The sequence below is a fragment of the Bacteroides faecis MAJ27 genome (assembly GCF_900106755.1).
Lineage (GTDB): Bacteria > Bacteroidota > Bacteroidia > Bacteroidales > Bacteroidaceae > Bacteroides > Bacteroides faecis.
This window is the reverse complement of sequence record NZ_FNNN01000002.1, coordinates 1-115343: the sequence shown is the minus strand read 5'-3', so window position 1 is coordinate 115343 and position 115343 is coordinate 1. Positions and strand designations below refer to the sequence as shown.

The following is a 115343-nucleotide window of genomic DNA, read 5'->3' as shown; positions in this document are numbered from 1 at the left end:
CTGAAGCTGGTTTGTATCAGGCAGAAGATTTCAGCAAAGAAGCTATCGGTCGTACTCCGATCTTGAAAGTTGAACTGGTTGATGCTGACGGTAATGTAGTACGTCGTGGTTTCGTGAAAGTAGAAATCGGAGTTACTAAGAGTGATGATATGACTCTGCCTATGACTTTGGGAACATTGACTTACGAGTGCTCAACAACTGCTGCTACTTATGAAATGAACGAAGAATACATTCGTGAGAACCTGTACCGTAAGATTGCAAACAGTCTTGGTGAAGTTGGTATGAGCCACGAAGAATTCTGGAATCTGTATGACGCTTCTACTGCTACAACTGCTGTAACGAAGAACGGTAGTGCTTATGGAATGTCAGCTCCTAGCATCGTAGACGGTCCTACTTCAGCCGGAGTTGCAACTAAGAAGATTGTTTGGTCATTCAAACATGGTGAACTTGGTAAGATTGGTTCTACTTCTACTTTCGTAGCAAGCATTACAGTGAAGAACAAACTGGCTTCTTCTGAATATCCTGCTGCTGTAACATTCCAATTCACAATTGATGTGAAGTTGCCGACATTTGAAGAAAAACTGGTTAAGAATGATACTTATTGGACCTTGGCCGGTACTTCAGCTGATGATTTTGATGTGAATGTAACAGTTCCGACTGATAATGATGAAGATCCTGAAAACTGCCAGTTCAATCAAGATCTGGAAGCAGCTTATACAGAACATACAGTAACCGGACTTCCTAAATGTGTTGAAGATTACTATGAGATAATCGAAACTAGATCTAATGGTAAGGCTACTACGACTGTATTGTCAGGTGTTAAGATCAATGGAACTGTAATCTCTTTGGATAAGAATGATGATGCGGTTAAGAAAGCATTGAATAGCGAAGGTGGTCTGCAGGCTGTAGTTAAACATGTTTATAAATTGGAGAGCGGTGATGAGCTTTCACAACATAGCTTCGTGGTTAACTTTATCCGTCCTGTTAATCTGAATATGCCAGGTGAAATTTCTTTGCAGGATGCTAAGACTGGTGGTGATATCGCTAACTTCCAGCATAATAAATTATTGACAGACTGGAGAGGTGAAGCGATTACTGCTCCTTATCAGGAATCTGTTACAGGAAGTGTATCTTATTGGGACTTCAAGTATACTCCGAAGTATGAATATGTTGACGGCCACTATGTACAGACACAAGAAGCTAAGTTGAATGTGATAACTAAGAAAGTTTCTTTCACAGCTGTTAAGCCTGTAACTATGTATACTGCAACTGCAACATATAGCTATCTTAAATATAAGAAAGTTGGTTTCATGAAGTATGAGTGGGTTGAAGAAGATAGAGCTACTTTCACTGCTGAAGCAGAAACGCAAGCTGATGCTGATAAGGCTATTGAAGCTCAACTTCGCGCTAAGGGTTGGGAAATTCATCCTTTTGCTAAAGTAGATCAGATTGGAAAAACTGAATACACCAATAGAGTTATCTTAGAAGGTCAACTCGTTGAATACACTTACGTAGCAGGTATCGAGTATACTCCGGCTAAGTACGAATGGATTGATGGTACTTGGGAAGAAGTTAAACATGAACATTCTGACTATCCTAACTTCAACGGATCAGTTGATGGAGAAACTGCTGGATGCGGATGCTATGTATGGACTACTTACACAGAAACAACTGATCAATGGGTTGCTGGACAATACTGGTACTTCTATGGCCCATTCGGTGAAGTTAAATTGGATGTAACGAAAGCTACTACCAATTTGGCTAATGGTAAGTTGCCTAACGGTGCTACTTTGGTTCAGGAAGGTAATACTGTTAAGTATGTGAATGTTAATTCACCGGTAGGATCTGAATATAAGATCTTCATCCCTGCTACTGTAAATTACGGTTGGGGTACTGCTACTTCTCAGTTGACTATTTTGGTGAAACCTGTTAAGTAACAGTTGATAATGTGTGAATGTCTTTGAAATGATTCTTAGACAGAATAAATCTAAAAGGGGGCTCTACAGAAGGGCCCCCCCTTTTTCACAAAGTTTTTCATAAGACTTAAAATAAAAATATTATGAAAATAAGAAATTTGCTATTATTATCTCTGCTTACTGTCAGTAGTACTATGGCGTTCGCTCAGGAACAGCGAATCAAGGAAGAAGGTAAGACAGTGTTCAAACCTCATTGGTCTATGCAAGTACAGGCGGGAGCCGCTCACACAGTAGGCGAAGCCGATTTTACCGATTTGATCTCTCCGGCAGCAGCCGTCAATGTAGGGTATAAGTTTGCACCCGCATTTGGAGCCCGTTTAGGCGTAAGCGGTTGGCAGGCAAAGGCAGGATGGGTCACTCCTTCTCAAACCTATCAATACAAATATCTGCAAGGCAATCTGGACCTTATGGCAGACCTCAGTACTTTATTTTGTGGTTTTAATCCGAAACGTGTATTCAACGGATATATTTTTGGCGGCGTAGGATTGAATCATGCTTTCGATAACGACGAAGCAAATGCACTGGACACAAGATCTCACGAACTGGAGTATCTGTGGCAAGACAAACAAAACCTTGTAGCCGGACGCTTTGGACTGGGATGCGACCTGCGCCTCAATGACCGGCTGGCTATCAATATTGAAGGAAATGCAAATGCTCTTTCCGACAAATTCAATTCCAAAAAGGCAGGCAACTGTGACTGGCAGTTCAATGTTCTGGTTGGTCTGAATATCAAATTAGGCAAGAGCTATAAGAAAACAGCCCCGGTATACTATGAACCGGAACCGGTAGTGGAGCAACCGAAACCTCAGCCTGTGGTAGAAAAGCCACAGCCGAAACCGGAACCGGCAGTAGTAGTGGAACCGATGAAACAAAATATTTTCTTTGCTTTAAATTCTGCGAAAATTCAGAATGACCAGTTGTCGAAGATTGACGCGATGGTGGCATACATGGAAAAGTATCCGAACAGCAAAGTTGCCATCACCGGATATGCCGACAAAGAAACCGGTAATCCGAGAATCAACCTGGCCTTATCCGAGAAACGTGCGAAGAACGTTGCCGACGCACTGAAAGCCAAAGGCATCGCAGCAAGCAGAATCGTAACGGACTTTAAAGGAGATACTGTACAGCCTTACCGCGTGCCGGAAGAAAACCGGGTAAGTATCTGTATTGCGGAATAATATTTTCCCACTTCTCGTGCGGGGTTTTCCCTATTCCTCTATTCTATTAATAATAAGATGAGGTACCCTGCATGATGAGTAAAAAGAGGAAGCCCGTGCTTGTGAAAGCCCGGACTTCTGTAATGAACCCTTTTTTTCACTTAAATGTGAAGAAAAACCCCACGTGAACAGATGGAAAACGATGCTTGTGAAAGTCTTTTTTTCCGCCTTCTGTTCTTTGCAGAGGATGCCCCTCACATTTTCCCACGGGCATCCTCTTTTTTATATATAGAGAGACTGATTGTTTTGTTTATAAAGAACAAAATGCGTGTGATTTGGTTCATTATCACCCAAGCATTCCGATTAAAATCGTATATTTGCGACTCTAATCAGATTGAGTCCATGAACGAAAATGTCCTCGCTAAACTAAAGATTCTGGCAGAATCCGCCAAGTACGATGTATCCTGTGCATCCAGCGGTACAGTGCGCTCCAACAAACCGGGCATGCTGGGCAATACCGTAGGAGGATGGGGAATCTGCCACAGTTTTGCCGAAGACGGACGGTGCATCTCCCTGCTCAAAGTCATGCTGACCAATTATTGTATTTACGACTGTGCCTACTGCATCAACCGGCGCAGCAATGATCTTCCCCGCGCCACCCTGTCTGTGTCCGAACTGGTGGAACTGACAATTGAATTTTACCGGCGAAACTATATCGAAGGCTTGTTTCTCAGTTCCGGTGTGGTCCGTAGTCCCGACTATACAATGGAACGGCTGGTACGCGTGGCGAAAGATCTGCGTCAAGTGCACCGCTTCAACGGATATATCCATCTGAAAAGCATTCCCGGAGCGAGCCGGGAACTGGTGAATGAAGCCGGTCTGTATGCCGACCGTCTCAGCGTCAACGTAGAAATACCCAAAGAGGAAAACCTCAAACTGCTCGCTCCCGAAAAGGACCATAAGAGTGTGTTCGCCCCGATGAAGTATATTCAGCAAGGAGTGCTCGAAAGCAAGGAAGAACGGCAGAAGTTTCGCCACGCTCCGCGCTTTGCCCCTGCGGGACAGAGCACGCAGATGATTGTAGGAGCTACCTCCGAGTCGGATAAAGATATTCTTTTCCTTTCGTCGGCTCTCTATGGGCGACCGACGATGAAGCGTGTTTACTATTCCGGATATGTCTCCGTGAACACATACGATACGCGGCTGCCCGCACTGAAACAACCGCCTCTGGTACGCGAGAACCGTCTCTATCAGGCGGACTGGCTGCTGCGCTTCTATCAGTTTAAAGTGGACGAGATAGTGGATGACGCTTATCCCGATCTCGACCTGGAGATAGATCCGAAACTCTCATGGGCTTTGCGTCATCCGGAACTGTTTCCGGTCGATATCAATAAGGCAGATTATGAACTGTTGCTCCGTGTGCCGGGTATCGGGGTGAAGTCGGCTAAGCTGATTGTGGCATCCCGCCGTTTTTCCCGTCTGGGCTTTTATGAATTGAAGAAGATAGGCGTAGTGATGAAAAAAGCGCAGTACTTCATTACGTGCAGGGAACTGCCTTTGCAGATGCAGACGGTGAACGAGCTTTCTCCGCAGCGGGTACGCAGCCTGCTGCTCCCGAAGCCGAAGAAGAAGGTGGATGACCGGCAGCTGGTACTGGATTTCGGAGAATAGAAATAAAGAAGATGTCTGGAATGTATTGTAAAACCGGGAGATAATGAATGTTTATATCTACGATAAAACCTTTGACGGGTTGCTGACTGCTGTCTTCGACGCTTATTTTCGTAAGACCTTTCCCGATTTCCTGTTGTCGGAAGGGGATGCGTTGCCTTTGTTTTACGATGAGCTGCATACGGTGGTCACCGACGAAGAGAAAGCCGCCCGTGTGTGGCGTGGTTTGCAGAAGAAGGTTTCCGCTTCCGCGCTCGGCTGCCTCACCCAGAGCTGGTTGTCGGAATTGCCGAATATAGGGATGCTTATTTTTCGTTATATCCGTAAGGCGATTGACGCTCCTCGCTCTATCGAGACTAACTTCGGTGATCCGGATGTACTTCAGCTTGCTCAGATTTGGAAGAAGGTGGATGGTGAACGGGTGCATCTGATGCAGTTCGTACGTTTTCAGAAAGCGGCGGACGGTACTTTCTTTGCTGCCTTTGAACCGCAGTACAATGCCTTACCACTGACTATCCAGCACTTCAAGGACCGCTTTGCCGATCAGAAGTGGATTGTCTATGATATGAAGCGACGTTATGGCTTTTACTATGATTTGCAGGAAGTGACTACGATCTCTTTTGATGACGACAGCAAGGCCGCTCATCTGATTACGGGCATGCTGGACGAGAGTCTGATGGATGAGAACGAGAAGATCTTTCAGAAACTCTGGAAAACGTATTTCAAGGCTATCTGCATCAAGGAACGTATGAATCCGAGAAAGCATAAAAAGGATATGCCTGTTCGCTACTGGAAGTATTTGACGGAAAAGCAGGGAAATGAGAAATGATGAATTTCTTCATTCTATCCGCTGCACCGTTACATCCGGAAAGTTCTGCATCAACGAAAGCAGATGTCCTTCATCATTGTTCCGTTTCGATTTGATGACCATTGTGACCTGATAGGATTCCATTTCACCCGGATGTAGTGTTTGCATTTCGTAAGAGACAATCATATAATCTTTTGAATTGAATCTGTCTGCTATCTGCTTTAAAGTATCTTTGTTGTTAGTAGAGAATGCGATCATTGAGCTTTTCATGCCTACGCTTTTGAAGATATAGCTGAGTAGTTCCAGTCCGATCAGAGTCAGCACGGTAGTGGCTATGCCGATGGCGTACATTCCTGCGCCGACTGCCAGACCGATGCCGGCTGTGGCCCATATACCGGCGGCTGTAGTCAGTCCGCGGACGATTTGTTTCTGTAGGATAATGGTTCCCGCACCGATAAATCCGATGCCGCTTACTACTTGTGCCGCTACACGACTGGGGTCGAGTGTCACACTGTTTTCTTTGATGATCTCCTGAAATCCGTACTGCGAAACAATCATAATCAGGGCACTGCCCAATGATACGAGGAAGTGAGTGCGGTATCCGGCTTCCTTGGCACGGTATTCACGGTCCAGTCCGATGATGGCTCCCAGTATTCCTGCGACCAGTAATCTTAACATAAAATCAACGTTCAACATCATAGGTTCGGTCTCCTTTCTTTTCTTTGTTTGTTTCTTTCTTTAGTTCTTGTTTTTCTGTTCTTATTTCTTCTGTTCTTTTGTTTCTTCTGTCTTTTTCTTAAAAAACGGTTAGTCCTATAAATATACAATTCTTTTCTCTTTTTGTGCTATTAATTTAGTAATATTTGAACGTAGCGTCTGCATTTTATCGTATATTCGCAGTCAAAACCGTGCATCACGCCAAAGATTGAATAAGAAATGGAGAAAAGGATATTTTACATCATTAGTTTTCTGATGATATTTTGTATAGAGGTGCTCATAGCCTTGTATGTGCGTGATAGTTTCGTACGTCCTTATATGGGAGATGCTTTGGTGGTAGTACTGGTGTATAGCTTCGTGCGTATATTCATCCCGACAGGGATTCCCCGCCTGCCGTTTTATGTCTTCCTGTTCGCCTGCTTTGTCGAAATTCTGCAATATTTTCAATTGGTGGAAACGCTGGGAATCACCAACCGTGCATTAAGAATTATTCTGGGATCTACGTTCGATTGGAAAGATATCGTCTGCTATGGGGCAGGATGTATCTTTATTTTCCTGTTTGAACGGATATTCAGACGACGTTGACCTGAATCACAGGTCCGGATTTAAATCATGTCCGCAATACTTGCAGAACTTCGCATTGTCTTCGTGTCCGGAACGATGGCAGTTCGGACATTCTTTGTCTCTTCTCCGTTTGTAGTCCTTCATCATAGAGGCGGACACAATGCCGGTAGGTACTGCAATGATGGTATAGCCGATCAGCATGACACATGCTGAAAGAAACTTTCCCAGTCCGGTGGCAGGAGTGATATCTCCGTATCCTACGGTAGTCATCGTGACAATGGCCCAATAAATGCTGTTCGGGATGTTGTTGAACTGAGAGCCGGGAATATTCCCTTCTATCATATACATGAGCGTTCCGATGGAAGTAACCAGTATCACGACAAACAGGAAGAATACAGCAATCTTTTTACTGCTTTCCCGCAGTGCGGTGAGCAGCCGTTCGCCTTCGTTTAAGAAGTTGAACAGTTTAAAGACACGAAATACCCGTATCAGCCGGAATGCGCGGATGATAAGCAGATAGCGTGCTCCCGGAAACAGTAAACCGATATAAAGCGGCAGGGTAGCCAGCAGGTCCACGATACCGAAGAAACTGAAGATGTATTTCTTGGGACGGGGAGAACAATAGATCCGTGTCAGATACTCAAAAGTAAAGAAACCGGTAAATAGGTATTCCATTACGACAAATGGAGTGGTCAGACAGGAGGGGAGTCCTTTCAGACTTTCTATAATGACAAGCAACACACTGGCAAGGATACAACCGATAAGAATCACATCGAACAGCTTTCCCGAAGGAGTGTCCGACTCAAAAATGATAACGTATAACTTATGTTTCAGTTTTTCGTTATGCAGGAAATGATGGATTCTTTCTTTCAGTCTCATGCGAATAATCAGTTACTTGTTATTCATAGAATGCTTGCTTCTCAATCTATTACCCAATGCTTGTTGTATGCCACGGTTTTCTTTGGATCATAATACATTCCTTCTTGTGTCGGTATATTGAGAACGTATGTTTTTCCGGTCCTGTTCTTTAGACTTTGTTCGCGCAGCCAAGGGTTAGCATCCCGAAGTTGGGCATACGTGATTCCCTGCTGTTTGGCAAAATCGCTCAGGCTGGCGATGGGGGTGCTGACGGTGATCTCTTTGTAGGGGATAGGCGGATATAGGTGTTCCTTTTTCAACAGGAATCCATATCGTTGCGGATTGTTGAATATCTCCTTGACTGCCAGCAGGCGGAACATATACCGGGAAGTTTCTTCTACCAGCCATAAGTCCATCGCATGACTGGCAAGCTGCTGGTCGAGTTGGGACGAAATTCGTCCTTGTCCGGCATTGTAGGCAGCGGATACTGCCATCCAGTCTCCGTATTTGGCATAAGCCTGTTTGAAGTATTTGCAGGCTGCTACCGTTGCTTTTTCGATGTGGTAACGTTCGTCTACATTTTCATTCACTTCCAGTCCGAATTCGCGTCCGGTAGCGGGCATGAACTGCCATAATCCGGCTGCACCGGCGGGAGAACGGGCTATGTTGTTGAGGTTACTTTCGATAACCATCAGGTATTTGAAGTCGTCGGGGATACCGTTCGCTTTCAGAATCGGTTCCACTATCGGGAAGTAACGGTTGGCACGCTTGATGAGTAGCATAGTGGTGGAGTGCATATAGGTGAATGCCATCATCTCCCGGTCCATCCGCTCACGACGGTCGTAGCGGCGGAGGTCGATTGTCTCTCCGTCAAAGGTGACCTGTTCGGGGACGGTGGGTGGGGTGACGCAATAAGGCACTTCCGATTTGGCGGAATGCTGCTCGTCTACATGGCTGCTACCGATCAGGATGGGGAGGGTAGCTCCGATGCAGAATACTAATATAAAGGTTAGAATGTAGTTGATCTTGGTAAATTTCTTCATTTTCTGTTTTCTTTTAGTCATTGGTTGGGTTCTTATTCCAATATCTGGCAACCACGGCAATAATAAATGCTACCGCCAAGATAATTCTCCTTGACGATGGTTTCTCCGCAGCGGGGACAGGCTTTGCCTGCCGTATCTTTAGAGAGGCAAGCAACGTACTTGCCGTTCGCTCCGAATAGGTCCGATTCCGTGCTTCGTCCGCCCTGCCGGTAGATATCGTCCATGGTCTCCTTTACTTGATAGAACAAATTTTCTTTCTCTTTGTCTGTTAATGTGGCTATTTTTTTCTTCGGATGGATGTGGGCATGATACAAGATGTCCTGTAATACACCGTTTCCCAATCCCGGAATAGTCTGCTCTGTTGCAAGAAAAGCTTTGGCAGATTTCTTCTGTGCGCCTTCCTCATTAATCAGTCCGAGAAAATATTCTTTGCTGAAGGTATCTGTCATCACTTGCGGTTTGCTTTTCGCTATCCGGTAATATTCGGAAAGCATGCCCGTAGCGGCATTCTTGTCATAGCACATGAGTCCGCCGTACATCCGTACGGAAGCTATCAGGCAGCTTTCATCCTCGAATGCGATAAGTAACTGATGCTTGGCCGGCAGCTTGGTCCCCGGAGTCAGATAACGCAGATTTACTCCGTCTGTGAGTACGAGCACTTTATCTTCTATTGTTATCTCTACCATGCCTCCCTGAGACTGTGCACCGTTTATTCTCTTACCGACCAGCCATTCGGCAAACTCATCGGAATTGCCGTTAAACCAAGCGAATTTGTGAGGGCTGAATTGAATAAATACATCTGTTATTCTTTTTCCTACAACTGTCTCAGTGAGTTGTTCGCAGAGATAACGGGCTTCGGGTGCTTCTATCATATAGTCTCTATTTATGATTTTATAAATGTTCTCATGCAAATATAATATTTATTAGTCAGAACTAAACTAAACCGGTTGAACAAAAAGTGACGAAGGACCAGGCATTTTAATGTGATTCTTATTATCACTTATCACTTTTTAGACTTAGAAGCTTATTAACCAATAACATGACGGTGATAATAAGTAGTGATAATAGAGTGACAATAAAAGGACCTCTGCTTTTCTATTGTCACTGTTAAGTAGTGGAATTCTGGCTCCTTTTGTAGGATGATATACCTGCATTAATAGGCTATGTGTTGTTTATTAAGCAGTTTTGTATGTTACATTAATATCTTTTGATAGTAATGTAGATTCGTTTCACGTACGTGAATCAATAGATTCACATGCATGGTCTCATCGGTTCACGTATATGGTCTGAATGGCTCACATATATGAAACTGGAAAATATTACTGATATAGAAGGTTGGTGAAGCGTTCTTTATGTATTGTTGTGGCTGGCTTTTATTCTAATATGTACTACCTTATATTTCGGCATTAACGATACAATAGTTATATGTGATCGGAGGAAAAAGATATAAGGTTTGCTTCTTGTACAGATATATAAAAATATTCAAAACAGAGTGAAGGATTTAATCTTGCTTTAAAGTTTAAATTCCTTCACAATGTTCTGAATATCAAGTTAAAGTCTAGTTTTATTATTTGATATAGATGGCTTATAGATAGTCAGTAAGTATCTAATCTAAGTGTTATTTTATAAACTATATATGTTGTATTTATATCTTTTATTTAGTAGTGATAAGATTAATCGGTAAGATTGTTGCTGTTACATCACCGCTAGATACGTCATATAGTTTATAGGTATTATTAGATTCTGCTCTGATAATAGGGTCGTAGAAGAAGAAGGAAAGAGTTCCCAATTCGTCAGAACCGACTGAAGTTTTAACAGTAGTGGTATTTGTCGAGGTAGTGGTATGAGAGAAGCCATATCCCAATTTGGCAGATAATTTAACACTATCTATGCTACCACCTCCTTCAAGTGAAAAATCGGCTTTGTTTGTGAATTCATTTACTACAGTTACTGTTTTTTCTATTGTTTGATCGGGATCGAATTCCTCAACATACATATGAATGGAAAGGGCTTTATTATATAAATCCCATGGTAACATGAAAACTTTGTTGTCAATATTTGCATTAAGCTGTTCTGGGTAAATCCATTTTGATCTTAGGTTATTGATATCTACCGAATAGAAATTTTTTGATTGTCTGAATGCTGTGCCGTTTTTATGATGAAGATGTATTTTTTCTATAGAGAACACATCTTTTGCCTTTATAGAAAATACAAGCTTATGTTCCATCGCATCTTTATTTGTTTCTCCGGCAATATACGATTTGAAACGGAATTCAAAATTACCATCCGTCCATATCTTTTGAAGAATTTCTTCATTTGAAAGGTAGCGTTTTGCTTGGGTTAAATTTTGTAATCTTTGATCACCGTCAGCATCTGCAATTCTTCCAAATGCAGTAGCACTAATTCTGAATCGGTATAATTTTTCTCTGATATTTCTATTTAAGGTTCCGGGAGTATTTGTTTTATTAATACCATAATAAATATAATCTCTTTGGCAGGCATTAGGAACATTTTTGAATTCTCGCCAGGCGTTAATAGCTGTGGCTACTACATCTTTGCTAACATATTTATTCAAATCTTCGGTTGCTTCTAAATCATTGTCAGCATCATAATGCCGGGTTTGCACCTTTTTGCTCCCATCAAAAGCGTCACTTATAAATTCATAAGTAGCCTCTCCTGATCTGGTATTAATACTAGTAACTTTCATGCGTTCGTTGTTTTTCACAACAAGGCAAGGAAAATCGGGAATATCTCCTTTTACCATATTACCAATGTTTTCACCATTTTCATACAGTGTGTTGTTTTTGTCATCTCTGCATAATACAGCTACTTCTTTGTCGCTTGTATCCCAAGTTGCTGCATTAAAATCCCAGAATAGAGATAAATCCGGAATCATTATATTTAGTAGAGGAAGAGACTGTTCTATTTCAGACAGTTCGTTTGCTTCTTTGCAGTAGGATAGCAATACATCTCTGAAACTTTGATCGCCGAATACTTTTTTATCTTTAATCATTGGATAGAAAATGTCATAGTCATTGTCGAATTGTGCTAAAGCTTCTTTCTTTAAAAAGCTACGTACTTCAACATTGCTGGATGCGGCTTGTGACAGTAATTTGGCGAACTTTAGTTGTGCATCAGCAGTTGCTGATACGGGTGAATTACTTGTATTCTCATTGATAGGAGAAGTTCCTTCCTCTTGAGAACACGAAAACATGAAAAATGCACTTGCGAGCATTAATAAAACCTTTTTCATAATGCATGTTTTTTATGAAAGTTAGTAATAGATAAAAATTATCTGGTTCCGTAAGAACCATTGATTATAATAGAATCTTTTGGATTATCTAAACGATAAAGTACTCCGTCAAGTTTTACTTCAAGAATAGGATGAGTGTCGTCTGCATAAGTCAGATTGATGACTTCTGCTCGGAACGGGTTCTCCTTTTTGGGAATATAAAGAATATATCTATTTTCATATTCATCGCTTTGTGTATCTCGACTTATTTGTATTCCATCATAAATGAAATCTGATCTTGTAGAAAGTGTAATATAACGTACTCCCATGTATAAATCAAAGATATTTATACCCATTGATTCGTTTTCACTATATTTTATCCCTGTAGACATTCCTATCACTGTTTTCATTTTTATGGAATTAGGCTCATCTTCTTCAGAAGGTAAATAGTTTAAAATATGTTTAGATGTACGAACTGGCCAATCACCATGTCCTACATTTTCTACTGCTATTTCTTTTCCGTTTATAGTACCTTTAAAGTATCCCCAATACCATGAATCATCTTTAGGAGCAGGAGTTTCATTATCATCGTTCCCGCACGATGATAGAATAAACATTCCGAAGAATGCTCCGATCAAATAAATGTTTAGTCTCATCTTTTTTTATTTTTTTATTCGCTTTCTTCTTCTACAATATCTCCGGTTATATCCATTATGGGAGAGATAATCTTTACTGTATAAGGATAACCGTTTGGAGTTTCTATATACAATGTTTGACCTTTGTTTATGAAGGTAGGAGGTTCATGAACTATGGTTTTCCCGTTTTTATCTGTAATAGTTATTTCTGCATCCGGCAGAGGTGACAGAAAGATGATTTGTAGGCAACTGTCGGTTTCTTGCACATCCATATCAAATTCAATAGGAGAACGAGTTGTTGCTTTGTTCCTTAGAGTAAATGAGGTAAGGCGAATTTTGTGCTTATGCTTATTTAGTATTGCTGCACTCGTTGGTATAATAAATAATACCGATAATAAGATAAATAAAAACTTTGCTTTCATATTCAATTCTTTTATTGATTTATGGAGGCAAAGGTATGGAGTATTAGTATAGATGAATAATATTTGCAGTCACATTCCTGTTTTGTAATATGTTGATAACTAGTGAAATAATGAAATCAGTAGTCACACTTTACATTTCTTCGTCTTTCATTTTCTCTTTTATTCTTAATTTACGCTGGTTAATGGGATGCGTATTGTTATAACCGAAACAAAGTGCAATAGTTAGAGGTTGTAATTTTGCCTCATTTAGGCAGAGATATAAAATATCTTCTTCGGTCAACTTGGGATACTTTTTTTGTAAGTATGATATATAATCGGCATAAATTTCGAAAATAGTCTTTTGAAGTTTCTTTAGTTCTGCATTTGTTAATACCTTCATTGCTTTTTTGTCAGATACTTCTTGTTTCGAAAGGGCGATAATTCTCTTGTATATATCACTTTGGGTAAATAACCAATTTCTCAGTTCATGCTTTTCTTGTCTAAGTCTTTCTATTGTAGATTCTCTTTCCTGTATTTCATCTATCTTATTCGCTTGGTCTTGTTTCAGATTACGTTGTTCTTCTTGCAGCAAACTGATTATTGATTGATTATCTTCAATGATAGTCTGCGTTAAAGATAGTTTATATTGGGTTTGCTTTAAATTCTGTTGATATAGAAGTTGTATTCTTTTTCTTTTGTTAATATGGTATTGATAGAACAATATAATAAGTAAGCAAGAAAAAATGAAGAGTGTAATTATGAGCTGAAGTCGATGTTGCTCTTTTATTTGCTCTTCCCTAATATGAATTTTGATATTATATTTATTAATGAGTTGTTGTTGCTCGCTGTATTGTTCTGTACTATACATAGAATCTAAAATTTCTACATGTTCTTCTAAATAGGCAGATGCAGCTTTGTAGTTTCCTAGATCTTTTTCAATATCATACAAACTTAATAAAACAGCGCCTCTACCTGCTATATTTTTAGTATCTTCTAAATTTTTATTGAGATAATAGATGGCAGAGTCTTTATTTTCTCCTCTTTCGTACAATAAGCTTCCAAGATGACCATAATAACTTCCTGGTATCTTTCCTTGTGGAAACCATTTAATGGCATTGCGTGCATGATACAATGCCGAATCTGCTTCTTCAAATTCATCGTAACTAATGCTTAGATTGAATTCGGATATGCTTATCATAGAAGAGTCACCTGAATCTAACGCATAGTCAAGTGCTTTACGTTGGATTATTATTGCCGAATCTTTTTGGTCTTGTGTACAATAATATAAACTAAAACTATTTAATGCAACAGATTTATCTTTATCTGTGATGCAGCATTTATATAGTTCCCGATATGCTTTAAACGCCTCGTCATAGTAATTTACGTCGAAATAAAGATTTCCCAATGAGCTGAGCGTATGTCGTTTGATCTCAATTTCTTTCGGATAGTCTTTCAATATGGTCAGCGCTTCTTGCAAATGGGTAATAGCCTCTTTGGGGCTATTTATTTCTATTTCCAACCGTCCTTTATAAAGTAAAGCTACAGCCCGCTCTTTCTCGTCGTCGTCATAATAACGCAAAGCTAGATTCAGTAATGAATCACAGGGTAGCAGTGATTTCTCGCATTTATCTGTTGCACGTGCTAAAAGTAGGGCATAGCGGGCAGATTCTTTGTGAGAAAGCTCTTGCAGTGTAGGCAATGTTTGAAGTAATTGCAATGCGCTGTCGGGATGTTCTTCTAGCAGGGATTCAACTTGTATGAATGATGCCTCGGTCTGTTCTCTTGAATAGCAGGAATAGAGTAAGAATATCGATAGAACTAGAAGTATGTGTATTTTAGTCACAAGTCTTTGTTTTTATAGTTTGTATGTCTGTGCAAAGATAAGGTTTATTTATTAGAATAATATTTATTCGTATAATAAAAGAACCTTTTCTGCTTTTAATACGTTTTTCTAGTATAGTTGAAAAAATGAAGAATCAAGATGAATATAGCAATGACCGGAGCCACCGGATATATAGGCAAACATCTCTCTAGCTATCTGACCGAAAAGGGTGGACACCGGATCATTCCTCTGGGAAGGGCGATGTTTCGGGAAGGTATGTCCGGACTTTTGGTTCAGACGCTGACGCATTGCGATGTCATTATCAATCTGGCAGGCGCTCCCATTAATCAGCGTTGGACACCGGAGCATAAGCAAGAACTTTTCAATAGCCGGATCACAGTGACACACCGTATTATCCGTGCCTTGAATGCTGTCAAAACCAAACCGAAACTGATGATTTCGGCATCCGCCGTAGGTTATTATCCTTCTTTGGTGGAATCGGACGAATATACTCAGACTCGTGGCGATGGTTTCCTGTCTGACCTTTGCTATGCGTGGGAGAAGGAAGCGAAACGTTGTCCGCAACCGACAAGACTTGTTATTACACGTTTCGGGGTCGTGCTTTCTCCCGATGGAGGAGCGATGCAGCAGATGCTCCGACCGCTGCGTGCAACGAAAGTTGCCGCCGCCATAGGGCCGGGTACGCAACCTTTTCCGTGGATAGACATTCACGACCTTTGTCGCGCTATGGTCTTCTTTATAGAGAATGAAGAACTGAGAGGTGTTTTCAATCTGGTTGCTCCTCAATCCGTTTCACAACTCTCATTTACACGCGCGATGGGAAAGGCGTATCATGCCTGGACTACTTTTATTGTTCCTCAGACTGTCTTTCGTTTACTGTATGGTGAAGCCGCCTCTTTTCTGACAGCCGGACAGAATGTACGTCCTACGCGCTTGCTGGAAGCCGGATTTCACTTTTCCGTGCCCACCATCAAGAAGCTTTTTGAAGAAACGGATCGTCATACGGTAGAGCATCTTGACTTGGAGCGATATATGGGGCTCTGGTACGAGATCGCCCGGTATGACCATCGTTTTGAACGTGGACTGACAGAAGTGACTGCCACTTATATCCTCCGTCCCGATGGGACGATCCGCGTAGAGAATCGGGGTTGCAAGCGTAACTCACCTTACGATATTTGCCGGACAGCCACCGGACATGCCAAGATTCCCGATCCCGCGCAGCCCGGTAAGCTGAAAGTTTCTTTTTTTCTGAATTTCTATTCTGACTATTATGTGTTGGAACTGGATCAGGAGAACTACAACTATGCCCTTATCGGCAGCAGTACCGATAAATATCTTTGGATATTGAGCCGTACCCCGCAGTTGACGGAAGAAATAAAAAAGAAATTGGTCACTGCCGCCGAACGTCGTGGTTATGATACGAGCCGGCTGCAATGGATTGAACAACTTAAAAAATAGACATCATGGATTACGAAATTACTCATCAGCCCGAACAGAAACTGTTCAAGACGGAAGTTGACGGTCGCACCGCTTTTGTAGAATATCGCCTGTTAGGTGATTATCTCGATATTATTCATACCATCGTCCCCAAACCGATAGAAGGACGGGGGATTGCTGCCGCACTGGTGAAAGCTGCTTATGACTTTGCACTCGCCAACGGGATGAAGCCGAAAGCTACCTGCTCTTATGCTGTGAGATGGCTTGAACGCCATCCGGAGATGAATGCGGATAATTAGATAAACAGGGGCTGACCTAAAAGAACGAAAAGTTATTTTCTCTTTGTGGCAATGGATATTGGTAACAAAGAAACGTTTGGAAGAAGAACTTTCGGGTCAGTCCCTTTTTAGTTTATAGTTTCCATCTTTTAAGTTGAGGGAAGAACTCTTTCATCGTTACCCGCGCCTCATCTATCGTGTACTTCACTTCCGAATCCTTATTAAACTCATCAAGGTAGTTCAGGTTGAGCTCAATCATTTCATCCATGGTACATTCTTTGGTAAACTGCCCGTTTGCATAGCAATAATGGCAATACTCTTGATTTTTACTGCCATCGGCTTCTGTTCCGAATGTAGACTCATCTATCGGCATAGCACAACTCTGACAAATTTTCTGTTCCATCTTTTATTTATTTAAGTGATTAAAAGTATGATAAATAACTCTCTTTTATCTGCTTACAAATATAGTTGCTTTTCATCGGTATTCGGTTATCCAATCTTGCTATTTTGTTTTTACCGGCATCCGTTTCCATATCCATCGGGGAATCATTCGCCAGAAGAATACGAGTATGCGGTAGCGTCCGTCGATGATGGCTACCCGCTGTTTCCGATGAAGTGCACGGACAATGTGACGGGCAGTTTGACCGGCTTTCATCAGCATCGGGTAATGCTTTCCGTCATTCAGTAAGTCGGTAGCTACAAATCCCGGTCGGATATCGGTGAAGTGAATGTTTAACTTTTGCAGATGGGCAAGTTGTTCAAGAGCATCGATGTAAGTGTTCTGAAAACGCTTTGTGGCAGAGTAGGCAGGGGCAACTCCCAATCCTTTGGTACCGGCAATCGAACTGATGACAGCCAGATGTCCGCCTCCGTTGTGCTTAAAATAGGAAAATGCGGTATCCACCATCCGTGTGAAACCTTCGACATTGGTACGTGCAGTATTCAACTCGATTTCCATATTCAAGTTCATATTCTGGAAACCGATGCCGGAGCTGAGAAGGAATAAGTCCATGCCGCCTAACTGATGAATAAGCGCATCCAGCTTTCCGGCACTGTCTTCCTGAGTGACATCCAGCGCCTGAACTTTTATCCGCTCCGGTGCGATTTGCCGGAAATCATCAAGAGCTGACTGGCGCCTGCCCGCTATTCCGATTTGCCATCCTTCGGATAAAAGGCATTTGGCAACTTCTTTCCCGATACCGGAGGTAGCACCTATGATAATGGCTCGTTTCATTTTTTTGGAACAAAGATAATCAAATCTTTCTATTTTGAAAGGGAACTTTCCATTTTGAAAGTCCTCCTTTTCATTTTGATAGGAAACCTTTCCATTTTGGTAGGGTGGAGGCTTTATGCTTTTTCAAAGTGGAAATAATATTGGGCTGATAGATAGCTGTTTAAAAAGAATGCCGTTGTTTTGGCATACTATTGGCTATGGGAGTCGTGCAGAGTAATTCATGAGTTATGGAAGAGTATATATCAGATAATAGTGTGTATGCACGTGCCAAAAGCAATAGTATGATCAATCCGAAGATGATAGGGCGAGTGCTTGGGGCATTGCTTTTTATTGAGCTGGGAATGTTTCTTTTGTGCGCCGGTATTTCGTTGGGATACGGAGAGGATGACTATAAGTATTTTCTTTATACTTGTGTGATTAATGCCGTAGCAGGTGGATTGCTGTTACTTTACGGACGGGGAGCGGAGAACCGGATGAGTCGCCGGGACGGGTATTGCGTGGTAACTCTTTCATGGTTATTCTTTACGGTTTTCGGGATGCTGCCTTTCTATTTTAGTGGAAGCATTGATACCATTACCAATGCTTTCTTCGAAACGATGTCCGGATTCACCACCACAGGAGCTACAATACTCGATGATATCGAATCTCTTTCGCATGGAATGCTTTTCTGGCGTAGCCTCACGCAATGGATCGGCGGGTTGGGGATTGTCTTTTTTACGATTGCCATTCTTCCTATCTTTACTACGGGCGGAGTACAGCTTTTTTCTGCTGAGACTACCGGAGTAACTCATGACCGCACACATCCGAAAATTAATGTAATGGCCAAATGGCTGTGGACTATCTACCTGATATTGACTGTCTCGGAAACCATTCTGCTGATGTTCGGAGGAATGGACTTGTTCGATGCCATTTGTCAATCATTTGCTACTACTGCGACCGGAGGGTATTCTACCAAACAAAACAGTATTTCTTACTGGAATTCTCCGTATATAGAGTATGTGGTTGCTATCTTCATGATTATTTCGAGCATTAATTTTTCTTTATTCCTGATGTGTCTGAAAGGGAAAGTGAGCCGTTTGTTTAAGGATGAAGAAACGCATTGGTTTCTGGCATCTGTCGGGATATTGACACTGCTGATCACTTTGGCACTGGTATTTCAGAATAATTATGGTTGGGAACTGGCTTTTCGTAAATCATTGTTTCAGGTAGCTACGGTACATACTTCCTGCGGTTTTGCCACGGATGATTATAATTTGTGGCCCCCTTTTACATGGTTATTGTTATTTATAGCGATGCTTTCGGGAGGTTGTACAGGTTCTACCAGTGGAGGTATCAAGAATATGCGCCTGTTGATTGTGGCTCGTTCCATCCGAAATGAATTCAAGCATCTGCTTCATCCCAATGCGGTACTTCCGGTGCGGATTAACAAACAGACGGTATCTCCGTCCATTGTAACGACCGTATTACTGTTCTTTGCTTTTTACCTGATTATTGTTTTGATAGGCTGGGCGATTCTCTTGTTTTTAGGAGTAGGTTTCTCTGAATCAGTCAGTACGGTAATTTCCAGCATCGGTAACGTGGGACCGGGATTGGGTGGCTGTGGCCCGGCATATTCATGGAACTCTCTGCCGGACTTGGCCAAATGGGTTCTTTCTTTCCTGATGTTGATAGGCAGACTGGAACTTTTTAGTGTGCTGTTACTTTTCTATCCGGGATTCTGGAAAAATCATTAGGATAAATTTACCGGTCAGGAGAATAAGTGGCGTATCGCTTCCATCGGAGCATAGAGCAACATTCTGGGACCGGAGAACCGCATAACCTCCCGCATCCGTTCGCGCATAGCAGGCTTGTAGCAATGTACGGAACATTTCTTGCACGAACTTTTCTTCTCTCCGAAGGGACAGTGATCAAGACGGGCATGTGCATAGCGGAGCAGTTCTTCGCACTCCGGACAAAGAGTTGCATTCTTCTCTTTCTTCCGGCAATAGAGACGAATCATGATCTCTACTGTTCTCTTTTCCTGAGTAATACGTGGCTTTTTATCAGTTTCCATAGGGCAAAGATAATAAACGGATTGCATATTCTGCAAATAACTTCAAGAGGAATGGTTGTTGTTGCTGGAAACTATGCGTATCTTTGCGGCATGAGAAAGTTATTATGTCCGCAGTGCAAGATTGCTGCCCTATATGTAGTGAATGACCGTAAAGAGCGCCTTTTGGTCTATGTACTCGAAAATGGAGAAGTCGTGCCTAAAGATCCGGCAGCTTCTACCGATGGTTTTGATATGACGGAGGTCTATTGTTTGGGCTGTTCCTGGCATGGTTCGCCGAAAAGACTGGTGAAGAGATAGGAGATTTCCGCCATTTCGTCTTTTTTTGACTTATGTCAATAAAAAGAGGGCATAGGTTTAGAATCTCTCAACCGGATTTTTCAGTATCTTTGCAGCCAATTTTTAGGACATAGACGTATGGCAACTTCTAAAGAGATGACGGCAGGGCCGGCATTACCTCTGATTTTTAATTTCACTCTGCCGCTTTTGTTCGGCAATCTGTTGCAGCAAACGTATTCGCTTGTTGATGCTGCAATCGTTGGAAAGTTTTTGGGAATTAATGCGTTAGCTTCTGTCGGAGCCAGCACATCAGTCGTTTTCCTTATTCTGGGTTTCTGCAACGGATGTTGCGGAGGATTCGGTATCCCCGTAGCTCAGAAGTTCGGGGCAAGAGATTATAGTACGATGCGTAGCTACGTCTCTGTCAGTCTGCAACTCGCAGTTGTGATGTCTGTGGTTATTGCTATTCTGACTAGTATTTATTGCGCGGATATCCTGAAGATGATGCGTACACCGGAGAATATTTTTGAAGGGGCGTACGCTTATCTGCTTGTTACTTTTATCGGGATACCTTGTACGTTCTTCTACAACCTGTTGTCGAGTATCATCCGTGCTTTGGGGGATAGCAAGACACCTTTTTATTTTCTGGTGTTGGCTACGATACTCAATATCATTCTCGATTTATTCTGTATTCTGGTATTAGACTGGGGAGTGATGGGAGCTGCCATTGCTACGGTATTTTCGCAGGGAGTTTCCGCTTTACTTTGCTATATTTATATGTACCGGAAGTTTGACATCCTGCGCGGCACACCGAAAGAGCGGAAATATCAGTCTAAACTGGCGAAAACGTTACTTTCCATTGGTGTTCCCATGGGATTGCAATTCTCCATTACGGCTATCGGAAGTATCATGCTTCAGAGTGCAAACAATGCGCTGGGTACGGCATGTGTGGCGGCATTTACTTCTGCCATGCGCATCAAGATGTTCTTCCTCTGTCCATTGGAGAGTTTGGGTATGGCTATGGCTACCTTTAGCGGCCAGAACTACGGTGCCGGAAAGCCTGAACGTATCTGGTCGGGGATTAAAGCCAGTACGCTGATGATGGTTGTCTATACAGCCGTGACTTTCCTGATCCTGATGGTGGGAGCCAAGTCTTTTGCTCTGATTTTTGTAGACCCTTCGGAAGTTGAGATTCTGGAGAAAACAGAACTTTTCCTGCATATATCAGTCTCTTTCTTTCCGATGCTTGGATTACTCTGTATCCTGCGATATACTATTCAGGGAGTAGGCTACACCAATCTTGCCATGTTTTCCGGAGTGTCGGAAATGATTGCACGTATTCTTGTCAGTATTTGTGCCGTACCGGCTTTTGGCTTTATAGCCGTCTGTTTCGGTGATCCGATGGCATGGGTAGCAGCTGATTTGTTTCTGATACCTGCATTTATTTACGTCTATCGCAGGTTGAAACGGCAGGTGCTGACAAGTGCCGTTTCATAATTAAAAGAAAACAGCCGAAGAAAATATTCTTAGAATTCCGCCTCCTTCTGTATGCAGATAATATCTCCGTAAACGGGATGGCGGAATTCGAGATATTCGGCATGGAGATAGAGCCTGTCCGCCTTTTTTCCGTAGAGTTCATCGCCCAGAATGGGGCAGTTCAACCCTTGATGATGGGCGGCATGTACCCGTAGTTGGTGGGTACGTCCTGTTAATGGATAAAAGGCGATGCGTATGTACTTATCGGAATAGTCCAGAATCCGGTATTCGGTAACAGCCGGCTTGCCGTATTCTTCACTGATCATTTGGCGGGGACGGTCGAGCGGATTGAGGCAAAGAGGAAGATTGATGGTTCCTGTTTCTGCCGGTAATCCATTCAGTTCGCTCCTGTCCAGTAAGGCTACATAACGCTTTTTGATACTGCGATTCATGAACTGTTCTTGCAGATGTTGATGAGCTTCCTTAGTTTTGGCGACCAGTAACAATCCGGAAGTTGCCATGTCCAGCCGATGTACGATCATTGGCCCTGTAGCTTCCGGATATCTGGCTTTTACACGGTGATAGACGGAATCTGTCTCTTCTTCCTTGCCGGGAACGGATAACATGCCGGATGGTTTGTTGACCACCACCAGCCATTCATCTTCAAATACAATCTCTAATTCTTCTTTCTTGTGGGCATTGGCCGAGAGTGGATTCTCATCTACCTTCAATCCTTGCAGCATGTGTTGTAGAATCGGTTCACATTTTCCTTTACACGAAGGATAATAATAACCATGATGCCGGACTTCCGTCTTCGGAGAGTTTCCCCACCAGAACTCTGCCATTGCCAATGGCTTTAGTTGATGAAGGTAAGCATATTGCAGCAATTTAGGCAGGGCACATTCTCCTGCTCCGGCAGGGGGAGTTTTGTGCACGGTTTGCTCAAAGATAGTACACAAGTCTTTAATTTCTCCTCTTGCATTCAGCATGCGGAACTGTTCGAACAATTTTTGTTGTAAGGCTGCCGAGCGTTTCTTCCGTTCGGTCTTCAGCTTATCTGTTTCCGTTTCAAAAGTGGCGATCTCCTTTTCCAGAGTTTTGATCCGTTCTTTCCATCCCCGTTCCAATCGTTTGAATTCCGCTTTCTGATATTGACTTTCGCGAATAAGAATGGCCTGTTCTTCTTCTGACAGGGCAGGGGATGAGTTGCGGCGAAGTTCTCTTTCTTCCTTGGCTGCCTTTAGTTTTTCTTTGGCTTGAGTCAGTTCCAGATTGGCTTGCTCTGTTTCTGCATTCAGCTTTTCTTTTAAATGCAGATAATGAGGGTTAACTTCCAATTCACTGATACGGGCATTAATAGCAGAAATCTGTTCTTCTTCTATTTTGAAGAATCCTTGTGGTTGCAACAAATCATATACAGGAGGTACGAAGTACGGATGCAGGTTCTTTCCTGCCAGATTGCCCGAAAAGGCAGCGAGATAGCCAATTGGGGAAGGTTCCTCCTCTTGGGGTTGTACTATGAGTACTCCGAACATTTTGCCGGGAGCCAATTCCTCTTGCCACTCCTTTTGTGTCGAAATATATGCTTTGACTTCTTCAGCCGCTAATACGCATAGCGGATGAGGAGTATAGTTGAAAGGATATGTAAACCTTTCCGGTAGTGCAATATGGGAAACCGGTTGGTCGAAAAAATGTATCATTGATTCGTCATAACAGAATTATGGATACAAAAATAAGGTAAATCTACGAAATATTGTTCTATATTTGTTCTGTAATTGGAACGAATATAGAACAATAAGATGGAAGACAGACCCAAATTTGCATTCGTAGGTAACAGTCACATGGCATTCTGGGCACTGAATATTTATTTTCCTCAATGGGAATGTATGAATTACGGTGCTCCCGGAGAAGGTTTGGCATATGTCGAATCCTTTTCGGTGGATACTTCCGATTGTTATGTGGTAGTCCAGTTCGGTACCAATGACATTTACCGGTTGAACGATGAAAATGCAGATGAATATGTGGAACGCTATGTGAAGGCTGTTCTTGCCATTCCTTCTCTGAAAACTTATCTCTTTTGTATTTTTCCCCGCAACGATTATGATGATTATAGTACGGCAGTAAACAAGTTTATCCGTATGCTTAATCAGAAGATACATGCCAGACTGGAAGGAACGGAAATTGTCTGTCTGGATGTGTTCGACCGTTTACTTCAGGACGGGCGATTGAATCCCGGGCTGACAATTGACGATTTACATCTGAATGGTAAAGGATACAGCATACTGAGCGATGCACTAAAAAAGGCAGTCAACGGATAAAGCATTTTCTTGTATTTTGTTTTTGCATTTGTGCGGTAAATAGACGGCATATCATTTATTTTTCCTATTTTTGCCCTCATAATTATATGTAGAACCCCCATAAAATGATGAGACTATGGAGAAAGTTATTATCAACTCGTATGAAGAATTTGAAAAGTTAGTAGGTCAACAGATAGGTGTATCCGATTATGTCGAACTCTCTCAGGAACGCATCAACCTTTTCGCAGATGCAACACTGGACCATCAATGGATTCACGTAGATACAGAACGTGCTAAAGTGGATAGTCCTTATCATAGCACAATTGCTCACGGATATCTGACATTGTCTATGCTTCCTTACTTGTGGAATCAGATTATTCAGGTAAATAATCTGAAAATGATGATTAACTACGGTATGGATAAGATGAAATTCGGTCAGGCTGTGCTGTCCGGACAAAGTATTCGTCTGGTGACTACTTTACACTCACTGACTAACTTGCGTGGTGTGGCAAAAGCAGAAATCAAGTTTGCTATTGAAATCAAAGACCAGCCCAAAAAAGCGCTGGAAGGAATCGCAGTGTTCCTGTATTACTTCAATTAATATTTAGTAATATAATGCGGGAGACTGTTTTCATTTGATTAATGAAGACAACCTCCCGTATTCGCTTCTTATTTTTCTCACCCTCTCACTCCCATAAACTTAAACGGTTGCGCCGGTTTGAATTCTTTGTTCGTATTACCATGATAAGTTTCTCCGTTGGAAATAGACAATTTAAGTACCGGAGCACCTTCTGACAAATCCATTTCCCGCAGATTCACCCAGAAAGTATTGGGTGTCAGACTTGATTCGAAGAAGTACATCAGGTCTTTGCTTTCCGATACCGTTCTCCATTGTGTCGTTGAAATCTCCGGATTTTCGGGAGTAGATATGCCGTACGGGACCGATGCGTTGCGGACAACACTGAATACGCTTGCCACAGCGATCCTCACATCATCCGTTTCAGGCAGTGCGTTTACGTAAAAGCTGGCTCTGGCAAAGCGGTCTGACGGGCGGTTGGTTCCGGGCAGAAAGCTCAATCCACCTATTGATTTCCAATATTCGTTAAGGGCCAGCTGTTTGTTGTAAGTGGGGGAGTTGGTCATTACTTTATATTCCTTGCTGTGATAGACAGTCAGTTTTCCGTCTGTATATTCGAATATGGCACAGTCACCTGTTGCATCGGAAGCTGATAAATGCAGGGTCGCCAGACGGGAACCATCCGGCATCATGTCCGATACTACCTGAAAAGTATCCTCGTCAATGAATGCGACAGCCTCGTCTACAGTGGCGAAGTTATCCAGCATATACTGTACCCATGCTGTAATGGCAAGTCCCGGCTTGCTTTTATCTCTTGCCGGATATTTAGCTTCGGGCAACCACAACAGATTGGCGACCAGTCCTTTCTCATTCATTCCGTCCGTACTGGCTATTTCAAAAGCGGAAGTCACCACACTGCCATATTTAGAGACCCATTTCAAGGAGTTTTCTCCCGTCTCTCCATTTCTTTCCATACCTCTGGGAAACACCCAAAGATTACTATGCATATCTGTCTTCCAGTCCATAGACCGACCGGTTGCCACCATTCCATTTGTTCCCGAATAAACAACTCTTGTGCACATAATTATAATTTTCAGTTAAGGGTTTATGATAAGTTACTTTGGTATCAGAACAATAAGATTCCATTTATGTTTTACATATATACGGATATTGAATAAGGTATCTTTGCATGCCCGCTATCCTGTATGTATTCCTTTCGCAGGGGCAGAGGATTATTCAGAGACTGGGACCGGCAGGCAATCAGATCATAAATAGACTCGTTGCTTTTTTACGTTCTGTATTGGTATACAGATTTCCGTGACAGGCATTTCCCATATATTCCATCTGAATATACTGTGATGCGGATGAATATTATAAAACGTTGAGATATGAAAATGAAAAAGATTTTAGCAGCTTTATTCATCCTGTTGCTTATACTTATTCTGGTTTTGGTAGTACGGACCGTAACCTATAAGTTTGGTAAAGTGACCAGGAATGTGGATGATAAAGAATTGGTGAACACAGCTCCTTCGGAGCAATCCGTGCGTCGTTTTGTCGGAGGAATACGAATCCCGACAATCAGTAATGAAGTGTATGAAGAGACTGATTTCAAGCCTTTCGATGAATTTATGAAGTACCTGGCCGATTCTTATCCGGAGGTATATAGGGTGATGGATGCAGATACCATTAATACATATGGGCTGGTGTTTCATTGGAAAGGCAGGAACAGTGATCTGAAACCGATATTATTCTTGTCCCATTACGATGTGGTTCCGGTAGTCGGATATGATCCGTCTACGGCGACTGTTGCAGATACGGTTTTCCGGTTTCACGACAAACCGTTGCCTCCCATCGGGACTTATTCGGAGAAGTGGGATTATCCTCCCTTCTCGGGAGCTGTTGCAGGCGGACGCATATACGGTCGTGGAACACTTGACATGAAATGTATGCTCTTCTCGCTGATGGAGGGAGCGGATAACCTGATAGACGAAGGCTTCCAACCGGAAAGAGATATCTGGTTTGCTTTCGGGCAAGACGAGGAAGTGAGCGGACGTCAGGGAGCTTTCAAAATAGCCGGTTATTTTAAGCAGAAAGGGCTGCGCTTCAGTGCGGTTTATGACGAAGGAGGCATCATTGCAGCTCCCGGTTCGGCAATAGAATCCATACAAGAACCGTTGGCATTGGTGGGAGTGGGAGAAAAAGGCTTTCTGACCTTGCGCCTTACGATAAAAGGGATGGGAGGTCATTCTTCGATGCCACCTTCAAAGAGTTCTCTGGTGTATGCTGCAGAAATCATAGAGAAGCTGAACGACAACCAGTTCCCGGCAGAAATCATTTCTCCCATAGCTGCATTTTTCGATAATGTAGGAGGGGAAATGGGATTCTTTTCGCGGATGGCGATAGCCAATCAATGGCTGCTCGAACCGTTGCTGCTGAAGACTATGGAAAAATCTCCCGCCTCCAATGCGCTGGTACGCACCACAACCGCCATCACGATGGCTAAAGGCAGCGATGCGGCCAATGTATTGGCTTCGGAAGCTGAGGTTACTGTAAACTTCCGCATTTTGCCCGGTGAATCGGTTGCCGGGGTGATAGAGCATGTGAAGAAGTTGTGTGAAGGCTATGATGTTGCCATCCATGTGGTATCGGAACGTGAGCCTTCAAGCATTTCTCCTGAAAACGTTAGAGGTTTCGGGATTATCAAGGAAGAGATGGCAAAAATATATCCCGCAGCTATCGTTACCTCTTATATTACGATCGGGGGTACCGATTCCTACAAATATCAGACGGTGAGCGATGACATCTACCGTTTCTTGCCTATTTGTCTGAACCAGTACGAGCAGCGTACGATACATAACGAAAATGAGTATATATCCCTTGAGAATTTCGGGAAGATGCAATGGTATTTTAAGGAACTGATGAAGAATTATTAGTTTTTCTTTGCCTTGATTGCCTTCAACGTATTTTTGCGCACAGAGCGGATAGCGGGAACCAGTAATTCGGGTTCCATGATTTCCAGCATTGTGCGCAATTCTTGTTGAAGCTCCGGGATGGAACGGGTCAGTTGGTAGGCAAGTTTGATGCAAAGTGACTGCACTCCGGGCGGTTCCTGCCGGGATACCATACGCTCTATGCAGAAATCCAGCAAGTCCACCCGTGGAGGGTCGGCTAGCGGTTGCTGACATAGCAGGTTCAGGAGCATTCTTCGTTTTCCTGAATGCGGGCAGGTAAGCGCTGCGTCAATCAATTCATTTTGTTTCCCGCTCAGCCATTCTACTTCCGGTTTCGAGAAATGGGTACAAACCCACAGTGCCTGGTAAGAGACGATGCTGTCCTCATCATATATCAGCCGGTAGATTTCTTCTCTGAGGCGTTCGTCGTCTTGTATGTAATGAAGTATCTCTCTGATATTCTCGATGTGTACACGTTCGGATAGTCTTGCACGCAGGTTCATATGGCTTTCGTTTTTTGGGGGGAATGAGTTGTTTTTACTTGTTGCCGTTCTCTGCTTCCGGCAGTTGCAGATGGAGAATCGGATAAGGCTTGCCCATACCGTCTGTTTCATCTCGGCCTATGATCCGGAATCCCATGCGGAGATAAAATCCGAGCGCTTTGTCGTTCTGCTCGTTTACGTCTACTTTATTCATCTGTTTTCTCCGGGTGGCGTATTCCAGCAATCGTCTGCCATATCCTTTTCCCTGTTCGCCGGGGCTTACGAACAGCATTTCGATAAGTTCGTCGCTCAGTCCCATAAAGGCGACAATCTTTCCATTGGTATTGCGGATGATATACAGTTCTACAGCCGATAAGTAGTGGTTGCGTACCAATGGTTTGTAGAATTGGATATGCTCTTCCGTGAGGAAGTGATGCGTATGGCGTACGGAATCCTCCCATACTTGCAGAATCTCGTCGTAGTCTTCCGGAGCCGGTCGGCATATATTAGGCAGATAATAGCACAGGTGATCGTATATATTTCCGTTGTAAGTAAGTTCCGCCTGATGCAGTACGCCTTCACAGATAAAGCCGTTGCGTTCCAATACTTGCTGAGACCGCTTGTTGTGCGGATAACAGTTGGCGGTGATGAGGCTGAGCTGAAGTTCGTTGAAACCATAGTTAAGCACAGCTTGTACCGCTTCCGTCATATATCCTTTTCCCCAGTGAGCCTCGTCGAGCCAGTATCCCAGCATACGTACTTGCGGGTTCTCCCGCTTCGGGTCGGGGACGATGCCGATGGAGCCGATGAGCTGTCGGGTGTCTTTCAGTGTTATAGCCCAGATATCCTCCTGACCGATAAACACATTCTGAAGGATTTCACGCGATTCTTCTATCGATTTATGGGGAGCCCATCCGGCATTATTGCCCAGATTCGGATTCTGGCAACAAGCGAAGAATGTTTCTGCATCATTTTCCCGGAAAGGCCGGATGAGTAAGCGTTCCGTTTCAAACGAACAATCATCCTGTGGTTCGTCTGCCTGCGGGGGGCATACGCATTCTATCCGGTTACCGTCAGGATCAAGAACTACACTTTCGAAATAACCATCTCCCGAAGTACGTGGCTCGCCTGCTATGGGGTATCCCTCGGAACGCATTTGTTCTGTGAAGCGAAGCACCTCTTCCCGGTTGGGAAAGGTGAAGGCAAGATGCGTCAGCCCAAGACGGTTCTCTTCTATCGGAGTATTCTGTACGTCTGTCCGGCTCATCAATTCCAGAGAAGGCCCTTCTCCGAAAGAGACGAAATAGGACTCGAATCCCTTCTTCGGATTGATGTATTTTTCATTACTCGTTCCACCCAGAAAACGGACATAGAAATCTTTTAATTCTTCCAGACGAAAAGTCCAGATAGCGATATGATGTAGTTTCATGCCTATTTTAATATTATATATTCATAGACTATGCGGGAAATGTCCGCGATAATCTTACTGTTTTCCTGATTGTTTTCCGCAGAGTCTTTCACGAAAACGGCTATGCTGTAAACGTGTCCGTCGGGCAGGAGGACGAAGCCGATATCATTGCAGGCTACCTGTTGTCCTTTGTCATTCCGGTCGCCTGTTCCTGTCTTGTGGCCGATTGTTACTTTTTTGTCCAGCAATGGGGCAACCAGTCGGTCTTGTCCGGTCTGGCATTCTGTCATGGTCTGATAGATGAAGTCTTTGTATTCTTGCGGGAATAGTGCTTCTTTACGGAATATTTCCAAGAGTCTGGCGGCAGCCAGAGGCGTAGTCCAGTTTTGATAACACAGACTTTCGTCCTGATGCATTTCGTTTTCTGTGCAGACAATGGCGCAGTCGGTAACGCCTAAAGAATGGATGTACTGGTTTACCGCATCTACTCCTCCCTGATACTGAAACAGAATATCACAAGCATTGTTGTCACTTTGTTGCAGGGTGTATTTCAATAAATCCGCAATGTCTATATTGAATCCTCCCTGTGGGAAACTGTCCCGTAGCGGGCTGTAAGTATCGGGTTTTAAGTCCTCTTTCTTTATGGTCAGTTCAAAGTTCAATGACTGTTGCTGCTTTCCCATATAATCAGCCAATGCCAACGCCTGATGAAATTTGAACACACTCATCAATGGATAATGAATGTCATTGTTGACAGTTACCGTATCTTTTCCATCGATAATAACGGCAATGCCGATTTCAGCTTTTTTGCCTTTGATAGCTTGTTTGAGTTGGTCCTCAAGAGAAAAATTCTGTGCACAGATAATAGTGGGAATCAGACAGAGAAGCAGGATGAATGAGCGCATACTAATTTTTTCATTAATTGGTTTGTATTTGGGTCTTAAGAGTCACAAAGATATAAATACTAATTTTATCAGCAAATCCTTACCCGTAAATAGTAATCCTATATTAAGAATTATCTATTTTTGTCGGTAAAACAAGACACGAAGGTTCGTTCTATGCAAGAACTTCAGGAAGTGGTTGGAATAGCTGTAAACTATTGTAATTATTGTCTCTGTTGGTTCTTGAAAGGTCACCCGTCCACCGAAGCATCTGCTTTACTTGGTAGGGGTGAATCGGTGAAAACTCTTCCTCGTATCGTTGCCGGACCAGCGATGAAAGCAGCAGGCATGGATATCACTCCTGAAATGCAAACAATGGTTGATGGTATGTTTTATGATACATTCTCCGGAACGAAAATCGGGCGGAATGATCCTTGCCCTTGTGGGAGCGGAAAGAAATATAAGAAATGTTGCGGCAGGGATAACTGAAAAGAGGCTGTTCGTCGAGATGCTATGTCGGCATAGGCGGACTGTTCTTTGAAAGATTGTGTTGGAGATTGGAGGAAAATGATAGGGCAAAACCAATCAAGGAAATCCTGATACTTCCCGTCATCGAATAAGTGAACGGTCTGAAATGAATCATTCGTATAAGATTTTTGGTATCCTTGTTGGCTTGGTATGGTAAAGTTCTTACCTTTTAGCAAAAAGAGATATGGAGCATTCAAGTTTGACAGCTAGATATCAGTGAAATTTGAATCCGTCTGTCTATCACTCCCTATAAATTAAAAAGAAGAATATATTTGTCATCTGTCACCGATTTTACTATAACTATCAGATTATAAATACTTAATGATGTGACAGCAGTAGGTGACAGCACTGTGATGGCAATTATGCTGTCACCCTTGTATTGGTGATTCGGGTTATGTTTTGAAGTCGTTGATTTCATCACGGTGTGTAACTATCTTTTCTACTGTAAGAAACAGTTTGTTTTGCAGTTTGAAACTAAAGTTCCAAATGCTTGAAACCATAGTTCCAAACGCTTGAAACTAATGATTCCAAGCTGTTGGAACTAAAGTTTCAAGCCTTTGGAACTATGGTTTCTCACTGTTGAAACTATGGTTTCTCTTCGCTGAAACTATGGTTTCAAGGTGAGGGAACTAATTTAGTTGTCTTATCCTATCATGCTCCGGCTTAGGTTGCTTCTTTGGTGTCTTCTCTTTTCTATGAGGCTGACTAAAAAGTCGGTTGTATATTAAACTTTCGTTTTTTCTTGTCGGTCTCGGATATAATGAGTAATTTAGCAGTCTCAACGACACGAAGACGCTGACACAAACAACCTATTATTATATAAATGAAAATTACCCAATTCCGTAGAAATGGAGATGCAACAGCGCTCAGCGTAATGGATCTTGAAAAACTGGTAAACAAAGTAAAAACAGAAATAAAATCCCGCCCGGTTTCCATTTTCAGGGAAGGATTAAAGTATATGCTTCCTGATGATCGGTGTATGTTTGCCGACAAGCTTCCTGAGATAATTCCTGCCGCAGAATTTAGAAAAGTAAACGGGCAGAAGCAGATGAAAGCGTACAATGGCATTGTTGAACTGACTGTCGGTCCCCTGTCCAATAAATCGGAGATAGCTCTGGTGAAACAAAAAGCGAGTGAACAACCGCAGACCCGCTGTGCTTTTATGGGTTCGAGTGGAAAAACGGTGAAGATATGGACCACCTTTACCCGTCCGGATAACTCACTGCCCAAGACACGGGAAGAGGCGGAACTGTTTCACGCTCACGCCTATCGGCTGGCCGTGAAATGTTATCAGCCCCAAATCCCGTTCGATATACTTCCCAAAGAGCCGACTTTGGAGCAATATTCGCGATTATCTTATGATCCGGATATTATGTATCGTCCGAATTCCGTGCAATTTTATCTCTCGCAGCCGACAGCGATGCCCGAAGAAACGACTTTTCGGGAGGCAGTGCAGGCGGAGAAGTCTCCGTTGACTCGTGCCGTGCCGGGATATGATGCGGAAAATGCCTTTTTGATGCTTTTCGAAGCTGCTTTTCGGAAAGTTTATACAGATCTTAGCGAAGCAGGCCTCCAGTTGCGGGAAGATAAATGGCAACCATTGGTCGTACAATTGGCCAGAAATTGTTTTGCTTCGGGATTGCCTCAGGAAGAAGTCGTGAAACGTACCGTTTTTCATTTCTATATGTATAAACAGGAAGTGCTGATCCGGGAGATGATTGGCAACGTATATCTCGAATGTAAAGGTTTCGGCAAGAATATCAGTTTGAGCAAAGAGCAGCAGTTGGCCTTGCAGACCGAAGAATTCATGAAACGCCGTTATGAATTTCGCTATAACACACAAATCGCCGAGGTGGAATATCGGGAAAGGCTTTCTTTTCGTTTTCGTTTCAATCCTCTCGACAAACGGGCGCTGAACAGCATTGCTCTGGATGCACAAATGGAGGGTATTCCGTTGTGGGACAGAGACATCAGTCGTTATATCTATTCAAATCGCGTGCCTGTATTCAATCCGTTGGAGGATTTTCTTTATCGACTTCCCGGATGGGACGGTAAAGACCGTATCCGTGAACTGGCAGCCACTGTGCCTTGCCGGAATCCGTATTGGACAGACTTGTTTCACCGCTGGTTTCTCAATATGGTTTCTCATTGGAGAGGGTATGATAAGAAATACGCGAACAGTGTTTCGCCATTGCTGGTCGGGGCGCAAGGGACGCGAAAATCTACCTTCTGCCGGAGTATAATGCCGCCTTCGGAACGTTCCTATTATACTGACAGCATTGATTTCTCGCGAAAGAAAGATGCGGAACTTTATCTCAATCGTTTTGCGCTCATCAATATTGATGAGTTTGATCAGGTCAGTTCGACACAACAAGGCTTCTTGAAACATATTCTGCAAAAGCCTGTGGTAAATATGCGGAAACCTCATGCCAGTGCCGTGCTCGAAATGCGGCGGTATGCTTCATTTATCGCTACGAGTAATCAAAAAGACCTGTTGACCGATCCTTCCGGTAGCCGTCGTTTTATCTGTATCGAAGTGACGGGAGTGATTGACACGAATCGTCCGATAGATTATGAGCAGCTTTACGCGCAAGCCATGTATGAATTGGAACATGGCGAACGCTATTGGTTCGATCAGGAGGATGAAAAGATTATGATGGAAAACAATCGTGAATTTGAGCAGGTTCCTCCGGAAGAACAGTTGTTTTTCCGTTATTTTCGTGCTGCACAGCCTGAAGAAGGGGAGTGGTTGTCTCCGGCGGAGATTATGGAGGATATTCAGAGAAATAGTTCGATACCGATGTCCGTTAAAAGGGTTAATTCATTTGGAAGAATACTGAAAAAGCAGGAAATCCCCTCCAAGCATGTACGTAGCGGTACGCTTTACCATGTCGTCAAGTTAGTGACCGGGTAGCGGGAACAAGTACCGTAAGTGTGGTCTGGCGATATAACCTCATGTGATATTGCAAAGATACTTGGCTGTAGTTGATTGTGACGGCAAGAGTGCCGTCACAATGCAATCACCTCCTGCTGTCACGGGCTGATTCGTTGATAATTAACCTGTTATGTCCTTTGGGGTGACAGATGACAGCAACTTACCATATATATTCTTCTGTGTAGCGTTGGTAAGTGGGTTCTTCTTTTATTCCTTTATTACGAAACAATTGTTTTATATAAGCTTGATCTTTGGGCATAAGGCCTCGTTCTCCACGATAGAGCCGGTAATATCCTGTTTTCCCATAGTGTCTGACCAACTGTGATCGGATACTGACTGCATCTTCATAAGGAATCCTGTCAAGCAATCGTTTAAGTCCCCATGTTACATGGACTTTTACAGCCGTTTTAAAACATTCGCATTGATTCCCGTCTGCAGGATAGCGTGCCGGATTAACGTTGGTGATATAAAGATAGTCGGCTCCGTTATTTTGTGCAGCTATGTGGCGTAGGCATTTGGAAGCTTGTGGGCATTGGTCGTTGAAGCAACGGGCAAAATTGTAAGGGACAGACAGGCTGTCGGGTTCTTCTTTCATTAGTATACTTTGTTTTATTTATGATAGCAAGGGATACAAGTTTTGTATTCCCTACAAATGTAAGGCTTTCTTTCAAGAATGAGAAGCAAACGTACATATAAATCAAATATTTTTATGTACGTTTGCATTAGAAACAATACTGTGAACCGGTATATATGTGAATCTGATAAGACAAAACCGACATGAGCACTTTTCGTTCCATAGAAGAATTGGTCAAGAGTCTTGATCGGGAAAAAGAACTCCTGAAAGAAATGTTTGCCAAGCGGAAATCTCTTTCGTTTCGCTACGATTATGCACTCGAAATGACCGAGTACAAAGAAGAACGTATCCGCTATCTGATAGATTATGGAGTGATTCGGGATACAGGCGACTTTCTGGAGATGGAGGATATCTATCTGAAATTCTTTGAAGATGTACTCGAAGTCAATGAAGAAATCAATGTCTCTTTCGTGCAGGATTATCTCACGCGGTTGAATGAAAACATCGATTATTACTTGAAGGAGAACAATGAACAGCGTAAATACAACTATCAGCGGGAAGTGAAACGCTGCCTGAAGAACATCGCCCTTACCACCGTCCGCAATGTGATGGACCTGAAAAGGAACATGGACAACACCTACAAGAATGAACCTAATTACCGGATCAAAAAGACCAAACTTTTTCGGTTGGACGAGAAACGGAATAATATCGCCCTGCTGATTCGCAAGAGCGAAGAACTGATAGACTACGGACAGCCTACTTTTTTCCGGGTGGCGATGGATGTACAGATGCGGAATGTGGTGAGCGACGTGAAACTGCAACTGAATGATTCGTATCATAATCTGATTGAAATACAAAAACAAATCATACATTACCTGAATCTGATTGATTATCAGAACCGTATTCTGGAGAAAGTGAAGAAACTGAAATATCTGAAAGATCAGTTTCTGTTGGAAGAACATACCGATATCCGCCAAGTAGTAGCGCAAAAGAATCCTGTTTGGATGGAGCCTCAGGTGGGCTATCGCATCAAACTTTCCATTGATAATCTGCGAACCTCTGATGAGGCTTTTCAACTGATGAAGAAGCTGGCAGCCCGACAAAAGAACTCTTCACGGGGGATGAAGCAACTGGCGGATGCTATTCCGGAGGAATATCTGGACGGTCAGTCGCAAACGATAGATAGTGTAAATCTGCAGGAAGTGCATAATGCCTTTATGGCTTCCAGTGCCCATCTGTTCTATTTTGTGATGAACTATCGCTTCCGGAAGGAAGTGACCCGTGGTGAGAAACTAATCTTTTTCTGCCAACTGGCTTCGCAGTATGCCGATGAACTTCACTTTACGGATACTTACGAAACTTCCGGTGAAGTGGAGTACCCTCTGATTTATTCCAGATGATGAATATTGAATATGAAATAACGAATGACCATGAAATATACCGAAGAAATATTTAATATACTTAGCAAAGGAGGTTTCATCTCTTCCAACAGTGTTTCTACACAAGTGAAACGCCTGTATGACGCCATAGAGGAAGACTTGCCCGATTATTATGATTACTATAAAGGCATCGGATTCTATCTTGAAGGAGGCGATGGCTATTATTATTTTGTCCGCAAAGAAACGAAAGTTGACTTGGAACGCAAATTGGAAGCTGCCCAAAAGTGGATTGATTATCTGAGCTTCCTGAAAACGTACCATTCGGCGTTCGGACCGGGCTTTCTGTTTCGGGCCGCCGATATTGAAATTCAGATAGGATGCGATATCGAGCTGAAAGAAAAGGCTGTCAAGCTTTTTGCGGATAAGAAGAAGTTTGATGAAGTGGTGGCCAAGCTGCTGAAGGAATTGGAAAACATGGGACTGATAGAGAAGGAGAATGAACTTGACGGGACCTATAAGGTGTTGACCGCTTTTCATTATATAGAAGATTTGATTGATTGTATCACTATTTCGGAGGAAGTGCAAAATGAGATACCTGAGTAAAATTGTTTTTCTGAACAGTGCCCATATTCCGTATGCAGAGGTGAAGCTGGATGGAAATGTGCATTTTATCGGTACGCAAGGAGTGGGGAAGAGTACGCTGCTTCGTGCTCTGCTCTTTTTTTACAATGCCGATAAGTTGAAACTCGGCATCCCGAAAGAGAAGAAAAGTTTCGATGCTTTCTACTTCCCATATGGTAACTCCTACATTATATATGAGGTGATGCGTGAAAACGGTGCTTATTGTGTGGTAGCCGCCAAGTCGCAGGGCAGAGTCTTTTTCCGGTTTGTGGACGCGCCTTTTCAGCGGGATTGGTTTATTGACGGACGCAATGCGGTATATGCCGAATGGGGGCGTGTCCGTGAACATATAGGCCCAAAGATTCAGACGACTGCGCAGGTGACGAGCTATGAGATGTATCGTGATATTATCTTTGGTAATAATCGTAAACAGGAAATGATACCCTTCCGGAAGTTTGCTATCGTGGAAAGTGCCAAATATCAAAATATTCCACGTACCATTCAGAATGTTTTTCTGAATTCCAAGTTGGATGCAGACTTTATAAAAGATACTATTATCCGTTCGATGAGCGACGAAGATATCTCTGTTGATTTGGATTTTTATCGTAGTCAGATTAAGGAGTTCGAGCAGGAATACAGGGATGTGATGTTGTGGTTCGAGAAAAATAAGAATGGCGAGGTGACTGTCCGGAAAATGGCGGGGAAAGTGATGAATGCTTATCGGGACTTGATTTATACACATAAACAGATTGACGAAGGACGTGCCGAACTGAACTTTGCGAAAAAGCGGGCTTTGCATGATATTCCGCAGGTGAAAGAGGACATTGCCCGGAAGGAGACGGAACGGGAACGCTTATTGCGGCTTATGGGAGAATTACAGCAGAAGTATACTAAAGAACGTGACGGATTGATTACGGATATCGGTGTGATCAATGATTTGCTGAAACAGATACGTGATAAACGCTTGCATTATGAACGGTTACAGATAGACGGGATTGTACGGCGGGTGGCTCGTGAGGAAATCTTGAATCAGGAACTGGAACAGGTTCGGAGGATGAAGTCGGAACTGACAAAGGCGTATGAGGATGTGATAGGGAAATATCGTTTACTGTCCGATAATCTGGAGGCTGACTTTCGTACATTTGAGAATACTCAGCAGGCACGAATCTTTGCCCGGAAGTCGGAGATTGCGGTGAAGCAAGAGGAACTGATGCAGCTGGTCCGCAAGGAAGAGGAAAAAATAAGAACGGCGCAGGAGGAGAAGATTCAGACGGTGGATAATCGTATGCAGCAGTTGCGTGACGAACAGGCACAGTGGAATCTGAAACTTCAGAAAGTAAGATACGAACGTCCTCATCAGAAAGAGATGGAAGATTGCGAGGAGGGTATCAATGAATTGCGAAAGAAAGACAAGGAACTGGAACTCGGCATTCGTCAGCAACAAGCGGATATCAACCGATTGAGGCAGGAATGCGAGTGGAAAGTAAAAGAACTGAAGTGGGAGTTTCAGACGAAAGCGGAAGATATACGAAAAGAGAGAAGAGTCGTTGAAGAACAGCTTCAGGTGTTGGATGCGTTGATTGAGAAGCGGAAAGGTTCTTTGTGCGAATGGCTGGAACAGAATAAACCGGGTTGGCAGGAGACGATAGGTAAAGTGGCGGATGAAGAGTCGGTATTGTACAGCCATGAACTGCATCCCCAACTGGCGAAAGAGGAAACTACGTTGTTTGGAGTTTCCCTTAATTTGTCGGCTATCGATCGTTCGGTCCGTACCCCCGAAGAGATGAAACGGGAACGTGACGGGCGGCAAGCGGCATGGCAACTTTGTACGGATCGTCTGAAAAGACTGGCGGAGGAAGAGAGTGAGGCTGTTTCTTCATTGGAGAAAAAATATGCGAAACAGATACGTGTCATTCTGGAAGAACAACATCTGAGAGAAGCCGAACGGATGCAGATACCTGCTAAACTGAAAAACTTGCAGGCGGATCATGCTTCATGGAAAATAAAGGAAGAGGAGTGGAAGCGAAGCAGGACGGAGGAGTTCCGGGCGAAACTGGAGGAGACGGCTCATCGGATATATGTGCTGACGGAGGAAAAGAAGAAAGTACTGGCCGAGCGTGAGAGTAAATTGAAAGTATGCCAGAAAATATATAAAGACGCTAAAGCGGAGTTACAGAATGAACAGGAGCTGTTTGTTGCAGGTGTACAACAGGAAATTGACAGTCGAAAGCTGCAAACCCGGGAACGGAAGAATGAACTGAAACAAGCGCAAGAGAATGAATTGAACGGAAGAGGAGCTGATACGACTACGATCCGGAAGTATGACGATCGGCTTGCTGAAATCCGGAAGGAGTTGGATTATATTCATGAATACCGTCCGCAGGTGCTTTATTATGAAAGAGATAAGGCGGAACTTTTTGATAAAGAACCGGCTACGAGAAACCGGAAAAAAGAACTGGATGCGAAACTTGATGCAGTAGACGAACGTTTTGCCTTGAAAAAGGAGAAGTTGCAGATACAGATAAAAGGCATGGAGGAGATTCTGGACCGGATTCGGAAGGAACTGCGTCTATTGGAGGATGGACTGAATAAAGTGGATATGTTTCGCAAAGACGAAACCTTTTGTCCGCCTGATATGGCGGAGGTAGGTGAGAAGCCTACCCGGAAAGGTTGCGATGTGATCGTTGAAGAATTGAAATCCCTTATCGTATCCACCATCAGGAAGACGGAAGATTTTAAGAAAGTGGTGACACAGTTCAACGGAAACTTCTCGGGCAAGAATACATTCCATTTCCGTACTGAACTGATTGGAGAACAGGATTATTATGACTTTGCTTCGAATCTGTGTGAATTTGTAGATAATGATAAAATCTCTGAATATCAGAAGCATATCAGTGAACGGTATACGGACATTATTCGTCGGATATCAAAAGAGGTGGGCGACTTGACACGCAATGAGAGTGAGATACATAAAACGATCCAGGCTATCAATGATGATTTTGTGGAACGTAATTTTGCGGGAGTGATTAAAGAAATAGCTCTCCGAGCGTTGCAAAGTAGTGATAAACTGATGCAATTATTGTTGGAAATCAAGCGGTTTAATGATGAAAATCAGCATAACATGGGGAAAGTGGATTTATTTTCGCAAACTTCCCGTGAAGATGTGAATGCCACGGCAGTGCGCTATCTGTTATCGTTTATGAAATATTTACTTGATGAGCCGGGACGTAAACGGCTGGCATTGGCAGATACATTCAAATTGGAATTTCGTGTGAAAGAGAATGATAATGATACGGGCTGGGTGGAAAAGATTGCGAATGTGGGCTCCGACGGCACGGATATTCTGGTGAAGGCAATGGTGAATATCATGTTGATTAATGTGTTTAAGGAGAAGGCGTCACGCAAGTTCGGTGATTTCAAAATTCATTGCATGATGGATGAAATCGGCAAGCTGCATCCTAATAATGTGAAGGGTATTCTGGACTTTGCCAATTGCCGGAATATTCTGTTGGTGAACAGTTCGCCCACTACTTATAATGTGGAGGACTATCGGTATACTTATTTACTGAGTAAAGACGGCCATTCGAATACGCAGGTGGTTCCGTTACTGACTTATAATCAGAAATAGACAATGATAGGTGAATTTAATGTAACAAAGGCTCGCAAATTGTTGAGATTGCTAAATGGGGAGTCCATCCCTTTTTCCAGCTTTGTGTGCGAAGTATCTCTTCGATTAGAAACAGAAGGATTCTTAGCTGTCGTGTCACACGGTAGAAATAGGACTTTTCGGATGCTTGATCCTGAAGGATGCCGCATTTATATGGCGCAGCATTATACATCCGGTATGAGTCTGGAAGACTGGATCGAAATAAAGACTCGTGAGAAGGAAGTGGCACGCTCGGAACAAGTGGCAAAGGGGGCTAACTCTAAACTTAGGCATACCCGTGCGTTTAAAGGTTTCCCTCTTAATTGTTACGAGCCGATAGAAGCTGTTTTTCATGAGGAACCTTACTTGCTTTCTCCGGCACGAGGTACTTGCATATTCATGCAAGATTACGAATCCTTTCGTATTCCCGAGGATGTAGTGGTGGTCGGCATGGAGAACGGAGAGAATTTCCGGTATATCCGTGCCCAGAAGTATTTATTTGAAGGGATGAAAGTACTCTTTGTATCTCGTTATCCCCAATCGAAAGATCTATGCGCTTGGTTAAAGATGATTCCCAACCGTTATATTCATTTCGGAGATTTTGATTTGGCGGGAGTGTCTATATTCTTATCGGAGTTCTATTCGGAATTGGGCGAACGGGCGGAGTTTTATATTCCTGCTGATGTGGAACAGCGGCTTCAAAATGGGAATCACGTACTGTATGATGTTCAGTATTCGCGGTATAGATATATGGAGGTGGCAGATGAGCGCTTGAAACCGTTGGTTGAGATGATACATAAGTATAGGCGGGGGTATGAACAGGAAGGTTATATTAAAGAGCAGGATAATATATGATTACATTAGATAATTTTGAGGCCATAGTGCCGTTTAAGATATTAATGCGTGGCCAAGAATATTATGAACTGGGTGCAGTATCTGATTTGGAAGAGGCTTCGTCCGGCGAATGGACTGCAACCGTTGACGGTACCCGTAGTTATACTGTGGAAATATCTCTGGAAGGAGACAAAGTAGACTCATGGTACTGTGATTGTCCGTATGACGGGGGAATCTGTAAGCATGTGGTAGCAACATTATTCGCTATTCGTGATAATAGTGAGAAGGTGAGTCGCAGTGTCTTTTCGAAAATGTCGGTATTGGAGGATGATGGAGATGAAGAAATGGATGTGGAGGAATCTGTAGATTTGGAACGGATAGAGGATACAGTCCTGTATAGTCCGGTTGATGTGGATATACAGCAATGTCTTTCTTTTATTAAGCCTCAGGAACTTTCACGGTTTATATGTGAATATGCTTCTACGAATCAGGAATTTAAAACAGCCCTGTTGGACCGGTTTATTACGAAAAAATTGTCAAAGACCTCCCAAGATAAAGATTACAGAAAAGAAATTCAAAAGATATTTGAGAACTCCTTTCAGAGTAAGAAATCGCGCTATCATAATCGTTATGATGACTTTAGCCGTGACTGGGAAACTGTTTTCAGTCAATTGGATACTTTTTTGGAGAAAGCAGATTTCTTCTTGAAGTTGGAGAGTTTGGACGATACGATTGCTATAGCTCTTCAGACACTTCGTTCGATAGGAGAAAATTATGATGATGAACTATTATATGATGATGATATATCCGCTTCAGACTATTGTGAACAGGCAGGAGATTTGATACTGAAAGTGGTTCGACATCCGAAAACCACTCAGCAACAAAAGACCGGGATATTGCAAGAACTTTGCCAAATTGCCGGGATATCGATTTATCATGATTATGATATCTATGATGTAGATGATCTTATGATGCAAATCAATCTCTCCATCCAATCTGCGGATAAGGCTCTGGAATTGATAGACAAGCTTCTCGAAGAGAGAAAAGATTCTTATGATTTGTATCAATTGGTTCTTCGTAAGGTCGATATGTTGCTGGGGCAGAAAGAGCAGGAAAAAGCGGATGATACGATTCGCCAATATCTGTATTTATCTGAAATAAGAGAAATGGAGGTTAAGAAATTGATGGAGCGTGAACAGTATGACGAGGCTGTCCGATTGTTGGATGAAGGGATAGAACTTTCGAAAAAAGAAGAATATGACGGAACTACAGGTAAATGGTTAAAACTTAAATTGAAGATTTTTGAGAGGACGAATCGCACTTCTGAAGTCATTGATACGTGTCGCCTATTGTTTATATCCGGTAGAGAGCAGTTGGAATATTATCATAAACTGAAGACGCTGATCCCGAAGGAGCAATGGAAAGTATTTTTGGACGAGATGATGAAAGAGGTACCGTTTAATGGCTATTTTTCTTTTGACGGAAACGTAGAGGCCGAAATTTATGTGGAAGAAAAAGAGGATGAACGTTTATTCCATTTGTTGTCATCTGCCGGTTTTGGGCAGCTGGAAGCATTGATGCAGTATGCTCATCATCTGAAAAACAGTCATTCGGAGCAATTGATTGACATGTATATTTCTATATTGATTGATTATGCCGAACGGAATATAGGACGGAAATATTATGAGCAGATTGCGCGGGCATTGCTTTGTATGCAAGAACTTAATGGAGGAAAGGTTGCTGTAAAACAATTGGTTGAAGACTTTAGGACGATATATAAGCGTCGGTCGGCAATGATGGAAGAGTTGAGGAGGTTCTAGTAATTTTATCTTCATCTTATCTATCTCTTTATCTATATCACTATCTTTGCACTAGAATGAATCTATTAATTGACAAGAAGAGATTATGCTTGCATATACATATATTGAACACGGAAAATTTGAATTGCGAGAAAAACCGGAACCGAAAATTACGGATGCACGGGATGCAATCGTGCGTGTGACTCTTGGCAGTATCTGTACCAGTGACCTGCATATCAAACACGGTAGTGTGCCGCGTGCAGTACCCGGAATAACGGTTGGACACGAGATGGTAGGTGTCGTGGAAGAGGTGGGAGCTGAAGTTACATCAGTCAGACCCGGTGACAGAGTAACCGTGAATGTCGAGACCTTTTGTGGAGAGTGTTTCTTTTGTCGTCACGGATATGTCAACAACTGTACCGACCCCAACGGTGGCTGGGCTTTAGGCTGCCGTATCGACGGCGGACAGGCGGAATATGTCAGAGTACCTTATGCCGATCAGGGACTGAACCGTATTCCCGATACAGTCAGTGATGAACAGGCTCTTTTTGTCGGTGATGTCCTTGCCACAGGCTTCTGGGCAACTCGTATCTCGGAGATTACGGAGAAAGATACTGTCCTCCTCATTGGTGCCGGACCTACTGGAATTTGTACTTTGCTCTGCTTGATGCTGAAGAATCCGAAACGTATCATTGTCTGTGAAAAGTCCCCTGAAAGGATTCGGTTTGTCCGTGAACATTATCCCGATGTACTGATAACGACACCTGAGAACTGCAAGGAGTTTGTACTCCAAAACAGTGATCACGGTGGAGCTGATGTTGTCCTGGAAGTGGCGGGGACCGAAGATAGTTTCCGGATGGCGTGGGACTGTGCCCGTCCCAATGCGATAGTCACTATTGTGGCTCTTTACGACAAACCTCTGCTTTTTCCTTTGCCTGAGATGTATGGCAAGAACTTGATTTTCAAAACGGGTGGAGTGGACGGTTGTGACTGCGCAGAGATTCTCAGGCTGATTGAGGAAGGGAAGATAGATACCACTCCTCTTATTACCAATCGCTTTCCGCTGAACGAGATTGAGGAGGCATATCGTATCTTTGAAAACAAGCTGGACGGCGTCATCAAGGTAGCGATTGTATGTCAAACCGAAAGTAATAAATAAGAATATGCCTGTTATCGAAATATCCTCTTTGTCTCATCCCGGAGTTGAGATATTCTGTACTCTTACCGAGGCTCAGTTACGCAATCGTATCGAGCCTGACAAGGGTATTTTTATTGTAGAAAGTCCAAAGGTCATAGAGAGAGCTCTGGACGCCGGTTATGAACCTTTAGCCATTTTATGTGAGCATAAACATATCATTGGCGATGCCTCCGACATCGTTGAACGTTGTGGCAATGTGCCTGTCTATACGGGTAGCAGGGAACTGCTTGCTACATTGACCGGTTATGTTCTGACACGTGGTGTTCTTTGTGCCATGCGTCGTCCTGCGGTGCGCAGTATGGCAGAAGTCTGTCGGGGAGCCCGGCGCATCGTCGTGATCAACGGTGTTGTTGATACAACCAACATCGGTGCTATTTTCCGTTCGGCAGCCGCCTTGGGAATTGATGCCGTACTACTGACGCGTAACTCTTGTGACCCGTTGAACCGTCGTGCGGTCAGAGTATCGATGGGAACGGTCTTCCTTATACCATGGACTTGGCTGGACGGTTCTCTCAGCGACTTGGGCAAGCTGGGCTTCCGTACAGCTGCCATGGCACTCACGGATAACTCTGTTTCCATTGATGATCCTGTCCTGACAACCGAACCCAGATTGGCTATCGTGATGGGTACCGAAGGGGACGGACTTTCGCCGGAAACGATTGCCGAAGCTGACTACGTAGTCCGTATTCCTATGTCGCACGGCGTCGATTCGCTCAATGTAGCCGCTGCGGCTGCCGTAGCTTTCTGGCAACTTCGTGCCCGATAGTTCTGAGGTTTTAGGATATGTTGGTGTAATAATCTTTAATAAAAAAGATTTTATGAAGGTCCTTTTTATTGTCGGGACATAAGTTCCGCAAATTGATCGAGTGACTGGACATTATATTTCTCAATGAGATCAATGCATTGTTGAAGATAATCTTCATCCACTTTTACTCCATTCCATTGGTACCATCGTTTTACCATCTCAATACCTGCATTATGCTTCTTGGCAACATTCCAAATCGTGACGAGATCATCTTTTTGTTTTCTTGATTTTAACCGTTTCAGCTCAAGTGCCCCTTTGTAGATTTTGATTTCCTCATCATAGATGAGCTGTTTCTTTAGCGTCAGTTCATCATCTCCCAGAAAAGTGACATGAGTCATGAGTTTTAGGTCGTTGCTTAAATCGGCTACTGCAATACCATGGTCGGAAACGATGAAATAGCCGCCATTATTCTTGCGGGTATACAAGACTTGCGGATTGTTATATACAAAGTACTCGAATAAGTTTTCTCCCTTGCGGTCTATTTGATAATGGTCGATGTAACGTTCTTTATATCGTTGCATGAAATGCGCTGTGTAATGCATCACCATATCACGGGGCTTGAAACCCGACATTTGGATATAGCCATTGCTTGAAGCGCCGACAATGGGGGCGTAAGCCTGAAATCCTACGCCTTGCATATATGAATTGTGTTTTCCCACCACTGTCCACACATTTCTTCGGGTGGTGGTGAGGGTTATACGCTGGGTCGCCAAAGGATATGGCAGCATGTTCTTTGTTTTCTTACGAACCTTATCCATGAACATATTTGCTTTGGTCGATATTTCGATGAGGTCCTTATGCACTTCGGCATACAGTTCCTCGTGAGTCATACTTGTAAGATACATACTTTGTTTTTTTTGATTGTGTATAACGGTAGTGGTTATCTTCGTATCTGATGTCGTCTGTAGGACGGTTTTTTGTAAATGATACGGAAAACAAACGCTTTATTTTGTTTGGAACCTGTTTGAAACAAGTTCCAGCCAGCCTGCCATACTTTCTTATTTTCTATCTCTAATTTTAGCTCTCAAATATTCTTTTAAATTTTCATCACAGCAATATACATAGCAACCTTTCATTCCTCTGGACATTAAAACACGGTAGATGTTGCGGGCGTAGTTATCAAAATATGCCGCATTTCGTTTTAACATAGGATCTTTGATTTCTTTAATGTCTGTAATCAGACATTGTTGCTCTGTGTCATACCGTAAATCAGGACCGATGATGACACCTATGTAATCAAATTCAAAACCTTGCGCCGTATATATACATCCGACTTGTTTGATGCCTTCGGGTTTATATGCCCATTCATACCACTTGACATATCCCTTGGGAATATTGGTAATAGTATCTTTGGTTTCCCACGGCATTGCGAAGTTCCCGATGGTAACATCTTTTACAAAATCTCCGTTCTCATCCAGAGAACTTGACCATGGCCAGCAAAATCCTGCAGTCAGGCGTGCGCTTTGCCCGTCTATACTGTCTTTTCTCTTTATCTCATCATACAGTGTTTGAGGATCGTCGAATATTTTAAAGTCAAATTCATCTTCTTTGAAGGATGATTTTACAGGTTCATTATAGATAACTTGTTCAAGCCAGTCCAGATAGTTGTCCGAACCATTGCAGCGGAACTGGGATTTTAATTCGACTTCTGCAATATCGGCATTGTATTCTTTGGCACATTCCCGAATGAGTTGGGAAGATCCGATCTCGACGCTTCGGATGGCTTGTTTGTCGTCGATAAAGAATACGGATATCTTGGCTGCTTGGACGATTGTTTGAATCTGTGTAAGATTGGTTCGTTTATCAGTCGGCGTGTATTGGTTGTTTGCACTATTAGAGATGCGATGGGCTTCGTCGACCAGCAATACATCTATATTATTAGGTTCACAGTTGGCCGGAATAAACTGAGTTACATTTGAAAATAGCAGTTTAGCCTTACTGCCACGCGGCAACCGGTCTTTTACCCCTTCCAGTAAAGGTTTTGATTTTGTGGCATAACGGATATTATAACTTTTCTTGTTTCCCGCCAATAGAGCCAGGATATGTAAGGCAATCACTGTTTTTCCGGTTCCCGGTCCTCCTTTTACGATAATGATACTTTTCTTGTTACCGATTTTGCGGATTTTATCAAGAATGACATTGCGCGCTATAATCTGCTCTTCGATTAGGGCGAATGCAGATACATTACCCTCATGAATCAGGTTGGCTGCCGATTCCAGCAGTTTTTTAGAAGGGCGTATGGGGCTGTTGATCATTTTGTGGAAGATCGTTTCGCCATCGCCGTTGCCTAATGCTTGCTGCAGGTGTTGGGCGAGTTCCTGCACTTCGTCGCCGGCGTACGTTTTGTATGCTTGCAGGAGTTCGCTGTATTTCTCATCAAATAAGGTATTGGGTGTTTTGTTTTTGCGGTAATTGTAGCAGTATGCGAGTCCTTCGATATGAAGTTCTTTGCTGCTCAATATTTCTATGAATCCGGTCAGATAATCATTGTATCCTCTTACTTGTTGGGAAGGGTGGGATACCAGCCGGTGTCCTCCGCCTGTGTATGCCTGTACCTGGAATGTGGTGTCTGAATCTTCGTCGACGTTGAAGTTTCCTTCGCAGTCAGTATCCCGAACCCCCTTGTTGTCCCATTGTTTTAATTCGATATGGACTACATTTCCCTGATTTTGTGAGTTCCTACCATATAAGATGCAGTCAATGCGTTTCATGTTGTATGGAACGAGGTACTCGAATGTCACATATGTATCAGTAACTCCGCTCAACTGAAGCAAGTCTTTTATTTTAGGGGCATTATTTCCCCATGACATTAGTTCTGGATTGCTTGGGTGTAAGTTATAATAGGTGGCGGCCTTTGTCATTTTGTCTGTAAACAGATTGGTCATTACATCATGAAAAAACGTAGCCTGCGGTTCTTGGTATAATACTCTTTTTCCGGTCATCGTGTTTGGTTATAATTCGTTATATTTCTTAGCAGTTCCTTTGGCTTTCTCAACCGGATACTTTTGCGCATTCTTCTCTATTTTATCCAGTATGATTTGGGCGACATCAAAATTATATTTATTAGCAATGAGTAATGCGTAATTGAGGACATCTGCCAATTCTTCTTTTATTTTTTCAACATTTGCCTCTTCCGGTGATTTCCAGAGAAAGAGTTGGTTCAGTTCTGCTGCTTCAATGGATAATGCCAATGATAAATCTTTAGCATTGTGAAATTGGGCCCAGTCCCGTTCGTCTCTGAATTTCACAATGGTTTCTGTAAGTTCTTCTATTGTTGCCATATTATGTTGTTTATTCTGTAAAGTCAAAAGATTTGCTTTAGAGTATAAAGCATAAAAACTTATTGATGCACAAAGATACTGTTCTATTTAAAATAGACCTAATCTTCTTCCAGCTATTTTAGCTGAATATTTTATAGGCTTATTGTTTAAGGATGTACTCATCTATTTAAAACAGGGTATTATTGGCATTCAGAAAAAAGTAATTGTATTAGCTTTTCTGTCTTTTTATATTTACTTTTGTCTTTGAAGGTGAGATGAGCTTTATGGAAGTCTCGGTAGTGCAGGAAAAACAATTTAAATAAATCTTTTATATGCTAAAGAAAGGTATATACGAACATGTTATCAACCAGATAACAAAGCAGCATATTCATGAAATTGAGCAGCAAGGTATGGTTTGTATGCGACAAAATATAGATGAGGCGGAGTCTCCACAAATACTAGCCAATTATTTTGGGAAGGTGATTCGCCAGAAACTTGAGGAGATCGAAAATCAGGAAGATCGCGTAAATCTTATAAATAATATCTTGAAAGAAGCTGGGGTTATTGATGAAATTCAGATAGCTGAACCTTCAAAATTGTTAACGGAGGTAATGAGCAGACAACAAGCACTATTACAAGCAGAAAGTCGCATACAAACTATTCGTCCCATCTCTGGCTTTCGCGTAAGTAATCTGTTTACGGGCGGTAGTAGCTTGCTTCCTCTAGGAGAAGAAATACGTCGTGAAATAGCAAGTGCTAATGAGATAAATTTCATTGTATCTTTCTTGAAAGTATCAGGGGTCCGTATATTGCTCGATGATCTGCTTAAATTCTGCCAAAAAGAGGGAAATCGTTTGCGTATCATAACAACTACTTATTGCGGAGCTACACAAGCTAAAGCAATAGAGCAGCTTGCTGCGTTGCCTAATACTGAAATACGTATTTCTTATAATACAGATATTGAACGTCTACATGCCAAATCATATATTTTTGTGCGCAACTCCGGTATGAATACTGCTTATATCGGTTCGTCAAATCTTTCAAAATCTGCTCAAACTGAAGGTCTTGAATGGAATATACGCGTTACAAGTGTTGAAAATCCACATATAATAAAAACTGCTCTTGCTACATTTGAGATGTACTGGAATAGTTCTAATTTTGAGGATTTCCGACTTGGAGGTATAGAAAAGTTTAATAAAGAAATACATCGTAATATCTTTAGGGATACTTCGAATGAAGTGATATATCGACATTTTACTCTTCTTCCTCATCAAAAACAAATTCTTGACAAGTTACGTGTAGAACGTGAAGAGCTTAAGAATTTCAAAAATTTAGTTGTTGCGGCTACTGGTACAGGAAAGACAGTGATTTCAGCTTTTGACTATAAGGAATTTCGTCGTATACACTCCAGAAGCCGTATTTTATTTACAGCTCATCGGGAGGAAATTCTTCGCCAATCGTTGAATACTTATCGTAGTGTACTTGGTGATGCAAATTTCGGTACTTTGTGGGTAGGCAATTGCCGTCCACAAGATGAAAGCGAATACGAAAATTTGTTTGTTTCCATCTCTATGTTAAACTCCCGTTTTGAAGATTTTTTTGAGAAACTAGGTGCTGATTTTTATGATTATATCGTGATTGACGAAGCTCACCACAGTCAGGCAGAAAGCTACCGAAAATTGTTTGCTCACTTCGTACCGCAACTCCTTATTGGACTTACTGCTACACCTGAGCGTATGGATGGACGTGATCTTCGACCAGATTTTGGTGGACGAATTAGTGCAGAAATTCGCTTGCCACAAGCTTTACAAGCAGGATTGCTCACACCATTTCAATATCTTTGCGTAACAGATTCTACTGATCTTAGTGATGATGCTCTTTGGAATGGGCAAAAATACAATATCGAGCGTCTTGCGGATAAACTTTGCAGCAAAGAACGAGCTGGGTATATTGTTGAAGCGTTGCATAAATACCTCGCTAATGAATATATGTGCCGTGCACTCTGTTTCTGTGTGAATAAACGTCATGCCGATTTTATGGCAGAACAGTTGAGTCTGTATGGATTTAATGCTCAGAGTTTAACATCGGATACACCATCTGATAAACGTAAGCAACTTGCTAAAGAACTGCGTGAAGGAGCTATTCATTATCTCTGCGTAGTAGATATTTTCAACGAAGGTGTAGATATTCCTGAAGTGGATACTGTACTTTTTCTACGTCCCACAGAGAGTTTAACGATCTTTCTTCAACAGTTAGGGCGTGGTTTGCGCCTTTCTGTAGGTAAGACGGAACTCACTGTACTTGACTTCGTAGCACAATCTAATCGTAAGTATGACTTTGCTAGTCGTTTCCGGGCTTTGATGCTCAATCCTGAAAAGAATATTGTTAAGCAAATCAAAGATGGATTCACTTTGTTGCCATCAGGCTGCAGTATCGTGATGGAGAAGAAAGCAAGACAATATATTCTTGATAATATCCAGAGTGCTATTTATAACAAGAATCGCATTATCAGAGAAATCAATAGTTACCCTAATATACCTACCATTTCTCAGTTTTTAGAGAATAATGGACAAGATATTCGTACTCTTTATCATAGTAACAATTGCTGGACATCGCTTAAGCGCGCTGCAGGTCGTATCGCGTACAAAGACGATGTTATAACCAAACGGTTGGAGAAAGGGATGGCTAACTTATTGCACCACAATACTGCATCATTCCTTCATTTTATAGAACTCTTTATCGATGGAAGTAAGCAATATCTTGATACTAAAAATTATAAGTATGCTTTGATGCTATATTACGCTCTTTTTCAGGATCGTTTGGATAAAACAGGTTTTGCCAGTATTTATGAAGCGCTTGAATTGATCCATAAGGGAATGTACAGCTATTTTAGGCAAGAGATTTCGGAAATTATTTCTTATTTGCTTGCGCATCTTCAACTAAAAACGATGCCTTTAGGAGAGGATGTTTTGCCTGGACTTGAATTATACGGTTGCTATACCCGTGAGGAAATTTTTACGCTTGTCGGTAGGCAAACGGAAGCGCGCAAGATGCAAGGTTCTGTAACAGGAGTATTTAATTTGTCCGAACATAATGCTACATTACTTTTTGTGACGCTAAACAAATCAGATAAGGATTTTTCTCCTTCAACACAGTATAATGATTATCTCATTAATGAACACTATTTCCATTGGCAGTCACAAAACACAGACTCTCATCAAAATAATGGAGGACAGCGATATACTAAGCAAGCTGATACACAAAACAAAATAATCCTCTTTGTTCGTGAAGAGAAAAAGGATGGTTATGGTAATACTTGTCCTTTCCATTGTTTTGGTCTAGTAGAGTATATGTCTTCTCATGACGACTTCCCTATGAATATCACATGGAAACTTCAACAACCAGCAATGGCACAATATGTTAAAGCAATATAAGCTATGAAACAGATAGAAGTTGTAGCAGCTATAATCTATGATAATGAAAAATACTTTGCAACCCAACGTGGTTATGGCGAGTTTGAAGGTTTGTGGGAATTTCCTGGTGGTAAAATAGAGAAAGGCGAAAGCCATGAAAATGCACTCAGACGGGAAATTCAAGAAGAGTTAGGTGTTGACATTAGTATTGATGGATTTATATGTACTACTGATTTTGACTATCCATCTTTTCACCTTACTATGCACTGTTATCTGTGTACAATTTTAGTCGGTGAATTGGAGCTTCGTGAACATAAATCTGCACGGTGGCTAGTACTAAGCTCCCTTGATGAAGTTATGTGGCTACCGGCAGATAAAGAAATTGTTGAATATTTATTAGAAAATAGGTATGAGGAGTAATAGCCAGAAAAATATCATTATTATTTTCTCACGGCAATTGCTACTATAATCGATTGCTCGAAGACGGTTGTCAATTGTGGGGGAAAACATATATTGGGATATTTAGGGTGTTAATAAATATATTGGGGATTGTTATTTCCCGATGCAGCATATTTACATCACTGATTATCAGTGACAATTCATTTTAATCGGTACAACCTCTGTTTTTACAAGTACACAGAATGTAGGGACAAATGCAAATCGTTGTATTTCATCGTTTTGCATATACGTGTTGTACCGCCTCTTTTCAGCCCTTTTGTGGAATGTCCGCTATCAGATTCAATGTATTGACTGATAGTGAATTTCCGCATGGATGTTACAGAACGCTTGCTGAATACAAAGATAGAGATTTTCTTGGAATTTCTGTGGTTTGCGGTGGAATTTTTGCGTTCCGATTATTTAGGGTACTCGATTCGTTGGAAAAAGTGTAACGAAACTGAATTATTCGCTTGGAAAAGTGTGGAATGGTGCCTATGTACTTTAATTTGTGGTTTTGAATCTTGCTGGATTATACCTTATCTGATATAATAATGCTGGTGACAAAATTAATTATACCCCTTGTGGTATAATGTGAAATGTTTGTATTAACTTTGCACCCGAAAAGGTATAAAGTTGAACGCTTATGAATAATCTCTCTACTACGGTCAAGATGTTGCGAAAGCAGTATAACCTGACGCAAGAGGAACTTTCGTTGAAGTCGGGAGTAGGATTGCGCTTTGTGCGGGACCTTGAACAAGGAAAGGAAACGCTGCGCCTCGATAAGGTAAATCAGCTTCTTGATTTCTTCAATTATGAAATGGTTGCTATTCAGAAAAATAATAATCAATGAGGCAAGCCCGTATATTTTATAAAGACCAGTTGGCTGGGATTTTGACAGAAAACGATGCAGGATATGAGTTCCGTTATTTGCCGGAATATCTCTCTTCGGAAACGGCAAAGGCTGTTAGCCTGACATTGCCTTTACAAGCAGATGCATACACAAGTCCTGTGCTGTTTCCGTTCTTCGATGGTTTGATACCTGAAGGATGGCTGCTGGATGTTGCATTGCGGAATACTGACATCAGTATTCTTGACCGAATGTCATTGTTGTTGACCTGTTGTAAAGATTGCATCGGAGCGGTAAGCGTTGTTCCTATGGAAGAAAAGGAGGTGAACCATGTGTAATTGTTTGTATTGTTATCGTCCGCTCCTGAAGGGGGAAAAGGATATGCATCAGGCTTGTATAAAGAAATTCTTCGGTACAACGACATTGCCTGTTCTTGATTATACGATGGAGCAATTAGACCAGCTTGCTCTACAAATCATTCAAGACCAAACCTCTTTGACAGGTGTCCAGCCGAAATTATCTTTGCATCTGAATGAGCATGAGGGTAGCAAGCGATTGACTATTGTCGGGCTATGGGGCGGTTATATCTGTAAACCTCAGACATCACAATATGAAATGATGCCGGAGGTCGAGGATTTAACCATGCACCTTGCAGAGGTGGCACGTATTGAGGTGGTTCCTCACACGCTGATGCGAATGGCGGATGATTCGCTGTGCTATCTTACCCGTCGGATTGACAGAACTTCTGCCGGAGAGAAGACAGCAATGGAGGATATGTGCCAATTGACGGAAAGGCAAACGGAGCATAAATACAAGAGCAGTTATGAACGTATCGGTAAGGCTGTTTTGAAATACTCGTCTTTGCCCAAAATGGATGTTACCAATTTCTTCGAGTTGGTACTTTTCTCTTGGCTGACAGGTAACAACGATATGCACTTGAAAAACTTCTCTTTGTATGAGGCAGCGGATAAAATACGTTTGACTCCTGCTTACGATTTGCTAAATGCGGTTATCGTTAATCCCAAGGATGATGAAGAATTGGCATTGACCTTGAATGGTCGGAAGAAAAAGCTTCAAAGAGAGGATTTTATTAGGTCAGCTGCTACATTGGGTATAGAGAATGTGATTGTAGAACGACTGATAAATAAGTATATCAAACTATTGCCTAAGTTTGAAACTGTCATTCAAAACTCTTTCTTAAGTGATGAATTAAAAGGAAAGTATGGCGAATTGTTGAAGAAACGGTTTGCTAGGCTTGCACAAAGGCTATAAAACGATAAAAATACATAATGCTATGGATATTCCTTGTAGCTTTTATGATGCATTGGGGGTATTTCAGTTATTCGAAATTTTCGAATAACTGAAAGGCGATAATATATGATAGGTGAGTATTCAATCGTGTTTTGGTTGTTTGTGTTTTTGTGCATAATGCTCATCTGTCATTTTGTGAACCTCATCTATTGAAATAAGCCTTTCAAAAGGAAATGCTATAATCCTTTGATTCAAGTGCGAAGAAAGATTTGATTTATTGAAAAGCCAATCGTTTTTACTTTGTTGAGTGAATGTTATTCACTATATTTGCGGTCAAATAACAAATTTCATTTATATGGAAACTGATATAAATCGTTTGAAGGTTGTCTTGGCAGAGAAGAAGAGAACGAATAAATGGCTATGTGAGCAACTAAATGTCAATCCATCTACAGTTTCAAAATGGTGCACGAATAGTTCTCAACCAGACCTTGAAACCTTAGTTAAAATATCACATCTATTAGATGTAGAATTGGGTGATTTAGTGAATAAAAAATTCATAGATTCTCAGCAAATAAATCAAGCATCCGATTTGTAATAAAAGCCTGAAATGAGAAATAAACGTATTGAATATATAATAGATGAAATTCTTGACCAGTATGCGTATGCTGATGAGTCTACCCGACCATGGATTATAGGATTCAGTGGAGGAAAAGATTCAACAGTATTATTAATGCTTGTATGGATAGCACTCGAAAAATTAAAAGAATTACCAGGACCGTTTCAACTTCGTAGACCAATATATGTAGTATGTAATGATACAATGGTTGAAAATCCTATAATTGCATCGTATGTTGATCAAGTTCTTGAACAGATAGAAAAAAAAGCGAGAGAAGAAGATTTGCCTATTTTTGTCCGGAAGACTACGCCTCGATTGGAAGATTCATTTTGGGTGAATGTTATCGGGAAAGGTTATCCTGTCCCGAACACAGCATTTAGATGGTGTACAGAGAAAATGAAAATTAAACCTACTGCTCGTTTCATAATTGAACAAGTTGACGAGTGTGGGGAAGCTATAATTTTAATAGGAACAAGAAAGGCTGAAAGTGCAACTCGCGCTCGTTCCATCAAGAAACATGAAATTCATGGCAAGCGACTTACCAATCATACTCTGTTGGCAAATACATATGTCTATGCACCAATCAAAGAATTGATGTTAGAAGAAGTCTGGTACATAATAAATACCATTCCATCTCCTTGGGGATTTGATAACAAAATTCTGTTTAACATTTATGTTGATGCGAGTGCGGACGATTACGAATGTCCAACTGTTGTAACAGACAAAAGTCATGGTTCTTGTGGTCAAAGTCGTTTCGGTTGTTGGACTTGTACTGTTGTGAAGGATGATAAGTCCATGCGTTCGCTTATAAAAAATGGGCGAGAATGGATGCAACCGCTTTATGATTTTAGGTTAAAACTGGATCAAGAACGGAATATCATTGAGAATCGGTTCCCGTTGCGACGGGATGGGAGAAGAGCCGTGAACGATATGGGACCCTACACTTTCACATATAGAGCGGAAATGTTGGAAGGGCTGTTAAATGTTCAACATGAATTGCAACAATATAATCCTGAAATAAAACTCATTACAGATCAAGAATTGATTGCAATTCAAGTGAATTGGTACCGAGATTTTAACTTTGCACATCAAGTATCAGAAATATATAACAAAATCTATAATTCCTCATTAAATATGGAAGAGGGCAAGATAAAAAACAAATTGGAAGCAGATTTGATGAAAGAAATTTGCCAAGAGAACCTTGAAGAAGGTGAATTAATAGAGCAACTTCTTATGCTTCAGAAAAGCAAGTCACTTATGCAACGACGCCGTGGCTTGAAAACAGAAATTGAGTCTCGTTTAGAGGAATTTGTAAACAAAAAGAAATCATGACGATACGCGAAATAGAACTTAATAATTTCCGAATTTATAAAGGGAAGAATAAGATTGAACTTTTTCCCGATGGGAATAGGAATCTGATTATCGTCAGTGGTAATAATGGTTTTGGCAAAACAACTTTTCTCATGTCATTAGTTTGGTGCCTATATGGTAAGAATATGGGAAAAGTTGATGAACTATACCGTAAAGAAATTGACGAAAAAGGAGGTTATAGTAAATACATTGGTAATAGTCTCAACTTTGCTGCACAGAAAGAAGGCGAAACTCGATTCTCTGTGTCCGTTACATTTACGGATGTAGAAATTCCAGATACGCCTTGCACCGAGATAACAATTGTTCGTTCCTATGATAGTGCAACGAATTATGATGACGAGTTAGAAATTCTGATTGATGGCCGGAAAAACGATTTGTTCACGGGATCAAAAGAGGAAATTGCAAAAGAAGAGGAAATATTTATTCGGGATTACATACTTCCAATAGAGATTGCAAAATTCTTTTTCTTTGATGCAGAAAAAATAGTTTCATTTGCTCAAATAAATACTCCAGAACAACGAAAGGATTTAAGTCTTGCATATTCTCAAGTTCTTGGCATACAAAAATATGAAGATCTAAAAAATGAATTGGTCAGAATCCAGGATGACTATAGAAAGTCATCTGCTAAACCTCAGGAGAAACGCGAGTTTAATGGACTAATCGCAGATATTGATTTCAAAGAGGGTGAAATTGATAGGTTGACTGAGGAAATTAGTAATCTGGAAGAAGACAGAGTTTTTAAACGTCATAATTCAGCCGAACTTCAATCAAAATTGATTCGTGAAGGCGATACTATGTCTGTAGACGAATTGCAGAAATTAAATAGTAGGAAGGCGGAACTTGACATAGTACTAAGGGAAGCAGATGACAGCCTCAAAGATTTATACAGCCTTATTCCATTTGGTTTGGCAGGAGGTATCATGTCTGAACTTGTAACACAATTAGAAACAGAAAAAGCGTATAAACAGAATAAACTTCAACTGGAAGGAGTTAATGATAAAACTGATGTCATACTCGGCGATATTGAAGAAGCAAAGAAGGATCTCCATTTCTCAATTGATATAAAGACCAGAGATTTCTATGAACTTCAAATCAGGCAACTCATCAAAAAGCATTTTTATAATGTTTCTGATGAAAGTAAGTTTGAACACTTCAGTACATTGCATGATTTTAGTCAGGGACAGATTGAAGAGTTTATGCATCTTATTGCGAAAATCAAAGATAGTAAATCTTCTTTTGAGAATTTAATTAATAAATATACCAAAGCCAAATCTGAATTATACACAATCGAAAAGAATATTCGAGAGGCTGAGAAAAAAGCAGAGAGTGATTATGTTCAGGATTTGAGAACCCGAAAAGAAAATATCGATCGTCAGATAGATTCCATCGGTGTAGAAATCGGGAAAAGACAAGGTGAAATAGAGTCACTTAAAGAACAAGTGATTGCTCATAAAAAGCAAAAGGAGATTCTCTCTAAAAAAATAAATGTTTCAGATCAGAACCGTGCAGTTGACAATGAAGCTGCGCGCCTAATCAATACAATACAAAAATTCCTTATTCGTTTTAAGGAAGAAAAGAAAAAGGCACTTGCGAAGAAACTGGAAGTAAAACTTCAATCATATTTGCACAAGACCAATCTTGTTAAAAAGGTAATTGTTGACATCAATGGCAATGGTGATGATGTTGACATTTGCCTATTTGGATATGATGATAAGAAAATTGATAATAGCATTCTTTCCATGGGGGAACGTCAGATGTTTGCATCTGCACTATTAAGTGCTTTGGTTGATGAAACAGAAATTGAGTTTCCTGTTTTCATAGATAGCCCAATGCAGAAATTTGACCCGCAACATACAAAGAATGTACTCACGAAGTTCTATCCAAATGTTTCAAAACAAGTGATTTTATTTCCTCTTCTTAAAAAAGAATTGACGGAAGAAGAATATCAATATATTCAGCCAATCGTAAATAAATCCTATTTGATAAACAATGAAAAAGATGGTTCGCACTTTGTTGAAGTGAAACCAGAAAATCTTTTTGAAGAATATAACAATAGCGGATATGCAAATTAACATCAAAACATCTGGCGAAAACCAAGCCATTGTAACCCAATTAACAAAAAAACTTACTGGGGGTACAAAAGAAAATGTGATAGCTCGTATTGCATTAGGCTATTCTTTGTCTACAGGTAAACGCTTTACTCAACAGGAATTTTCTGCATACGATTCACAAGGAAAAGAATACAAGGACCATATCCTATTTGATGGACAGTATAGAGATTTCTATATTGCCTTAATTTGTCAGGCATATGGAATAACTAAAAATGATGAGCTTATCCCCAAGTATATAAAACAGCACATTGATCATGGATTAGAAAAGATAAATTATCTGTTTGAAAATAATCCACAATATACTTTCTTCGATTTCTTAACTGAATATTTCAGAAAGGGAATTGATATGATTGAAGATACTCCCGAAAGATTCGATTGCGTTGAAAATAGAAATCAACACATCACAAAAAGTGTGTTTTCTGGTCCTATTAAAATCAAAGTGGGATATAATATCGTAACAAGAGAGGATATATATTGTTGCTTCAACGATTCTACTCGCTACAACAATCAACACATTGCCGTAGCAGGAAAATCTGGTTCTGGTAAGACCCAATTTGCACTTGAATTTCTTCGTCAATTATATACACAGACGCAAGGTCAAGTCAATTTCCTGTTTCTTGATTTTAAGGGACTAAGTGAAGATGACAGAAATAAAATGAGTGATTTCTTTACAGAAACTCATACGGAATGTATAAATGCGCCTCATACACCATTTCCATTGAATCCAGTTTCATTCATTGATAATGTTAATGAAAAGAACAAACTTGTAGGTATAAATAAATTCGTTGATATTATTGCTAAATACTCCAATATAGGCAAGAAACAACAGCAAGCACTAAAAGATGCTACGAAAGAAGCATTTGTTCAACATAAAGATGGAAAACACCCTTCGTTAAAGGAAATTTACGATTTAGTGATAGAATCAGTAGGTGATAACCGTGACACTCTTACAGAGATTATGGAGCGTTTGAGTGAGTATGAACTCTTCGCTTCAAAAGTCAACGACCCAAGTATCTTTCTAAACAACAATTATTACTTTTCATTATCAGGTGAATTGGATAGTACTATTCGATTTACATCAATCTTTCTTATCATCAATTACATCTTCAATGTATTCACAAATATGGGTGGTACTGAAGTCATTGATGGCAACAGAAGCATGCGTTATGTGTTAATGATTGATGAAGCTCATGATTTATTCCGGGAAAAGAAGTCTTTGGAAATTTTGGAAGTTTTACTCAGAAAAATTCGTTCATATGGAGTTTCTATAGTTCTTCTCTCTCAAGGCATATCGGAGTATAATCAAGGCAATTTTGATTTCTCACAAGAATGTGAAACAGCATTCCTTTTACCGATAAACGACCTTAATAATACAAAAGCAATAAACAAATTCTTAGGTCTGAGTGAAAAGGATGGATCTCGGACTATGCGAAATCTTGAAAAATTAGATAACGGACAATGCGTATCTAACATTAAAGAGTTGCAAAAAGGAGATTTGTTTGAAGTTGTTCAGTATTGGAAAGAAAAGAAATAGTTATATGGCAGAAGATTCTAAAACAATATTCCATGAATTGATATATAAATTTAAACAACAAAGGGGAAAAAGATTGCATATCTTACAATGAGTCTTGCTGTTTTTCCTCCATTAGAAATATCCGATAGCAGGAAAACAGAACTTCTAAATGTCATGAATGATATTTGATTTTATACATGAAAGACGAGATTCAATTCATATTATACAATCTTCCTGATGAAGACGGGAAGGTGCAAGTAATCATCAGAGATGAAACACTTTGGTGTACCCAAAAGGCGATGGCTCAACTTTTTGGCGTGGATAGAACTGTCGTTTCCAAGCATCTCAAAAATATATTCGAGTCATCAGAGTTACAGCAGGATTCAGTATGTGCAAAATTTGCACATACTGCCGAAGATGGCAAAATATATAATACGCAATTTTACAATCTTGATGCTGTTATCTCAGTTGGCTATCGTGTAAATTCGCTTCAAGCCACTCGCTTTCGTCAATGGGCTACCAAGATTCTCAATGAGTATATCAAGAAAGGATTTGCACTTGATGATGAACGCTTAAAGCAAGGAACAGCTGTATTCGGAAAAGATTATTTCCGTGAATTGCTTGAAAGGGTACGTTCTATCCGTACCAGTGAAAGACGCATCTGGCAACAGATTACCGATATATACGCAGAATGCAGTATCGACTATGACAAGAACTCGCCTACAACACATGATTTCTATGCCATGATACAGAACCGTTTTCACTATGCCATTACCGGGCAAACGGCTGCTGAAATCATATACACTAAGGCAGACCATACCCAAGAACACATGGGTTTGACCACATGGAAGAATGCACCTGACGGACGCATCTTGAAATCTGATGTGTCAATAGCCAAGAACTATTTACAGGAAAATGAAATCCGTCGGCTAGAACGTGCGGTAACTGGATATTTCGATTATATTGAAGATCTTATAGAGCGTGAGAACACGTTTAATATGGAGCAATTTGCAGCCAGTGTCAATGAGTTCCTGACTTTCCGCAAATATCAGATATTGCCGGACAAAGGGCGTGTCTCCGCATCACAGGCTAAGGCAAAAGCGGAAAGCGAGTACGATATTTTTAATAAAACCCAACGGATAGACTCTGACTTCGATAAACAAGTTAGGGGAATGTTGAATGAGTAGTTATAGTATACGAATATAATATTTATTTGAATGATTGATTACGATAAAGTAAATGAATATATAACTACTATGCTCCTAAAATCAGGTAGTTGTGCACAATTGACAAATATTGCTCTTGATGATTTATTTGGAGCAAAAAATCAGGTTATATCAGAAAAGGATTTGCATGATGGGATTGAATACATAATTGCTCTTCATAAAAAGGATGTAGAAGAAAACCGTTATGCCACTACGGAACAGAAAGAAATGGAAAAGAATAGACGAGAACTTATTTTGAAATCTCTTGAAGAACAAATCAAAGTGTATCTTAAAAGCCAAAATAGATTGCAATGAAATTGACAAGATATAAATTGGGAGAAATCCTCAATGTTACAAGAGGAGCAAGTCTCAGTGGCGAGTTTTACGCCACTGAGGGGGAGTATATTCGCCTGACTTGTGGTAACTTTGACTATCAAAATAACTGCTTTAAGGAGAATAAGTCCAAAGACAATCTTTATTATGTTGGTGACTTTAGATCTGAATTTCTAATGGAGGAGGGAGATATTATCACTCCTTTGACCGAACAAGCAATAGGATTGCTTGGTTCTACTGCCATTATTCCCGAAAGTGGTAAATATATCCAAAGTCAAGATGTGGCAAAGATTGTTTGCAAAGAGGACTTGTTAGACAAGAACTTTGCTTTTTATCTTATATCCTCTGCACTCGTAAAACAGCAATTAAGTGCCGCTGCCCAACAGACTAAAATTCGCCACACATCACCTGATAAAATCAAGGATTGCACAGTGTGGATTCCCGAATTATCAGAACAAAAACGCATCGGTAAGTTATTACGTTCTATTGACAGCAAAATAGAACGTAATCGTCAGATAAATCAGAATTTACCGATACTTGACCGTTCATCAGAAGCGGTAGAAGTCCATCACGCTGCTTAATTAGATTATCTATTTCTTCTCCTAATATCATTTGTCTATCAAACATAGGGGAACATATCTTATCAAAAGCTCTTATAACTTCATGTGAAGGAATAATAATAGGCAGACTATATAGGTCTTCTTTAGTAATAGACCCAAATGTTGTACCTGCTGCATTTCTTTGTTCAAAAGCAATTCTTAGGTCATTTAATATATAATACAAGTGCGTCGTAGATCCTAATTTTGAATTAATTGCAGATAAGCCACGACCTATACAACAATCATTATTTGCTATATTTATAGATCCAACTGGGACACGAACACTCATTAGTATATCACCTCTTTTTGCATATCGAGAAGGTGCTGTTGTGTATTGTCTAACCGAGGGAAATCTCATACCAAAATCCGTGCTTCCTTGATAAAAAAGCATACCTTCTCCAACTTCATTATAGCTGGATCCATCAGGAGATTGCCCCATTGTTATATTTGCAATGTCGATAAGCATTCCATTATTCCATCCTTGAGGAATTTCCCGTTTCAGTTTCTCATTCCAAACCATCTTACCGCCACTTGACTTATACGGTTTGCCCTCCTCATTCGGGAAGTCAAACTGCACAAACCAGTAATCGTAGAGTTGCTTTGCCATTGCTTCTAAATTCTGATTTATCGGTATATAAAAAGGCAAAGGAGAGGAAAAATCCCCTCCTTAACCTTAAAACCAAGTATCAGACATTCAAATCCTTCATTGCCAATCCATAGTTCTCCTGCCCGAACAGGTCTTTATGGATGAGCTTCAAACCGAGTGTCTGATAATACTTGTAATCATCGCCTTCGGTGCAGAGGTATTTGTACCTATAGCGTGGCATGTACTCCTTGAAGAAACGAGCCAAGTCTTTTAGGCTTTCTTCTTGGTTCTTTTTGAAGTTGCTGCGCACAATGATGATAGACCAGTCGGGGAAGTTGCCTCTTCCGTCGCTGTACTCCCAGAAGCGAATGTAGCAGTCTAAATCACGTTCACGGATGTCCACGCAAAAGCCATTGGCATTTTGCATCACGCTACAACTGTTTCTGTAGCCGAATTTCTCACACAAGTAGAGATTGAAATCAAGAATCAAATCGTTTTGTACCATAATTGATTGAGTTTAAAAAATTAATGAATAGTGAATTATAAACGAAAGCCTCGCTTGCGCTTAGCCTTTTTCTTTTTCATCAGGCGATTGAACTCGGCTTCTTCTGCGGCAGTGGCATCGTAGGATGAGTTGCCGTTTAGCAAGCCGAGACTGATGCTTGAGCCATCATCGGAATGGGAAACGCTTTGTTGTACATTTTCTTCCTTATGTCTGGATTCCTGTTTGGGTGATTCAAACAAGGATGCACAAGCATTCTCTTCTAGTCGGTTGTCGATATTCAAGTAGCTGAATTCTCGGCTAATTTTAGAGCCGGAGAAAGAAAAACCGTTGTACTCAAATTTTACACCCTGTATTTCCCGTGTAGTTCGGCTGACCTTGAATTTCATATCAATGTCTCGGTCGGCAAGTGCATCCTTTAAGTCAGCCCAATTTTGTACTTGGGACAGTTCCTCTTTCAACGCTTTGTATATCTCATGCTTTGCTTGGTCATAAGGGCGCAATCGTTCTTCCTTGATATGGTCTTTACCATTGGCAAAATGCAAGCGATATTTGGCGGTCAACATTTTGCAAACTTTCTCATTCCTGCGAAAGTCATTCTTGTCGCTAATCGTTTTGCTGTCATTGTCCACTCGATTAAAGACGATGTGGCAATGCGGATGTTCACGGTCGATATACCGGGCAATGATATACTGCGTGTTTTCGATGCCCATCAGTTTCATGTAGTCGTGGGTAATTTGCAACATCAGTTCATCATCATGTTTCAAGCGTTCGCTATCTTCTGGTGAGAAGTTGAGCGAAGTATGTCCGACAATATTCTTTACCTTATCATTGAGTAGCGATTGTAACTCAAATTGCTCCGCCATCTGTTCGGGTGTACCTTCTACTCCAACTGCTTCCAGCAATTTGGATTTCTCCTCTTTGAGAACATAGCTAACACAGCCACCGAACGATGTCCCTTTAGTCTGTTTACCGATCATCTTTCAAACGTTTTATAAGTAGGTTAATGTGCTGAGCCATTTCCTTGCATCTGTCCGCTACAGCGAAGAAACCGTAGGTGTTTGCCTGTCTTGCCAACTGGTTAAGATTGGTACTTTCGCCAATCAGTTGACGGATGATGTGGATATGCTCTTGCGTGATTCGTTCACGTACCGAACCGTTTTCGATGAGCGAACGGATCACTTCGCTTTGAGTCTGCTTGCTCCGTCTGCAAAGCGCACCAAGCCATGCGTATTGCTGATATGACAGACGGAGTGTTACTGTATATTTCTTTTCCATTTGAATCTGTTTTTAGTGAATAATGTGTGACCATTGGGGGCCGCCTCCTCAGACTTTTTGAGGAGCAAGTGGTCGGGAAATGTAATACACCGACATTAACTTGCTACAGTAAAAAAGTCTCGATTCCTCTCCCTAAGTTCAAAGTCTGAATCCTCGTTTCTTGGGTGGTGAAACCTTCGGTTGTGGAATGCCTTGTTGTACGCTGACGAGCTTTAAATCGAATGTTTCTATTAGTGCTTTCAAGACCGGATTCTTCCTTATCATTTGTTGAAGGATGGCTTCATCAGGCTTCACTTTGAGTAGATAATCGGCTATGTCGTACCCCTCTTTTCGCTCGTTTTCGATGGCGTTGGCTTCCAGATAATCGAACATTCGCACCTCAATTCCGTAGCTTTTCATCAGCCCGATTTTGCTCTGCCAATAGTCGGTCGCTCCCAAGTCAGGGAATAACACAACGTTTCTTCCTGCTAGAACAGATAGGTTGTTGGCATTGAAACAACCGTTCTTTCCACCTGATGCTATCCATAAGAATTGCGGCAGATAGTAGGAAGCGATGAGTGCTGTTTTCTCGCTTTCGACCAGTGCAACAGGACGGCTTTTGTCTTCAGGAAGCAGATGTTCACCAAAGAAGCATTGCTTCAAATTGTAATCGCCCTTGTGCAGTACGGAGTGTACCCACGTGACATGATTGTACGGTTCTTTTATCCGCTTACCTGTTTCGGAATTGTAAAGCATTATCTTACCCGTGCGAACTTTATTCTGATTGTCCGTCTGCCAGAATACGGTTGCACCGTCCCAATACTTGGATGTGCCAACCTTGTATCTCTTCATTAGCTTTAATGTTTCTGCCTCTCCGAACTGAGCCGATAGAAACTGAAACAACTTGTTCGCAGGATAGCCACGCAATGATTGGTTGACTATATCCAAATCCATGTAGGAGATGGCTATCGGTTTTACTTCTTTAATAGGTGTATAACTTCCGAAGCTATTCTCAGCAAACTTTTCTTTTTCAGATGGATTCTGCTCAAAGTAATCACGAGGCGTGAAGTGATAACCGCATTTCTGCTCATGGTCACAACGACCTACGTAATCAGGGAACCGGATTTGTTTCTCTGTATCGATATACTTTGAAAAACATCTTTGGCGGTGACAGTTCGGACAAGTATGTCGAGTGCTGACACCTTTGTAGGGTTCTAATATGAATCTATGTGTACTCATTGTATGTCTCTTTTTGGGTATGTCACTTTTGTCGTTATTGTCGTTTTCGCTTGGATAGCGTCAATACCGACAAAAATGTCACGGGTTAATCTTTGAATATTCTCCATGCTTCTCTTTGCGGAACAATGTCCCGATGTTGTCATTGAGAAAGCGTTGAAACGTCCGTTCCTTCATTCCGTTCTGCTCGGCTATCTGTATAGCTTGGGCAGTCGTAAAGGATGGAGGAAGCAGATTGACTATCGCCTGTTGTTGACTATTGAGCGCATTTTCATTGAGGATATTTTGAACGCTCAATGCGGATTCCTTGAAATACTCTGTCAGTTTGATGGCTCGTTCCACCGTCAACAGGTCTATACAAGTTTTATCACACTCTCCGCAAGTCCATCGTGCTAATTGGATAATCAAACAGAAACGGATGATGTATATCTCCAACTTGCAATAGATACTCACGATAGTGTCGTTTGTCTCTCGGTCGCACAATTCTGAGAAGTGGTGCTGCCATTCGTAAAGCCGTCTCTTGGCATCCTCCGTGAAAAGAAGAATCTGCGGTTCTATCTCTCCAAACTCATTGAGGGCATACTCCTGTTGTATCAGCTTGTCAATAATGGCATTCCACTCTTGTTCGATGTTCTCCGGCAATTCCTTGTCATTCCAACGTGCTTTCTGTTGCAGAGTGGGCATCACAAACAGAATGCGGTCAATGAATCCGTTACTGGAACGTTCACCCTTAGCCAGTTCACTGAGAATCTTCTTTTGGATAGTACCAATAACTGAGATATACGGTCGCTTGATGAAGATTGAACTCTTGGCATTCTTACGGTCGGATATAGTGGTCTTGGCACTGAACACCGACAGCCAGAACTGTTCTTCTGAACCGTTGTTGTAGCGGTTGAAGTTCTTGAACCAAGCGGATAACTCGTCAGCCCACAAGCACAAACCACGTTTGTTTTGCGCATGAATAAGGCTCAAGCCTTCTGGTGTTACATCCGAAATCAAGAAACGTTTACGGACTGGTTCCTGTGGAAATTGTTCTTCACCGCTTTCTGTACGTTCTTTACGGCTCATACTCATCAGTTCATCATACTTTGCAAGTGCTTTTTCAAAGACTTGATTCTGCTGATAGTCGTAATCAAGAAACGGTTTCATCGCAAAACTAAGCGGATGGCTTTTGTTTGCTCCCGGTCTTCCAATCAATGCCATATACAGGATAGGGCTTTCTACCCAGCCTTGCTTGATTTGGGCAAGATGCGTGTTACCGATGCCAACTGCAATCGCTGTAAGAATTGCAGAGGCAATGTAGTCGGTAGGGTAATTATGGCATTCGTGTACCTCACTGATGATGCGTTGGATTTTTGTCGGAAATATGCTGATTGGGAAATCAGTGCCAGCCAATCGCATACTTAAATCAACCGCTTCGTCAATAATGGATGCCGGATTAATAGAATATGTATCCATACCCACAGCCATTAAAGTTTCACAGATGATTTGGGCTTATGACGGACACCGCCTTGCATATTGGCAAGTATTTCTTCGTATGTTTGTTCGGAAGTCTTTCTTCGCCCATTCTCAATCCAAGCCAGAAGTTCGTCCTCATAGAAATAGAGCTTCTTACCTTTCTTATAGGCAGGAAGCAGCCCTTTGCGTACCAATGTATAAATGGTAGGCTTGGCTTTTCTGATAATACGGCAAGCATCCTCAATTTCAACCAACACGTGTTTGTCTGATGCAGGTGGTTGAAGTTCCGACACCATTCTTTTCAATTCGATGATCTGTTCGGTCAAATAACCTACCGCTTCGGGCAGTTTATCAAATGTTACTGTTTCTTTTTGCATACGTCGCTCGTTTTTAATTGTTCGACGGCAAAGGAAACAGGTGTTTCAATGGTGGAATCATTCACCAAAATATAACTGATGAATAACTTTTTGATGTAGTTGGTAGAACAATTGCGAAGATTTGTATATCTTTGTATCGTATTAGTTCTTTGATAGACTGAGAAGGCTTTGGAGACTAAATTATGCTAAAACCTAAAGCGAGCAATCGCACCAAGTCATTGGTAAAATGGGGCGGATATAGTTTTGAAGTATGGCAGAATGGAGATAAGAACATCTCATATAGTTCGTTCATTATTTCCGATTGTCGATATATGTAAGATTCGTATCTACTTCATTATTTTGTGTCCATTTTTTAGGCACGTGAAAATAGAGAGTACAATGGAAGACAATGTCTAAGCATATTTTAGTTAGGTCATATTGATTTTAGGCACGTGGCAATATTGCCCGAACTAAAATTAAATGCTTATGACTAAAAAAAAGAAGAAGCCTTCAAAGAGAGGGAAGAAGGCTAACAAAAATTCCCTCCATTGTTCTCCAATGATTGTAACACAGGAGAAGAAGATGAAAAATTTGGCAAAATGGATTAAAGCCATTGCTGAATTTATAAAGGCATTGATTCAATTATCAAATGCAATGAAGCCTTTGATAGAATGGTGCAAATCTTTTTTTGAATTGTTATAATCAACTCTCTAATTTCTTTTTTTGATGATAACAAGCGAAAAATATTTACTATATATACTGGGTGTTAATAAGGAACAGTTGGATTACTTGTTGACACATATAGAAGATTATTATTATTCTTTTGAAAGAGTAAAATTTAATAAGTTTACTGACAAACCAAAGAAGAATAGTAGTGGAGAAATTGCCACTAGAAAAATAAACTCGTCTAAAGGAAAACTAAAAGAGGTTCAAACGCGTCTTTATGATTTTATGTCAAAGCAAGTTGAAATTCCTCAATATGTTTATGGTGGTGTTCAGAGGAAAAATAATGTGCGTAATGCTCGTCTTCATCAAGGAAATAAATATATATTTACGACAGACTTGAAGTCATTTTTTCCATCAATTTCTCATAAGCAAGTTTTTCAAATGTTTCTTCGAGAGGGCTGTACGCCTGCTATAGCAAGAATATTAACTAAACTAACTACTCATAAATATCAAGTTCCGCAAGGTATTCCAACCTCAACTTTAATTGCTAATTTGGTATTTAAACCCATAGGCATGGAAATTGACCAGTTAGCAAAGGAGCATCATATTAAATTTTCAATGTTTGTTGACGATATAACTTTATCATCTAAAGTTGATTTTAAAAATCTAGTACCTCAGTTCCTTGCAATCATTAAAAAGTCTGGATTCAGAATCAGTCACAAAAAGACACATTATCAAACTAAAAATCCTATTATAACAGGTGTAATATGCCAAAACAACCGACTTCTTGCTCCTTTGGGTTATAAAAAAAAGATAGCAATACTATCCAAGCAACTCTCAACGCACGAATCTATAAAGAATAAGCTACAAGGAATAAAAGCGTATTTGTCAATAATTGAAAAATCAAGTTCGCTTTGACTATTTGTGTTGTCATTATATGTGGTGATTTTATGCTATTCTCCTATCCAATTTAATCTTGCATACGGATTCCGTGTGCGACATTTTACGTTCAATGGTAGATATTTCCGAATCACTGAGGGTATGGGCAAATACCCTCTTTATAAATGTGGCAGTCTGTAAACGTGGTTTGCCGAATGCCTTACCGATATTCCATCCAAAGTGCATAATGTCGATGGTCTTTAATTGAGAATCTACCTTTATAGGTTCGACTTTAGGCAAAGAATCTGATAGGTAGTATTCTGTAACATATCCACATAAGCGATTAAGGTCAGTTTCGTTAAGATAGAGAACCAAAGTTTGTTTTATATATGTGAGAACTTTATCTAATTTTTTTTGCGATGCTCGTTCTTTTTCAGCCATAGCGGTAGCGTGGTATATCTCATATTCTGTTGGCTGGCTGGATTCTTCTATGGGAGTATTATTGATAATAGAAGATGTGGCTTCATTCTTTGGAAGCTCTGTACTGTCTTCATTGGATTCTGAAAACGAGAGAGTAGAAACTTCTTCTGTGGTGTCAGATGGAGTTTCGTTTTCGATTTCGGATTCTGAAACGATAGATTCTATATCTGCTGCACTTTCAATAACTTCATGATGTTCTATTGGAATTTCAGCTACCACCGTTTTGTTGCGATAGCTCTCAAATCTCATAAAGCATCTTTCTATTGTTGGGGAAAGGAGTTGTCTGAATGCTATTTGCAGATTGAGATAGATTGCTCCAATGACAATAGAGCATACTACAAGAATAAGGTAGCTGCTGAACTCGCCCCAACCATAGTGAAGTACGGTCTGACGGGCTAAAACACCAATGATTGCGATTGTACCAAAAACAATCAGATGCAATGTTATATGTTCTATCTTTCTCTGTTCCATAGTGAGATGTATTAATCGTTTGTGTGCAAATATATAGGATTAATTTTTGAGAAAATCCATAGTTTTGCTTGTTAATGGGCTTTTGACGATATATTTCATCACTTTTCACCACGTTACACTCCTAATAATAAGCGTATTGCAAATTTCTTGTTTTTGAATGAAAATAGTTGGGTAAATAGACTTGTGTATCTTAAAAACAGAAATTATCTGCATCATTTGGGGTGAACAATGCAGATAATCAATAGGGTATAGAGATATAGCTTATTAGCAATACAATGTATGGTTTGTACCCTTGTTGAGATATAAAAGGATGTTGTAATCTTGATTACGAGCGACTTTGTTTATTAGCCATTCTCTGAATACTATGGAATGTCCGGTGTCTATTTGATAAGATAAGGCTACAACCATATCGAGATTATACACATCGGCATTGTTCCCATTCTCCAATTTGATGTACTTACAAACTTCGTGGCTCTTCAAATATTGGTTTTCAAGATTCTCTTGATTGCTGCATGGATAGCTCCAGCCGTTGTATAAAACAAGTCTGCAAGTTCCCAAGTGGTCATCCATACTTCTCCATCAGAAATATGGATGTCTTGCCCTTTGTTGGTTATGATTCCTCGTTTCATAGTTACAATTTACTTGAGTGATATTTTATTGGCTGTTTCTCGCTTCTTGGAATTGACCAAATCGGCATATATTTGAGTTGTGGACACGTTCTTATGCGTTAGCATCTTTGATACTGTGTAAATATCTGTACCTAAGGATATTTGTATGACGGCATACGAGTGACGAAATCCGTGGAAGGTTATCGGTTTCGTTATTCCTGTCTTTTTGAGCCAGCTTTTCAGTGGGTAATTAATCATACTTCGCTTCAAATCCTTGAAAACCTTGCCTGTTCCGGGTGTGCCGCATAGTTCGTAGGCTTCGTAACTGATGGGGAGTGTCGCTTCCGTCTGGGTTTTCTGTGTTCTGATACGTAAACAATAGCCTTGGTCGGGGGCGATAGTGAAGTCTTCCCATTGCAGGTTTAGAATATCACTGATGCGTAAGCCTGTCAGACAAGCAAACAAAGAGGCTGCTTTCAATACGGGGATGTCGCAAGGAGTGGCTGCGAGTTGCTTCACTTCGTTCAGAGTCAGATACTCTTTCTTCACATCTTGTGGCTCAATCTTATCAAGATAGTCATTGATGTTCTCACGAAACCATTTGTCCCGATAGGCAATCTTCAATAATCCTCTGAAAGTAGAGTAGTAGCCGGATGCTGAATTGAGGGATATGGGTCGGTTGCTATGTTTGAGTTGCTTGGCATTCAGCAAGTATTCACGGAATTTTTTGCATAAGTCTACATTTACATCGCCAAAGGTACATTGTCCCTTGACGAAGTTGTAGAAATGCTGATAGACGAATTGCCATTTCTGGTCTTTGTTCCGACACATCTTCTTGAAATAGGCGAGGAAATCGGCTTTTTGCTTGGTCTTATCCAAGAAACCAAATTCTTCATTGATGAGTGATTGTACCCGGATGCAACGGATTGCTTCTGCTTTGTTCAACATATCGTTGTTGAACTCCCGTTCCATTTCGTTCTTCGGATGGGCATAGATGTAAATACCGAGATATTCCCTGCGGCTCATCTGCATCGTTTCGGGGTTACGAACTGCCGGATAATAATCCAGATACAAGGAGATGCGATTATTCCGAATCGCTCTCTGACGAACTGTTACTTTTGTACATGTGTGTGTCATACTGTTTAATATTTAGAGTTTTACATTTGTTTGGTGCAAAGGAATATGGTGATTCGATAGTGGGTACATTCACCGATAAATAACTTATTCAATCTTCGGTGCTGCAAGCAACTTATCCAGTTCTGGCTTGGAGATAAGCGTGTATTTGCCTTTCTTGACCTTTGAGATATTATGATATTTTGCGTAATGATAGAGTTGGTCACGGGTTAGGTTGAACTTCTCCATCGCTTCGGCTACCGTATAATATTGCGGTTCTTCGGGTGCAGCTATACCTTTTGCTATATCCACATGTTTCTTGGAATAGTACACCATGATTCCCTCTTTCTTCTTCGGAATGGCATTCTTGGAAACGAAACAGTAGATGGCGGATAAAGTCATGCCGAATTTCTCCTGCATTTCTTGGGTGCTGTACCATTCAGTAGTGTCAGGGTTCGGGGCTTTCTTGGCAAAATAAGCGTCTATATGTTTCTTGCTTCAGTAAGTTTTGCCACGATTGAAAGTGCGAGGGATGTTGTTCTTCTTGGCTACCGCAAATATCCATGACTCGTTTACATGGTATTTCTCTTTGACTTCTGCAGTGGTGTAGAAGTCGGTGATAGGGGCTTTCTCTTTTGTTGATGTCTTCTCGTTTTCTTTCGAAAGATAGTCAGTCATATTTTCTATATCAGCTCTGCGAACAAGCGTTTTCCTTTCAAACCGGATTACTTTGATTATTCCATTGCGGATATAGCGATATATAGAAGTACGCCCAATGTTTAATAACTCGGCTACTTCTGATGGAGTAAGATACTCCTTATTCAAATTAGGAGGTGTCTTTATGCTTTTCCCTAATTCGTGTTGCAGACTTTCGATACGCTGTTTCCTAACCCTGTCTTTGTAGGCAAGGTTGGCACATCGGTGTGAACAATACTCTGTGGTCGTCTTATGAGCTGTGAAAACAGCGTTGCACCACTTACATCTTTTCTGAATGTCGATTCTACTACTCATTTTATTTATCCGTTTATTTCGCCAAATCTGTTTCATCGCGTACCACCACGTACCATGACGTACCAGTGTGTCCACGACCTTTCCGACCTAAAATCGGAGAGTAACAAGCGAGCAACAAATGCGGTACAAAAAGGAGCTGAAAAAGCCCTATAAACGATAACCATCGCTTATAAGGCTAAAAAGAAAGGCGTTCAAAATGAACGCCTTAATAATCATTGATGTTATATGCTAATCGTTGGTAACCACCACTTACTTGCCGATGCAAAAATGCTGAAAAATATTCTGGAGCACCATATCATTCGTCACTTCCCCTGCAATATCTGAAATAAAGAAAATACACTCCCGTATATCTTGTGAAAGAAAATCTCCGGATATATGCGTGTCAAGCCCATTCTGCACTCGATGAATAGCATCTAAAGCTTTACTTAAAGCTTCATAATGCCTTACGTTTGTCACAATAATATCATTCTGTGTTACCGTAGGTAGATGTGCTGCATTAATAAGCATCTTTTGTAACTCGTCGGTCTGTCTACGTTCTTTTGCCGATATGAAGATAGATTTCGTGTATTCTTTAGAAAAGTCCTTTAATAAAGCAGATAATTCTTTTTTCTGCTTTTCCTCAATCAAATCCGCTTTGTTGAATACAACAATTAGTTGCTTCTCTTCACAACGAGGAATGATCTTTTCTGATAATTGCTTTATCTGGGCAGATGCATCAGATGAATCAATCATCCAAAGTACAATCTCCGCTTGATCCAATTTTTGGAATGTACGTTCGATACCAAGACTTTCAATGGTATCATTTGTTTCCCGGATTCCAGCAGTATCAATGAATCGGAAAGTGATGCCACCTATATTAATAGTATCTTCAATGACATCACGTGTGGTGCCATGAATATCACTGACGATTGCTTTATCCTCATTCAGTAATACATTCAGTAAAGTCGATTTTCCCGCATTCGTTTCACCGATGATAGCCACCGGAACACCATTCTTAATGGCATTCCCTACATTGAATGAATGGACCAGTCGGGAGATAACCTGCTCTATTTCATCTGCGAGTTTTCGTAATGCCGAACGATCTGCAAACTCCACGTCCTCCTCACTGAAGTCAAGTTCCAGTTCGATCATGGAAGTAAAGTTTAGCAACTTGTTGCGTAGATCTGTTAACTCTTTACTAAAACCTCCCCGCATCTGACTCATAGCCAAACGATGGGTAGCTGCGGAAGAAGATGCAATCAAATCGGCTACAGCCTCTGCCTGACTTAAGTCCATCTTTCCGTTGAGGAATGCGCGTTGGGTATATTCTCCCGGTTGAGCCATACGACAACCGTTCTTAATCAACAACTGCATCACTTGCTGAAGAATATAAGCAGAACCATGACATGTGATTTCTGTACTGTCCTCTCCCGTATAGGAATGAGGAGCACGGAAAAGACTCACAAGGACTTCGTCTATGACTTCTTCTCCATTATAAATACGCCCGAATGTCAGCGTATAAGGCTTTTGTTCACTAAGTAATTTGCCGGGCTTGGCTGGTTGGAAGATGTGGCTTGTTATAGAAATAGCTTCCGGACCGGAAACACGGATGCTCCCGATAGCACCTCCTTGAGCAGTAGCAATAGCGCAGATAGTATCTTGATTCATTATATTTCTTTTTGGATGATGCAAAGATAATTGTTTCTGAGTAAAAAAAATAAGATTAGACACAACTTGTGCTTTATTTGTTTATATTTGCTGCCATTCAAACAATACACATACAAAATACAATTATAGCCTATGGAGCCGGATACAAATTTATATTCACCGAATGAGAATAATGAAATCATACGGGAGAATTCGCAAAAGATACTTTCTGTACTTGCCGCACATCAAATTGCTTTATGGGAATATGACATTCCGACAGGGAAATGTAGTTTCACCGACGATTACTTCCGTATGTTAGGACTGAAAGAGGCAGGAGTGGTCTTTAAAGATATTGATGATTTCTATCGTTTCGTCTACCCCGAAGATATGAATACCTATCAGACGGCTTTTGCTAATATGCTTGCTTCGGAGTCCAAGACATCTCAGATTCAGGTTCGTTGTGTAGGAGAGCATGGTGAAGTGATTTGGTTGGAGGATCATTTTCTGTCTTATAAAGGGAATGAAGAAGGAGATCCGGATAAACTGTTGGCATATACTGTAAACGTCACCTCCCAATGTGAAAAAGAACAGCATATTAAGCATTTAGAAGAACATAACCGTAAAATAATAGAAGCTTTACCCGAATTTATCTTCATCTTTGACGAGGACTTCTTTATAACGGATGTCTTGATGGCGCCGGGTACGATTCTGCTACATCCGGTAGAAGTACTGAAAGGAGCAGACGGACGAAGTATTTATTCTCCGGAAGTAAGTGATTTGTTTCTCTGTAACATTCGGGAATGTCTGCAGGACGGTAAGCTGAAAGAAATAGAGTATCCATTGGAAGTAGATGGAAGTAAACATTATTTTCAGGCACGCATTGCTCCGTTTGAAGGTAACACTGTGCTAGCGTTGATACACGATATCGGTGATCGTATTCGCCGTTCCGAGGAATTGATAGAAGCTAAGCGTCGTGCAGAGGATGCTGACCGGATGAAGTCTGTATTTCTGGCGAATATGAGTCACGAGATTCGCACTCCGCTGAATGCTATTGTGGGATTTTCGGAGATTATGGCTGTAACGGAAAATGAAGAGGAGAAACATGAATACCTGGAGATTATTCAGAAGAATAGTAATCTGCTGTTGCAGTTGATCAATGATATTCTGGACTTGTCCCGTATAGAATCCGGTAAATCGGAAATGCATTTTCAGCAGGTTGAAATAGCCGGCTTGGTAGACGAAGTAGAGAAGGTGCATCAGTTGAAGATGAAGTTGAATGTGGACTTGAAAGTGGTCCGTCCACAAGGAGAGTTCTGGACTTCTACTGACCGAAACCGCGTGATGCAGGTACTATTCAATTTCTTGTCCAATGCCATTAAGAATACTGAAACGGGGAGTATCACGTTAGGATTGAAGCAGGAGGGAGATTGGCTGAAGCTGTTTGTCAGTGATACAGGCTGTGGAATCCCGGAAGAGAAACTTCCTCAAATCTTTACTCGTTTTGAAAAACTGAATGACTTTGTACAAGGTACCGGACTGGGACTTTCTATTTGTAAAAGTATTGTAGAACGCTTGGGTGGTCGTATTGAAGTCAGTTCAGAACAGGGAAAAGGAAGTACATTTGCACTTTACCTGCCTTATCGGGAGATACCGGCGGAAGTCGTCGAACGGACTCTGTCTACTAAGATTGATTCTGAATCTGTCCGCCATAAAAAGATTTTGGTAGTGGAGGATATCGAATCGAACTTTGCCCAGCTGAATATCTTACTGAAGAAAGAGTATACCATCCTGTGGGTGCGTAACGGACAGGAAGCAATCAATAGTTTTATTCGCGAAAAACCGGATTTGATATTAATGGATATTCGTATGCCTGTGATGGATGGCATTCAGGCTACAGAGAAGATTCGAACTATTTCTCTTTCGGTTCCTATTATTGCAGTTACAGCCTATGCGTTCTATACGGAACAACAACAAGCTATTCAGGCAGGATGCAATGCTGTTATCTCCAAACCATATTCTTTGGAGAAGCTGAAAGAAACGATAGAAACCTATATTGGATAATTAATTTTCTAAAAGGAAACCAACATTCTGAAAGTTAGATTGTTATTAAAGTAATAATAACAATCTAATTTTTGTTGGAATATGGAGAAAGTGAAAAAGATAGTCCTCATAGGGGCTAGCGGCTTTGTTGGTTCTGCTCTGTTGAATGAGGCGTTGAATCGTGGCTTTGAAGTGACAGCCGTAGTTCGTCATCCCGAAAAAATAAAGATAGAGAACGAGCATCTGAAAGTAAAGAAAGCGGATGTCTCTTCACTCGATGAAGTATGCGAAGTTTGTAAAGGAGCCGATGCTGTAATCAGTGCATTCAATCCGGGATGGAATAATCCTGATATATATGACGAAACCATCAAAGTGTATCTGACTATCATTGATGGAGTGAAGAAAGCAGGGGTGAATCGCTTTCTGATGGTGGGTGGTGCCGGATCACTGTTTATTGCGCCGGGATTGCGACTGATGGATTCGGGTGAAGTTCCTGAAAATATTCTGCCCGGAGTTAAAGCTTTAGGAGAATTTTATTTGAACTTCCTGATGAAGGAGAAAGAGATAGACTGGGTATTTTTCTCTCCGGCAGCAGATATGAGACCGGGAGTGCGCACCGGACGTTATCGTTTGGGCAAAGATGATATGATTGTGGACATCGTGGGTAACAGCCATATTTCTGTAGAAGACTATGCGGCTGCGATGATTGACGAGTTGGAACATCCCAAACATCATCAGGAGAGATTTACAATTGGCTATTGATTAAGAGGTTAATCATTATATAAATTTGCTTGTGTAAAATTTGAGTTAACAAGTAAAAATAATGGCTTGAGGCATACATTTTGACGTATGGTTCAAGCCATTTCTTATTTTATTTTCCGATATTTGCATTGTGTCGGTATTGTAACACAAAATGAAACAAAGAAGAAATACTTAATGATATTCTGAACTATGATATTCAAACAAGAAACTCAAATCTTAAAATGTACCTTTGAGAAGGAACATTTTTCTAAAGTAAAAGCTGCCTTCAAAGATAGATGGCCTGTTGTATATATTATCGAGGATGATGAAAAGGGACAAGCCTATATAGGAGAGTCTACAAATATATGTACCAGGATTTGTGATCATTGGAATAATACCGAACGCAGAGCTTTGAAAAACATATATATTATCTTTAATAAAGTCTTTAATAAATCTGTAATCCTGGATCTTGAAGCGTTTCTTATCGGATATATTGTAGCTGATGGTAAATATAGACTCCAGAATGGCAATGGTGGCCAGCATGTTCATAACTATTATTTGCGTGATGAATATCAGAGAGAGTTCAGACACATTTGGCAGCTTCTTCAGGATGAAGGTGTTGTCAGGCATGGAATTACTCTTCTTGAGAATCAAGACTTATTTAAATATTCTCCATATAAGATTTTGAATTTGGACCAATTTAATGTTGCTGTGCAAATTCTTACCGATCTGAAATATGATTTAGGGAATAATAATCAATCCCGTTCTTTTATAATTGATGGAGGGGCAGGTACCGGTAAGTCTATTCTTGGAATTTATTTGCTGAAGCTGTTGATTGATGCAAAGAGTTCACCTGCATGGACTGCGGAAGAAGAAGCATTGGATGAGAATCTTAGTTATATAATTGGCCATTTGAGCCCGAACTTAAGAGTTGGGTATGTAGTTCCTACACAAAGTTTTCGTGAGACATTGAAAAAAGTTTTTGATGGAATACAGGGACTTGATTCTAAAATGGTACTTAGCCCCGAAGATGTTGCCAACTCGGGTGAAGGTTTATATGATCTTCTGATTGTTGATGAATCACATCGTTTGAGGCGTCGTCGTGCATTATTTAATTATGGATCGTATGATAAAGCTAACAAGGCATTAGAGTTAGATGAAGAAGCGACGGAATTGGACTGGATACTGAAAAAAAGCCGGTATCAGCTATTCTTTTATGATTCCAGACAATCGGTGAAGCCTTCTGATGTGGAAGCACTAAGATTTTTCTCATTGTCTCAGCAAGAGGATACCCGGAACTATAAGCTTACTTCTCAGATGAGGTGTAAGGGTGGAAATGATTACATAGAATATATTAACAATATATTGGAGTGTCAACAAGAAGAAATGCTCACTTTTGGTTCATCCTATGAACTACTGTTGTTTGAGGATGTTGAAGACATGGTATCTGCAATTAAAGAGAAAAATAATAAAATGGGGCTCTGTCGGAATATGGCGGGGTATGCCTGGCCTTGGAAGACGCACAAAATGAAACTGTCTAAAATTCAAAAAGAAGGATTATATGATATTGAGATAGAAAACAAATACGAGGTAAATAATGCGCATAAGTACATTTGGAATACTACCCAAAGAGACTGGATAAACTCAGAAAATTCAATTAATGAGATAGGCTGTATACATACGACGCAGGGGTATGATTTAAATTATGCAGGTGTGATAATAGGTTGGGAGATAGACTATGATCCTATAAATAATATTATTACTGTATCTAAGGATATGTATCAAGATGCCAAAGGCAAAGAAAAGGTGGATGAAAAAATATTGCGTAATTATATAAAGAATATTTATGCTACTCTTTTGGAAAGAGGTATGTACGGAACTTATATCTATGTGTGCAATGAATCTTTGAGAGATTACTTTAAAAGATTCTTTACCTTTGTTCCTCATCGCACCAAAGGCTAAAATATTCCTCTTATTTGAAACTTTATATATGAATCAATAAAAAGACCTTCACTAAAGGATCATTAATGGTTTTAGTGAAGGTCTTACATTGTAATTGATATTATCCTATATCCTATCGAGCACAGTCTGAATCAGTGTATCGATCGTATTCTTATATCCGGTATTAGCCTCTTTGATTAGTCGGTTGGCTATCACCATACAGACGGTCATCGCCTTATGTCCCATCAGTCGGCTAAGTCCTGCAAGTGCCGAACTCTCCATTTCGAAGTTGGTAATCTTAAAGCCTTTATATTCAAATGCTTCAATCTTATCATTTTGTTTCGGGTCTGCTAATGGAATGCGGAGTTCACGTCCTTGTGGTCCAAAGAAGCCTCCTGCAGCGATAGTTACACCGCGTACCATATCTTTTTTAGCGATCCGGTCAATCAGTTCTTCACTGGCATCGATAACATAAGGCGCAGGGGCACACATATTTCCCGACCAGCCCATGTGATTAAGGAAAGCACGTTCGAAAGGAAGATCGCATACCGCATTACGTCCGGCATAGAAATTCAATAATCCGTCGAAACCGATAGATTTCTGTGAGCAGACGAAGGTGCCTACCGGAGTATTTGGCTGCAATCCGCCACATGTACCGATACGTACTAACTCCAGTTGGCGGAACTTTTCTTTTTCTTCCCGTGTCTCGAAGTCGATGTTGGCAAGCGCATCCAGTTCGTTCATAACGATGTCGATATTATCGCAACCAATTCCGGTAGAAACCACTGTGATTCGTTTACCTTTATATGTACCCGTGATTGTTTTGAATTCGCGGCTTTCCACTTCGCATTCTTTGTTTTCAAAGTGAGAAGCTACGAGTGCTACACGTCCGGGATCTCCTACAAGGATCACTTTATCTGCCAGCCATTCAGGCTTTACGTGAAGATGGAATACCGAGCCGTCTTCGTTGATAATCAGTTCAGAGGATGGAAAGTACTTTTTCATGTTATTGAACGGTTTTAGTTTTACAATAAGTCGTATATAAATAGAAACGCCGGAACCGGATTTTAGTTCGGAAGAGGTATCTTTCTTTTCTTTTGCAAGTTTGTCAAAGAGAAGATACGCTGATGAACTGAATAGGAATCGGGTTCCGGCGTTTGGTAGACTATTTACTCAACGGCTGGTTGGTGGCACCACCAGCCGTTGGTTTGGCAATGTTTTCGCGCATTGAAGTGTCGGCTTCGATATTTTTCATACGGTAATAATCCATTATACCCAGATTGCCGTTACGGAAGGCTTCTGCCATTGCCTTAGGTACTTCCGCTTCCGCTTCGATTACTTTGGCACGTGCTTCCTGTGCCTTAGCTTTCATTTCTTGTTCGGAAGCGACAGCCATTGCACGACGTTCTTCTGCTTTAGCCTGTGCGATGTTTTTGTCTGCATTAGCCTGGTCAATCTGCAAAGCTGCACCAATGTTTTTACCTATATCGATATCCGCGATATCAATAGACAGAATTTCAAAAGCGGTCCCTGCATCCAATCCCTTACGAAGTACAAGTTTAGAGATAGAATCCGGATTCTCGAGTACAGACTTATGGTTTTCGGAAGAACCGATGGAAGAAACGATACCTTCACCTACACGGGCGAGAATTGTATCTTCTCCGGCACCACCGACCAGCTGCTTGATGCTGGCACGTACCGTTACACGAGCTTTTGCTATCAGCTGGATACCATCTTTGGCTACCGCAGTAACAGGAGGAGTATCAATCACTTTCGGGTTTACAGACATCTGAACAGCTTCAAACACATCACGTCCGGCAAGGTCAATGGCAGTTGCCATCTGGAAAGACAGTTCGATGTTCGCTTTCGATGCGGATACTAGCGCATGAACAACTTTTTCTACATGTCCTCCGGCAAGGTAGTGGGCTTCCAGTTCATCGCGGGTGATGTTTTTCAGTCCGGCTTTGTGAGCTTCAATCATGCCCGGGACAATGATATACGGCGGAACATTACGGATACGCATCAGGAAGAGTTGAATCAACGAGATGTTAACGCCTGATACTTTAGCCGACAACCAAAGGAAGAACGGCACATAATGGAAAAATAGTATTAGGAAAATAATACCTCCAACAATCAGAACGATAGGTAAGTACAAAGATGTTTCCATTGATAATTATATTAAGTGAATATTATATTTTGTGTTTCTCAACCAGAATGGTGCCATCGGTAATGCGGCTTACGATAATCGGTGTTTTCTCATTAAGGAAACCATCGATGGATCTTACTTCCACGATATTACCGTTGATCTCAGCATAACCGATTTGGGCCAGACGGGTAGTGCTGATACCTTTATCGCCTACCTTTACACTTTCTTCCGCACTCCGGTCTACCTTCGAATCGATATCTTTTTTCAAAGCCAGCTTATCCAGCATTTTCGAACGCATGAACCAGATCAGTGACCCGATGCAGGCAAGAGCTGATATTCCCAGAGTAACGAATCCTCCCGCCATGCCCATATTGGCAAATGCATAGTAGTTAGCATAGAGGATGCAAGCCAATGCCGAAATACCTGCGAGGCTGATTCCGGGTATGACAAACAGTTCCACTAAAAATAGTATCACTGCAGCAATAATGAGAACGGCGATAATTAGTATGTCCATAACTCTGTATTATTTTGATTTTGTTTTTTCAGCATTGCGCACACTCACTCCGAGAGCATCCAGCTCTACATTCATTTGCAGAATCCTTTTTTCCAGATCGAGTATAGCGGGAGCCAGTTTTTCTTTTCCTTGTTGGTTGGCAGTTGCGTACTGTTGACGGAGGCCATCCAGCTTATCTTCCTGTTGCAGATAATCTTTTTCCAGTTGCCGGTAACTTTGGAAAAGTTGTTTGGCTTTAGGAGATTGGAAGTCACTCAGGAGGTAATAAGTTGTGTTGTCATCAATGACAAATTCGAAGTCAACTACACGGCGTTCCTGCGGTTTATGATTGATTGCTTCTTTCAGACGCTGCAATGCTTCTGCAACTGTATTTTCATCTTTCCATGTTTCTTTTAGCGAATGAATCTGTGCCAGACGGATCATTTGCTGCGGGTCCATCGCTTCATAGTTATAAGTCTGTTTGGATGAATTGGGAATGAATACATAGATGCAGACTTTTTCTTCGGGTTGGAAACGATCGGAGGCAAACCAACCTAGATTATTGTATTCGTCGATGACGTACATGTAATCGTTGTAAGGAGAATTGAATGGCATTCCTACATTTTCCGGTGTTAAATACGAATCTGTATTTGTGTTATAGCGAGTGACAAAGATGTCGTACCCTCCTAATCCTTCACCATCAGTTGCATAATAGATGGTAACACCGTCCGACAGTACAAACGGGTAGTTGGCATTTCCGGACTCGTTGATGCTACCGGGTAACGGACGTCCGTTGCTCCATTCATTCAGCAATTTGTTTTTGGAGAAAATGTCCAGATTTCCTCTTTCTCCCTTTTCACTATAATAGATTTTATTTCCGATTTCTGTTTCATAAACTGTTCCCGGATAATCTCCTTCAGTCTGGAAAAACTCATTAAACATGAACAACTTGCCCGACTCTTCGCTGATTTTGTACGCACTCAGGAAGTTTGCCTTGTCTACCACAAAGCTGTCGATGATACAAACATCCTCTACTCCTTTGAGCATACGCAGATCGGCTTTGCTTTTCTCCAGCAGAGCTTCGGCCTCTTCTGTCGATCTTTTGCGTTTAGTGAGGTCGGCAATATATTCCTCGAAACAGTTGACTGCATCTTCGAAGCGGTACGTATCGTTGTAGGCTTGTCCCAGATACAGTTGTCCACCGGCTACCCGTCTTTTTACGGCAGTCTCAAGATACTTGACTGCCTCTTCCGGCTCGCCGGTTTTCAGGCAGCAGACACCATACCAATAGCTGTAGTTGCCATTGGACGGTTGAGATTTGGCATATTTCTGAAATACAGGTTTGGCTTGTTCATAGTCGCCTTTTGTGAATAAGGCGCGTGCCTGTTCCAATGTTTGTGCAGATGCTCCGCCAAGGAAGAAGCTGCAAATTAAAAATAGAATATATTTTCTTTTCATTGTTTTATTCAATAATCCATGCATCAATTGTTCAAAAGTACAAATTTATTAGAAATAAACCCTTTTTCAGAGATTCTATTATGTTAATTCTTCTTTAAATCATTCTTTTCGCTTACTTTTGCAGCCGATTTTTGAAGATATGACACAATTTACGGAAGAAGAGAAGACGATCCGCCGTATTGAACGGCGATTCAATAAAGGAGTGGTGCAGTATGGACTGATAGAAGAAGGGGACAAAATCCTTATCGGACTGTCGGGAGGGAAAGATTCGTTGGCACTTGTCGAGTTGTTGGGCAAGCGGGCGCGTATTTACAAACCTCGTTTTTCCGTGATAGCTGTCCATGTGGTGATGAAGAATATTCCTTATCAGAGTGATATCGAATATCTGAAGACATATTGTGAATCTTTTGGAGTGCCTTTCGTACAGTACGAAACCTCTTTTGATCCTGCTACGGATACACGTAAGTCTCCCTGTTTTCTTTGTTCCTGGAATCGACGGAAAGCTCTGTTTACGGTTGCCAAGGAGCGAGGGTGCAATAAGATTGCCTTAGGACATCATATGGATGATATTCTGGAAACATTGTTGATGAACATTACTTATCAGGGAGCTTTCAGTACAATGCCTCCCCGGTTGGTTATGAAGAAATTTGATATGACAATTATCCGACCGATGTGTATGGTGCATGAGGCTGATTTGGTTGAGTTGGCTATGTTGCATGACTATCGGAAGCAAGTGAAGAACTGTCCATATGAATCACAGTCCAGCCGAAGCGATATGAAAGGTATTCTGCGGCAGTTGGAAGCGATGAATCCGGAAGCTCGCTACAGCTTATGGGGGAGCATGACAAATGTGCAAGAAGAATTATTACCGGATAAAATAGAATGATAATTACCCAATTAATATAATAAGATGAAAGGTTTCTATACAATTTTATTACTCATTGTATCCAATGTCTTTATGACCTTCGCCTGGTATGGTCATCTAAAGATGAAGCAGGAGTATTCTTGGTTTGCAGCTCTTCCACTGATAGGTGTGATTACCTTTAGTTGGGCAATTGCTTTCTTTGAATATTCTTGTCAGATACCTGCGAATCGTATCGGATTTGAGGGGAATGGTGGCCCATTCTCGTTGATGCAGCTGAAAGTAATTCAAGAGGTGATAACATTGATTATCTTTACTGTTTTTACAACCATTTTCTTTAAAGGAGAGACTTTGCACTGGAATCATCTGGCAGCATTCGTTTGCCTGATTGCAGCTGTCTACTTTGTGTTTATGAAATAAAAAGGTCTTTAGTCAATAACAAATGATCGGAGATAAAATATGGTTGATTTTATCTCCGATGTTTCTCTAATATACTTGCTTCAAATTAACTGCGCATCCAGTTGGAGCCGCAATCTCCAGAGCATCCGCAGCTATTGGCACATATTTCCCAAGTTGTGTCTTGCAATAGTTTCATCGTCTTACCATATTTTTCATTGATGGAAGATAAGTTAGTCAATTTAAAATTCATAATGTTAATATTTTAATGATTTGCCCTGTTTGTGGTAAAGGCAATTAACCTTCCGTTATAAATCATCCTTTATAAAATTGATGCCTGGCAGCAATGAATTTCAATCACGCATCAACCAAAAGCTCTTTAAAGCTCCGATTAGATTGAATAGATCAGCAGTTCCGCAACTTTCGTATGCTGAATGCATGGCCCAGGTGGAAATGCCGATTTCTACGCATTTAATCTCCACCTGTGTTTGCATAAATGCACTTATTGTACCTCCTGTTCTGAGGTCTGAATTAGCGGCGGCTTTTTGAAAAGGAATATTCTTCCGGTTGCATGCTTCTTGAAATACGGCAGAAGAAAATGCTGTTGTAGCATAATGCATATTTGCATCATATTTTATGACTACTCCTTTATTTATTATCGGGCTGCATGTTGGATCGCTGCATTCCATGTAGTTAGGATGTGCGGCAAAAGAGGTATCCAAGGATACTGCGAATGAATGGTTGATTAGTTTTATAACATCTTCCTCATTGCCTCCTATGCTTTTTACTACTTTGGTTAGTACATTTCTCAAGAGTGGAGTATCAGCACCACCTAAAGTAGAGTTTGTCTCTTCTTCGGCATCGAAAAAGGCTATCATTCTTGTTGCATCGTCCGCGTTTGCATCAGATAGTTGTATTTCCGTTTCGATGTCCGGTAGTTTGGTCTTTGAAAGTTCAGAGTTGGCGTCAGTTAAAGCCTGTAATGCTGCATATACCATCACTAAATCATCCTGCCGAGGAGTAACTATGAAGTCTGAATTCACCCCAACTAATCGTCCTTTTTCAATCGGATAGAGGTATAATTCATAATCCAGAATATCTTCTTTCGATACATTTAATTTGTGAGCCATAAGATCAAAAAGTATATTTTCACTCATATCTTTGTAGCTCATACCCATGATTGGCAACATTTCTTTTTGCTTGGAAATTATGCCTTCTGTTTTTCCTTTTGTCAAATGAAAAGCCACATTGGGAATAATCAGTATGGGATCTTCTATATCGATCAGACGTATTATTGGCTGAAAAGGGGATTTGCCTTTTAATGCAACTCTTCCGGCTAATGATAAAGGGCGGTCGAACCATGTTGATAAAATAGGCCATGTATACCCCTGAGTATTCAGCCGAATGTAGCCGTCAGAACTCACTATTTGCGCTATTGGTTTTACTTTGAAAGCTGGTGAATCTGTGTGTGCACATACCAAGCGTACTCCCTCGTCTATGACTGTTTGTATATTTGGCTCACGAGAACTCATGCAAAATGCAATTAATGCCGAGTTGTCCTGTTCGATAAAATATCTTCCATGTGGTTTTAAATCCCATTTTTCGTCAATAGACAGTGATTCAAACTTATGCTGTAAAAGTTTAGATTTTACATTCTCTATGGCGTGATATTTGGTAGGACTTTCAGATATAAAGTCGATAAAATCTTTAGCTACATCTATATGTTCTTTCATAGTATTCTTGTTTATATGTCTTATGATTGCATCCAGTTAGAACCACAATCACCAGAACAACCGCAACTGTTGGAACATATTTCCCAAGTCGTATCTTTCAGTAATTCTATTATCCTGTCGTATTTTTCATTGATGACAGATAAGTTGCTTAATTTAAAATTCATAATATTAATATTTTAATGTTTTGCCCTGTTTTCGGAAAGGACAATTATCCATTTTGAAGTTCTTCCATAAATCCTGTTTGTTCAAGAAAGGATTGTGTTTGAATGACTCCTTTGGCAGTCATTGCTAATTCTTCATTGCTAAAATCTTTTAAAGCATAATATTTTTCGGGTGTTTCCAGCATTTGGCCTATCATCCATGAACCTGCTAATGCGCGAATTTTTGTAATAATGCAAGTGTAGGGGTCACGTTTTGATATATCGCCATATGTAATATAGTTGCCACCATAGCAGGTAGGACAGATGGTCTCAAGGATACATCCCTTGCACTGCTCATCTGACAGATGACAGGGTGAAGATAAGTCAATGTCATCTAATTTCACCCCTTTCTCTTTGCTGACTTCATAAAATAAATGACAGGGAAGACACTGCCCATCCGGTGTCCAACAGCGCATAATAGTACCTGCACCACATAATTTATCGAGCATATTGTTTATGCCTGCTGCCACAGCTATAAATTTTATATTTAACATTTCCACAGGCAATATATTAGGATGGTTCAAATAATATATGGCAAGTTTCATCAATTGTTCCTGGAGTATTTGTTGATAATCTATTGCTTTCCCAAATTCGTCTTTATCCCAAGCCACTCCACAAGCAAAAGTACAATTATTGCGGCTGAAACCTAACTCATGTATATGGATAACACCTTCTGCCAGGGATTTCAGTGTACCGGGTGAAGGAGTCATTTTCACTCCCTGTTCAGGCCAGTTCTCAATAAAAAAGGGGATGTCAATCTTATCATAAGAATTTGAACGATTGCGATTATGCATTTCACGGGTTCCGTCCAAGCTTAGTCCGACAATGAATCTTTCTTTATTTTTCATGAGCCATTCTTTCACTTCATTATGTATAAGAGTGCCATTGGTTGTTGCATAACAAATATATTTTGTCGGCCACTCTTGTGCCCATAACCATTCGCAAATATCCTTAATCCGTTGAAATGCTATAAATGGTTCTCCACCATGAAATAGTATTTCGACATAATCTATTTGTTCTTTTTTAGCGCGTTCGAAAGTGGATTTTATGCCACTTTGAGCTATATTCAAGGGCATTAAATCTTTGCCTTTTATGTGCTCGTAGCAGTAGACACAATTCAGATTACAGGTCTCCGTCATATATAGAGTACATGTGCATCTTTTTAGTTTTTCATATCTGAAGGTTCTTTTCTCCATGTCTTTTATAATATGTAAAGGTCAATTGCCTCCGACAATAGCACTCGATATACCAAATACGATGAGAACCGCTATTCCGGTTCCAATTCCTCCCCAAAGTGAATGGTTGCTGATACCAACAACCAATCCTGCTATAACGGATGATAAAATAGGTATCCACACGAAACGTGCAAGTCGCCCTAGAATTTGTGCAGCAAGGAATAAGACGAGAAGTCCTCCTATAATTTCCAATATAATCATCTTAGCTGAGTTGTTATTTAGCAGGATGTGTCCAATACTTTCTTCCATCCTGACAAATAATAGTCAATTGACCGCAATCTTTGCATCGGTAAATATCTTTCGGACGGACATTACCTACCGTATCCCAATACATATCCTGATCTTCGCTGGATAAATCTCGGAAATCGATATTTGCAGTGTTATAGCTGTTGCAATGTTCGCATCGTTGTCCGCTGAAAAAAGTATTCCAGAATCCCATGATTAATATATCTATTTAATAATTCCTACTCTGTTTGGGCTTTTCGGATACTGCCATTCATTATGATTATATCTATAATGAATATCTTTGAGTGCAAACATAACGAATTATAGAATTATATATTAAATATCATGCCTCCGATTGGTTGACATGTAAACCAATCGGAGACATGATGTGCCAAAATCTTACTTCTTGAACTGTTGGCGCTGATTATTCTTGATTGTTTTTTTTCTTTATATCTTCCGAATAGAGTGAGAAGAAATCAAAATTTAGGATAGCGGATATTCTGGCAAGCATTTCTGTATCTACAGAATATTTTTCAAAAATCTTGTATACGTTTGCTCTGCTGCATGATAAATGTTTTGATAGCCAGACTACTGTCTTCTGACGTTCTTCCATTTTCTGTCTGATTTGTTTGCCGATATGAATCATAAGGATGTTGTGTTTTGCTGATAGGTCCCCATGCTCAGCAGTGTGTGTCATGTTGATGTGTATACATACGAGAAGACGTGGGAGCCTGATTTCTGCTTATCCCACCTTTTAGGCTCTCGCATTGCCTTCCTCAGAGGATAAGCAACGCCAATACAACGTCAATATCATGCAACATTCAAAAAGACAAGAAATTGTGCGTAAATGCTAATATATACAGCATATAGCAGGTATTTAACAAAGAATGTATTTTGTTATTTGTTTGTTACTTTACCATTTGATTTTATAATTTATCATAGTTAATGGTTCGTAATTGATTCTCGTTTTGGGTAACAAATCCAATTATTTTTCGTATCTTTGCACCGTGAGTAACAAATCTCGCAAAATGACAATAAGTAGAATAAATAACAAAGTAACATGAGAAGTAACAATGAACCTGTGCGCATACGCTACAAGGATTTGGCGAATGGCACAAAGTCGATTTATCTCGACACTTACAAAAGTGGAAAGAGGTCGTATGAGTTCTTGAAGCTTTATCTGCTTCCAGAGGACGATGACAAGGCTAAGGCAGTCAATGCCGAGACCTTGCAGAAGGCAGAAGCTATCAAGAACCAACGAGTGCAAGAAATCCTGTCGGGAAAGTTGGAAACAGTGAAGGCTTCCTTGGAACATCCTGCTTCTACAACAACTTCAAGCAAGAAGAACGCACGTTTAAGTAAGAAGAAAAAAGTCGGCAGTGATAAAACTGGCAAAAGTGTCAAGGGAAAGGAAAGTGAGGTAAACGAAGTCGTTGGAGCCGTTTCTGGCAGAGAAGGACACCAATGGAAGTTTATTGACGATGACGGTGAGGACAGAGCCATAGATGGAACAATCAAAAAACATAGAGGCAGACCCAACAAGCGTGAAGCTGTCACTCTTCGTTTCAAGGACCTTGCCAACGGCAGCAAGTCGCTCTACTTCGACATATATTATAATGGTGAGCGCAAGTACGAATTTCTGAAGCTCTATATCAACCCAGAGATTACCGAGGCTGACAAGCAGAATAATGCCTTGGTCATGGAAACCGCAGAGCGTCTGAAAGAACGCAAGACGCGAGAGGTTGTCAATGGAGAGACTTTCACGGATCCTTCTGACGAGCTGAACCAAGTGGAGAAAGTTGAGGAATACACCAGTTCTGTGATAGTCCGTAGTCGCAAGATGCGCAATGGAGACCGGTCCCTCTTCCTTGATATATATTATGGTAAGGGGCAACGTGCCTATGAGTCAGTTGGTCTTTACCTTCGTAAGGATGACAGCGAGGAGAAACACAAGGAAATCTGGAAAGAAGCTGAGAAAAAGGCCAAGGAACGCATGAAGGCATTGAAGGACGGAACCTTTGAGAAGCGTGTCGGCAGAAGAGGCTACAAGCCACATGGAGAAGATCCAGATGCCAACGTGGACAAATACAAGGAGTATCTTGCCACTAAGAAGGTGAAGACAGAGATTGCCGTTGCAGAGACTGAGCGCAAGAGAAATTCCAAGACCAAGGAGCCTGTGAGAATCCGCTTCAAGGAACTTGCCAACGGCAACAAGTCGGTCTATCTATCCATCAATGTCAACGGTCGCCGTACCTATGATTATCTGCGCCTTTATCTCATACCAGAGGTTGACGCAGCTGCCAGGGAACAGAACAAGCAGACGATGCAAGCGGTCTATGCCATCAAGGCACAACGCATCATGAGCATCACTAACGGCATCGCAGGGCTCAAAGACAAGTCGAGAATCAAAATGCGACTTGTGGATTGGTTGGAGATATTCCGTGACGCACAGGTGGAGCGAGGAAGACAATCTGCCCGAAACTGGGTGAACAGCGTGCTGAATGCAGTGAGAGAACACTCGCCAAACGTAACACTCGCAGAGATGACCAAGGAATACTGCAATGGTTTCATGGTGTTCTTGTTGAACGACTATATCACCTACAAGCACACCCATCCGTCCAAGTCCACGGTGATGAACTATCTCAAATGCCTCAAAGCAGCCTTCAATATGGCTATTGAGGAAGAGATAATGGACGACAATCCCGTATTGCGTCTTCGCGTGGATGTTCTGAAAGGTGGCGGCACCAAGCGAGAGTATCTGACCGTTGACGAGGTGAAGAGACTGATTGACACCCCTTGCAAGCGTGAGGATATCAAGGCGGCGTTCCTGTTTTCATGCTTCTGCGGACTCCGTATCAGTGACGTGAAGAGTTTGAAGTGGAAAAACATCATCACCGAGGGTGACAAGACACGAGTTGAGATATTGCAGTACAAGACCAAGCAGCCTCTCTATCTTCCTCTCAACAAGCAAGCCCTTCGTTGGATGCCTGAGCGTGGATCTGCGAGTGACGAGGACAAGGTGTTTCCAACACTGCCAAGCAAGAACTACGACTGCATCCCGGAATGGAGCCGTGCGGCAGGTATCAGCAAACATGTGACCTACCATGTCTCAAGACACACGTTCGCCACGATGGAGCTGACCATGGGCGCAGACCTATACACTACAAGCAAACTTCTCGGTCATACGGAGGTGCGCACGACACAAATTTACGCAAAAATCATCAACAAGAAAAAGGACGAGGCTGTTTCTCTATTGGACAGTGCGTTCGAAGAATAAAAATGGAACATAATAATACATCAAACAACCAAGGACGAGACGACTCCTCGTTCTCTCTTTTTACCCCAATGCAATGAATGCACCTTCGCTAACGGTGTAGGTGGCATTTGTGGTACCAACAAATTGTGGCTGTTCTTCAAGGAAGCCCATGAGTGCTATCAGACGGAAGTAATAGGATGCGGTAAACTGTATCACCGCTACAAAAAAGACTTTCTCAACAGCCATTCCTATACAGACTGCCAGTATGCGGCAGGCAAGAACGAACACAAGAAGAACTTCTACATCATGGAGGAGTTTCTTGAAAAACGTGAGGACTTGGTAGTCATATTCTTTACCAAAGTGGATTTCGAGTATCATGACTACAAGGCTCTTCATCACAAGTTCAACACCACGGAGCCACCTCCAAACGGTCAGTATCTCCATGGTAAACCACCGTCAATATTACAAACAGCACGAGACCCCAAACCGAAACAGGACTTTCAATGTTACTTTGATTCTACTCAGTTGAACCTCATTGCGCGCCATGCCAATGAGGTTCATTTGTTCTCAGCCGATGTGTCGGAAGAGGATATGCGAAAACTCTTCTCGTGCCAAGTCTGCAAGCAGCTAAAGGCGAGAAGCAACAGACGTGTGGCATTCTTCTTTGACATGCTCTGCAGCAAGAACTTGATTTGCAAGCAATGGCAATCGGTCATTGCCAAGCATAAACTCATTCTGTCTTCATCAACAGACAAGCCACTTACAACAACCAAGCTGTCCTCAGCAACCAGTGATGCCAAAAGTACCAACGCCAGCATCTATGAGGCTATCCGCAAGAAAGTGCAAGAAATAGCAGATTGCGGTAAAAATGACAGCAAGGACACCATCTGACAGATGAAAACCTTGACAGTTGGCTTGATAGTCGGTTGACAGTCAAGCGCACTTCCATCCGATTGGTCAGAAATGCCCTTACCTTTGCCCTCCGTAATCAGAAACCTGGTTATGGAGGGCGACCTCGTTATGTGTAACGATAAATAAAATTACGACAATGATTGGACAGACAACAAATCAGGCAAACAATCCACCAAAGGATGGCACTATCCTACCGCCAACGATAGACGTGGATAAACACGAGTTGACAGAACAAGAACTGGCAGATATGACACCAATGAGACTTGCCGAGCGCATTCAACAAATGGAAGAAGCATTCAAGCTGCTTGGACCAGTGGAGGATGTGTTGAACCGCATCAAGTGCTTGGAGAAATGGCTCTTTGCAGGAAAAGACGTGCTCACCCTTGACGAGGCAAGCGTATTCCTTGACGCTTCAAAGAGTCAGCTTTACAAACTGACACGTACCTTTGCCATTCCCCATTACAAGCCAAACGGCAAGACCATCTATTTCAGCAAGGAAGAACTGGTGGAATGGATCAAGAAGCACCCTGTGAAAACAAAAGAGGTGTATGAGCAGGATGCCATACGCTATGTGATGAACAAACCCTTGAAGAGCAGATGACGATGGAAGAAATGAACGACATGAGCCTCTTTGAAGGCGCAGCGGACAATGCTGATTTGTTGGAAAAGTTGCTGAAGGCATCGCTTATCCATGCGGACGAGACCTACCAGACACCGCCACAGATAATATGGGTGGACAACTCGACCATAGCCACGCTTGGCAACTTCAGTGCCTCCACAGGCAAGGCGAAGAGCCGAAAGACGTTCAACGTGTCCGCTTTGGTAGCTGCCTCGCTTGCTAACGGAAAGGTGCTGCAATATACGGCAAAACTACCCGATGACAAGCGTAAGATACTCTACGTTGATACAGAGCAGAGCCGTTTCCACTGTCACAGCGTGATGCAGCGCATCCTCCGGCTTGCAGGATTACCCGACAACATGAACAGTGAGAACCTTGTGTTCTTCGGACTGCGAGAGTACAGTCCCAACCTCAGACTGCGACTGATAGAATATGCCTTGCAGACGCAAAAGGGCTTTGGCTTGGTCATCATTGACGGCATAAGGGACTTGATGCTCGACATCAACAATCCGAGCGAGTCTGTCCATATCATCAACAAACTGATGCAATGGTCAAGCCGCTATGACCTGCACATACATTGTGTCCTACACTTGAACAAGGGTGATGACAATGTAAGAGGTCACATAGGAACGGAACTCAGCAACAAGGCAGAGACGGTACTGGTGATAAGCAAGAGCAATTCGATGGCGAATGTGAGTGAAGTGAAACCGCTCAACATCCGAGACAAGGACTTTGCGCCCTTTGCGTTCCAAATAAACAAGGAGGGACTTCCAGAGATTGCCAAGGACTATGTGGTTGACTCCACCACAGCCAAACAGCCGAAGATGACAATAGCCGACATTACCGATGAGCAGCATGACAAGGCACTTGAAATGGCTTTCGGCAAGAAAGTGGTGTCAGGCTATGAGAATGTGATAAACGCATTGACAAAAGGTTATACAACTATTGGTTTTGCCAGAGGTAGAACAGTGATGTCAAAGCTGCTGACCTTCCTATTGAAGAGCAAACTGGTGGTGAAGTGTGGCAACAACGAGTATTGCAGAATGAAGGATTATCCTTCGCTTCCGCTGCTTGAAGGGCAGGAGGTAAAGAAGTGAGGATGAAGCGAAAGTCACTTCAAAAACCACTTCATTCACCTCGGTGTATATATAATAGTAGAACGGACGGATTTTGTGAAGTGGCATCATATTTAACTACATGGACATACGACAAAATGACTTCACAAAACCGTTCATTCACTCTGGTGTATATATAATAAGCGCACGAATGAACAAAAAATGAATGAAAGATGAACATACAACAAGCAAAGGAAATCAAACTCACGGACTATCTGAGCGCATTGGGACATCAGCCCAAACGATGCAGCAAGTCCACATCTTATTATCTGTCGCCATTGCATGCGGAGACAAAGCCATCGTTCAAGGTGAACTTCAGCCGAAACCAATGGTATGACTTTGCTCTTGGCAAGGGTGGCAACATCATTGCTTTTGCCCAACTTCTCTACAATACGGATGATGTGGGTGCTACATTGCAGCATATAGCAGCGGACATGAACAACCCAAAGTCCACAAAGGCAAAACCTCCCATACCGACACAAGTAGAGACAGACAAGATGGACAAGGTACATATCCAAGAATTGTCCTACCCTGTGCTTATGTCGTATCTGCGTTCACGCCATGTGGATGCGGACATAGGTAAACGCTATTGCAAGGAGATCTGGTACACGTTTAAGGGCAAGCGGTATTTTGGTATAGCCTTTCCAAATAACAGGGATGGTTATGAGCTGCGTAACCCATATTATAAAGGTTGTTTGGGCGAGAAAGACATATCCTTGATACATTCACAGCAAGTTGGAGTGCAGGACAGATGCTGCATCTTCGAGGGGTTTATGGACTTTCTTTCGTACAAGACTTTGGAAAAGCGAGGCGACAATGTGATTTGCATACAAGATCCATGTGATTATATTGTACTGAACTCCATCAGTAGCCTTGGGAAATGCATGGAACGATTGGCGTGTTACACTGCTATCCATTGTTATCTTGATAATGACCAAGCAGGAACGGTGGCTGCCCATACAATCATGGACTGTTATCAAAACAGGGCAATCAACGAATCCATAAGATATGCAGAATACAAGGATGTCAATGATTATCTTATCGGCAGAAAATCCATTATTCCACATAAAGAGGATGTATAAAACGATAATTTTCTACGGAGAAAGTCAATATTCTCCGTAGAAAACTATATTTTGCGTGATTTTTGCGTAGATTTCCGTACAAACATACTACACTTTTGAAAATATGTAGTAACTTTGTACAGAATTAAAGATGCAAATCATGGAAAAGCGTATGACAAATCCAAAATCTGAAGGCTATATCTCTGCAAAAGATATGGCAGGAAGAGCTGCATACTATAAAGTATTGCAAGCCGCCAAGAATGGCGAACTCACCAGAATAAAAAGAGGTGTGTATGCAACCGATGACCATTTGGCAAGTCAAATGCTTGATGTGGAAAAGGTTGTTCCTGGTGGTGTGTTGTGTCTGTATTCCGCTTGGTCACATTATCAGTTGACTACACAGGTACCACAAGAATATTGTCTTGCAATAAAAAGAGGCCGAAAAATCACCCTTCCAGATTATCCCCCAATTACACTATACCATTGGAGTGATACCGCCTTTAACCTTGGAATTACGAATACAGAGATTGAGGGTTTCAAGGTGAGGATATATGACGTGGAGAAATGTGTCTGTGATGCAGTAAAGTATAGAAACAAAATCGGCATAGATGTCTGTACGGAGATTATAAAGGAATATCTGAAACGCAGAGATCGTAATGTCAGCAAACTGATGAAATATGCCTCACAACTGAGAGTTGCCAAAACATTGGGAACATATCTACAAATGGAACTATAAAATAATAAATATGACAACGAAGAATTATGCTCGCTCGGTAAGAGCGAAACTGCTTAATATATCGAAAGAAGAGAATGTCTTCTACCAATCGATATTGACACGATACTTTCAGGAGCGTCTGTTGTACCGTCTGTCGGTAAGTCCATACAAAGAACGCTTTATATTGAAAGGTGGTGCATTACTGTATGCCCATGAGCATTTGAAAGCAAGACCAACATTGGACATAGACTTCCTTGGTCAACAGATTAGCCGTGAGTTGGACAATATCAAGGAGACATTCAGAAATTTATGCGACATAGAATGTCTGGAAGATGGAGTTGTCTTTGAAAAGGACAGCATTAGCGTAGAAGAAATCACTCTCAAAAAAGAATATAATGGTGTGCGAGTGCATGTCAAGGTAGGACTTGACACGGCAAGCCAAGTTATTTCCATGGATGTAGGCTTTGGCGACATCATAACTCCTGCACCCGTTGACCTTTCTTATCCGGTGTTGCTGGACACATTACCAGAAGTTGACATCTTGGCTTACTCTTTAGAGACCGTGGTGGCTGAAAAGTATCAGGCAATGATAGACCATGCGACAGAGAACAGCCGCATGAAAGACTTCTTTGATGTGTACAGAATACTAAAAGCAGGAAATATTGACTTGAACACATTGCAAGAAGCCATCACAGCCACGTTTGAGAATAGAGGCACCGCCATCTCTACGGAATATAGCCTTTTCGAGGATTCTTTTGCGACAGATGCCAAACGAAATATTATGTGGAATAGTTATTTGAAGAAAATCAAATTCAAGGAGCCACTAACCTTCCAAGAAGTTTGGACATATATCACACAGGAACTGAAACAATACATGGAAAAATAAAGGTATTACGATATACCTTATCAAGCTCTCCCATTCGGAGGGCTTTTTTTATGCCCTTTTCCCAAACATGCGAAAACTAACAGAAAAAGCTGATTAAAGTATGATTGAGAGTATGATATATAATTATAATTTGAATATATCTTAAACTTTGATGGCCATACTTTACAAAATTCTTTTATGTCGGATTTTACTCTTTACTTTGCACTCGCAACTGGCACTTTTGCCACTGCATAGAGTATAAATCATCAATAAAACAAAGTATTATATGAGTCCATTTTTGATATTCGCAATCAGCCTTACCATTGCATACGCTATTTACTATGCGGTGATGATAACAAGAGACCTGTATGGTAAGAAGGAAGAAGCCAAAAGCAATGAGGAAGTGTTTGACATCAGCAACATAACGGAAGAGGAAGCTGCTGTAGCCGTCAACGAAAGCGATGGTGGCTTTAGCGTTGCCGACAAGCAATACGACACGAGTTTCCAAGACGGCACATCATACGATGAGGGCTATGGCATGGGAACAGAGAACAACGGAATGAGTGGTTATTCTCCAGAAACGGATTCTTCCGGCAGAGAAGATGATGTTGATGAAGACGAAGGAAATGATGTCAACCAACAGAAGCCGAAGAACGCAGCCGAGTCGTTGCAGGAAAAGATGGATGGGCAGATGGAGTCCACTTCTCCCATATGGATAGACGGACTATGGCAGGACGACTTCACGGAGAGCCTATTGAAACAAGGCGAGACAAAGCCAGGACAACCAAACATCAAAACAATACCAGTCAAGGATGAAATTTAGCCATATCATAAAGAATGTAGTAAGTTCCTTTGTCTTTGCGCTGCTCCCCCTGTCAGCATCAGCCAAATGCGGTAATGTGGACTATAGCTGGGGAGCAGACGCACTGGCAGGGATGCACGACTATGTGGTGACGATGATGCTGTATGTGCTGTATCTGACATACGCTGTTGCTGCTGTGATGGTGATTATATCCGCTTTGCAGATATACATCAAGATGAACACAGGGGAAGATGGAGTTACCAAGTCCATACTGACGCTGATAGGAGCCTGTCTGTTTATGATAGGTGCATCCATCCTGTTCCCAGCATTCTTTGGCTACCAGATTTAAGACTCAACTGCAGAAGAGTATATCATATGAAAGCGACAACACCTTTCTATATAATTATAATAAGGTGTTGCCAAACGAATCATTAACAAGTAAAACAAGAAAGAATGTTTAAGAAAACAACGAACTATCTGAAGAAGACCGCCAAGAGCGTTCTCTCTTCAGGACGCTTGAAGACATTGGCATTGATGCTCCTTGTGGGCGGTGGCATTGCCATGGCGCAGAACTCGGCAGGTGACTACACGGCAGGTACCACCGCGCTTACAACAGTGACGGAGGAAATAGCCAAATATGTGCCTATTGTGGTCAAGCTCTGTTATGCCATTGCAGGTGTTGTTGCCGTAGTGGGTGCCATCAGCGTTTACATCGCCATGAACAATGAGGAGCAGGATGTCAAGAAAAAGATCATGATGATTGTAGGAGCATGTATCTTCCTCGTGGCAGCAGCACAGGCATTGCCATTGTTCTTCGGTGTGACCAACTAACGAGTGAGAGTTATTCCGTGCATATTCAGTAAGTGAGAAACGACGTGAATAATGGCAAGAGAAGAGCAGGAAATCCGCTACCCCGATTACCCACTGTTCAAGGGACTCCAGAAGCCCCTTGAATTCATGGGAATACAAGGGCGGTATATCTATTGGGCAGCAGCCACGGCAGGAGGAGCCATCATCGGCTTCATTGCCGCCTACTGTCTGATGGGTATTATTGCAGGACTGATAGTGTTGGTCGTGGCAATCACTACGGGTGTAGGTCTCATCATGTTCAAGCAACGGAAGGGACTGCATACCAAGAAGAACGACCAAGGAGTGTTTATCTATGCCTACAGCAAGCGCATATAAAAATGTGAAACAAAAAAAGTATCGACATGACCAAGATGTGGATGACAAGTAGAAAGTGAACGACTGGTAGGCTCATTCTCCCCCAAGGGTGTGGGTCTACCTTTATTTGTTTCAGCGAAAGTATCGCATCTTTGACATAAAAGAATGGTTATGAGCATGAAAGCAAAGAACATTATCATTATGGCATTGGCTGGCATATTGCTGACCGCATGCAAGGACAAGACCTACAAGCCACCCACATTGGATGCCATGAGGAGTGCTGACAAGGCAAGAGCTGCTTGGGCGAGAGAGGCAGAAGAACATCCTGCGACCGTGGAAACACAAACAAGCAGGATGGATTCCACTGCAAAGGATAGTGTATCAACCCTTTATGGCGAAGAAAGCTACAATACCTCTTATCAAGAGAATGACAACAAATCATCCAGTATGGGAGAAAATCATCAATCATCCGAAGAAACAGAAGAATAAACGAATATGGTACTATATGTAATCTTATTTTTCGTGGCAATCTGCATTGGCATGGCCATATCGGTCTATGCCTTTGGTACTGGTGGCAAGCGGAAGAAAATCTTTCAGGACATCTACTTCTCCGTGGAAGACACGGACGGTATCGGTGTGCTCTATACAAAGACTGGAGAGTATTCTGCCATCCTGAGAATGGAGAACCCAGTGCAGAAATATTCTGCCAATATAGACAGCTATTATGAGTTCACCAATTTGTTTGCTGCCATCGCACAGACTCTGGGTGAAGGCTATGCCCTGCACAAGCAGGACATCTTTACTAGAAAGCAGTTTAAGGATGAGAGTGGCAAGGGACACGAGTTCCTTTCCGAATCCTACTTCCGCTATTTCAACGGAAGAGAACATACGGACAGTATGACCTATCTGACCATTACGCAGGAGAACAAGAAGAGCCGTCTGATGTCCTTCGACAACAAAAAGTGGCGAGATTTCCTGGTAAAAATCAGAAAGGTGCAAGACCAACTGAAGGATGCCGGTATCAAGTCGGAGTTTCTGAACAAACAAGAAGCAAGTCTGTATGTTGACCGCTTCTTTGCCATGAACTTCCGTGACAAGATGGTGAGCATGACAGGATTCAAGGTGGATGACGAGATGATAGGTATGGGTGACAGACGCTGTAAGGTATATAGTCTTGTGGATGTGGATTGCGCCAACTTGCCGACACAAATCCGTCCGTTTACCAACATCGAGGTGAACAACACAAGTATGCCAGTGGATCTGGTAGCATTGGTGGACAGCATTCCTGGTGTGGAGAGTGTGGTGTATAACCAAATCATCTTTGTGCCGAATCAGAAGCGTGAGCTTGCCATGCTCGACAAAAAGAAGAACCGCCATGCCAGCATGCCGAACCCAAGCAATCTGATAGCCGTAGAGGACATCAAGCGAGTGCAGGAGGTGATAGCGAGAGAAAACAAGCAGCTGGTATATACCCACTATAATCTGATAGTGACAGTGAAGCCAGACACGGACATACAGAAGTGTACCAACCATCTGGAGAATGCCTTTGGCAGGATGGGCATCCATATTTCGAAGCGAGCCTATAACCAGTTGGAACTGTTTGTCAACTCATTTCCCGGCAACTGCTATGGGATGAATGCCGACTACGATCGATTCATGACCTTGGGCGATGCTGCCACCTGCCTGATGTACAAGGAGAAGATTGTGCATAGCGAGGACACCTCCTTTAAGGTCTATTATACCGACCGTCAAGGAGTGCCAGTAGCCATCGACATATCAGGAAAAGAGGGACGAAACAAGCTGACCGACAACAGCAACTTCTTTGTCCTCGGTCCTTCGGGAAGCGGCAAGAGCTTTTATGTAAACTCCATGGTGCGCCAAGCCCATGAGCAGGACACCGACATCGTGTTGGTAGATACAGGAAACTCGTATGAGGGACTATGTGAATACTTTGGAGGCAAATACATATCCTACACAGAAGAACATCCTATCACGATGAACCCTTTCAAAATCAAGCGAGAGGAATGGAACATCGAGAAGTTGGGATTCCTGAAGAACCTGGTGATGCTGATATGGAAAGGAAGTCAAGGCACAGTGAGCAAGACCGAAGACAGACTGATAGAACAAGTCATCAACGAGTATTACGATGTCTATTTCACCACCAAGAGGGTGAGCAACCTCTGTTTCAACACTTTCTATGAGTTCAGTACTGAGCGACTGCCGAAGATATGCGAGGAGAACGGTCTGCATGGCATAGACCTGTCATCCTACAACTATCTGTTGAAGGACTTCTATAAAGGAGGCAGCCATGATGTAACGCTGAATGAGAACATGGACAGCAGTCTGTTTGATGAGACCTTCATCGTCTTCGAAATCGACAGTATCAAGGATGATCCACTGCTTTTTCCACTGGTGACGCTCATCATCATGGACGTCTTCCTGCAGAAGATGCGTATCAAAAAGAACCGAAAGATGCTCATCATCGAGGAGGCATGGAAAGCCATCGCCTCGCCCATGATGGCAGAATACATAAAATATCTGTATAAGACCGCCAGAAAATTCTGGGCAAGCGTGGGTGTGGTGACACAGGAGATACAGGACATCATCGGCAGTGAGATAGTGAAAGAAGCCATCATCAACAACTCGGATGTGGTGATGCTACTCGACCAGAGTAAATTCAAGGAACGATTCGACACCATCAAGGCGATACTTGGTTTGACCGATGTGGACTGCAAGAAGATATTCACCATCAACCGCTTGGAGAACAAGGAAGGACGCAGCTTCTTCCGTGAAGTCTTTATCAGGCGAGGACAGACCAGCAATGTGTATGGTGTGGAAGAACCGCATGAGTGCTATATGACCTACACCACGGAACGAGCGGAGAAGGAAGCATTAAAACTCTACAAGCGAGTGTTGAAATGCAACCACCAACAAGCTATCGAAGCCTATTGCAGGGATTGGGATGCAAGTGGTATCAGCAAGAGCCTCGCTTTTGCTCAAAAGGTAAATCAGACAGGAAAAGTACTGAATTTAGGGAACAAAAATAAAAAGTAATCAAAGATGAAACGACTTCTATCCATCATAATGCTGATAGTCTGTGTGTTGGCAAAGGCTGACGCACAGTACTACAGCGTGAACTATGACAAGCAGACGGTGGCTGCTATGGCAGCTGCATACGGAACGGAAGCCGTGGCAGAGGCATACTATAACGAGCAGGTGCAGAACATATTGAAGCACTATAATGCAGCAGAAGTGGCAAGTGCCGGCATCTTCGCCTCAAAATTCTTGGAACGCAAGGCAATGACGGATTTGGGCATCTGGAACAGTAGCACAGAGAACTACTATTACCGCCGTATCTACAACATGGTGTCGGGCAAAATCATGCCGAAGATATGGACGGTGGCAGGAATGATGCTGAAAAGTCCGCAGACTGCCCTGTATTGGGGAACCTATCTGATGAAGATATGTGACGACACCAAGAACCTGTGCATGCAGTTTGAGAGTGTGGTAACAAACAGCACCCTCACATTCTCGGACATCGCCTTTCTACAAATCAACCAGGAGATAGCTGCCATACTGAAACTTTCAGAGATTGGCAACGTGGATTGGAAAAAGATGCTGGATGACCTGTCAAAGGTGCCAGGCAACTTTACTGTGGACAATCTGAAAGCCGACATCGACAATCTGTATAAGGCAGGAGCCAACCTTGCAGGAGCAGGAATGAGTAATGTAGGCAATACCCTGTTGCAGAGTAGCCAGTTCAACGACCTCTTCCAAGGCAAGCTCAGTGCAGCCATCGACATTGTGGATAACTATTCCTCGCTGTTCAAAAGTCTCGACAAGAGTGTAGGCAACACCCTCTTGGGCATGATTGGAGGCAAGGACAACGTGGCAGGACTTTTCTCTCTTGCCAACTATAACCTCACCTCATGGATGACGGACTATCTGGATGAGACGGCAGGAAACTACTACACGCAAAGATGGTATATCGCCCGACGAGACCAAGGACGAGAAAAACTGTGCGACTATGTACCGCCCACCGATGACAACAGCATCTTGAAAGGCGACCACTGGTACAGAATCAACACCAAGGATGCCAACTTCTATCCCAACAATAGCCAAAAGGAAGCCATCCTGCAAAACTCGGAGAATCATGCAGGATGGTCAAGAACAAGGGTGCAACAGCTCAACAACCAGAATGATAGCTTTACCTACAGTATCAGCTATTGGTTGAACAGCTACATCATCAGTAGCAAGAAAAAAGGACAGAAACAAAAGGCATACGCCTACGAGATACAGGTGTACAAGAGTTGGAACAGGACAGAAGAAGTGTATGAGGCAGTCTTTGACTCCTATTCGATGGACTTGAACACCTTCAAGGCACAACTGCAAGCCCAGTTGAGCGAATGGAATGACAACGAGGAAGGCTATACCTATTATATAGGCAGTGATGCACGCAACTACTATCAGGCAACCGATGCCGCCAAACTGAAGGGATGCGAGAGCGTGACCATTAGTGTGACATGCAGCGACGGTGTGCAGTTGGGGCAAGGCACCACACAATACAAATGCAAGAGTTGTGGCGGTTCGCTGAATGACCACAGCAAGAAATGCGCCATGACAACATCTGTGACAGAGAACAACCTTGACCTCTCGGACTTGTATAAACAAGAGCAGGAAGCCAATGCCAAGATAACCTCTCTGCAATCTCAAATCAGTCAGTTGGAAGCCGAGAACAAGTCACTTGTCAAGCAAATCGCCAATGCAAGTGTGGAAGATGCAGCCAAGTATCGGGAGCAATACAACAAGAACAAGGCTTCCATCGAACAACTGAACAAAGAACTTGCCACATGGCAACAGAAACAAAGGGAAATAAAGGAAGCCAAGGCAGAGGCAGGAAAGGACAATGACGTGGCGACGGATGACTACTATCGCATACCAGCCATTATGAACGACTGCAAGAGTGCCTACAACCTGACTTGGCAAGGGGAAGGAACATGGAGCGGCTATACTTACATTCGAAAAGCCACCATGCCCAACATCAACGGCATCATCACCTTCAAGGCAACATTGAAGATCGCCCGAAAGCCGAAATATTTCTTGGGCATCAAGATACACAGAGCCATCCTGCAGATCAGTTGGGAGCTGACATCGGAATACACCAACACCTCGGTAGTGGATGTGATGACGCTTGACCCAAGCAAGACCGAGCAGGAAAAGGCAGACGAAGTGAACAAGCGCATCTCAGAAATCGCACAGGAATATCCATCGTGCAAGATAACCACCGAATATGCTAAGAGCGCACCTGCCGATGACAATAACACCGATGATACCTTTCATCTGCTATGGTCGAGCGATAGGTTAGAGATAGCCAGAGAGGTGGACAGCAGAATCACCAAGATATATGCAGACTTGGTATCGTTGGAGAAGATGATGCACTACAAGCGCAACATCATCGACGTGCTGATGGACATCGCTCCACATATCAATGCTGACGAAGGACGACGGTTGACACTGGTGGAGAAATGCAAGAAACGTTGGTTAAGGAAAGCTGCCGACACCAAACACTCAGATGACTATCACGGCAAGTTTAATGATGAAGACAATGAAAATGAGAAATAGAAAAGAATACAAGGCTGATGCAGCGGAGAGGGTTGCAGGGTCAGTGAGCAAGAAGCGACGAATGGATATCGTGAGAACATTGCTGGTAGCAATCTTGCTCCTCGCCCTCCCCTCTAAAACATTCGCCCAATGGGGATTTGATGTTGCCAGCGTGGAAGCCTACATCAATGACCACAAGAAACAGCGGAGTCTGTTGCTTGCACGAAGCACGTTGGAATACAGCAATAAACTATTGCACAGTTACAGTAAGGACGAGACCAAGGCATACAAGGAACTGAACGTTGACCTTGACAAGTACACCAGGGCATTTGATGTGATAGATGTGCTGTATCAAAGTTTACGAACCAGTCTGAACGTGTACTCCACCTACGAGGGTGTGAGCGACAGAATATCGGACTATAAGAAGCTGTTGGATGACTACAACAAAAAAGTCATCAAACGAAAGCGCATTTCGCTTGCCGATACCATACTGATAGGCATCAACCGACGAGCCATAGAGAATATCGCAAATGAAGGCGAATACCTCTACAAAAGCGTGAGCGACTTGGTGCTGTATGCCACAGGAGCGGCAGCGTGTTCTACGGCAGACCTTCTTGTGGTGTTGGAAAGCATCAACACCTCGCTTGACAATATAGAGAAGCATCTGAACAAAAGCTACTTTGAGTCGTGGCGATATATCCAAGTGCGCATCGGCTATTGGAAAGAAAAGGTTTACCGAACCAAAAGCAAGCAGCAAATACTGGAAGATGCCTTCGGTCGGTGGCGAGTGGCAGGTAAACTCGGATATTGAGAGAACGAAGAATTTATAATCCCATATATAATAACGTATAGGCATGGATAGAAAGAAAACAAGAATAGGAACCATCATGTTGATGTTGGGAGTCGCTATCAGCGGCAATGCCCAAAGTGGTGTAACATACAATCATGACAGTTCGAAAAAGAACCAAATAACGGTGATGGAAATCGGTAGTGGTAGTCTGTCACCAGAATTGTACTATCAGTTACTGCACAGCAGTTACAAGAAATCGGCTGCCAGCAAGAACAAACTCGGTTTTCGTACCACGGCAGGAATCGGAGCTTACAATCAAGTGGAATATGCCGAAGCCATCGACTCTGCCCTGACCAAAAGAGCAGAGATTGAGGCGTTGAATATGGCAGACCGTCAGATTGACCTCGTCTGGAAAGTGGAAGGAGGCAAAATTAACAGCAAGATGAATGCCTTCAAGAGCAACATCGACCGCATCCTGCCTGTAGGCGGATCCATCGGTGACAAGCAACGCTGGACAGAATGCTATCATGTCTATGAGACAGCCATCAAAGCCACCAAGGATGCCTATATGCCCAATGTCAAGCGTAAGAAGATATACCTACAGATTTATGCAGATGTGGCAAAGCAGAACGAGACACTTGTGAAGCAACTGGTGCAGATGTCGAATGCCAGCAAGACCAAGGAACTGTTGGCAGCAAACGGCAACTACCAGACCGCCAACAAACGAAACGTCATAAGCAGTGCATCCAGCAAATGGCGAGAGGCAGGAATGGCAGTGAGAAACAACACATCTTCTGGCAGTAATAACGGCTCGAATGAGGATGACAATGATTTGAAAATAAACAGATAAGGAGTTATGGCAGACAACAGCAGCATATTATCCGACTTCGGCATCAATATCTTGGAAGAAGAGATTGATGACGTGATTTTCCAGACCAACGAGTTCCTTTGCGACGCTACTTTTACAGGCTCAAACGGACCTTTTTGGTGGGTTGTCCAGATGTGTATGGCACTCGCAGCCCTCTTCTCCATCGTGGTGGCAGCGAACATGGCTTACAAGATGATGGTGAAGCATGAGCCACTAGATGTGATGAAACTATTCAAGCCACTGGTGATAAGCATCATCCTCTGTTGGTGGTACCCACCAGCCGATACTGGTATGACAAATAGTGGTAGCAGTTGGTGCGTATTGGACTTCCTGAGTTACATTCCAAACTCCATCGGAAGTTATACCCATGACCTATATGAGGCGGAAGCCACACAGATAGAGGACAAGTTTACGGAAGTTCAGCAGCTTATCTATACCAGAGACACGATGTACACCAACGTACAAGCTCAGGCAGACATTGCCCATAAGGGAACAACAGACCCGAATCTGGTGGAATCGACCATGGAGCAGACAGGTGTGGATGAAGTGACCAACATGGAAAAGGACGCAGCCAAGCTGTGGTTTACCTCACTGACTGCAGGAGCCGTAGTGAACATCGACAAGATAGTAATGCTGATAGCATTGATTGTCTTCCGTATCGGTTGGTGGAGCACCATCTATTGTCAACAGATACTGTTGGGAATGCTGACGATATTTGGACCGATACAATGGGCGTTCTCGCTACTGCCGAAATGGGAAAGCAGTTGGGCGAAGTGGCTGACAAGGTATCTGACCGTGCATTTCTATGGAGCCATGCTCTACTTCGTGGGCTTCTACGTGCTATTGCTCTTCGACATCGTGCTCTGCATACAGGTGGAGAACCTGACGGCTATCACCGCCAGTGAGCAGACGATGGCGGCATATTTGCAGAACTCGTTCTTCTCGGCAGGGTATCTGATGGCAGCAAGCATCGTGGCTTTGAAGTGTCTGAATTTGGTTCCAGACTTGGCAGCTTGGATGATTCCTGAGGGCGATACCGCCTTCTCTACCAGAAACTTCGGTGAGGGTGTGGCACAGCAAGCCAAAATGTCGGCACAGGGAACACTTGCCCATGTGATGCACTGATAAGGGCAAAAAAGTAAAAAGATAAAATAATAGCAAAATAGCAATGGTAATCAAGAATTTAGAGAATAAGGTGAAGTTGGTGACTATCATCTGTAGTCTGTTTCTGGTTGGATGCGTGCTGATAAGTATCAGTAGCATCTGGACGGCAAAGAACATGGTGGTGGATGCACAGAACAAAATCTATGTGTTGGACGGCAACGTACCAATTTTGGTGCAGCGTACGACGATGGATGAGACATTGGATGTGGAAGCAAAGAGCCATATCGAGATGTTCCATCATTATTTCTTCACATTGGCACCAGATGACAAGTACATCAAATACACGATGGAGAAAGCCATGTATCTGGTGGATGAGACAGGACTGGCGCAGTACAATACGCTGAAAGAAAAGGGTTTCTACTCCAACATCATGGGAACAAGTGCCGTGTTCAGTATCTTCTGTGACAGCATCAAGTTCAACAAGGAGAAGATGGAGTTCACCTACTACGGCAGACAGCGCATCGAGCGTAGAACCAATGTGCTGACCCGTGAACTGGTGACGGCAGGACAGTTGAAACGAGTGCCGAGAACTGACAACAACCCACATGGATTGCTGATAGTGAACTGGAGAACCTTGCTCAACAAGGATATTGACCAGAAGACGAAGAGCAACTATTGAAGGTAAAAGGGTAAAGAAGTAAAAAGGTAAAAAAAGAAATAACAATGAACACAAAAGGATTTAAGCAGATGCTCATTGGGGAGAAGATGCCCGACAAGGACGACCCCAAATACAAGGAACGCTATGAGCGAGACGTGAGAGCTGGAAGAAAGTTTGCCAGGATGTGCAGAATTGACAAGGCGGCAGCCCATGTGCAGAAATTTGCCGACTTGCATAAGACAATGTTCCTGGTCATCGTGTTCGGTTTTGTGGGTGTGAGCTTCAGTTTCAACATCTATCGCATGGCAAGAGCTTATCACTATCAGGGAGAGCGACGCACTGCTACGGAGAGACAGGACTCGCTGATAAAGGCTCGCCATCAGAATATGGGGAATGCAAAGAACATAGTAAGGACCAATGAGGATGCACGCCATCCTCATAAAGACAAATAACGATGAAGCTGACAGAAAGAATCAATTTCAGACAACCCAAGTACATGCTACCTGCGATTGTCTATCTTCCACTGCTTGGTGCCTCCTACTTTATCTTCGACCTCTTTGATACCAAGGTGGCGGAGAAGAAGGATGCCAATATGCAGACCACGGAATATCTGAATCCGAACCTTCCACAAGCCCATATCAAGGGCGGTGACGGTATTGGTGGCAAGTATGAGAACATGTTGAACGCCTACGGCAAGATAGAAGACCATAGTGCCGTGGAAAATATAGACCGAGACAATGAGCAAGAAAAAGAAGAATACCAAAGCAAGTATTCGGATGCAGAACTGCAACAGTTGGATGCCGAAGCCAAGAGGCAAGCTGAACTGGAGAAAACGAGAGAAGCGCAAGAAGCCCATGAGCGACAAAGAGAGAACGAGGCGTTGGCAGAGCTGAACAAGGCACTTGCCGAAGCAAGGCTGAAGGGACAGCAAGCCACGCAACAGAACTCATCGTCTTCAGCAACTGCATCCGATGAAACAACAGCTACAGCCAAGGGCGGTATCAACATTGAGGGCAAAATCAAGGTGAATGAGAATGCCCGAAAGGAAGCAGACGAGAATGACAAGCCAAGTGAGGTGGTGAAAAAGGTGAAGACATCCTCGGACTATTTCAACACTTTGGCGGTGAACGAGAAAGAGCCGACAATGATAAAGGCTATCATTGACGAGAATGTGAAAGCCGTGGATGGAAGCCGTGTCCGCTTGCGACTGTTAGATGATGTGGAAATCGGTGAGATGATAGTGAAGAAAGGCGCATACCTGTATGCCACCATGAGCGGTTTCAGTTCGCAACGAGTGAAAGGCACGGTAAAAAGCGTGTTGGTGGACGATGAGATAGTGAAAATCAACCTGTCACTCTATGACACAGACGGCATGGAAGGCTTGTATGTACCAAGCAGCCAGTTCCGAGAGACCAGCAAAGACGTGGTAAGCGGAGCCGTAACCGGCAATGTGGATATGAACACCCCCAATACTGGCAGCAGTTTTTCGCAGTGGGGCATGCAGACCATGCAGAATGCCTATCAGAAAACAAGCAATGCCATAGGAAAGGCAATCAAGAAGAACAAGGTGAAACTGAAATATGGCACCTTTGTGTATCTGATAAACTCGAAAGATACCAAGAGCAAGTAAACATTAAACACAACAAAGTAAACATTACATCAATATGAATATCAAGAAGACCATTGGCACATTGATGATGTGCGCTATAACAGCCACACCCATGATGGCACAACAGACCAGTGCGGAGTGCTATCAGCCCTGCACCTACCAGGAAATGGAGCAGCTGACCGTGAACGAGCAAGTGACTACCGTCATTACGGCAAGTGAACCCATCCGCTTTGTGGATATATCCACCGACAAGATAGCAGGAGACCAGCCCATCAACAATACCGTGCGCTTGAAGCCCAAGGAGGGAATGCATGAAGATGGTGAGGTGCTTGCCATCGTAACCATCGTGACGGAACGATACCGTGCACAGTATGCATTGCTCTATACCACGAGATTGCAAGAGGCAGTGACGGATAAGGAGATACAACAGATAGAAAAGAATGCCTATAACAACCCTGCGGTCACATTGTCCTCAACGGACATGGCTCGTTATGCTCGCCAGATATGGAGTTCGGAAGCCCATGTGAACAATGTGAAGACCAAAGTCCATAAGATGGTAATGCGTCTGAACAACATCTATTCGTCGGGTGACTATTTCTTCCTGGATTTCTCCGTGGAGAACAAGACAGACATTCCGTTTGACATAGACCAAATACGATTGAAGTTGACGGATAAGAAGACCGCCAAGGCTACCAACTCGCAGATGGTAGAGTTACATCCAGTCTTCACGTTGGAGCAAACCAAGCGTTTCCGCTATGGCTACCGCAATGTGATAGTCATTCAGAAAATGACATTCCCGAATGACAAGCAATTAACCATCGAAATGACGGAGAACCAAATCAGCGGTCGCACCATCTCATTGAAAGTGAACTATAGCGATGTGTTGTCAGCCGACTCATTCAATCCGATATTTCTGAAATAGAGCTACGCTAAATGATTCAGAATAGGCAGTTGAAGACAACGCTCTATCTTAGCCAAGGTTTCGAGGGATAGGTTTTCCTGTCCTTTGAGTACCTTGGAAACATATTGCTGGCTACAGCCCATGAGTTCAGACAATCGCTTTTGGGTCATACCCAATTCCTCCATCTTGTCGAGCATCATCATTGCAATGTGCTGAGAATAGCGAAGCCATGATTTGTTAGCCATGCGCCACTCTGCATTCTCACGCCATTTGGATGGAGTTGAAGACTGATGTTCTCTCAGTTTGGAAACAATTTCGTTTGTAGTTCTCATAATAACCTCCTTTCTATATGATTTCATTTAAGAAGTCCATGAAGGAATCTTTGTCGGCAATATCGTTGTCAAGTAAGAAACGTCTCACCTTTTCCATTCGGGCGAGTTCAACCAAAGTATGTTCACGCTCCTGCATGGTACGAGTCAACTTGATTGCACCGCCAGTGATAATGTAAATACCCGGTTCGAGTTTGATGGCATAAATGCGGAGCCAAGAAGCATGACGTGGTGTATTACGCAAGCGTGCCTTCTCTTTGCCCAACAACATTTCCGAAGTACGACTATTCTCCAATGGGCGGAAAATCTTGTCAAGGTCAGCATCTGGAGAAATGTCCATGATGAGACATTGCAAACGTTCGCTATCTTCAATAGTATCATAGATGGCTTGATTGACATCAGTGATTTTGAAGTAGGACGCCAAATCGTCAATGTTATGCCTGAAGAAGCTACGCAACCATGTAACATCGTTCCATTGCCCAAGAATTGAGTCAAGGACGTTGTCGAGGCAGTCATCATATCTGACAGCCCAAAGGTGCTCGTTTTCTGTAATCAGGTCGAATGTCATAATCTTATTGTTTTATAGTGCGAAGATACAACAAATAATTGAAAAATACAACTTATAGGTTGATTATTTAAGAATATTTATGGAAGAAAGCAAGGAGTTACAAGGATTTTACAAGATATTCAGGGCAGTCATCTACATATCCGTGTTGATGGAGTTCTTTGAGTATGCCATAGACCCAAGGGCGATAGACGGCTTTGGCGGTGTGGTGTGTGACCTGCACGACCGTATCAAGCAGTGGTTTATCTACCATGACGGGAACCTGGTGTATAGCAAGGTGGTGACATTCCTCTTGGTGTGCATCACCTGTGTTGGCACGAGAAACAAGAAACACTTGGAATTTGATGCCCGAAAGCAGGTGCTCTACCCCTTGGTGAGTGGCGTGCTGCTGTTGGTGTTGTCCGTGTGGATCTTCGGCTATGCAATGGACACTCGTCTCTATGCCCTAAGATTGAACATCATCCTATATATGGTGACAACCATCATCGGAACGGTATTGGTGCATATCGCCTTGGATAACATCTCGAAGTTCCTGAAGGAAGGACTGATGAAAGACCGCTTTAACTTTGAGAACGAGAGTTTTGAACAGTGCCAGAAGGAGGAAAACAACAAATACAGCGTGAATATCCCTATGCGCTACTACTATAAAGGTAAGTTCCGCAAGGGATGGGTGAACATCGTGAACCCATTCCGTGGCACCTGGGTAGTGGGTACGCCTGGTAGCGGTAAGACTTTTTCTATTATCGAGCCGTTTATCCGTCAGCACAGTGCAAAAGGTTTTGCCATGGTCGTTTACGACTACAAGTTCCCGACCTTGGCAACCAAACTGTACTACCACTACAAGAAGAACCAACAGTTGGGCAAACTGCCAGAAGGCTGCAAGTTCAATATCATCAACTTTGTGGATGTGGAATACTCCAAGCGAGTGAACCCGATACAACAGAAGTATATCAATAATTTGGCAGCAGCGAGTGAGACCGCAGAGACACTGCTAGAATCACTGCAAAAAGGGAAGAAGGAAGGCGGTGGCGGCAGCGACCAGTTCTTCCAGACCTCAGCCGTCAACTTCCTCGCTGCCTGTATCTACTTCTTCATCAACTATGGCAAGGAACCATACGACAAGGACGGCAAGATGCTGATAGCAGAGAAAGTACTTGATCCGAAGACCATGCAGATGAAGCCGACCGGAAAGGTGTTTAACCATGCAGGAGAAGAAGTGGAGCCAGCCTATTGGTTGGGTAAGTACAGCGACATGCCCCATATTTTGAGTTTCCTGAATGAGAGTTACCAGACCATCTTCAATGTGTTGGAGACCGACAATGAGGTAGCCCCATTGCTCGGTCCATTCCAGACTGCCTTGAAGAACAAGGCTATGGAGCAGTTGGAGGGTATGATAGGTACACTGCGTGTCTATACCTCACGCCTTGCTACCAAGGAAAGCTATTGGATATTCCACAAGGACGGCGATGACTTCGACCTGAAGGTCAGTGACCCGAAGAACCCAAGCTATCTGCTGATAGCCAACGACCCAGAAATGGAGAGCATCATCGGAGCATTAAACGCCCTAATCCTCAACCGACTGGTGACACGAGTGAACACAGGGCAAGGCAAGAACATCCCAGTGAGCATTATCGTGGACGAGTTGCCTACACTTTACTTCCATAAGATAGACCGACTGATAGGTACAGCCCGAAGCAACAAGGTGAGCGTAGCCTTGGGATTCCAGGAACTGCCACAGTTGGAAGCAGACTACGGAAAGGTGGGTATGCAAAAGATCATCACCACCGTAGGCAATGTGGTGAGCGGTTCGGCACGAAGCAAGGAAACTCTGGAATGGCTATCCTCTGACATTTTTGGAAAGGTGGTGCAACTGAAGAAAGGCGTGACCATCGATAGAGACAAGACGAGCATCAACCTGAATGAGAATATGGACAGTCTTGTACCAGCCAGTAAAATCTCGGACATGCCGACAGGATGGATCTGCGGTCAGACGGCAAGGGACTTTGTGGCAACCAAGACCGGCATGAATGGTAGTATGAACATACAGGAGAGCGACGAGTTCAAGACCAGTAAGTTCTATTGCAAGACCGATTTTAATATGGCAGACATCAAGAAAGAAGAAAGCGAGTATATGCCACTGCCCAAGTTCTACACCTTCAAGAGCCGTGATGAGCGTGAGCGCATCCTCTATAAGAACTTCGTGCAAGTTGGCGAGGACGTGAAAGCCATGATAGCAGAGATATTCAACAAGAAGAATGCCAAGTGACAAAATATCAAAGAGAAACAAAATGAGATTCATGACAGGAAAGATACGGACATACATCATTTTAGCACTCTTGCTGCTGTGCCAGAATATCATGGCACAGAACAAGACACCCACACCAGATAGCCCAAGCCAAACCGACTTGGGCATCTTCGCATTACCTCCCTTAGAACGAGCGGTGCGCTGCATCAAGTATTACGAGGGATGGCACGATATTAAGCGCAACTATCCCTATATCGGATGGGGACATCGGATTTTGCCGCATGAGAAGTTCAGCAAGAACCTCACCTATCAGCATGCCGATTCTCTGTTGCGTTCAGACCTCACCAAGTTATGTGCCATGTTTCGTAAGTATGGCAAGGACTCACTACTCCTTGCCGTACTTGCCTATAATGTCGGACCCTACAAAATATTAGGGAACAAAAGATTTCCGAAGAGCCGTCTCCTGCAAAAGATTGAACGAGGATTGCGTGACATAGAAAAAGATTACCTTGACTTTTGCAGATGGAGAGGCAAATGCATTCCGTCCATCAAAAGGCGAAGAATGACAGAACTTCAACTATTATACATCCCATAAAAACGAAATATTACTTCATCAACCATCGAAATAGCACTTCATAGCCTGTCGAAGTTATACTTCATCGGCACTTCAAGTATATTGGCTTAAAAACATACAAAAGTTGTATAAAAACAGCATTTGTGTACATAAAATTTCTGAGATATTAAAGAATTTAGAGTTAAATGAACTTAAATTCATATTGAATATTGATATTTTCTGTCATTTCTTGTCTTTTCTCAATAAATTTTCGTACTTTTGCAGTCGGATTGTATAGCCAGACCGCAGTTGTCGCTGTAAGACGAGTTCTTTCATGATGACCGGGTCGGCAGCCTACGCCGTGCTGAGTGTAGTGAAGTCAACCATGACATATCTATACGAAAGCGGGCTTTGGGTGGGAAGACAATCCAGACATAATGGAAGGCGTTTATCGACGCTGTGTTTGAGACACACTGAAATCTTCCAAAACAATCAGTATCAAAGTCTCTAATATGGTCAACGGTAGATGTCCCGGGTGTGATTATATCAATCCCGTGGAGACCTTGTAAGCATGAATTGTACCCTTTTGGGTGCAGTTAAATGTTTTATATAGGTCTCTTTGCGGTAGTGATTTTCATATCGGCGTGGGCTCTGACGTTGTCTGTTCGACTTTGATAGGCAGTTGGAAGAGCCTCAGTGTGTGGAATGGACAACAGGACGATTCCACGCTTTTTTTTGTCGCAATTTAACGGATTTCTGTCTAGAAAAAAGTTAGCACCGATATGAAAGTCGATGAATGGACATCAGATGATGTACACACCTCAGGAGGTGGTGAATTCCCTCCTTGCGCTGGACTTACCTCCAACGCCCTCCCCGAAGCTCAAAGCACTGTTTCCGCTGAGAGTTCACAAACAGGGGTGTCCACCAGAAGTGTCCATATATTAAGTAAGTCTAAAGTACAAAAGGAGGCTGAAATTCCTCATTGGTATGCTTTACGCACCACCTATGGTAGAGAGAAAAAAGCATACGACTACATGACAGCCAAAGGCATCACGGCTTTCTATCCTACCACCGAGGTTGTAAAACTTATAAAAGGTAAGCGCAAAGTTGTTACCGAGTCTCGTTTACCAAACATCTTCTTCGCCTACGGCACCGAAGAACAACTCAAATCTTTTGTTTACGACAACGTAAACCTCCCTTTCCTCCGTTTTTATTATCGTCACGTCCACATTGGGCGCAGAATAGAGAAAATTCCATTGATAGTTCCCGACTATCAGATGGAAAGTCTCAAAATCATCTGTGCTGCCGATGCGGATAATACCATCGTATCATTAGCTGAAGTTCCAAAATTCGAAAAAGGACAATTGGTTAGGGTTACTGAAGGAGCGTTCAAAGGAGTGATAGGAAGAGTTGCACGGTGGCAGGGTCAACAAAGGGTTGGAGTTTGTATAGAGGAGATTGGAACAATAGCGACAGCTTATATTCCTAATGCTTTTATTGAAATCGTAAAAAAATAATTCTGTTAGAGGTTACTATTTATATATCCCTTCCATAAACAAATAATAAATTTAGAAGTTGCGCCCGACACGGATTAGGGACTATAAAATGAAGTTATTATTAAAAATCTCATTAGTTTTCATTGGTGTTATCGGAGTGATTGCTCTGGCTTCTTGTGAAAAAGACGAGGTAAAATCTCTTGTTATTGGAAAAATTGTAGCAACTCCATCATCTGTCAAAAATGGTGACGAGATTACTTTAGAAATAGGAGGCAATGTCTCTGCTTCTGGAGAAACTATAATAAATGGAAAAGATTATCACCCTATTATACACTATTTAATCGATGGGAAAGCAGTTGTAAAATCTTCAGAAACGACTTTGCCGTTTAATGCAAAATACATAATAAAAGATTTGACCATTGGTGAACATACACTATCTGTTGATATTACAAGTTCTCGAAAAGATGCAATCTTTGAGAATAAGGTTAGTTCAACAACAATAACTATTTTAGAATAATATTTAAACTATTTTTTAGATCAATACTCTGTTAATTCTTATGTAATCGATTGAAAATGAGAGAGTTAATTAACGTAATATAACTAATAAAATTTGGTTAAGTGGCTGATTATCAGTAACTTTATAGTTCTCTAAGCTCAAAGTTATATGACATCAGAACCACTCAACCAATATACGGAAATATGCAGAGATGCTATCAAAAGTTCATCTGCAAAGTTAAGCAAAACTTTCGAGAGTCTACTCTTGGAAATACTTTTATTATACATGACGATACAAAGAAAGATAAATTTCACTCAAATGGAGCGTTACGGTACCCATTGTGAGCAGACCTACAGAACGAACTTCAACCGT

Annotated in this window: 108 protein-coding genes and 4 pseudogenes (1 of these 112 running past the window's edge); 68 read left to right on the top strand and 44 right to left on the bottom strand. The window is 42.0% G+C overall.

Annotated features, from left to right (window positions below; translation table 11 throughout):
* The 4 genes from BLW31_RS02345 to BLW31_RS02330 form a co-directional block, all read left to right on the top strand.
* Positions 1–1937: the 3' portion of a hypothetical protein gene (locus BLW31_RS02345; RefSeq protein WP_010537051.1), read on the top strand. Its footprint begins 1720 nt before the window's first position; the window shows 1937 of its 3657 coding nt (coding positions 1721–3657); its start codon lies off the left edge, out of view; it ends in the stop codon at positions 1935–1937.
* A gap of 122 nt (positions 1938–2059) precedes the next feature.
* Positions 2060–3154 (top strand): OmpA family protein, encoded by a 1095-nt coding sequence (locus BLW31_RS02340; protein ID WP_010537052.1) that lies wholly within the window; start codon positions 2060–2062, stop codon positions 3152–3154.
* 381 nt (positions 3155–3535) lie between these two features.
* Positions 3536–4804 carry a putative DNA modification/repair radical SAM protein gene (locus tag BLW31_RS02335; protein WP_010537053.1) on the top strand — a complete coding sequence of 423 codons (1269 nt, stop codon included), beginning with the start codon at positions 3536–3538 and terminating at the stop codon, positions 4802–4804.
* Positions 4805–4847: 43 nt separating this feature from the next.
* A complete protein-coding gene (locus tag BLW31_RS02330; RefSeq protein ID WP_010537054.1) occupies positions 4848–5630 on the top strand; it encodes a TIGR03915 family putative DNA repair protein in 783 nt (260 codons plus the stop codon).
* A gap of 9 nt (positions 5631–5639) precedes the next feature.
* Here BLW31_RS02330 and BLW31_RS02325 read toward each other — a convergent pair whose 3' ends face one another.
* Positions 5640–6308 carry an MgtC/SapB family protein gene (locus BLW31_RS02325; RefSeq protein WP_010537055.1) on the bottom strand — a complete coding sequence of 223 codons (669 nt, stop codon included), beginning with the start codon at positions 6306–6308 and terminating at the stop codon, positions 5640–5642.
* A gap of 237 nt (positions 6309–6545) precedes the next feature.
* Between BLW31_RS02325 and BLW31_RS02320 the strand changes: the two genes are divergently transcribed.
* The gene (locus tag BLW31_RS02320; RefSeq protein ID WP_010537056.1) at positions 6546–6911 is read left to right on the top strand and encodes a ribosomal maturation YjgA family protein; all 366 of its coding nucleotides are present in this window, start codon (positions 6546–6548) and stop codon (positions 6909–6911) included.
* A 6-nt stretch (positions 6912–6917) separates the two neighbouring features.
* Here the strand turns inward: BLW31_RS02320 and BLW31_RS02315 are convergent, their stop codons facing one another.
* The 7 genes from BLW31_RS02315 to BLW31_RS02285 form a co-directional block, all read right to left on the bottom strand.
* Complete coding sequence (locus BLW31_RS02315) at positions 6918–7769, bottom strand: ion transporter (RefSeq protein WP_010537057.1); 852 nt, start codon at positions 7767–7769, stop codon at positions 6918–6920.
* A gap of 41 nt (positions 7770–7810) precedes the next feature.
* The gene (locus BLW31_RS02310; protein WP_022302058.1) at positions 7811–8791 is read right to left on the bottom strand and encodes a lytic transglycosylase domain-containing protein; all 981 of its coding nucleotides are present in this window, start codon (positions 8789–8791) and stop codon (positions 7811–7813) included.
* Between the two features lie 32 nt (positions 8792–8823).
* A complete protein-coding gene (locus BLW31_RS02305) occupies positions 8824–9663 on the bottom strand; it encodes a DNA-formamidopyrimidine glycosylase family protein (protein ID WP_010537059.1) in 840 nt (279 codons plus the stop codon).
* A gap of 782 nt (positions 9664–10445) precedes the next feature.
* Positions 10446–12044 carry a hypothetical protein gene (locus BLW31_RS02300; RefSeq protein ID WP_029425379.1) on the bottom strand — a complete coding sequence of 533 codons (1599 nt, stop codon included), beginning with the start codon at positions 12042–12044 and terminating at the stop codon, positions 10446–10448.
* A 38-nt stretch (positions 12045–12082) separates the two neighbouring features.
* Positions 12083–12679 (bottom strand): DUF5025 domain-containing protein, encoded by a 597-nt coding sequence (locus BLW31_RS02295; RefSeq protein ID WP_010537061.1) that lies wholly within the window; start codon positions 12677–12679, stop codon positions 12083–12085.
* A 14-nt stretch (positions 12680–12693) separates the two neighbouring features.
* Positions 12694–13080 (bottom strand): DUF3244 domain-containing protein, encoded by a 387-nt coding sequence (locus BLW31_RS02290; protein ID WP_010537062.1) that lies wholly within the window; start codon positions 13078–13080, stop codon positions 12694–12696.
* A gap of 130 nt (positions 13081–13210) precedes the next feature.
* Positions 13211–14902: a tetratricopeptide repeat protein gene (locus tag BLW31_RS02285; RefSeq protein WP_032836810.1), complete on the bottom strand. Its 1692-nt coding sequence runs from the start codon at positions 14900–14902 to the stop codon at positions 13211–13213.
* A gap of 138 nt (positions 14903–15040) precedes the next feature.
* On the opposite strand from BLW31_RS02285, the gene BLW31_RS02280 reads away from it, so the two are divergent.
* Positions 15041–16360 (top strand): TIGR01777 family oxidoreductase, encoded by a 1320-nt coding sequence (locus BLW31_RS02280; RefSeq protein WP_010537064.1) that lies wholly within the window; start codon positions 15041–15043, stop codon positions 16358–16360.
* A gap of 5 nt (positions 16361–16365) precedes the next feature.
* Positions 16366–16638: a GNAT family N-acetyltransferase gene (locus tag BLW31_RS02275; protein WP_010537065.1), complete on the top strand. Its 273-nt coding sequence runs from the start codon at positions 16366–16368 to the stop codon at positions 16636–16638.
* Positions 16639–16750: 112 nt separating this feature from the next.
* Here the strand turns inward: BLW31_RS02275 and BLW31_RS02270 are convergent, their stop codons facing one another.
* Entirely contained in the window at positions 16751–17020 is a 270-nt protein-coding gene (locus tag BLW31_RS02270) for a zinc ribbon domain-containing protein (protein ID WP_010537066.1), read from the bottom strand.
* A 99-nt stretch (positions 17021–17119) separates the two neighbouring features.
* Entirely contained in the window at positions 17120–17851 is a 732-nt protein-coding gene (locus BLW31_RS02265; protein WP_010537067.1) for an SDR family NAD(P)-dependent oxidoreductase, read from the bottom strand.
* Positions 17852–18078: 227 nt separating this feature from the next.
* On the opposite strand from BLW31_RS02265, the gene BLW31_RS02260 reads away from it, so the two are divergent.
* The gene (locus BLW31_RS02260) at positions 18079–19584 is read left to right on the top strand and encodes a TrkH family potassium uptake protein (RefSeq protein WP_010537068.1); all 1506 of its coding nucleotides are present in this window, start codon (positions 18079–18081) and stop codon (positions 19582–19584) included.
* 14 nt (positions 19585–19598) lie between these two features.
* Here BLW31_RS02260 and BLW31_RS02255 read toward each other — a convergent pair whose 3' ends face one another.
* Positions 19599–19904: a nitrous oxide-stimulated promoter family protein gene (locus tag BLW31_RS02255; RefSeq protein ID WP_022302063.1), complete on the bottom strand. Its 306-nt coding sequence runs from the start codon at positions 19902–19904 to the stop codon at positions 19599–19601.
* Positions 19905–19955: 51 nt separating this feature from the next.
* Between BLW31_RS02255 and BLW31_RS02250 the strand changes: the two genes are divergently transcribed.
* Together BLW31_RS02250 and BLW31_RS02245 are read left to right on the top strand one after the other, a co-directional pair.
* Positions 19956–20201 carry a hypothetical protein gene (locus BLW31_RS02250; RefSeq protein WP_010537070.1) on the top strand — a complete coding sequence of 82 codons (246 nt, stop codon included), beginning with the start codon at positions 19956–19958 and terminating at the stop codon, positions 20199–20201.
* 117 nt (positions 20202–20318) lie between these two features.
* Positions 20319–21677, top strand: coding sequence for an MATE family efflux transporter (locus tag BLW31_RS02245; protein ID WP_010537071.1), 1359 nt, complete (start codon positions 20319–20321; stop codon positions 21675–21677).
* A gap of 29 nt (positions 21678–21706) precedes the next feature.
* Here BLW31_RS02245 and BLW31_RS02240 read toward each other — a convergent pair whose 3' ends face one another.
* Entirely contained in the window at positions 21707–23356 is a 1650-nt protein-coding gene (locus tag BLW31_RS02240) for an RluA family pseudouridine synthase (protein WP_010537072.1), read from the bottom strand.
* 99 nt (positions 23357–23455) lie between these two features.
* Here BLW31_RS02240 and BLW31_RS02235 point away from each other — a divergent pair, with 99 nt between their 5' ends.
* Together BLW31_RS02235 and BLW31_RS02230 are read left to right on the top strand one after the other, a co-directional pair.
* On the top strand, positions 23456–23974 hold the full coding sequence (locus tag BLW31_RS02235) for an SGNH/GDSL hydrolase family protein (RefSeq protein ID WP_010537073.1): 519 nt from the start codon (positions 23456–23458) through the stop codon (positions 23972–23974).
* A gap of 115 nt (positions 23975–24089) precedes the next feature.
* The gene (locus BLW31_RS02230; RefSeq protein WP_004308264.1) at positions 24090–24554 is read left to right on the top strand and encodes a MaoC family dehydratase; all 465 of its coding nucleotides are present in this window, start codon (positions 24090–24092) and stop codon (positions 24552–24554) included.
* 77 nt (positions 24555–24631) lie between these two features.
* Here the strand turns inward: BLW31_RS02230 and BLW31_RS02225 are convergent, their stop codons facing one another.
* Complete coding sequence (locus BLW31_RS02225) at positions 24632–25612, bottom strand: linear amide C-N hydrolase (protein WP_010537074.1); 981 nt, start codon at positions 25610–25612, stop codon at positions 24632–24634.
* Positions 25613–25713: 101 nt separating this feature from the next.
* Between BLW31_RS02225 and BLW31_RS02220 the strand changes: the two are divergent.
* Both BLW31_RS02220 and BLW31_RS02215 read left to right on the top strand, forming a co-directional pair.
* Positions 25714–25889 (top strand): annotated as a pseudogene (locus tag BLW31_RS02220) (MarC family protein); the annotation flags it as partial.
* Between the two features lie 29 nt (positions 25890–25918).
* Positions 25919–27463, top strand: coding sequence for a M20/M25/M40 family metallo-hydrolase (locus BLW31_RS02215; protein WP_010537075.1), 1545 nt, complete (start codon positions 25919–25921; stop codon positions 27461–27463).
* Here the strand turns inward: BLW31_RS02215 and BLW31_RS02210 are convergent.
* From BLW31_RS02210 to bla, 3 genes are read right to left on the bottom strand one after another with little or no spacing between them, the layout of a single operon-like run.
* Complete coding sequence (locus BLW31_RS02210) at positions 27460–27984, bottom strand: HEAT-like fold family protein (RefSeq protein WP_010537076.1); 525 nt, start codon at positions 27982–27984, stop codon at positions 27460–27462. The two genes, BLW31_RS02215 and BLW31_RS02210, sit on opposite strands and share 4 nt — an antisense overlap.
* A 34-nt stretch (positions 27985–28018) precedes the next feature.
* Positions 28019–29392, bottom strand: a complete 1374-nt coding sequence (locus tag BLW31_RS02205) for a GNAT family N-acetyltransferase (RefSeq protein WP_010537077.1) — start codon at positions 29390–29392, stop codon at positions 28019–28021.
* 2 nt (positions 29393–29394) lie between these two features.
* Entirely contained in the window at positions 29395–30276 is an 882-nt protein-coding gene (gene bla / locus BLW31_RS02200; RefSeq protein ID WP_010537078.1) for a class A beta-lactamase, subclass A2, read from the bottom strand.
* A gap of 153 nt (positions 30277–30429) precedes the next feature.
* On the opposite strand from bla, the gene BLW31_RS02195 reads away from it, so the two are divergent.
* Positions 30430–30741, top strand: a complete 312-nt coding sequence (locus BLW31_RS02195; RefSeq protein ID WP_010537079.1) for an SEC-C metal-binding domain-containing protein — start codon at positions 30430–30432, stop codon at positions 30739–30741.
* Positions 30742–31603: 862 nt separating this feature from the next.
* Positions 31604–33694 (top strand): BT4734/BF3469 family protein, encoded by a 2091-nt coding sequence (locus BLW31_RS02190; RefSeq protein WP_010537080.1) that lies wholly within the window; start codon positions 31604–31606, stop codon positions 33692–33694.
* Between the two features lie 181 nt (positions 33695–33875).
* Here the strand turns inward: BLW31_RS02190 and BLW31_RS02185 are convergent, their stop codons facing one another.
* Positions 33876–34310 carry a DUF6078 family protein gene (locus BLW31_RS02185; protein WP_010537081.1) on the bottom strand — a complete coding sequence of 145 codons (435 nt, stop codon included), beginning with the start codon at positions 34308–34310 and terminating at the stop codon, positions 33876–33878.
* Positions 34311–34492: 182 nt separating this feature from the next.
* Here BLW31_RS02185 and BLW31_RS02180 point away from each other — a divergent pair, with 182 nt between their 5' ends.
* The 7 genes from BLW31_RS02180 to BLW31_RS02150 all read left to right on the top strand — a co-directional run bounded on the left by BLW31_RS02180 (position 34493) and on the right by BLW31_RS02150 (position 44532).
* Complete coding sequence (locus BLW31_RS02180) at positions 34493–35689, top strand: hypothetical protein (protein WP_010537082.1); 1197 nt, start codon at positions 34493–34495, stop codon at positions 35687–35689.
* Positions 35690–35719: 30 nt separating this feature from the next.
* Positions 35720–36271 carry a condensin complex protein MksE gene (locus BLW31_RS02175; protein WP_029425381.1) on the top strand — a complete coding sequence of 184 codons (552 nt, stop codon included), beginning with the start codon at positions 35720–35722 and terminating at the stop codon, positions 36269–36271.
* Entirely contained in the window at positions 36255–39917 is a 3663-nt protein-coding gene (locus BLW31_RS02170; protein WP_010537084.1) for an ATP-binding protein, read from the top strand. The genes BLW31_RS02175 and BLW31_RS02170 overlap by 17 nt, the downstream gene beginning before the upstream one ends.
* Before the next feature lie 3 nt (positions 39918–39920).
* Positions 39921–40790 carry a DUF7281 domain-containing protein gene (locus tag BLW31_RS02165; protein WP_029425382.1) on the top strand — a complete coding sequence of 290 codons (870 nt, stop codon included), beginning with the start codon at positions 39921–39923 and terminating at the stop codon, positions 40788–40790.
* Entirely contained in the window at positions 40787–42589 is a 1803-nt protein-coding gene (locus BLW31_RS02160) for an SWIM zinc finger family protein (RefSeq protein ID WP_010537086.1), read from the top strand. The genes BLW31_RS02165 and BLW31_RS02160 overlap by 4 nt, the downstream gene beginning before the upstream one ends.
* 85 nt (positions 42590–42674) lie before the next feature.
* Complete coding sequence (locus tag BLW31_RS02155) at positions 42675–43727, top strand: alcohol dehydrogenase (RefSeq protein ID WP_010537087.1); 1053 nt, start codon at positions 42675–42677, stop codon at positions 43725–43727.
* A gap of 4 nt (positions 43728–43731) precedes the next feature.
* Positions 43732–44532 (top strand): TrmH family RNA methyltransferase, encoded by an 801-nt coding sequence (locus tag BLW31_RS02150; protein WP_010537088.1) that lies wholly within the window; start codon positions 43732–43734, stop codon positions 44530–44532.
* Positions 44533–44597: 65 nt separating this feature from the next.
* Here BLW31_RS02150 and BLW31_RS02145 read toward each other — a convergent pair whose 3' ends face one another.
* The 3 genes from BLW31_RS02145 to BLW31_RS02135 all read right to left on the bottom strand — a co-directional run bounded on the left by BLW31_RS02145 (position 44598) and on the right by BLW31_RS02135 (position 47852).
* Complete coding sequence (locus tag BLW31_RS02145) at positions 44598–45416, bottom strand: hypothetical protein (RefSeq protein ID WP_010537089.1); 819 nt, start codon at positions 45414–45416, stop codon at positions 44598–44600.
* Between the two features lie 153 nt (positions 45417–45569).
* Positions 45570–47513: a DUF2075 domain-containing protein gene (locus tag BLW31_RS02140; RefSeq protein WP_010537090.1), complete on the bottom strand. Its 1944-nt coding sequence runs from the start codon at positions 47511–47513 to the stop codon at positions 45570–45572.
* Between the two features lie 9 nt (positions 47514–47522).
* On the bottom strand, positions 47523–47852 hold the full coding sequence (locus BLW31_RS02135; RefSeq protein WP_010537091.1) for a nucleotide pyrophosphohydrolase: 330 nt from the start codon (positions 47850–47852) through the stop codon (positions 47523–47525).
* A gap of 311 nt (positions 47853–48163) precedes the next feature.
* On the opposite strand from BLW31_RS02135, the gene BLW31_RS02130 reads away from it, so the two are divergent.
* The 12 genes from BLW31_RS02130 to BLW31_RS02070 all read left to right on the top strand — a co-directional run bounded on the left by BLW31_RS02130 (position 48164) and on the right by BLW31_RS02070 (position 61510).
* Complete coding sequence (locus BLW31_RS02130) at positions 48164–51265, top strand: DEAD/DEAH box helicase (protein WP_010537092.1); 3102 nt, start codon at positions 48164–48166, stop codon at positions 51263–51265.
* Between the two features lie 3 nt (positions 51266–51268).
* Complete coding sequence (locus tag BLW31_RS02125; protein WP_010537093.1) at positions 51269–51664, top strand: (deoxy)nucleoside triphosphate pyrophosphohydrolase; 396 nt, start codon at positions 51269–51271, stop codon at positions 51662–51664.
* 661 nt (positions 51665–52325) lie between these two features.
* A complete protein-coding gene (locus tag BLW31_RS02115; protein ID WP_010537094.1) occupies positions 52326–52532 on the top strand; it encodes a helix-turn-helix transcriptional regulator in 207 nt (68 codons plus the stop codon).
* Positions 52529–52867: a HipA N-terminal domain-containing protein gene (locus tag BLW31_RS02110; protein WP_010537095.1), complete on the top strand. Its 339-nt coding sequence runs from the start codon at positions 52529–52531 to the stop codon at positions 52865–52867. The genes BLW31_RS02115 and BLW31_RS02110 overlap by 4 nt, the downstream gene beginning before the upstream one ends.
* The gene (locus BLW31_RS02105; protein WP_010537096.1) at positions 52860–53801 is read left to right on the top strand and encodes a HipA domain-containing protein; all 942 of its coding nucleotides are present in this window, start codon (positions 52860–52862) and stop codon (positions 53799–53801) included. The genes BLW31_RS02110 and BLW31_RS02105 overlap by 8 nt, the downstream gene beginning before the upstream one ends.
* A gap of 334 nt (positions 53802–54135) precedes the next feature.
* Positions 54136–54375, top strand: coding sequence for a helix-turn-helix domain-containing protein (locus BLW31_RS02100; RefSeq protein WP_010537097.1), 240 nt, complete (start codon positions 54136–54138; stop codon positions 54373–54375).
* Positions 54376–54387: 12 nt separating this feature from the next.
* A complete protein-coding gene (dndC, locus tag BLW31_RS02095; protein WP_010537098.1) occupies positions 54388–55728 on the top strand; it encodes a DNA phosphorothioation system sulfurtransferase DndC in 1341 nt (446 codons plus the stop codon).
* Positions 55725–57839 (top strand): DNA sulfur modification protein DndD, encoded by a 2115-nt coding sequence (gene dndD, locus BLW31_RS02090; protein WP_010537099.1) that lies wholly within the window; start codon positions 55725–55727, stop codon positions 57837–57839. The genes dndC and dndD overlap by 4 nt, the downstream gene beginning before the upstream one ends.
* The gene (locus BLW31_RS02085) at positions 57829–59412 is read left to right on the top strand and encodes a DndE family protein (protein ID WP_010537100.1); all 1584 of its coding nucleotides are present in this window, start codon (positions 57829–57831) and stop codon (positions 59410–59412) included. The genes dndD and BLW31_RS02085 overlap by 11 nt, the downstream gene beginning before the upstream one ends.
* Positions 59413–59588: 176 nt before the next feature.
* Positions 59589–60578, top strand: a complete 990-nt coding sequence (locus BLW31_RS02080) for a virulence RhuM family protein (RefSeq protein ID WP_010537101.1) — start codon at positions 59589–59591, stop codon at positions 60576–60578.
* A gap of 30 nt (positions 60579–60608) precedes the next feature.
* Positions 60609–60911, top strand: a complete 303-nt coding sequence (locus BLW31_RS02075) for a hypothetical protein (protein WP_010537102.1) — start codon at positions 60609–60611, stop codon at positions 60909–60911.
* On the top strand, positions 60908–61510 hold the full coding sequence (locus tag BLW31_RS02070; protein ID WP_010537103.1) for a restriction endonuclease subunit S: 603 nt from the start codon (positions 60908–60910) through the stop codon (positions 61508–61510). The genes BLW31_RS02075 and BLW31_RS02070 overlap by 4 nt, the downstream gene beginning before the upstream one ends.
* Here the strand turns inward: BLW31_RS02070 and BLW31_RS02065 are convergent.
* The 7 genes and pseudogenes from BLW31_RS02065 to BLW31_RS02035 all read right to left on the bottom strand — a co-directional run.
* Positions 61413–62156 (bottom strand): annotated as a pseudogene (locus BLW31_RS02065) (restriction endonuclease subunit S); the annotation flags it as partial. The gene BLW31_RS02070 and the pseudogene BLW31_RS02065 overlap by 98 nt on opposite strands.
* Before the next feature lie 58 nt (positions 62157–62214).
* Entirely contained in the window at positions 62215–62619 is a 405-nt protein-coding gene (locus tag BLW31_RS02060) for a hypothetical protein (protein ID WP_029425383.1), read from the bottom strand.
* A gap of 35 nt (positions 62620–62654) precedes the next feature.
* Positions 62655–63596: a relaxase/mobilization nuclease domain-containing protein gene (locus tag BLW31_RS02055; protein ID WP_010537106.1), complete on the bottom strand. Its 942-nt coding sequence runs from the start codon at positions 63594–63596 to the stop codon at positions 62655–62657.
* Positions 63586–63894 (bottom strand): MobC family plasmid mobilization relaxosome protein, encoded by a 309-nt coding sequence (locus tag BLW31_RS02050; RefSeq protein ID WP_004316509.1) that lies wholly within the window; start codon positions 63892–63894, stop codon positions 63586–63588. Before BLW31_RS02050 ends, BLW31_RS02055 begins: the two co-directional genes overlap by 11 nt.
* 138 nt (positions 63895–64032) lie before the next feature.
* Entirely contained in the window at positions 64033–65112 is a 1080-nt protein-coding gene (locus tag BLW31_RS02045; protein WP_010537107.1) for a DUF6371 domain-containing protein, read from the bottom strand.
* Between the two features lie 78 nt (positions 65113–65190).
* A complete protein-coding gene (locus BLW31_RS02040; protein WP_029425384.1) occupies positions 65191–66567 on the bottom strand; it encodes a DUF3987 domain-containing protein in 1377 nt (458 codons plus the stop codon).
* Between the two features lie 11 nt (positions 66568–66578).
* Positions 66579–66944, bottom strand: a complete 366-nt coding sequence (locus BLW31_RS02035) for a helix-turn-helix domain-containing protein (protein WP_010537109.1) — start codon at positions 66942–66944, stop codon at positions 66579–66581.
* A gap of 182 nt (positions 66945–67126) precedes the next feature.
* On the opposite strand from BLW31_RS02035, the gene BLW31_RS24650 reads away from it, so the two are divergent.
* The 3 genes from BLW31_RS24650 (at position 67127) to BLW31_RS02025 (ending at position 68507) form a co-directional block, all read left to right on the top strand.
* On the top strand, positions 67127–67261 hold the full coding sequence (locus tag BLW31_RS24650; protein WP_255343988.1) for a hypothetical protein: 135 nt from the start codon (positions 67127–67129) through the stop codon (positions 67259–67261).
* 148 nt (positions 67262–67409) lie between these two features.
* Positions 67410–67625 (top strand): hypothetical protein, encoded by a 216-nt coding sequence (locus tag BLW31_RS02030; protein ID WP_029425385.1) that lies wholly within the window; start codon positions 67410–67412, stop codon positions 67623–67625.
* A 24-nt stretch (positions 67626–67649) separates the two neighbouring features.
* On the top strand, positions 67650–68507 hold the full coding sequence (locus BLW31_RS02025; RefSeq protein WP_010537111.1) for a reverse transcriptase family protein: 858 nt from the start codon (positions 67650–67652) through the stop codon (positions 68505–68507).
* A 30-nt stretch (positions 68508–68537) separates the two neighbouring features.
* Here BLW31_RS02025 and BLW31_RS02020 read toward each other — a convergent pair whose 3' ends face one another.
* From BLW31_RS02020 to mnmE, 5 genes and pseudogenes are all read right to left on the bottom strand, one after another.
* Complete coding sequence (locus BLW31_RS02020) at positions 68538–69419, bottom strand: hypothetical protein (RefSeq protein WP_010537112.1); 882 nt, start codon at positions 69417–69419, stop codon at positions 68538–68540.
* A 264-nt stretch (positions 69420–69683) separates the two neighbouring features.
* Positions 69684–70048: pseudogene (locus BLW31_RS02015) on the bottom strand (virulence RhuM family protein).
* 9 nt (positions 70049–70057) lie between these two features.
* Positions 70058–71164: a tyrosine-type recombinase/integrase gene (locus BLW31_RS02010; protein ID WP_029425386.1), complete on the bottom strand. Its 1107-nt coding sequence runs from the start codon at positions 71162–71164 to the stop codon at positions 70058–70060.
* Between the two features lie 84 nt (positions 71165–71248).
* Positions 71249–72151 (bottom strand): annotated as a pseudogene (locus BLW31_RS02005) (helix-turn-helix domain-containing protein).
* A gap of 249 nt (positions 72152–72400) precedes the next feature.
* The gene (mnmE, locus tag BLW31_RS02000) at positions 72401–73798 is read right to left on the bottom strand and encodes a tRNA uridine-5-carboxymethylaminomethyl(34) synthesis GTPase MnmE (RefSeq protein WP_010537115.1); all 1398 of its coding nucleotides are present in this window, start codon (positions 73796–73798) and stop codon (positions 72401–72403) included.
* A 132-nt stretch (positions 73799–73930) separates the two neighbouring features.
* On the opposite strand from mnmE, the gene BLW31_RS01995 reads away from it, so the two are divergent.
* From BLW31_RS01995 to BLW31_RS01985, 3 genes are all read left to right on the top strand, one after another.
* A complete protein-coding gene (locus BLW31_RS01995) occupies positions 73931–75838 on the top strand; it encodes a PAS domain-containing hybrid sensor histidine kinase/response regulator (protein ID WP_010537116.1) in 1908 nt (635 codons plus the stop codon).
* 81 nt (positions 75839–75919) lie between these two features.
* Positions 75920–76579 carry an NAD(P)-dependent oxidoreductase gene (locus BLW31_RS01990; RefSeq protein ID WP_008764706.1) on the top strand — a complete coding sequence of 220 codons (660 nt, stop codon included), beginning with the start codon at positions 75920–75922 and terminating at the stop codon, positions 76577–76579.
* Positions 76580–76768: 189 nt separating this feature from the next.
* Positions 76769–78520 carry a DUF2075 domain-containing protein gene (locus BLW31_RS01985; protein WP_010537117.1) on the top strand — a complete coding sequence of 584 codons (1752 nt, stop codon included), beginning with the start codon at positions 76769–76771 and terminating at the stop codon, positions 78518–78520.
* A gap of 105 nt (positions 78521–78625) precedes the next feature.
* On the opposite strand, the gene BLW31_RS01980 is transcribed toward BLW31_RS01985, so the two are convergent.
* The 4 genes from BLW31_RS01980 to BLW31_RS01965 form a co-directional block, all read right to left on the bottom strand.
* Positions 78626–79504, bottom strand: a complete 879-nt coding sequence (locus tag BLW31_RS01980; RefSeq protein WP_010537118.1) for a nucleoside phosphorylase — start codon at positions 79502–79504, stop codon at positions 78626–78628.
* A gap of 160 nt (positions 79505–79664) precedes the next feature.
* Positions 79665–80666: a flotillin-like protein FloA gene (floA, locus tag BLW31_RS01975; protein ID WP_029425387.1), complete on the bottom strand. Its 1002-nt coding sequence runs from the start codon at positions 80664–80666 to the stop codon at positions 79665–79667.
* A 22-nt stretch (positions 80667–80688) separates the two neighbouring features.
* Positions 80689–81159, bottom strand: a complete 471-nt coding sequence (locus BLW31_RS01970) for an NfeD family protein (protein ID WP_010537120.1) — start codon at positions 81157–81159, stop codon at positions 80689–80691.
* 9 nt (positions 81160–81168) lie between these two features.
* Positions 81169–82596 carry a tetratricopeptide repeat protein gene (locus BLW31_RS01965; protein WP_029425388.1) on the bottom strand — a complete coding sequence of 476 codons (1428 nt, stop codon included), beginning with the start codon at positions 82594–82596 and terminating at the stop codon, positions 81169–81171.
* A 139-nt stretch (positions 82597–82735) separates the two neighbouring features.
* Between BLW31_RS01965 and BLW31_RS01960 the strand changes: the two genes are divergently transcribed.
* Both BLW31_RS01960 and BLW31_RS01955 read left to right on the top strand, forming a co-directional pair.
* A complete protein-coding gene (locus tag BLW31_RS01960; RefSeq protein WP_029425389.1) occupies positions 82736–83482 on the top strand; it encodes a PP-loop family protein in 747 nt (248 codons plus the stop codon).
* 24 nt (positions 83483–83506) lie between these two features.
* Positions 83507–83878, top strand: coding sequence for a DMT family protein (locus tag BLW31_RS01955; RefSeq protein WP_010537123.1), 372 nt, complete (start codon positions 83507–83509; stop codon positions 83876–83878).
* A gap of 85 nt (positions 83879–83963) precedes the next feature.
* On the opposite strand, the gene BLW31_RS24295 is transcribed toward BLW31_RS01955, so the two are convergent.
* The 6 genes from BLW31_RS24295 to BLW31_RS01930 all read right to left on the bottom strand — a co-directional run bounded on the left by BLW31_RS24295 (position 83964) and on the right by BLW31_RS01930 (position 87860).
* The gene (locus BLW31_RS24295; protein WP_022301454.1) at positions 83964–84107 is read right to left on the bottom strand and encodes a hypothetical protein; all 144 of its coding nucleotides are present in this window, start codon (positions 84105–84107) and stop codon (positions 83964–83966) included.
* 100 nt (positions 84108–84207) lie between these two features.
* Positions 84208–85587 carry a M18 family aminopeptidase gene (locus BLW31_RS01950; protein ID WP_010537124.1) on the bottom strand — a complete coding sequence of 460 codons (1380 nt, stop codon included), beginning with the start codon at positions 85585–85587 and terminating at the stop codon, positions 84208–84210.
* A gap of 208 nt (positions 85588–85795) precedes the next feature.
* Positions 85796–86983 (bottom strand): radical SAM protein, encoded by a 1188-nt coding sequence (locus BLW31_RS01945; RefSeq protein ID WP_029425391.1) that lies wholly within the window; start codon positions 86981–86983, stop codon positions 85796–85798.
* 21 nt (positions 86984–87004) lie between these two features.
* Positions 87005–87223 (bottom strand): hypothetical protein, encoded by a 219-nt coding sequence (locus tag BLW31_RS01940; protein ID WP_010537126.1) that lies wholly within the window; start codon positions 87221–87223, stop codon positions 87005–87007.
* Between the two features lie 13 nt (positions 87224–87236).
* A complete protein-coding gene (locus tag BLW31_RS01935) occupies positions 87237–87461 on the bottom strand; it encodes a hypothetical protein (RefSeq protein ID WP_010537127.1) in 225 nt (74 codons plus the stop codon).
* Positions 87462–87671: 210 nt separating this feature from the next.
* Positions 87672–87860 (bottom strand): helix-turn-helix transcriptional regulator, encoded by a 189-nt coding sequence (locus tag BLW31_RS01930; RefSeq protein WP_229099361.1) that lies wholly within the window; start codon positions 87858–87860, stop codon positions 87672–87674.
* Positions 87861–88307: 447 nt separating this feature from the next.
* Here BLW31_RS01930 and BLW31_RS23930 point away from each other — a divergent pair, with 447 nt between their 5' ends.
* The 21 genes from BLW31_RS23930 (at position 88308) to traN (ending at position 109308) form a co-directional block, all read left to right on the top strand.
* Entirely contained in the window at positions 88308–90524 is a 2217-nt protein-coding gene (locus BLW31_RS23930) for a site-specific integrase (RefSeq protein ID WP_010537129.1), read from the top strand.
* A gap of 123 nt (positions 90525–90647) precedes the next feature.
* A complete protein-coding gene (locus tag BLW31_RS01905; RefSeq protein WP_010537130.1) occupies positions 90648–91394 on the top strand; it encodes a hypothetical protein in 747 nt (248 codons plus the stop codon).
* Positions 91395–91551: 157 nt separating this feature from the next.
* Positions 91552–92016, top strand: a complete 465-nt coding sequence (locus BLW31_RS01900; protein WP_010537131.1) for a helix-turn-helix domain-containing protein — start codon at positions 91552–91554, stop codon at positions 92014–92016.
* Positions 92013–93131 carry an AAA family ATPase gene (locus BLW31_RS01895; protein ID WP_010537132.1) on the top strand — a complete coding sequence of 373 codons (1119 nt, stop codon included), beginning with the start codon at positions 92013–92015 and terminating at the stop codon, positions 93129–93131. The genes BLW31_RS01900 and BLW31_RS01895 overlap by 4 nt, the downstream gene beginning before the upstream one ends.
* Before the next feature lie 191 nt (positions 93132–93322).
* Positions 93323–94231, top strand: a complete 909-nt coding sequence (locus BLW31_RS01890; protein ID WP_010537133.1) for a DUF8464 domain-containing protein — start codon at positions 93323–93325, stop codon at positions 94229–94231.
* Positions 94232–94361: 130 nt separating this feature from the next.
* Entirely contained in the window at positions 94362–94946 is a 585-nt protein-coding gene (locus BLW31_RS01885; protein WP_010537134.1) for a type IV toxin-antitoxin system AbiEi family antitoxin domain-containing protein, read from the top strand.
* Between the two features lie 10 nt (positions 94947–94956).
* On the top strand, positions 94957–95811 hold the full coding sequence (locus BLW31_RS01880) for a nucleotidyl transferase AbiEii/AbiGii toxin family protein (protein WP_010537135.1): 855 nt from the start codon (positions 94957–94959) through the stop codon (positions 95809–95811).
* A 265-nt stretch (positions 95812–96076) separates the two neighbouring features.
* A complete protein-coding gene (locus tag BLW31_RS01875) occupies positions 96077–96613 on the top strand; it encodes a hypothetical protein (RefSeq protein ID WP_010537136.1) in 537 nt (178 codons plus the stop codon).
* Positions 96603–96941, top strand: coding sequence for a DUF4134 domain-containing protein (locus BLW31_RS01870; protein WP_010537137.1), 339 nt, complete (start codon positions 96603–96605; stop codon positions 96939–96941). Before BLW31_RS01875 ends, BLW31_RS01870 begins: the two co-directional genes overlap by 11 nt.
* Before the next feature lie 104 nt (positions 96942–97045).
* Positions 97046–97423 carry a DUF4134 domain-containing protein gene (locus tag BLW31_RS01865; RefSeq protein WP_010537138.1) on the top strand — a complete coding sequence of 126 codons (378 nt, stop codon included), beginning with the start codon at positions 97046–97048 and terminating at the stop codon, positions 97421–97423.
* A gap of 51 nt (positions 97424–97474) precedes the next feature.
* The gene (locus BLW31_RS01860; RefSeq protein ID WP_010537139.1) at positions 97475–97777 is read left to right on the top strand and encodes a hypothetical protein; all 303 of its coding nucleotides are present in this window, start codon (positions 97475–97477) and stop codon (positions 97775–97777) included.
* 150 nt (positions 97778–97927) lie between these two features.
* Positions 97928–98245, top strand: a complete 318-nt coding sequence (locus tag BLW31_RS01855; protein WP_141565415.1) for a hypothetical protein — start codon at positions 97928–97930, stop codon at positions 98243–98245.
* Positions 98246–98251: 6 nt separating this feature from the next.
* Positions 98252–100810, top strand: coding sequence for a TraG family conjugative transposon ATPase (locus BLW31_RS01850; protein WP_010537141.1), 2559 nt, complete (start codon positions 98252–98254; stop codon positions 100808–100810).
* A 6-nt stretch (positions 100811–100816) separates the two neighbouring features.
* Positions 100817–103378: a hypothetical protein gene (locus BLW31_RS01845; protein WP_029425396.1), complete on the top strand. Its 2562-nt coding sequence runs from the start codon at positions 100817–100819 to the stop codon at positions 103376–103378.
* A 61-nt stretch (positions 103379–103439) separates the two neighbouring features.
* Positions 103440–104168: a hypothetical protein gene (locus tag BLW31_RS01840; RefSeq protein WP_118066315.1), complete on the top strand. Its 729-nt coding sequence runs from the start codon at positions 103440–103442 to the stop codon at positions 104166–104168.
* Positions 104169–104211: 43 nt separating this feature from the next.
* Positions 104212–104997, top strand: coding sequence for a DUF5045 domain-containing protein (locus tag BLW31_RS01835; RefSeq protein ID WP_029425398.1), 786 nt, complete (start codon positions 104212–104214; stop codon positions 104995–104997).
* A gap of 6 nt (positions 104998–105003) precedes the next feature.
* On the top strand, positions 105004–106140 hold the full coding sequence (locus tag BLW31_RS01830) for a membrane protein (protein ID WP_010537145.1): 1137 nt from the start codon (positions 105004–105006) through the stop codon (positions 106138–106140).
* A 43-nt stretch (positions 106141–106183) separates the two neighbouring features.
* The gene (gene traK, locus BLW31_RS01825; protein WP_010537146.1) at positions 106184–106798 is read left to right on the top strand and encodes a conjugative transposon protein TraK; all 615 of its coding nucleotides are present in this window, start codon (positions 106184–106186) and stop codon (positions 106796–106798) included.
* 44 nt (positions 106799–106842) lie between these two features.
* Complete coding sequence (locus tag BLW31_RS01820) at positions 106843–107229, top strand: hypothetical protein (protein ID WP_010537147.1); 387 nt, start codon at positions 106843–106845, stop codon at positions 107227–107229.
* A 2-nt stretch (positions 107230–107231) separates the two neighbouring features.
* Positions 107232–108407 carry a conjugative transposon protein TraM gene (gene traM / locus BLW31_RS01815; RefSeq protein WP_010537148.1) on the top strand — a complete coding sequence of 392 codons (1176 nt, stop codon included), beginning with the start codon at positions 107232–107234 and terminating at the stop codon, positions 108405–108407.
* Between the two features lie 34 nt (positions 108408–108441).
* Positions 108442–109308 carry a conjugative transposon protein TraN gene (traN, locus tag BLW31_RS01810; protein WP_010537149.1) on the top strand — a complete coding sequence of 289 codons (867 nt, stop codon included), beginning with the start codon at positions 108442–108444 and terminating at the stop codon, positions 109306–109308.
* A 2-nt stretch (positions 109309–109310) separates the two neighbouring features.
* Here traN and BLW31_RS01805 read toward each other — a convergent pair whose 3' ends face one another.
* Both BLW31_RS01805 and BLW31_RS01800 read right to left on the bottom strand, forming a co-directional pair.
* A complete protein-coding gene (locus tag BLW31_RS01805) occupies positions 109311–109619 on the bottom strand; it encodes a helix-turn-helix domain-containing protein (RefSeq protein ID WP_029425402.1) in 309 nt (102 codons plus the stop codon).
* Positions 109620–109632: 13 nt separating this feature from the next.
* Positions 109633–110184 carry a hypothetical protein gene (locus BLW31_RS01800; RefSeq protein ID WP_010537151.1) on the bottom strand — a complete coding sequence of 184 codons (552 nt, stop codon included), beginning with the start codon at positions 110182–110184 and terminating at the stop codon, positions 109633–109635.
* 79 nt (positions 110185–110263) lie between these two features.
* On the opposite strand from BLW31_RS01800, the gene BLW31_RS01795 reads away from it, so the two are divergent.
* The 4 genes from BLW31_RS01795 to BLW31_RS01780 all read left to right on the top strand — a co-directional run bounded on the left by BLW31_RS01795 (position 110264) and on the right by BLW31_RS01780 (position 114992).
* Positions 110264–112447 carry a type IV secretory system conjugative DNA transfer family protein gene (locus BLW31_RS01795; protein ID WP_010537152.1) on the top strand — a complete coding sequence of 728 codons (2184 nt, stop codon included), beginning with the start codon at positions 110264–110266 and terminating at the stop codon, positions 112445–112447.
* A gap of 22 nt (positions 112448–112469) precedes the next feature.
* Positions 112470–113021 (top strand): glycoside hydrolase family protein, encoded by a 552-nt coding sequence (locus tag BLW31_RS01790; RefSeq protein ID WP_029425403.1) that lies wholly within the window; start codon positions 112470–112472, stop codon positions 113019–113021.
* Between the two features lie 740 nt (positions 113022–113761).
* Positions 113762–114496, top strand: coding sequence for a UpxY family transcription antiterminator (locus BLW31_RS01785; RefSeq protein ID WP_010537154.1), 735 nt, complete (start codon positions 113762–113764; stop codon positions 114494–114496).
* Positions 114497–114584: 88 nt separating this feature from the next.
* Positions 114585–114992, top strand: a complete 408-nt coding sequence (locus BLW31_RS01780; RefSeq protein WP_029425404.1) for a hypothetical protein — start codon at positions 114585–114587, stop codon at positions 114990–114992.
* The last annotated feature ends 351 nt before the right edge of the window (positions 114993–115343 follow it).

Coding starts and splice junctions, on each gene's coding strand:
- BLW31_RS02340 (WP_010537052.1), top strand. CDS start 2,060: ATGAAAATAAGAAATTTGCTATTATTATCTCTGCTTACTGTCAGTAGT.
- BLW31_RS02335 (WP_010537053.1), top strand. CDS start 3,536: ATGAACGAAAATGTCCTCGCTAAACTAAAGATTCTGGCAGAATCCGCC.
- BLW31_RS02330 (WP_010537054.1), top strand. CDS start 4,848: ATGAATGTTTATATCTACGATAAAACCTTTGACGGGTTGCTGACTGCT.
- BLW31_RS02325 (WP_010537055.1), bottom strand. CDS start 6,308: ATGATGTTGAACGTTGATTTTATGTTAAGATTACTGGTCGCAGGAATA.
- BLW31_RS02320 (WP_010537056.1), top strand. CDS start 6,546: ATGGAGAAAAGGATATTTTACATCATTAGTTTTCTGATGATATTTTGT.
- BLW31_RS02315 (WP_010537057.1), bottom strand. CDS start 7,769: ATGAGACTGAAAGAAAGAATCCATCATTTCCTGCATAACGAAAAACTG.
- BLW31_RS02310 (WP_022302058.1), bottom strand. CDS start 8,791: ATGAAGAAATTTACCAAGATCAACTACATTCTAACCTTTATATTAGTA.
- BLW31_RS02305 (WP_010537059.1), bottom strand. CDS start 9,663: ATGATAGAAGCACCCGAAGCCCGTTATCTCTGCGAACAACTCACTGAG.
- BLW31_RS02300 (WP_029425379.1), bottom strand. CDS start 12,044: ATGAAAAAGGTTTTATTAATGCTCGCAAGTGCATTTTTCATGTTTTCG.
- BLW31_RS02295 (WP_010537061.1), bottom strand. CDS start 12,679: ATGAGACTAAACATTTATTTGATCGGAGCATTCTTCGGAATGTTTATT.
- BLW31_RS02290 (WP_010537062.1), bottom strand. CDS start 13,080: ATGAAAGCAAAGTTTTTATTTATCTTATTATCGGTATTATTTATTATA.
- BLW31_RS02280 (WP_010537064.1), top strand. CDS start 15,041: ATGAATATAGCAATGACCGGAGCCACCGGATATATAGGCAAACATCTC.
- BLW31_RS02275 (WP_010537065.1), top strand. CDS start 16,366: ATGGATTACGAAATTACTCATCAGCCCGAACAGAAACTGTTCAAGACG.
- BLW31_RS02270 (WP_010537066.1), bottom strand. CDS start 17,020: ATGGAACAGAAAATTTGTCAGAGTTGTGCTATGCCGATAGATGAGTCT.
- BLW31_RS02265 (WP_010537067.1), bottom strand. CDS start 17,851: ATGAAACGAGCCATTATCATAGGTGCTACCTCCGGTATCGGGAAAGAA.
- BLW31_RS02260 (WP_010537068.1), top strand. CDS start 18,079: ATGGAAGAGTATATATCAGATAATAGTGTGTATGCACGTGCCAAAAGC.
- BLW31_RS02255 (WP_022302063.1), bottom strand. CDS start 19,904: ATGGAAACTGATAAAAAGCCACGTATTACTCAGGAAAAGAGAACAGTA.
- BLW31_RS02250 (WP_010537070.1), top strand. CDS start 19,956: ATGGTTGTTGTTGCTGGAAACTATGCGTATCTTTGCGGCATGAGAAAG.
- BLW31_RS02245 (WP_010537071.1), top strand. CDS start 20,319: ATGGCAACTTCTAAAGAGATGACGGCAGGGCCGGCATTACCTCTGATT.
- BLW31_RS02240 (WP_010537072.1), bottom strand. CDS start 23,356: ATGATACATTTTTTCGACCAACCGGTTTCCCATATTGCACTACCGGAA.
- BLW31_RS02235 (WP_010537073.1), top strand. CDS start 23,456: ATGGAAGACAGACCCAAATTTGCATTCGTAGGTAACAGTCACATGGCA.
- BLW31_RS02230 (WP_004308264.1), top strand. CDS start 24,090: ATGGAGAAAGTTATTATCAACTCGTATGAAGAATTTGAAAAGTTAGTA.
- BLW31_RS02225 (WP_010537074.1), bottom strand. CDS start 25,612: ATGTGCACAAGAGTTGTTTATTCGGGAACAAATGGAATGGTGGCAACC.
- BLW31_RS02215 (WP_010537075.1), top strand. CDS start 25,919: ATGAAAATGAAAAAGATTTTAGCAGCTTTATTCATCCTGTTGCTTATA.
- BLW31_RS02210 (WP_010537076.1), bottom strand. CDS start 27,984: ATGAACCTGCGTGCAAGACTATCCGAACGTGTACACATCGAGAATATC.
- BLW31_RS02205 (WP_010537077.1), bottom strand. CDS start 29,392: ATGAAACTACATCATATCGCTATCTGGACTTTTCGTCTGGAAGAATTA.
- bla (WP_010537078.1), bottom strand. CDS start 30,276: ATGCGCTCATTCATCCTGCTTCTCTGTCTGATTCCCACTATTATCTGT.
- BLW31_RS02195 (WP_010537079.1), top strand. CDS start 30,430: ATGCAAGAACTTCAGGAAGTGGTTGGAATAGCTGTAAACTATTGTAAT.
- BLW31_RS02190 (WP_010537080.1), top strand. CDS start 31,604: ATGAAAATTACCCAATTCCGTAGAAATGGAGATGCAACAGCGCTCAGC.
- BLW31_RS02185 (WP_010537081.1), bottom strand. CDS start 34,310: ATGAAAGAAGAACCCGACAGCCTGTCTGTCCCTTACAATTTTGCCCGT.
- BLW31_RS02180 (WP_010537082.1), top strand. CDS start 34,493: ATGAGCACTTTTCGTTCCATAGAAGAATTGGTCAAGAGTCTTGATCGG.
- BLW31_RS02175 (WP_029425381.1), top strand. CDS start 35,720: ATGAAATATACCGAAGAAATATTTAATATACTTAGCAAAGGAGGTTTC.
- BLW31_RS02170 (WP_010537084.1), top strand. CDS start 36,255: ATGAGATACCTGAGTAAAATTGTTTTTCTGAACAGTGCCCATATTCCG.
- BLW31_RS02165 (WP_029425382.1), top strand. CDS start 39,921: ATGATAGGTGAATTTAATGTAACAAAGGCTCGCAAATTGTTGAGATTG.
- BLW31_RS02160 (WP_010537086.1), top strand. CDS start 40,787: ATGATTACATTAGATAATTTTGAGGCCATAGTGCCGTTTAAGATATTA.
- BLW31_RS02155 (WP_010537087.1), top strand. CDS start 42,675: ATGCTTGCATATACATATATTGAACACGGAAAATTTGAATTGCGAGAA.
- BLW31_RS02150 (WP_010537088.1), top strand. CDS start 43,732: ATGCCTGTTATCGAAATATCCTCTTTGTCTCATCCCGGAGTTGAGATA.
- BLW31_RS02145 (WP_010537089.1), bottom strand. CDS start 45,416: ATGTATCTTACAAGTATGACTCACGAGGAACTGTATGCCGAAGTGCAT.
- BLW31_RS02140 (WP_010537090.1), bottom strand. CDS start 47,513: ATGACCGGAAAAAGAGTATTATACCAAGAACCGCAGGCTACGTTTTTT.
- BLW31_RS02135 (WP_010537091.1), bottom strand. CDS start 47,852: ATGGCAACAATAGAAGAACTTACAGAAACCATTGTGAAATTCAGAGAC.
- BLW31_RS02130 (WP_010537092.1), top strand. CDS start 48,164: ATGCTAAAGAAAGGTATATACGAACATGTTATCAACCAGATAACAAAG.
- BLW31_RS02125 (WP_010537093.1), top strand. CDS start 51,269: ATGAAACAGATAGAAGTTGTAGCAGCTATAATCTATGATAATGAAAAA.
- BLW31_RS02115 (WP_010537094.1), top strand. CDS start 52,326: ATGAATAATCTCTCTACTACGGTCAAGATGTTGCGAAAGCAGTATAAC.
- BLW31_RS02110 (WP_010537095.1), top strand. CDS start 52,529: ATGAGGCAAGCCCGTATATTTTATAAAGACCAGTTGGCTGGGATTTTG.
- BLW31_RS02105 (WP_010537096.1), top strand. CDS start 52,860: ATGTGTAATTGTTTGTATTGTTATCGTCCGCTCCTGAAGGGGGAAAAG.
- BLW31_RS02100 (WP_010537097.1), top strand. CDS start 54,136: ATGGAAACTGATATAAATCGTTTGAAGGTTGTCTTGGCAGAGAAGAAG.
- dndC (WP_010537098.1), top strand. CDS start 54,388: ATGAGAAATAAACGTATTGAATATATAATAGATGAAATTCTTGACCAG.
- dndD (WP_010537099.1), top strand. CDS start 55,725: ATGACGATACGCGAAATAGAACTTAATAATTTCCGAATTTATAAAGGG.
- BLW31_RS02085 (WP_010537100.1), top strand. CDS start 57,829: ATGCAAATTAACATCAAAACATCTGGCGAAAACCAAGCCATTGTAACC.
- BLW31_RS02080 (WP_010537101.1), top strand. CDS start 59,589: ATGAAAGACGAGATTCAATTCATATTATACAATCTTCCTGATGAAGAC.
- BLW31_RS02075 (WP_010537102.1), top strand. CDS start 60,609: ATGATTGATTACGATAAAGTAAATGAATATATAACTACTATGCTCCTA.
- BLW31_RS02070 (WP_010537103.1), top strand. CDS start 60,908: ATGAAATTGACAAGATATAAATTGGGAGAAATCCTCAATGTTACAAGA.
- BLW31_RS02060 (WP_029425383.1), bottom strand. CDS start 62,619: ATGGTACAAAACGATTTGATTCTTGATTTCAATCTCTACTTGTGTGAG.
- BLW31_RS02055 (WP_010537106.1), bottom strand. CDS start 63,596: ATGATCGGTAAACAGACTAAAGGGACATCGTTCGGTGGCTGTGTTAGC.
- BLW31_RS02050 (WP_004316509.1), bottom strand. CDS start 63,894: ATGGAAAAGAAATATACAGTAACACTCCGTCTGTCATATCAGCAATAC.
- BLW31_RS02045 (WP_010537107.1), bottom strand. CDS start 65,112: ATGAGTACACATAGATTCATATTAGAACCCTACAAAGGTGTCAGCACT.
- BLW31_RS02040 (WP_029425384.1), bottom strand. CDS start 66,567: ATGGATACATATTCTATTAATCCGGCATCCATTATTGACGAAGCGGTT.
- BLW31_RS02035 (WP_010537109.1), bottom strand. CDS start 66,944: ATGCAAAAAGAAACAGTAACATTTGATAAACTGCCCGAAGCGGTAGGT.
- BLW31_RS24650 (WP_255343988.1), top strand. CDS start 67,127: ATGCTAAAACCTAAAGCGAGCAATCGCACCAAGTCATTGGTAAAATGG.
- BLW31_RS02030 (WP_029425385.1), top strand. CDS start 67,410: ATGACTAAAAAAAAGAAGAAGCCTTCAAAGAGAGGGAAGAAGGCTAAC.
- BLW31_RS02025 (WP_010537111.1), top strand. CDS start 67,650: ATGATAACAAGCGAAAAATATTTACTATATATACTGGGTGTTAATAAG.
- BLW31_RS02020 (WP_010537112.1), bottom strand. CDS start 69,419: ATGGAACAGAGAAAGATAGAACATATAACATTGCATCTGATTGTTTTT.
- BLW31_RS02010 (WP_029425386.1), bottom strand. CDS start 71,164: ATGACACACACATGTACAAAAGTAACAGTTCGTCAGAGAGCGATTCGG.
- mnmE (WP_010537115.1), bottom strand. CDS start 73,798: ATGAATCAAGATACTATCTGCGCTATTGCTACTGCTCAAGGAGGTGCT.
- BLW31_RS01995 (WP_010537116.1), top strand. CDS start 73,931: ATGGAGCCGGATACAAATTTATATTCACCGAATGAGAATAATGAAATC.
- BLW31_RS01990 (WP_008764706.1), top strand. CDS start 75,920: ATGGAGAAAGTGAAAAAGATAGTCCTCATAGGGGCTAGCGGCTTTGTT.
- BLW31_RS01985 (WP_010537117.1), top strand. CDS start 76,769: ATGATATTCAAACAAGAAACTCAAATCTTAAAATGTACCTTTGAGAAG.
- BLW31_RS01980 (WP_010537118.1), bottom strand. CDS start 79,504: ATGAAAAAGTACTTTCCATCCTCTGAACTGATTATCAACGAAGACGGC.
- floA (WP_029425387.1), bottom strand. CDS start 80,666: ATGGAAACATCTTTGTACTTACCTATCGTTCTGATTGTTGGAGGTATT.
- BLW31_RS01970 (WP_010537120.1), bottom strand. CDS start 81,159: ATGGACATACTAATTATCGCCGTTCTCATTATTGCTGCAGTGATACTA.
- BLW31_RS01965 (WP_029425388.1), bottom strand. CDS start 82,596: ATGAAAAGAAAATATATTCTATTTTTAATTTGCAGCTTCTTCCTTGGC.
- BLW31_RS01960 (WP_029425389.1), top strand. CDS start 82,736: ATGACACAATTTACGGAAGAAGAGAAGACGATCCGCCGTATTGAACGG.
- BLW31_RS01955 (WP_010537123.1), top strand. CDS start 83,507: ATGAAAGGTTTCTATACAATTTTATTACTCATTGTATCCAATGTCTTT.
- BLW31_RS24295 (WP_022301454.1), bottom strand. CDS start 84,107: ATGAATTTTAAATTGACTAACTTATCTTCCATCAATGAAAAATATGGT.
- BLW31_RS01950 (WP_010537124.1), bottom strand. CDS start 85,587: ATGAAAGAACATATAGATGTAGCTAAAGATTTTATCGACTTTATATCT.
- BLW31_RS01945 (WP_029425391.1), bottom strand. CDS start 86,983: ATGGAGAAAAGAACCTTCAGATATGAAAAACTAAAAAGATGCACATGT.
- BLW31_RS01940 (WP_010537126.1), bottom strand. CDS start 87,223: ATGATTATATTGGAAATTATAGGAGGACTTCTCGTCTTATTCCTTGCT.
- BLW31_RS01935 (WP_010537127.1), bottom strand. CDS start 87,461: ATGGGATTCTGGAATACTTTTTTCAGCGGACAACGATGCGAACATTGC.
- BLW31_RS01930 (WP_229099361.1), bottom strand. CDS start 87,860: ATGGAAGAACGTCAGAAGACAGTAGTCTGGCTATCAAAACATTTATCA.
- BLW31_RS23930 (WP_010537129.1), top strand. CDS start 88,308: ATGAGAAGTAACAATGAACCTGTGCGCATACGCTACAAGGATTTGGCG.
- BLW31_RS01900 (WP_010537131.1), top strand. CDS start 91,552: ATGATTGGACAGACAACAAATCAGGCAAACAATCCACCAAAGGATGGC.
- BLW31_RS01895 (WP_010537132.1), top strand. CDS start 92,013: ATGACGATGGAAGAAATGAACGACATGAGCCTCTTTGAAGGCGCAGCG.
- BLW31_RS01890 (WP_010537133.1), top strand. CDS start 93,323: ATGAACATACAACAAGCAAAGGAAATCAAACTCACGGACTATCTGAGC.
- BLW31_RS01885 (WP_010537134.1), top strand. CDS start 94,362: ATGCAAATCATGGAAAAGCGTATGACAAATCCAAAATCTGAAGGCTAT.
- BLW31_RS01880 (WP_010537135.1), top strand. CDS start 94,957: ATGACAACGAAGAATTATGCTCGCTCGGTAAGAGCGAAACTGCTTAAT.
- BLW31_RS01875 (WP_010537136.1), top strand. CDS start 96,077: ATGAGTCCATTTTTGATATTCGCAATCAGCCTTACCATTGCATACGCT.
- BLW31_RS01870 (WP_010537137.1), top strand. CDS start 96,603: ATGAAATTTAGCCATATCATAAAGAATGTAGTAAGTTCCTTTGTCTTT.
- BLW31_RS01865 (WP_010537138.1), top strand. CDS start 97,046: ATGTTTAAGAAAACAACGAACTATCTGAAGAAGACCGCCAAGAGCGTT.
- BLW31_RS01860 (WP_010537139.1), top strand. CDS start 97,475: ATGGCAAGAGAAGAGCAGGAAATCCGCTACCCCGATTACCCACTGTTC.
- BLW31_RS01855 (WP_141565415.1), top strand. CDS start 97,928: ATGAGCATGAAAGCAAAGAACATTATCATTATGGCATTGGCTGGCATA.
- BLW31_RS01850 (WP_010537141.1), top strand. CDS start 98,252: ATGGTACTATATGTAATCTTATTTTTCGTGGCAATCTGCATTGGCATG.
- BLW31_RS01845 (WP_029425396.1), top strand. CDS start 100,817: ATGAAACGACTTCTATCCATCATAATGCTGATAGTCTGTGTGTTGGCA.
- BLW31_RS01840 (WP_118066315.1), top strand. CDS start 103,440: ATGGATATCGTGAGAACATTGCTGGTAGCAATCTTGCTCCTCGCCCTC.
- BLW31_RS01835 (WP_029425398.1), top strand. CDS start 104,212: ATGGATAGAAAGAAAACAAGAATAGGAACCATCATGTTGATGTTGGGA.
- BLW31_RS01830 (WP_010537145.1), top strand. CDS start 105,004: ATGGCAGACAACAGCAGCATATTATCCGACTTCGGCATCAATATCTTG.
- traK (WP_010537146.1), top strand. CDS start 106,184: ATGGTAATCAAGAATTTAGAGAATAAGGTGAAGTTGGTGACTATCATC.
- BLW31_RS01820 (WP_010537147.1), top strand. CDS start 106,843: ATGAACACAAAAGGATTTAAGCAGATGCTCATTGGGGAGAAGATGCCC.
- traM (WP_010537148.1), top strand. CDS start 107,232: ATGAAGCTGACAGAAAGAATCAATTTCAGACAACCCAAGTACATGCTA.
- traN (WP_010537149.1), top strand. CDS start 108,442: ATGAATATCAAGAAGACCATTGGCACATTGATGATGTGCGCTATAACA.
- BLW31_RS01805 (WP_029425402.1), bottom strand. CDS start 109,619: ATGAGAACTACAAACGAAATTGTTTCCAAACTGAGAGAACATCAGTCT.
- BLW31_RS01800 (WP_010537151.1), bottom strand. CDS start 110,184: ATGACATTCGACCTGATTACAGAAAACGAGCACCTTTGGGCTGTCAGA.
- BLW31_RS01795 (WP_010537152.1), top strand. CDS start 110,264: ATGGAAGAAAGCAAGGAGTTACAAGGATTTTACAAGATATTCAGGGCA.
- BLW31_RS01790 (WP_029425403.1), top strand. CDS start 112,470: ATGAGATTCATGACAGGAAAGATACGGACATACATCATTTTAGCACTC.
- BLW31_RS01785 (WP_010537154.1), top strand. CDS start 113,762: ATGAAAGTCGATGAATGGACATCAGATGATGTACACACCTCAGGAGGT.
- BLW31_RS01780 (WP_029425404.1), top strand. CDS start 114,585: ATGAAGTTATTATTAAAAATCTCATTAGTTTTCATTGGTGTTATCGGA.